Annotated in this window: 96 protein-coding genes and 1 pseudogene (1 of these 97 running past the window's edge); 34 read left to right on the plus strand and 63 right to left on the minus strand. The window is 66.8% G+C overall.

Features of this window, described 5'->3' with window-relative positions:
- The 3 genes from DQG17_RS09365 to recR all read left to right on the plus strand — a co-directional run.
- Positions 1-1,685: the 3' portion of a DNA polymerase III subunit gamma/tau gene (locus DQG17_RS09365; protein WP_116132422.1), read on the plus strand. The gene continues 106 nt to the left of window position 1, outside the view; only the last 1,685 of its 1,791 coding nucleotides appear in the window; the start codon falls outside the window, past its left edge; it ends in the stop codon at positions 1,683-1,685.
- Between the two features lie 108 nt (positions 1,686-1,793).
- Positions 1,794-2,141, plus strand: coding sequence for a YbaB/EbfC family nucleoid-associated protein (locus DQG17_RS09370; RefSeq protein ID WP_116132423.1), 348 nt, complete (start codon positions 1,794-1,796; stop codon positions 2,139-2,141).
- A gap of 16 nt (positions 2,142-2,157) precedes the next feature.
- Positions 2,158-2,757 (plus strand): recombination mediator RecR, encoded by a 600-nt coding sequence (gene recR, locus DQG17_RS09375; RefSeq protein ID WP_116132424.1) that lies wholly within the window; start codon positions 2,158-2,160, stop codon positions 2,755-2,757.
- 12 nt (positions 2,758-2,769) lie between these two features.
- Here the strand turns inward: recR and DQG17_RS09380 are convergent, their stop codons facing one another.
- Together DQG17_RS09380 and DQG17_RS09385 are read right to left on the minus strand one after the other, a co-directional pair.
- Positions 2,770-3,288 (minus strand): DUF4453 domain-containing protein, encoded by a 519-nt coding sequence (locus DQG17_RS09380; RefSeq protein ID WP_198666058.1) that lies wholly within the window; start codon positions 3,286-3,288, stop codon positions 2,770-2,772.
- Positions 3,289-3,399: 111 nt separating this feature from the next.
- Positions 3,400-4,161 (minus strand): DUF1013 domain-containing protein, encoded by a 762-nt coding sequence (locus DQG17_RS09385; RefSeq protein ID WP_116132426.1) that lies wholly within the window; start codon positions 4,159-4,161, stop codon positions 3,400-3,402.
- Positions 4,162-4,282: 121 nt separating this feature from the next.
- Here DQG17_RS09385 and DQG17_RS09390 point away from each other — a divergent pair, with 121 nt between their 5' ends.
- The 3 genes from DQG17_RS09390 (at position 4,283) to DQG17_RS09400 (ending at position 6,153) form a co-directional block, all read left to right on the plus strand.
- Positions 4,283-4,912, plus strand: a complete 630-nt coding sequence (locus DQG17_RS09390; RefSeq protein ID WP_116132427.1) for a ribonuclease T2 — start codon at positions 4,283-4,285, stop codon at positions 4,910-4,912.
- Between the two features lie 164 nt (positions 4,913-5,076).
- Positions 5,077-5,454 carry a VOC family protein gene (locus DQG17_RS09395; protein ID WP_116132428.1) on the plus strand — a complete coding sequence of 126 codons (378 nt, stop codon included), beginning with the start codon at positions 5,077-5,079 and terminating at the stop codon, positions 5,452-5,454.
- A 9-nt stretch (positions 5,455-5,463) separates the two neighbouring features.
- Positions 5,464-6,153, plus strand: a complete 690-nt coding sequence (locus DQG17_RS09400) for a YafY family protein (RefSeq protein ID WP_116132429.1) — start codon at positions 5,464-5,466, stop codon at positions 6,151-6,153.
- Positions 6,154-6,203: 50 nt separating this feature from the next.
- Here DQG17_RS09400 and aqpZ read toward each other — a convergent pair whose 3' ends face one another.
- Positions 6,204-6,929 carry an aquaporin Z gene (gene aqpZ, locus DQG17_RS09405; protein WP_116132430.1) on the minus strand — a complete coding sequence of 242 codons (726 nt, stop codon included), beginning with the start codon at positions 6,927-6,929 and terminating at the stop codon, positions 6,204-6,206.
- 190 nt (positions 6,930-7,119) lie between these two features.
- Positions 7,120-7,860, minus strand: a complete 741-nt coding sequence (locus DQG17_RS09410) for a COQ9 family protein (protein WP_116132667.1) — start codon at positions 7,858-7,860, stop codon at positions 7,120-7,122.
- A gap of 119 nt (positions 7,861-7,979) precedes the next feature.
- On the opposite strand from DQG17_RS09410, the gene rpsU reads away from it, so the two are divergent.
- Complete coding sequence (gene rpsU / locus DQG17_RS09415) at positions 7,980-8,186, plus strand: 30S ribosomal protein S21 (RefSeq protein ID WP_116132431.1); 207 nt, start codon at positions 7,980-7,982, stop codon at positions 8,184-8,186.
- Between the two features lie 92 nt (positions 8,187-8,278).
- On the opposite strand, the gene mscL is transcribed toward rpsU, so the two are convergent.
- Entirely contained in the window at positions 8,279-8,701 is a 423-nt protein-coding gene (gene mscL / locus DQG17_RS09420; RefSeq protein WP_116132432.1) for a large-conductance mechanosensitive channel protein MscL, read from the minus strand.
- A gap of 201 nt (positions 8,702-8,902) precedes the next feature.
- Here mscL and DQG17_RS09425 point away from each other — a divergent pair, with 201 nt between their 5' ends.
- Complete coding sequence (locus DQG17_RS09425; RefSeq protein ID WP_116132433.1) at positions 8,903-9,622, plus strand: glutathione S-transferase family protein; 720 nt, start codon at positions 8,903-8,905, stop codon at positions 9,620-9,622.
- A 46-nt stretch (positions 9,623-9,668) separates the two neighbouring features.
- Here the strand turns inward: DQG17_RS09425 and DQG17_RS09430 are convergent, their stop codons facing one another.
- From DQG17_RS09430 to pheS, 5 genes are all read right to left on the minus strand, one after another.
- Positions 9,669-10,100 carry a hypothetical protein gene (locus DQG17_RS09430; RefSeq protein ID WP_116132434.1) on the minus strand — a complete coding sequence of 144 codons (432 nt, stop codon included), beginning with the start codon at positions 10,098-10,100 and terminating at the stop codon, positions 9,669-9,671.
- A gap of 31 nt (positions 10,101-10,131) precedes the next feature.
- Positions 10,132-12,540: a phenylalanine--tRNA ligase subunit beta gene (gene pheT, locus DQG17_RS09435; protein WP_116132435.1), complete on the minus strand. Its 2,409-nt coding sequence runs from the start codon at positions 12,538-12,540 to the stop codon at positions 10,132-10,134.
- 76 nt (positions 12,541-12,616) lie between these two features.
- The gene (locus DQG17_RS09440) at positions 12,617-13,036 is read right to left on the minus strand and encodes an ASCH domain-containing protein (protein ID WP_116132436.1); all 420 of its coding nucleotides are present in this window, start codon (positions 13,034-13,036) and stop codon (positions 12,617-12,619) included.
- 198 nt (positions 13,037-13,234) lie between these two features.
- The gene (locus DQG17_RS21645; protein WP_157973563.1) at positions 13,235-13,669 is read right to left on the minus strand and encodes a hypothetical protein; all 435 of its coding nucleotides are present in this window, start codon (positions 13,667-13,669) and stop codon (positions 13,235-13,237) included.
- Positions 13,666-14,736, minus strand: a complete 1,071-nt coding sequence (gene pheS, locus DQG17_RS09445; RefSeq protein WP_116132437.1) for a phenylalanine--tRNA ligase subunit alpha — start codon at positions 14,734-14,736, stop codon at positions 13,666-13,668. Before pheS ends, DQG17_RS21645 begins: the two co-directional genes overlap by 4 nt.
- A 224-nt stretch (positions 14,737-14,960) precedes the next feature.
- On the opposite strand from pheS, the gene DQG17_RS09450 reads away from it, so the two are divergent.
- Positions 14,961-16,934: a hypothetical protein gene (locus tag DQG17_RS09450; protein WP_116132438.1), complete on the plus strand. Its 1,974-nt coding sequence runs from the start codon at positions 14,961-14,963 to the stop codon at positions 16,932-16,934.
- 108 nt (positions 16,935-17,042) lie between these two features.
- Here DQG17_RS09450 and rplT read toward each other — a convergent pair whose 3' ends face one another.
- The 3 genes from rplT to pyk form a co-directional block, all read right to left on the minus strand.
- On the minus strand, positions 17,043-17,408 hold the full coding sequence (gene rplT / locus DQG17_RS09455; RefSeq protein ID WP_116132439.1) for a 50S ribosomal protein L20: 366 nt from the start codon (positions 17,406-17,408) through the stop codon (positions 17,043-17,045).
- Between the two features lie 12 nt (positions 17,409-17,420).
- Entirely contained in the window at positions 17,421-17,621 is a 201-nt protein-coding gene (gene rpmI, locus DQG17_RS09460; protein WP_116132440.1) for a 50S ribosomal protein L35, read from the minus strand.
- 178 nt (positions 17,622-17,799) lie between these two features.
- Positions 17,800-19,248 (minus strand): pyruvate kinase, encoded by a 1,449-nt coding sequence (pyk, locus tag DQG17_RS09465; RefSeq protein WP_116132441.1) that lies wholly within the window; start codon positions 19,246-19,248, stop codon positions 17,800-17,802.
- Positions 19,249-19,381: 133 nt separating this feature from the next.
- Between pyk and DQG17_RS09470 the strand changes: the two genes are divergently transcribed.
- From DQG17_RS09470 to DQG17_RS21840, 3 genes are all read left to right on the plus strand, one after another.
- Positions 19,382-20,125 (plus strand): N-formylglutamate amidohydrolase, encoded by a 744-nt coding sequence (locus DQG17_RS09470; protein WP_116132442.1) that lies wholly within the window; start codon positions 19,382-19,384, stop codon positions 20,123-20,125.
- A 41-nt stretch (positions 20,126-20,166) separates the two neighbouring features.
- Positions 20,167-20,487, plus strand: coding sequence for a DUF1244 domain-containing protein (locus DQG17_RS09475; RefSeq protein WP_116132668.1), 321 nt, complete (start codon positions 20,167-20,169; stop codon positions 20,485-20,487).
- Between the two features lie 79 nt (positions 20,488-20,566).
- Positions 20,567-21,607 (plus strand): DUF5671 domain-containing protein, encoded by a 1,041-nt coding sequence (locus tag DQG17_RS21840; protein WP_198666059.1) that lies wholly within the window; start codon positions 20,567-20,569, stop codon positions 21,605-21,607.
- A gap of 33 nt (positions 21,608-21,640) precedes the next feature.
- Here DQG17_RS21840 and DQG17_RS09485 read toward each other — a convergent pair whose 3' ends face one another.
- The 7 genes from DQG17_RS09485 to DQG17_RS09515 form a co-directional block, all read right to left on the minus strand.
- On the minus strand, positions 21,641-22,501 hold the full coding sequence (locus DQG17_RS09485) for a D-amino-acid transaminase (protein WP_116132443.1): 861 nt from the start codon (positions 22,499-22,501) through the stop codon (positions 21,641-21,643).
- A 50-nt stretch (positions 22,502-22,551) separates the two neighbouring features.
- Complete coding sequence (locus tag DQG17_RS09490; protein ID WP_116132444.1) at positions 22,552-23,148, minus strand: GDP-mannose pyrophosphatase; 597 nt, start codon at positions 23,146-23,148, stop codon at positions 22,552-22,554.
- Positions 23,149-23,220: 72 nt separating this feature from the next.
- Entirely contained in the window at positions 23,221-24,186 is a 966-nt protein-coding gene (dgcA, locus tag DQG17_RS09495) for an N-acetyl-D-Glu racemase DgcA (protein ID WP_116132445.1), read from the minus strand.
- 64 nt (positions 24,187-24,250) lie between these two features.
- Positions 24,251-25,255, minus strand: coding sequence for an N-acetyltransferase DgcN (gene dgcN, locus DQG17_RS09500; RefSeq protein WP_116132446.1), 1,005 nt, complete (start codon positions 25,253-25,255; stop codon positions 24,251-24,253).
- A gap of 197 nt (positions 25,256-25,452) precedes the next feature.
- Positions 25,453-26,412, minus strand: a complete 960-nt coding sequence (locus DQG17_RS09505; protein ID WP_116132447.1) for an acetyl-CoA carboxylase carboxyltransferase subunit alpha — start codon at positions 26,410-26,412, stop codon at positions 25,453-25,455.
- Positions 26,413-26,537: 125 nt separating this feature from the next.
- Positions 26,538-27,497, minus strand: a complete 960-nt coding sequence (locus tag DQG17_RS09510) for an L-malyl-CoA/beta-methylmalyl-CoA lyase (protein WP_116132448.1) — start codon at positions 27,495-27,497, stop codon at positions 26,538-26,540.
- Between the two features lie 121 nt (positions 27,498-27,618).
- Entirely contained in the window at positions 27,619-28,257 is a 639-nt protein-coding gene (locus DQG17_RS09515) for a zinc-ribbon domain-containing protein (protein ID WP_157973564.1), read from the minus strand.
- A gap of 200 nt (positions 28,258-28,457) precedes the next feature.
- On the opposite strand from DQG17_RS09515, the gene DQG17_RS09520 reads away from it, so the two are divergent.
- Positions 28,458-29,183 carry a 1-acyl-sn-glycerol-3-phosphate acyltransferase gene (locus DQG17_RS09520; protein ID WP_116132450.1) on the plus strand — a complete coding sequence of 242 codons (726 nt, stop codon included), beginning with the start codon at positions 28,458-28,460 and terminating at the stop codon, positions 29,181-29,183.
- A gap of 123 nt (positions 29,184-29,306) precedes the next feature.
- Here the strand turns inward: DQG17_RS09520 and DQG17_RS09525 are convergent, their stop codons facing one another.
- Both DQG17_RS09525 and lysA read right to left on the minus strand, forming a co-directional pair.
- Positions 29,307-31,862: a TIGR02302 family protein gene (locus DQG17_RS09525; protein ID WP_116132451.1), complete on the minus strand. Its 2,556-nt coding sequence runs from the start codon at positions 31,860-31,862 to the stop codon at positions 29,307-29,309.
- A gap of 84 nt (positions 31,863-31,946) precedes the next feature.
- Positions 31,947-33,215, minus strand: coding sequence for a diaminopimelate decarboxylase (gene lysA, locus DQG17_RS09530; RefSeq protein ID WP_116132452.1), 1,269 nt, complete (start codon positions 33,213-33,215; stop codon positions 31,947-31,949).
- Positions 33,216-33,443: 228 nt separating this feature from the next.
- On the opposite strand from lysA, the gene DQG17_RS09535 reads away from it, so the two are divergent.
- Positions 33,444-34,142 (plus strand): lysophospholipid acyltransferase family protein, encoded by a 699-nt coding sequence (locus DQG17_RS09535; protein WP_157973565.1) that lies wholly within the window; start codon positions 33,444-33,446, stop codon positions 34,140-34,142.
- Positions 34,143-34,208: 66 nt separating this feature from the next.
- Here the strand turns inward: DQG17_RS09535 and DQG17_RS09540 are convergent, their stop codons facing one another.
- Positions 34,209-34,412 (minus strand): hypothetical protein, encoded by a 204-nt coding sequence (locus tag DQG17_RS09540; protein ID WP_116132454.1) that lies wholly within the window; start codon positions 34,410-34,412, stop codon positions 34,209-34,211.
- Positions 34,413-34,533: 121 nt separating this feature from the next.
- A complete protein-coding gene (gene argH, locus DQG17_RS09545) occupies positions 34,534-35,934 on the minus strand; it encodes an argininosuccinate lyase (RefSeq protein ID WP_116132455.1) in 1,401 nt (466 codons plus the stop codon).
- Between the two features lie 22 nt (positions 35,935-35,956).
- Here argH and DQG17_RS09550 point away from each other — a divergent pair, with 22 nt between their 5' ends.
- Both DQG17_RS09550 and DQG17_RS09555 read left to right on the plus strand, forming a co-directional pair.
- On the plus strand, positions 35,957-36,514 hold the full coding sequence (locus DQG17_RS09550; RefSeq protein WP_116132669.1) for a TlpA disulfide reductase family protein: 558 nt from the start codon (positions 35,957-35,959) through the stop codon (positions 36,512-36,514).
- A gap of 75 nt (positions 36,515-36,589) precedes the next feature.
- A complete protein-coding gene (locus DQG17_RS09555) occupies positions 36,590-37,294 on the plus strand; it encodes a phytochelatin synthase family protein (RefSeq protein ID WP_198666060.1) in 705 nt (234 codons plus the stop codon).
- Between the two features lie 12 nt (positions 37,295-37,306).
- Here DQG17_RS09555 and DQG17_RS09560 read toward each other — a convergent pair whose 3' ends face one another.
- Positions 37,307-37,876 (minus strand): DNA-3-methyladenine glycosylase I, encoded by a 570-nt coding sequence (locus DQG17_RS09560; RefSeq protein WP_116132457.1) that lies wholly within the window; start codon positions 37,874-37,876, stop codon positions 37,307-37,309.
- Positions 37,877-37,981: 105 nt separating this feature from the next.
- Here DQG17_RS09560 and DQG17_RS09565 point away from each other — a divergent pair, with 105 nt between their 5' ends.
- From DQG17_RS09565 to DQG17_RS09580, 4 genes are all read left to right on the plus strand, one after another.
- Complete coding sequence (locus DQG17_RS09565; protein WP_116132458.1) at positions 37,982-38,821, plus strand: EAL domain-containing protein; 840 nt, start codon at positions 37,982-37,984, stop codon at positions 38,819-38,821.
- Positions 38,822-39,049: 228 nt separating this feature from the next.
- A complete protein-coding gene (locus DQG17_RS09570; protein ID WP_116132459.1) occupies positions 39,050-40,225 on the plus strand; it encodes an acetyl-CoA C-acetyltransferase in 1,176 nt (391 codons plus the stop codon).
- A 175-nt stretch (positions 40,226-40,400) separates the two neighbouring features.
- On the plus strand, positions 40,401-41,126 hold the full coding sequence (gene phbB / locus DQG17_RS09575) for an acetoacetyl-CoA reductase (RefSeq protein ID WP_116132460.1): 726 nt from the start codon (positions 40,401-40,403) through the stop codon (positions 41,124-41,126).
- Between the two features lie 145 nt (positions 41,127-41,271).
- Positions 41,272-42,150 (plus strand): DMT family transporter, encoded by an 879-nt coding sequence (locus DQG17_RS09580; protein ID WP_116132670.1) that lies wholly within the window; start codon positions 41,272-41,274, stop codon positions 42,148-42,150.
- Here the strand turns inward: DQG17_RS09580 and DQG17_RS09585 are convergent.
- From DQG17_RS09585 to DQG17_RS09595, 3 genes are all read right to left on the minus strand, one after another.
- A complete protein-coding gene (locus DQG17_RS09585; protein ID WP_116132461.1) occupies positions 42,137-42,304 on the minus strand; it encodes a YdcH family protein in 168 nt (55 codons plus the stop codon). The genes DQG17_RS09580 and DQG17_RS09585 overlap by 14 nt on opposite strands.
- Positions 42,305-42,447: 143 nt before the next feature.
- Positions 42,448-43,221 (minus strand): tRNA1(Val) (adenine(37)-N6)-methyltransferase, encoded by a 774-nt coding sequence (locus DQG17_RS09590; RefSeq protein ID WP_116132462.1) that lies wholly within the window; start codon positions 43,219-43,221, stop codon positions 42,448-42,450.
- Entirely contained in the window at positions 43,211-43,432 is a 222-nt protein-coding gene (locus tag DQG17_RS09595) for a DUF2007 domain-containing protein (RefSeq protein ID WP_116132463.1), read from the minus strand. Before DQG17_RS09595 ends, DQG17_RS09590 begins: the two co-directional genes overlap by 11 nt.
- 56 nt (positions 43,433-43,488) lie before the next feature.
- On the opposite strand from DQG17_RS09595, the gene DQG17_RS09600 reads away from it, so the two are divergent.
- Positions 43,489-44,490 (plus strand): polyprenyl synthetase family protein, encoded by a 1,002-nt coding sequence (locus DQG17_RS09600; RefSeq protein ID WP_116132464.1) that lies wholly within the window; start codon positions 43,489-43,491, stop codon positions 44,488-44,490.
- 106 nt (positions 44,491-44,596) lie between these two features.
- Here DQG17_RS09600 and DQG17_RS09605 read toward each other — a convergent pair whose 3' ends face one another.
- From DQG17_RS09605 to DQG17_RS09615, 3 genes are all read right to left on the minus strand, one after another.
- Entirely contained in the window at positions 44,597-45,442 is an 846-nt protein-coding gene (locus tag DQG17_RS09605) for a 4-(cytidine 5'-diphospho)-2-C-methyl-D-erythritol kinase (protein WP_116132671.1), read from the minus strand.
- Positions 45,443-45,461: 19 nt separating this feature from the next.
- A complete protein-coding gene (locus tag DQG17_RS09610) occupies positions 45,462-47,111 on the minus strand; it encodes a tetratricopeptide repeat protein (RefSeq protein WP_116132672.1) in 1,650 nt (549 codons plus the stop codon).
- 222 nt (positions 47,112-47,333) lie between these two features.
- Positions 47,334-48,986 (minus strand): electron transfer flavoprotein-ubiquinone oxidoreductase, encoded by a 1,653-nt coding sequence (locus DQG17_RS09615; RefSeq protein WP_116132465.1) that lies wholly within the window; start codon positions 48,984-48,986, stop codon positions 47,334-47,336.
- A gap of 231 nt (positions 48,987-49,217) precedes the next feature.
- On the opposite strand from DQG17_RS09615, the gene greA reads away from it, so the two are divergent.
- Together greA and DQG17_RS09625 are read left to right on the plus strand one after the other, a co-directional pair.
- Positions 49,218-49,688, plus strand: a complete 471-nt coding sequence (gene greA, locus DQG17_RS09620; RefSeq protein ID WP_116132466.1) for a transcription elongation factor GreA — start codon at positions 49,218-49,220, stop codon at positions 49,686-49,688.
- Between the two features lie 16 nt (positions 49,689-49,704).
- On the plus strand, positions 49,705-50,718 hold the full coding sequence (locus DQG17_RS09625) for a hypothetical protein (protein WP_116132467.1): 1,014 nt from the start codon (positions 49,705-49,707) through the stop codon (positions 50,716-50,718).
- Between the two features lie 56 nt (positions 50,719-50,774).
- Here DQG17_RS09625 and DQG17_RS09630 read toward each other — a convergent pair whose 3' ends face one another.
- The 5 genes from DQG17_RS09630 to DQG17_RS09650 form a co-directional block, all read right to left on the minus strand.
- A complete protein-coding gene (locus tag DQG17_RS09630; protein ID WP_116132468.1) occupies positions 50,775-51,389 on the minus strand; it encodes a GNAT family N-acetyltransferase in 615 nt (204 codons plus the stop codon).
- A gap of 171 nt (positions 51,390-51,560) precedes the next feature.
- Complete coding sequence (locus DQG17_RS09635; RefSeq protein ID WP_198666061.1) at positions 51,561-52,208, minus strand: hypothetical protein; 648 nt, start codon at positions 52,206-52,208, stop codon at positions 51,561-51,563.
- A 69-nt stretch (positions 52,209-52,277) separates the two neighbouring features.
- Positions 52,278-52,424, minus strand: coding sequence for an aa3-type cytochrome c oxidase subunit IV (locus tag DQG17_RS09640; RefSeq protein WP_116132469.1), 147 nt, complete (start codon positions 52,422-52,424; stop codon positions 52,278-52,280).
- 66 nt (positions 52,425-52,490) lie between these two features.
- Positions 52,491-53,564, minus strand: coding sequence for an MBL fold metallo-hydrolase (locus DQG17_RS09645; protein WP_116132470.1), 1,074 nt, complete (start codon positions 53,562-53,564; stop codon positions 52,491-52,493).
- Positions 53,561-55,264: an acyl-CoA dehydrogenase gene (locus tag DQG17_RS09650; RefSeq protein WP_116132471.1), complete on the minus strand. Its 1,704-nt coding sequence runs from the start codon at positions 55,262-55,264 to the stop codon at positions 53,561-53,563. Before DQG17_RS09650 ends, DQG17_RS09645 begins: the two co-directional genes overlap by 4 nt.
- Before the next feature lie 146 nt (positions 55,265-55,410).
- On the opposite strand from DQG17_RS09650, the gene DQG17_RS09655 reads away from it, so the two are divergent.
- On the plus strand, positions 55,411-56,361 hold the full coding sequence (locus DQG17_RS09655; RefSeq protein ID WP_116132472.1) for an L-threonylcarbamoyladenylate synthase: 951 nt from the start codon (positions 55,411-55,413) through the stop codon (positions 56,359-56,361).
- A 68-nt stretch (positions 56,362-56,429) separates the two neighbouring features.
- On the opposite strand, the gene DQG17_RS09660 is transcribed toward DQG17_RS09655, so the two are convergent.
- Positions 56,430-57,023 (minus strand): YqgE/AlgH family protein, encoded by a 594-nt coding sequence (locus DQG17_RS09660; protein ID WP_116132473.1) that lies wholly within the window; start codon positions 57,021-57,023, stop codon positions 56,430-56,432.
- Positions 57,024-57,138: 115 nt separating this feature from the next.
- Between DQG17_RS09660 and DQG17_RS09665 the strand changes: the two genes are divergently transcribed.
- Positions 57,139-57,963 (plus strand): protein-disulfide reductase DsbD domain-containing protein, encoded by an 825-nt coding sequence (locus tag DQG17_RS09665; RefSeq protein ID WP_116132474.1) that lies wholly within the window; start codon positions 57,139-57,141, stop codon positions 57,961-57,963.
- Positions 57,964-57,981: 18 nt separating this feature from the next.
- Here the strand turns inward: DQG17_RS09665 and DQG17_RS09670 are convergent, their stop codons facing one another.
- The 5 genes from DQG17_RS09670 to DQG17_RS09690 form a co-directional block, all read right to left on the minus strand.
- The gene (locus DQG17_RS09670; RefSeq protein WP_116132475.1) at positions 57,982-61,392 is read right to left on the minus strand and encodes an efflux RND transporter permease subunit; all 3,411 of its coding nucleotides are present in this window, start codon (positions 61,390-61,392) and stop codon (positions 57,982-57,984) included.
- Positions 61,393-61,396: 4 nt separating this feature from the next.
- Positions 61,397-62,884: an efflux RND transporter periplasmic adaptor subunit gene (locus tag DQG17_RS09675; RefSeq protein ID WP_116132476.1), complete on the minus strand. Its 1,488-nt coding sequence runs from the start codon at positions 62,882-62,884 to the stop codon at positions 61,397-61,399.
- A 133-nt stretch (positions 62,885-63,017) separates the two neighbouring features.
- Positions 63,018-63,554, minus strand: coding sequence for a molybdenum cofactor biosynthesis protein B (gene moaB, locus DQG17_RS09680; protein WP_116132477.1), 537 nt, complete (start codon positions 63,552-63,554; stop codon positions 63,018-63,020).
- A complete protein-coding gene (locus DQG17_RS09685) occupies positions 63,547-64,590 on the minus strand; it encodes a cache domain-containing protein (protein WP_116132478.1) in 1,044 nt (347 codons plus the stop codon). Before DQG17_RS09685 ends, moaB begins: the two co-directional genes overlap by 8 nt.
- Before the next feature lie 13 nt (positions 64,591-64,603).
- The gene (locus DQG17_RS09690; protein ID WP_116132479.1) at positions 64,604-65,431 is read right to left on the minus strand and encodes a uracil-DNA glycosylase family protein; all 828 of its coding nucleotides are present in this window, start codon (positions 65,429-65,431) and stop codon (positions 64,604-64,606) included.
- 236 nt (positions 65,432-65,667) lie between these two features.
- Here DQG17_RS09690 and DQG17_RS09695 point away from each other — a divergent pair, with 236 nt between their 5' ends.
- From DQG17_RS09695 to DQG17_RS09720, 6 genes are all read left to right on the plus strand, one after another.
- The gene (locus DQG17_RS09695) at positions 65,668-66,612 is read left to right on the plus strand and encodes an aspartate carbamoyltransferase catalytic subunit (protein ID WP_116132480.1); all 945 of its coding nucleotides are present in this window, start codon (positions 65,668-65,670) and stop codon (positions 66,610-66,612) included.
- Entirely contained in the window at positions 66,605-67,042 is a 438-nt protein-coding gene (locus DQG17_RS09700; protein WP_157973566.1) for a hypothetical protein, read from the plus strand. Before DQG17_RS09695 ends, DQG17_RS09700 begins: the two co-directional genes overlap by 8 nt.
- Complete coding sequence (locus tag DQG17_RS09705; protein WP_116132482.1) at positions 67,039-67,584, plus strand: aspartate carbamoyltransferase catalytic subunit; 546 nt, start codon at positions 67,039-67,041, stop codon at positions 67,582-67,584. The genes DQG17_RS09700 and DQG17_RS09705 overlap by 4 nt, the downstream gene beginning before the upstream one ends.
- On the plus strand, positions 67,581-68,858 hold the full coding sequence (gene pyrC / locus DQG17_RS09710; protein WP_116132483.1) for a dihydroorotase: 1,278 nt from the start codon (positions 67,581-67,583) through the stop codon (positions 68,856-68,858). The genes DQG17_RS09705 and pyrC overlap by 4 nt, the downstream gene beginning before the upstream one ends.
- Positions 68,859-68,979: 121 nt before the next feature.
- Positions 68,980-69,603: a glycerol-3-phosphate 1-O-acyltransferase PlsY gene (plsY, locus tag DQG17_RS09715; RefSeq protein WP_116132484.1), complete on the plus strand. Its 624-nt coding sequence runs from the start codon at positions 68,980-68,982 to the stop codon at positions 69,601-69,603.
- 42 nt (positions 69,604-69,645) lie between these two features.
- Positions 69,646-70,023: a DUF805 domain-containing protein gene (locus DQG17_RS09720; RefSeq protein WP_116132485.1), complete on the plus strand. Its 378-nt coding sequence runs from the start codon at positions 69,646-69,648 to the stop codon at positions 70,021-70,023.
- Between the two features lie 45 nt (positions 70,024-70,068).
- Here DQG17_RS09720 and DQG17_RS09725 read toward each other — a convergent pair whose 3' ends face one another.
- The 4 genes from DQG17_RS09725 to DQG17_RS09740 all read right to left on the minus strand — a co-directional run bounded on the left by DQG17_RS09725 (position 70,069) and on the right by DQG17_RS09740 (position 73,677).
- A complete protein-coding gene (locus tag DQG17_RS09725) occupies positions 70,069-71,442 on the minus strand; it encodes a glutamate--cysteine ligase (protein WP_116132486.1) in 1,374 nt (457 codons plus the stop codon).
- Positions 71,443-71,575: 133 nt separating this feature from the next.
- Positions 71,576-72,103, minus strand: coding sequence for a hypothetical protein (locus tag DQG17_RS09730; RefSeq protein WP_116132487.1), 528 nt, complete (start codon positions 72,101-72,103; stop codon positions 71,576-71,578).
- Complete coding sequence (locus DQG17_RS09735; protein ID WP_116132488.1) at positions 72,100-72,960, minus strand: GNAT family N-acetyltransferase; 861 nt, start codon at positions 72,958-72,960, stop codon at positions 72,100-72,102. Before DQG17_RS09735 ends, DQG17_RS09730 begins: the two co-directional genes overlap by 4 nt.
- Positions 72,961-73,677: a 16S rRNA (uracil(1498)-N(3))-methyltransferase gene (locus tag DQG17_RS09740; RefSeq protein ID WP_116132673.1), complete on the minus strand. Its 717-nt coding sequence runs from the start codon at positions 73,675-73,677 to the stop codon at positions 72,961-72,963.
- A 31-nt stretch (positions 73,678-73,708) separates the two neighbouring features.
- Between DQG17_RS09740 and ubiA the strand changes: the two genes are divergently transcribed.
- The 3 genes from ubiA to DQG17_RS09755 all read left to right on the plus strand — a co-directional run bounded on the left by ubiA (position 73,709) and on the right by DQG17_RS09755 (position 77,165).
- Entirely contained in the window at positions 73,709-74,719 is a 1,011-nt protein-coding gene (gene ubiA / locus DQG17_RS09745) for a 4-hydroxybenzoate octaprenyltransferase (RefSeq protein ID WP_116132489.1), read from the plus strand.
- Positions 74,720-74,832: 113 nt separating this feature from the next.
- Entirely contained in the window at positions 74,833-76,842 is a 2,010-nt protein-coding gene (locus tag DQG17_RS09750) for an OmpA family protein (protein WP_116132490.1), read from the plus strand.
- Positions 76,839-77,165, plus strand: a complete 327-nt coding sequence (locus DQG17_RS09755; protein WP_116132491.1) for a hypothetical protein — start codon at positions 76,839-76,841, stop codon at positions 77,163-77,165. The genes DQG17_RS09750 and DQG17_RS09755 overlap by 4 nt, the downstream gene beginning before the upstream one ends.
- 67 nt (positions 77,166-77,232) lie before the next feature.
- Here the strand turns inward: DQG17_RS09755 and DQG17_RS09760 are convergent, their stop codons facing one another.
- The 17 genes and pseudogenes from DQG17_RS09760 to tuf form a co-directional block, all read right to left on the minus strand.
- Entirely contained in the window at positions 77,233-77,685 is a 453-nt protein-coding gene (locus tag DQG17_RS09760) for a molybdenum cofactor biosynthesis protein MoaE (RefSeq protein ID WP_116132492.1), read from the minus strand.
- Positions 77,686-77,690: 5 nt separating this feature from the next.
- A complete protein-coding gene (gene moaD / locus DQG17_RS09765) occupies positions 77,691-77,939 on the minus strand; it encodes a molybdopterin converting factor subunit 1 (RefSeq protein ID WP_116132493.1) in 249 nt (82 codons plus the stop codon).
- Positions 77,936-78,499, minus strand: a complete 564-nt coding sequence (gene pgsA, locus DQG17_RS09770) for a CDP-diacylglycerol--glycerol-3-phosphate 3-phosphatidyltransferase (protein ID WP_116132494.1) — start codon at positions 78,497-78,499, stop codon at positions 77,936-77,938. The genes moaD and pgsA overlap by 4 nt, the downstream gene beginning before the upstream one ends.
- Before the next feature lie 126 nt (positions 78,500-78,625).
- Positions 78,626-79,939: an esterase-like activity of phytase family protein gene (locus DQG17_RS09775; protein ID WP_232829372.1), complete on the minus strand. Its 1,314-nt coding sequence runs from the start codon at positions 79,937-79,939 to the stop codon at positions 78,626-78,628.
- A gap of 97 nt (positions 79,940-80,036) precedes the next feature.
- Positions 80,037-81,920 (minus strand): excinuclease ABC subunit UvrC, encoded by a 1,884-nt coding sequence (gene uvrC / locus DQG17_RS09780; protein ID WP_116132496.1) that lies wholly within the window; start codon positions 81,918-81,920, stop codon positions 80,037-80,039.
- Positions 81,917-82,228, minus strand: a complete 312-nt coding sequence (locus DQG17_RS21650) for a hypothetical protein (protein WP_157973567.1) — start codon at positions 82,226-82,228, stop codon at positions 81,917-81,919. Before DQG17_RS21650 ends, uvrC begins: the two co-directional genes overlap by 4 nt.
- 6 nt (positions 82,229-82,234) lie before the next feature.
- The gene (locus DQG17_RS09785; protein WP_116132497.1) at positions 82,235-83,020 is read right to left on the minus strand and encodes an SDR family oxidoreductase; all 786 of its coding nucleotides are present in this window, start codon (positions 83,018-83,020) and stop codon (positions 82,235-82,237) included.
- Between the two features lie 13 nt (positions 83,021-83,033).
- On the minus strand, positions 83,034-84,011 hold the full coding sequence (locus tag DQG17_RS09790) for a calcium/sodium antiporter (RefSeq protein ID WP_116132498.1): 978 nt from the start codon (positions 84,009-84,011) through the stop codon (positions 83,034-83,036).
- A 208-nt stretch (positions 84,012-84,219) separates the two neighbouring features.
- Positions 84,220-85,014, minus strand: a complete 795-nt coding sequence (locus DQG17_RS09800) for a S49 family peptidase (RefSeq protein ID WP_116132500.1) — start codon at positions 85,012-85,014, stop codon at positions 84,220-84,222.
- A gap of 105 nt (positions 85,015-85,119) precedes the next feature.
- Positions 85,120-86,373 carry a glycerate kinase gene (locus tag DQG17_RS09805; RefSeq protein ID WP_369908007.1) on the minus strand — a complete coding sequence of 418 codons (1,254 nt, stop codon included), beginning with the start codon at positions 86,371-86,373 and terminating at the stop codon, positions 85,120-85,122.
- Complete coding sequence (locus DQG17_RS21655) at positions 86,364-86,537, minus strand: hypothetical protein (protein WP_157973568.1); 174 nt, start codon at positions 86,535-86,537, stop codon at positions 86,364-86,366. Before DQG17_RS21655 ends, DQG17_RS09805 begins: the two co-directional genes overlap by 10 nt.
- A gap of 231 nt (positions 86,538-86,768) precedes the next feature.
- On the minus strand, positions 86,769-87,206 hold the full coding sequence (locus DQG17_RS09810; RefSeq protein ID WP_232829373.1) for a potassium channel family protein: 438 nt from the start codon (positions 87,204-87,206) through the stop codon (positions 86,769-86,771).
- Positions 87,203-88,273 (minus strand): AI-2E family transporter, encoded by a 1,071-nt coding sequence (locus tag DQG17_RS09815; RefSeq protein WP_116132501.1) that lies wholly within the window; start codon positions 88,271-88,273, stop codon positions 87,203-87,205. The genes DQG17_RS09810 and DQG17_RS09815 overlap by 4 nt, the downstream gene beginning before the upstream one ends.
- A gap of 286 nt (positions 88,274-88,559) precedes the next feature.
- Positions 88,560-88,937 carry an SHOCT domain-containing protein gene (locus DQG17_RS09820; RefSeq protein WP_157973569.1) on the minus strand — a complete coding sequence of 126 codons (378 nt, stop codon included), beginning with the start codon at positions 88,935-88,937 and terminating at the stop codon, positions 88,560-88,562.
- A 324-nt stretch (positions 88,938-89,261) separates the two neighbouring features.
- Positions 89,262-89,822, minus strand: coding sequence for a hypothetical protein (locus tag DQG17_RS09825; protein ID WP_116132502.1), 561 nt, complete (start codon positions 89,820-89,822; stop codon positions 89,262-89,264).
- Between the two features lie 137 nt (positions 89,823-89,959).
- Positions 89,960-90,355 (minus strand): VOC family protein, encoded by a 396-nt coding sequence (locus DQG17_RS09830; RefSeq protein ID WP_116132503.1) that lies wholly within the window; start codon positions 90,353-90,355, stop codon positions 89,960-89,962.
- 222 nt (positions 90,356-90,577) lie between these two features.
- Positions 90,578-90,795: pseudogene (gene tuf / locus DQG17_RS09835) on the minus strand (elongation factor Tu); the annotation flags it as partial.

Raw genomic sequence — 90,795 nt, forward strand, 5'->3', positions numbered from 1 at the left:
ACGCGTTCGCGGCAGACCGCATCGCCCAGGCCTTCATCCTTACGGGCATCCGCGGCACCGGCAAGACGACGACCGCCCGGATCATCGCAAAAGGCATGAACTGCACCGGCGCCGACGGCACCGGCGGACCGACGACCGACCCCTGCGGCGTCTGCGAGAATTGCCGCGCGATTGCCGAGGGCCGGCATGTGGACGTGCTGGAAATGGACGCTGCCTCGAATACCGGGATCGACGACATCCGTTCGCAGGTGCTCGATTCGGTAGCCTATGCGCCCGGCAATGCACGCTACAAGGTCTACATCATCGACGAGGTTCACATGCTGTCGAAAAGCGCGTTCAACGCGCTTTTGAAGACGCTCGAGGAACCGCCCGCCCATGTGAAGTTCATCTTTGCCACCACCGAGATCCGCAAGGTGCCGGTGACGGTGCTGTCGCGCTGTCAGCGGTTCGACCTGCGCCGGATCGAGCCCGAGGACATGGCCGGCCTGCTGCGCAAGCTTGCGAACGCCGAGGCGGGCCAGATCACCGACGAGGCGCTGGCGCTGCTGGTGCGCGCCTCCGAAGGTTCGGCGCGGGATGCGACCTCGCTGCTCGACCAGGCGCTCAGCCAGGGTGCGGGCGAGACCGACGCCGACACCGTGCGCGGCATGCTGGGGCTTGCCGACCGCGGACGGGTGCTCGACCTGTTCGAAATGATCCTGCGGGGCGACGCAGCGGGGGCGCTGGCCGAAGTGTCGGCGCAATATGCCGACGGCGCCGACCCGATGGCGGTGCTGCGCGATCTGGCCGAGGTCTGCCACTGGGTCTCGGTCATCAAGATCACGCCCGAGGCGGCGCAGGACCCGACCGTGCCACCCGAGGAACGCGACCGCGGCCTTGGGCTGTCGAAAACACTCGACATGCCGGTTCTGGCGCGCATGTGGCAGATGCTGCTGAAGGCGCTGGAAGAGGTCGCCATTGCCCCGAACACCATGATGGCCGCCGAAATGGCGGTCATCCGCCTGACCCATGTCGCCGACCTGCCGACCCCGGGCGATCTGGTGCGCCGGCTGCAAGCCGCGCCGCGCCTCGATCCGGCAGGCCCCGGCGGCGGCGGCGGCGGTCAGTTCACGGCACCGCGCGCTCCGGGTGCCGGCTTTGCCTCCGCCCCTGCTTCTGCGGGCGGATCGTCTGCGCCCTCCGGCGGCCGTCAGGGCAGCGCCGGCGGCGGCCCGGTCGCCGCCCTTCAGGCCGCGCCCGAACAGGCGCTGGCCCGCTTCACGAGTTTCGACCAGGTGATTGCGTTGATCCGCAGCCACCGCGAAGTCCCGTTCCTGATCGAGATCGAACAGACCCTGAAGCTTGCCCGCTATTCCCCGGGACGGATCGAGTTTGAACCGACCCCGGATGCCGCCCCCGACCTTGCACAACGGCTCGGTGCCAGACTGCAGGCCTGGACCGGGAATCGCTGGGCGGTTTCGGTCGTTGGCACCGGTGGCGCCCCGACGCTGGCCGAGGCCAAGGTCGCAGAGGCAAGTGCGCTGGAAGCCGAGGCGCTGACCCACCCGATGGTCCGGGCCGTGCTGGAAACGTTTCCCAAGGCCAGGATTACCGCGATCCGCACCCGCACGGAACTCGCCGCCGACGCCGCGCAGGATGCGCTGCCCGAGGTCGAGGACGAATGGGACCCGTTCGAAGAAGACTGACCCTGAACGGGGCCGCCGACCTTTCGCGCCCAGATCGCGCCGCTTTCGCATCTTGTTCCGGCCCCCCCGGATCACTAGGTTGCGCAAAACGCTCTTGAGGGGATCCAGATGCTCAAAGGACTAGGCAACCTTGGCGACATGGCCAAGATGATGAAGAAGGCGCAGGAGATGCAGGCCAAGATGGCCGAACTCCAGTCCGATCTGGAAAACACCGTCGTGATCGGTGAAAGCGGCGCCGGCCTTGTGCGCGCCCGCTGCACGGCAAAGGGCGAGTTGACCGGGCTCGAGATCGACCCGTCGATCTTCAATCCCGACGAAAAGGAAGTGGTCGAGGACCTGATCCTTGCCGCGATCAAGGACGCCCAGTCCAAGGCGCAGGAAAAATCCCGGCAAGAGATGGAAAAGATGACCGCCGAACTGGGCCTGCCTGCCGGCATGAACATCCCCGGGCTCTGACGCCCGGTCTGTCCAGATGACCCAGGGATCGCCCGAGATCGAGCGGCTGATCGAGCTGATGGCCCGGCTGCCGGGTCTTGGCCCGCGCTCGGCCCGTCGCGCGGTGCTGCAGCTGATCCGCAAACGCGGCGCGCTGCTGGTGCCTCTGGCCGAGGCGATGCAGGCGGTGGCCGCGACGGCGCAGGAATGCGTGAATTGCGGCAACATCGGCACCGACTCGCTGTGCGGGATCTGCGGCAACGCGGCCCGCGCGACGGGTGAGCTTTGCATTGTCGAGGATGTGGCAGACCTTTGGGCGATGGAACGCGCCCACGTCTTCAAGGGCCGCTATCATGTGCTCGGCGGCACCTTGTCGGCGCTCGATTCGGTCGGGCCGGAGGAGCTGCGCATTCCCCGGCTTGTGGAGCGGATCCGCGAGGAATCGATTTCCGAGGTGATCCTGGCGCTGAACGCCACCATCGACGGCCTGACCACCGCCCATTACATCGCCGAACAGATCGAACCGCTGGGTATCCGCGTGACCTCGCTCGCCCAGGGGGTGCCGATCGGCGGCGAGCTCGACTATCTCGACGAAGGCACGATCACCGCTGCTTTGCGGGCGCGCCGGGCGCTCTGACAGGGCGCGGGCTCAGTCGAGACGGCTTTCGCAAAGGGTGTCGGGCACCTCGAGTTTCGACCAGCCGACAAACCTCTGACCGGTCGACGGCCGCTCGACGGTCAGGAAGGACCAGCCCTGCTCTGGAAGATAGCGGCTGGTTATTGTGTCGCCGGCCTGAACCTGTCCGCTGATCAGCGTGTTGGGAGACTGGCCAATGTGCAGCGTTCCGGCTCCGCCGGTCCAGCCGACGCAGCCCCAGCCCGGGACCTGCGGGTCCAGAACCGGCGGCGGGTCGATCCGCTTGCGTAGCGGCAGATCGGGCAGGTCGAGAAGCGTGGTTGCAGTGTTCACTGCGCAGGCGCCGCGATCCTCGATCGCCTCGATCCTGGCCAGACGCAGGGAATCCTCGGGCGAGAACTCGGGCGTCCTGGTCGTGCAATCGGAATTGTCGAAGATCGCCTTGCCGAGAGTGCTGTCAAAGCAGAACCCGGCCCGGTCGAAGATCAGGTTACGCGCGTACCAAAGGTCCTGACACGGATCTTCGGCCAATACCGGGCCGGCTGCGCAAACAGCCAATGTGAAAAACACCAACCGCATGGGATCCTCGAAAAGCCCGGCCCTTGTGGCCGGGGGCGATCCTGCGCGCGGTTAAGATTCGGATCAAGGCTGGGGATCGTCGTCGTCGTCGGAATCGCCCGGCAGGTTGAAGAAGGTCTCGGCGTCGTAAATGCGCTCGTGATCCTTCTCGTCCTCTTCGTCGCGCGGGTCGCCGCCGAGCGTGAAGGTCTCGAGCCCGGCGATCGCGGTCGGCATCCGGGGTTCGGGATCGGAGGCCAGCGATTGTTCGGTCGACACCAGCTTGCGCCGCTCGTCATCGCTCATCACCACGCTGCCCGCATCGCGCTTGGCGGCGGCCTTCTGGACCGCGGCATCAAGTTCGGATTGCTTGCAAAGCCCCAGAGCCACCGGGTCGATCGGCTGGATGTTCGAGATGTTCCAGTGGGTGCGCTCGCGGATCGCCTGGATCGTCGGCTTGGTGGTGCCGACAAGCTTGCCGATCTGGCCATCGCTCAATTCGGGATGGAACTTGACCAGCCACAGGATCGAGGCCGGGCGGTCCTGACGCTTGCTGAGCGGGGTATAGCGCGGGCCACGGCGTTTTTCCTCGCCGACGGCGGCCGGGTTGAACTTCAGCTTCAGCTTGTGCGTCGGGTCCTTCTCGGCCCGGTCGATCTCGATCTGGTCGAGCTGACTGTTCGCGACCGGGTCGAATCCCTTGACGCCCGCAGCGACATCGCCGTCTGCGATACCCTGCACTTCCAGCTCGTGCAGGCCACAGAATTCGGCGATCTGTCTGAAGCTGATCGTCGTATTGTCGACCAGCCAGACGGCGGTCGCCTTTGCCATCAGCGGCTTGTTCATGTCTGCCTCCTTAGCACAACTTTCCCGTGGCCGGAAACGGCCGCGACCCTTGGGGCCGCAATTCCTCGATTTCGGGGATTGCTTCGCATATAAGCGCGCCGGAGCGGAAAGGAAAGGCGAAATGCGCTGGATTGCAGCTTGGCTGGCGATGACTGCGGCCGTCTGGGCAGATGGAGAGCCCGCCGGCAGGTTCGACTACTATGTCCTGACGCTGAGCTGGAGCCCGAGCTTTTGCGCGCTCGAAGGCGATGCCGAGGCGGCCGCGCAATGCGCTCCGGGCCGAAAGGTCGGCTGGGTCCTGCACGGGCTCTGGCCGCAATACGAGGATGGCTGGCCGGCCTATTGCCCGACCACAGTGCGCGACCCGTCGCGGCGCGAGACCCGGGCGATGGCCGACATCATGGGCTCGCCGGGGCTTGCCTGGTACGAATGGAAGAAGCACGGGCGCTGTTCGGGGCTTGCGCCCGAGGCCTATTTCACGGCCTCCCGCGCGGCTTTCGAGGCGTTCGACCGGCCCGAAGTGCTGCGCCGGCTCGACGCGCCCGTGGTCCTGCCCGCCAGGGTCATCGAACAGGCGTGGATCGAGGCCAACCCCGGCCTGACCCCCGACATGGTGACCGTGACCTGCCGAGACGGCCGGATCATGGAGACAAGGATCTGCCTGACAAAGGATCTGGAGCCCCGCGTCTGCGCCCCCGACGTGCGTCGCGATTGTCAGGACACCCGCGCGCTGCTGGAGCCTGTCCGCTAGCGAAGGGACCGTCCCGCCAGCGCCCTTCGGCGCAGCGGGGACACTGAATCGCAGGCCAAAGCCGGGCTGCCGTTTTTCGGACGGCGCGTGGAAGGCTCCTGACAGGATGCTGTCAGGAGGGGTATGCAACAAGCAACGGGCAACAGCTCTGGAAAGGACATCACATGAGCTTTATCCCAAAGAATATCACCCTCTGGGCCGAAATCCCGGTGCGCGATCTCGACAAGGGCATCGCCTTTTACGCCGCAGCGACCGGCGCCACGATCGACAAGGTCGACATGGGCGGCGAAGAGGTCGCCGTGTTTCGCGTGGCCGACCGAGCGGAAGGCATCTCGGCCAACCTGTTTGTCGGCGAACCTGGCCAGGCCGAGACGGGTCCGGTGATCTTTCTGGCCATCGATGGCACCATCGAAGACGCGATGCAGCGGACCGAAGCGGCCGGCGGGCGGGTGCTGTCGGACATCGTGACGATCCCGCCCGGCCAGTATTTCTATGCCGCCGATCCCGACGGCAATCGCATTGGCCTGTTCAAGCACGCCTGAGGCAATAAAATGCGCCGCGCCGACCGCCTGTTCAGGATCGTCCAGCACCTTCGGGGTGGGCGGCTGACCACGGCGGCGCGGCTCGCAGAAACGCTCGAGGTGTCCGAGCGCACGATCTATCGCGACATTGTCGATCTGCAGGCCTCGGGCGTGCCCATCGAGGGTGCGGCCGGCGTCGGCTATGTCCTGCAAGGGGGATTCGAGATCCCGCCCCTGATGTTCACGGCAGACGAAATCGTGGCGCTGGTCGCCGGCGCCCGGCTGGTCCGGGCCTGGGGCGGCGCCGCGATGGCCCGCGGCGCCGAAGAGGCGCTGATCAAGATTGCCGCGGTCCTGCCCGAGCCCGAGCGCGCCCGTGCCGCAGCGGTGCAGATCCATTCCATGGCGCCGGAAATGACCGACGCGCTGCGGGCGCGCATCGACGCGCTGGAAGCCGCGGTCGAGCGGCGCGCGGTGATCGAGATTGGCTATAGCGACGCCGAGGGAGCGGCGACGACCCGGCGGCTGCGGCCGCTCGGCCTGTGGTTCTGGGGCAAGGTCTGGACGCTCGTCGCCTGGTGCGAGCTGCGCTCGGATTTCCGCATGTTCCGGCTCGACCGGATCGAAGCGCTGCAGGACACAGGCGAGCGCTTTCGCGACGAACGGGCGAAAAGCCTCGGCGAGTTCTTCCGGCAGATGGAGGATTGGCGCCACGGGTAGGACGGCGCAGCCAAGGGGATAGCGCCCGCCACAAGGACGGGCGCCGTCGTTCAGAAACCCTCCGGCTCCATATTCATGACGTCGGAGACGGTTGCCGGCGAAACCAGCTTCCAGATCACGGCACCCAGCGCGCCGCCGATCAGCGGCGCCACCCAGAACAGCCAGAGCTGCGCCAGCGCGGTGCCGCCGCCAAAGATCGCAACGCCGGTCGACCGTGCCGGATTGACCGAAGTGTTGGTGACCGGGATCGTGATCAGGTGGATCAGCGTCAGGCCAAGCCCGATGGCGATGCCGGCAAAGCCCGCGGGCGCCATTGGCGAGGTCGCACCGAGGATGATTACAAGAAAGATCGCCGTCATCACGATCTCGCTGACCAGCCCCGCGAACAGGCCATAGCCCTGCGGCGAGGCGGATCCATAGCCATTCAGCGCAAAATTGCCGATCGACGAAAATCCGGCCTGTCCGCTGGCGATGATGAACAGCACGGCGCCCGCCGCAATCGCACCCGCGACCTGTGCGACCCAATAGGGCAGCAGGTCCTTGCCGTCGAACCGGCCGGCCATCATCAGCCCCAGCGAGACCGCCGGGTTGAAGTGCCCGCCCGAAATGTTGCCGAGCGCATAGACACCGGTCAGCACGGTCAGGCCAAAGGCCACCGAAACGCCGAGATAGCCAATTCCGACGTCGGGGACGCCGGCCGCAAGCACGGCGGCACCGCACCCGCCAAGCACCAGCCAGAATGTGCCGATGAATTCGGCGATGAGTTTTTTGGACATGTCGATATTTCCTGAAGAAAATTTTTGCCATTCCCGGATGGGGCAGAAATCGCCCCGCTCCCGGCCAAGTGAGTGTCTTATGACGTACCAAAATGCCGCAGCGAAGTGGTTTTCGAACGCCAAAAGCGGCACGGCAAATTTGCCGCACCGCTCAAGCATGCAAAGGTGTTCAGGCCGCCCGGAGGACCGTTCAGGCGTCCAGGCGCCGGCCCTTGCCCCAACGGCCGGGATAGGCGCCCTTGGTGGCTGTCGGCGCCCGGACCTTGCCGATCAGCCAGTTTGGCCCGGCAAAGGCGACTTTCATAGCAGGATTTCCCGTTATCCGTGAACGCAGCTTTTCGAACGCAAGAACGTTCTCGACACGCCGATGCAGGAACGCCCAGGTATCGGCATGATCCACGCTTTCGTCGCCAAGCCAGTAGAGCACCGTCGAACCGAGCACGCCCGACAACGACATGCGCTTTGAGTACCAGTTTATGTCATCCGACGTATCGCCGAGCGTCGTCCAGATCCGGTCGGCGGTGGTCCAGAGCGCGCGCGCCCCGTCGCCGGCATAGGGCGGCAGCGACAGCAGCGCCGTCGCCCGGCGCACCGCCTCCTTGTCGTCGATCGCCTCGATCCGATAGCGCAGCGCGGTGACGATCCGGTCGCGAAACCGCATTCCGGTCTGATCGGTCCCGGCAAGCCGGGACAGCATCACCTGATCGCAGCGGTCGTGATAGGCAAGCGCCAGATCCACCGCGCCTCGGGGGCAGATCACCCGCGCGACGGCGGGATCGATTCCCGCGTCCCGGCAGGCGGCGCGAAAGGTGCCGTCGCTCCAGCCGTCGAATGCGACATGGATCAGCGCGGCATCGAGCAGACGCGATTTCATCTCGGCCTGGGGATCTGTGGCGCCGATGTTGGCGGTGCCTGGGCGGGAATCCGTCATTTCGGACCTCTTCGTTGGGTTTTTCGGGGCCGGCGCGATGGACATGGCCGGACTCCCTTGCTATAGGGCCATCTCCTGCAGACAGTTGCAACTCTAACAGGAAAGGTGGTGACACCCAGATGCAGGTCAGTGTTCGCGACAACAACGTCGATCAGGCGCTCCGCGCGCTCAAGAAGAAGCTTCAACGCGAAGGCGTATTTCGTGAGATGAAGCTCAAACAGCACTTCGAGAAGCCTTCTGAAAAGAAGGCGCGCGAGAAGGCCGAGGCGGTTCGCCGGGCTCGTAAGCTCGCACGCAAGAAGGCACAGCGCGAAGGGCTCGTCTGATCCCACGCGAACCGGCGGCCCGCGCCGCTCGTCGCCCCCGTGCCGTTGGCTCGGGGGTTTTCGCGTTTTGAACCCTTTTCTGGCCCCCGCCGTCAGGCCGCGTCGCTGTCTCTACGGGCCTTGAGCAGATCGCGGATCTCGGCCAGCAGCTCGGTATCGGTCGGCGGTTTCGGCGCGTCGGCCGCGGGCTTGTCGGCGCCCAGCGTCGCATCGGCCATGTCCCTGACCCGGTTCACCCCCTTGACCATCAGGAAGACGACCCAGGCAATGATCAGGAAATTGATCACCGAGGTTATGAAGTTGCCATAGGCGAAGGTCGCGGCATGTTCGCCCCCGCCGAGGCTGAAGCCGAGGCCCGAGAAGTCGAGGCCGCCGGTGAACAGGCTGATGAAGGGCGTAATGAGGTCATCGACCAGCGAACTGACGATGGCGGTGAAGGCAGCACCGATGATGATGCCGACGGCCATGTCCATCACGTTGCCGCGGGCGATGAAGGCCTGGAACTCCTTGATCATTCCGGTGTCTCCTTGGGGTCGGTCGGGTTGAGGGATCTGGCGGGACCGGATCGGGCGGCCCGCACTTCATCTCTGCAGCCTAGCGGCGTGATGCATCAGGTCAATGCCTGCGGATTCCTGCACATCCCCTTGCCGGTTTGTGCAGGTGCAATCGCCGCCCGGAATGGCTAGGTCTTGTCAATAGAATTGCTGGAGCACCCCATGGACGACCTATCCCCCCGTCAGAGCCTGCTGGATTTTCCGATCACCCGGCGCTGGCCGCCGGCCGACCCGACGAAGATCCAGCTCTATTCCTTCCCGACGCCGAACGGGGTGAAGGTTTCGATCGCGCTCGAGGAACTTGGCCTGCCCTATGAAGCCCACAAGGTGACGCTGGCCGAGGAAGATGTGAAAAGCCCCGAGTTCCTGTCGCTGAACCCAAACAACAAGATCCCGGCGATCATCGACCCCGATGGCCCCGACGGCGCCCCGATCGGGCTGTTCGAAAGCGGCGCGATCCTGCTCTATCTGGCCAACAAGACCGGGCGGCTGATCGGGCAGACGCCGAGGGACCGCGCCGTCGTCACCCAGTGGCTGATGTTCCAGATGGGCGGGATTGGGCCGATGTTCGGCCAGCTTGGGTACTTCTATGCTTATGGCGGCAAGGATATTGCCGACGAACGCCCGCGTCGGCGCTATGTCGACGAGACCCGTCGTCTGCTGGACGTGCTGGAAGGTCAGCTCGACAGTCGCGACTGGATCGCCGGCGCATATTCCATCGCCGACATCGCCATCGCCCCCTGGCTGCGGACGCTCGAGACCGGCTATGACGCGCTGGAAACGCTTGGCTGGACCGACTTTCCCAATGTTGCAGCCTATCGCGATCGCTTTCTGGCCCGCCCGGCGGTGCAGCGCGGATTGATCATCCCGCCGAGGGACTGAACCGAAATCGGGCCGCCGGGGCGAGCAACGCCCCGGCGGGCACCGATCAGCGAAATCGCTGCCCGTCCCAGCGCAGCGACCAGGCACCGCCGACATGGTCGTGCCCCGCGATCACCGGCACTTCGCCCGGGCCAATCGTCAGCCCGACGCTCAAGGTCTCGCCTTTCAGAACCAGAAGATCGCCCTCGCGGACATAGATCAGCAGGCTGCAGGCCTGCGTCCCGCAATTGCCGCTGCGACCGCCGCCCTTGCAGGATATGCCCTCGTGAAACAGGATCAGGTCGGCGCGTCCATCGCCGGTAAGGTCGCGTTCGATCAGCGCCGCGGGCGCGATGGTCCCGCCCGCGTTGCCGCAGGCCTCGGCGATCTGCTCGCGCGCCAGCCACGCCGCCGCCTTGCTGGTCTGCGCCGCGGCCGGCACACCGGCCAGCGCGATCCCCAAGGCAGCAACACAGCCCATGACAGCCGATATCTGCATGACGGATCCCCCCTCTTGTGGGCGCGCGGTTCTATCCCCGCAGCACGCCCCCCGTTGCCCTGGCGACCTTTTCGATGACCTTGCGACCCACCGCCTCGATCTCTTCGTCGGTCAGGGTCTTGTCGCGGGGCTGCAGCCGCACGGTGATCGCCAGCGACTTGCGGCCCGCCCCCATCTGCGCCTCGGCCCGTTCGCCGTGGAACTCGTCAAAGACGCGCACCTCCTCGATCAGCGCCTTGTCGGCCCCTGCCGCAGCATTGACCACGTCGATCGCCTCGACCTGCCGGTCGAGCACGAAGGCAAAGTCGCGTTCGACCGCCTGCAGGTCCGCGATGTCGAGCGCACCGCGGCTGGCCCCCTGCGCCTTCGGGAACGGCACCGCCTCGGGGAAGATCGTGAAACCGACCGCCGGACCCTTGACGTCGAGCGCGTCGAGCACCTTCGGGTGCAGCTCGCCGAATTCGGCCAGCACCAGCTTGGGTCCAAGGCAGAGAACGCCCGAGCGGCCGGGATGGAACCAGGCCGGCGCGTCGCGGCGGATCTGAACCTTTGCCGGCGCACCGATGGCCGCCAGCGCCGCCTCGAGGTCCGCGCGAACGTCATAGACATCGACCGGCCGCCGCGAACCGTGCACATCGCGCGGCGCGGTCGCGCCGATGAGGATACCGCTCGCCTGCAGCCCCTGCCCCTCGGGCTCGCCGCTGGCAAAGGTCGCGCCGATCTCGAACAGCGCGAGGTCGTTGAACCCGCGCGCCTGATTTCGCGCCGCTGCCTGCAGCAGTCCCGGCAACAACCCGGGACGCATGTCGCTCAGCTCTGAACTGATCGGGTTTTCCAGCCGCCGGGCTTCATCGCCACCGCCGAACAGTGCCGCCGAGGCCCGATCGATGAAGGAATAGGTGACGCATTCGTTGTAGCCGAGCGCCGCGAGCGTCCGGCGCAGGGTGGAACTGCGGCGTTGCAGCGGCGTCAGCACCGGGGCCGGCACGCCGGCGCGGGCACGCCGCATCGGCTGGCCTTCCAGTTTGGTCAGCGAAGCGACGCGCGCCACCTCCTCGACAAGGTCGGCCTCGCCCAGAATATCGGGCCGCCAGGCCGGTACATAGGCCTCGCCGTGCATCACGACGAAACCGAGCGCCTCGAGCGTCTTGAGCTGCTGGCGTTCGGGGATCGCCATGCCGACGATCTTTTCGACCCGATGCGGATCGAAGGGATAGGCGCGCTCGACATGCGGGATCGCGCCCGCGTGCACCACGTTCGAGGCCTCGCCACCGCAGAGATCGAGGATCATCTTGGTGGCCAGTTCCAGCCCCTCGGGGGTCCAGGTCGGATCGATCCCACGCTCGAAACGATAGCGCGCGTCGGAATTGATCTTGAGCGCGCGCCCGGTAAAGGCAGTGCGGATCGGATCGAAATAGGCGGCCTCAAGGAAGACCTCGGTCGTTTCCATCGTGCAGCCGGTGGGCAGCCCGCCCATCACGCCGCCAATCGATTCAACCCCGGCATCGTCCGAGATCAGCGTCATGCCGGCCTCGAAAGTGTATTCCTTGTCGTCGAGCGCGATCATCGTCTCGCCGCCCAGGGCGCGATGAACCCGCAGGTTGCCCGCCACCTTGGCGGCATCGAAGACGTGCAGCGGACGGTTGCGGTCATAGGTGAAGAAGTTCGTCACATCGACCAGCGCCGAGATCGGCCTGAGCCCGATGGCGCGCAACTGGTCCTGCAGCCACTTCGGCGAGGGGCCGTTCTTTACTCCGCGGATGACACGGCCAAAGAACACCGGGCATTGCTCCAGCGTGTCCTCGTCGATGCTGACCGTGATCGGGCTGGGGAAATGCCCCGGGATCGGGTCGATGTCGCGGTTGCGCATGGTGCCAAGCCCGCGCGCGGCCAGATCGCGAGCGATCCCGCGCACGCCAAGCGCATCGGGGCGGTTCGGAGTGATCGCGATCTCGATCACCGGATCGACCTTGACCGGATCGTTCGCGGCCAGCCAGTCGGTGAAACGCTGCCCGACCTCGCCCGAGGGCAGCTCGATAATGCCGTTGTGTTCGTCCGACAGTTCCAGCTCGCGTTCCGAGCACATCATGCCGTGGCTTTCGACGCCGCGGATCTTGCCGACGCCGATCGTGGTGTCGATGCCGGGAACATAGGTGCCAGGTGTGGCAAGCACGACGGTGATGCCCGCCCGCGCGTTCGGCGCCCCGCAGACGACCTGCGTCTCGCCAGTACCGGTCTCGACGACGCAGACCCGCAGCTTGTCGGCATCGGGGTGCTGCTCGGCCGATTTCACCTTGGCGATGGTGAAGGCGTGCAGCCGTTCGGCCGGGTTCTCGACCCCCTCGACCTCAAGCCCGAGGTCGGTCAACGCCTCGGTGATCTCGTCCACGCTGGCGGTGGTGTCGAGGTGATCCTTCAACCAGGAAAGCGTGAATTTCATCGGGCGGGCCCTTCGCGTCGTCAGAGGTCGGCTGTGCTTAGCCGGAAACCTGCCGAGGGTGAAGGGGTGGCGGGCCTCAGACCCCGGCCGCGGCCAGATCCTCGACCATCCGGAACCGCTCGCAGACCAGATCCATCGCGGGGTCGAATCCGCCGTTGCGGGTGAAGTAAGCTTGGTGCCCCGCCTGCCATCCCGCAAGGCTGTCGTCCTCGCCCTCGGCCAGGGCAAAATCGGCGCCGACATCGCAGAACCGCACGATCTCGACGCTGACGGTCTCGATCACCAGCGCCGGCCGCCCGTCCCAGTCGAGCGCGATGTCGCGCCGCCCCGGCTCGGGCAGCGCCTCGCCGCCTTCGGTATAGTCGCGCAAGGCCCCGCAGGTCGCGGTCTTCTGTCCCGTCCGCACCAGCGCCAGCAGCCGGTCGCAGAGCGCCCGGCTGTCGCCGAAGGTGAAGCTCTCGGCCCCCGGATAGCGCATCGTCGGATCGTCGGTCATTGTCCTCTCCCCCTACCCCTCTACCCGCAGGGGCGCCCGGCCCCAAAGGTCTTCGATGCCTCGCGCATTGTGGACCGAGGGGGAATTCCGCAAAATGTCGGGGTCTGCGAGTCGTGGGGATACAGACTCGATTTGTCGCCGCCGTGTTCTCCCGAAATAGTCACATGGACTGCACCCGACCTACCCCTACTGCGGGCGCTATCCTTTATTCAAACCGAGATAGATAAACATCAATGCGACAAGAATTGCTGCGACCCGCACTAACACAGAATTGAACAAGGTTCTGAATGCCGCCGCAAGTGTCCGAGTCGCTCTATTCAAGATTGTTCTGGACTCATGCCAATCAAGCCGGCCTTGCCCCTCGCCAGTAATCTTCGCGTTGAAGTATTCGCGAGACGTTGGCTGTTCTATTTTGGACAACCATCCTTGCTCAACTGCATGTTCGAGGTGCTGCCGCAGGTAGTCCCATTGCTGATGCTTGTCGGTAGAAATCGGCCGCAAGAACTTAGAGAAATCGGATAGACTTTCGGGGGGTTCAAAAATCCCGCCATCGTAGCGCGCTGATTCAGGATCAAAGCGCCAATCCAAACAAGTTTGCAGGATTGCGCGCTCCAACTTCAGCGAATAGCTCACTTACTCAACCCACCATGCACCGTCGGCACATCGAGCGCCGCGAAGCCGTAGTGCCTGAGCCACCTCAGGTCGCTGTCGAAGAACGCCCGCAAATCGGGGATGCCGTATTTCAGCATCGCGATCCGGTCGATGCCCATGCCGAAGGCAAAGCCCTGCCATTCGTTCGGGTCGATATTGCCGGCGGCCAGCACCTTGGGGTGCACCATGCCCGAGCCCAGAACCTCCAGCCAGTCGTCGCCCTCGCCCACCTTGACGGTGCCGCCCTGCCAGGAACACTGGATGTCGACCTCGGCCGAGGGTTCGGTGAAGGGGAAGTGGCTGGCGCGGAACCGGGTCTTCACCTTGGTGCCGAAATAGGCCGAGAAGAACTCCTCCAGCACCCATTTCAGGTTCGCCATGGTGATGTCGCGGTCAAGCGCCAGTCCCTCGACCTGATGGAACATCGGCGTGTGGGTCTGGTCGTAATCCGAGCGATAGACGCGGCCCGGGCAGATGATGCGCAAGGGCGCGCCTTCGCTCAGCATCGAGCGGATCTGCACCGGCGAGGTATGGGTGCGCAGCACATGCGGCGGGCGGTTCGCGCCCTGCGGCCGGGCCAGGTAGAACGTGTCCATCTCGGCCCGCGCCGGGTGGTGGCCGGGGATGTTGAGCGCGTCGAAATTGTGCCAGTCGGTCTCGATCTGCGGGCCTTCGGCGACGGCAAAGCCCATGTCGGCGAAGATCGCAGTGACCTCGTCGGTGACCTGGCTGACCGGGTGCACGGTGCCGCGGCGGACCGGCCGGCCGGGCAGCGTGACGTCGAGCCATTCGGCGCGCAGCCGTTCTTCCAGCGCGACATCGGCAAGCGAGGCCTTTCGCGCCGCAAGCGCCGAGTTGATCTCGTCCTTCAGCGCATTCAGCGCCGGACCGGCGGTCTGACGCTCCTCCGGGCTCATCTTGCCCAGCTCGCGCATGCGCAGACTGATCTCGCCCTTCTTGCCCACGGCCTGGACGCGCAGCGACTCGATCGCCACCTCGTCCGCGGCCGCGGCGATGGCGGCGATGTACTTGTGCCTCAGCTCTTCCATAGCTGGCTCCCGTCCTGCGGCGGCACCGGGCCGCGGTTGCGTTCGAATGGCAGAGGGCCTATCACATGGCGCCCTGAAGGCAAGACGCCGTCAGGGGAAGCCCGGGCGGAACCCGCCCCGCCGCCCTCGGCGCATCAGCAGAATCAGCGGCAGCGCCCGCATTGACCTCCGGTCATCGCGGCACCTATGCTGGCCCGACCGGCAAACCGACAGGACCCCAGCCCATGCACCGATCACGCGCGACGGGATCCATCCACAAGGCCGATCAGACCGCGCTCTGGCTTGCCACAGCCCTGCTGCTCTGGCTCGCCATGGGCGTCTCGGCTTCGGCCTTCGGCGACCTGACCGTCACTGGCAGGATCGAGCCCGATGGCAGCGCCGTTCACCTGTCGTGGGCCGGGGCAAAACCGCCCCGTGTCGGCGCAATCACTGTAAGCCGCCGCGAACTGGGCGAGACCCGGCACGCCAGCTGGCGCCCCGTATCGCCAATGCTGCGGTCTGTGATGAGCTATGACGACAGGTCGGTGCGCCCCGGCGTCGCCTATGAGTATCAGGTGCAGCGCTTCGATGCGAGGAAGGGCACGCTGGTCGATTCCGGCTATTGGACCGCCGGCGTCAATATCCCCGCCCCCGAGGTCCGTGGCACCGCCCTGCTGGTGGTCGACGACGAGATCACGGACCCGCTGGCGCCGCAGCTCGACCGGCTTGCGCTCGACCTGACCGGCGATGGCTGGCAGGTGCTGCGGCACCGGACCCCGCGAGGGATCCCGGGGGATCCGGTTGCAACGCTCGCGCGCGCCCGCGAGCTCAAGGCCTGGATCTCCGAGCAATACGACGCCGCCCCCGAGACAAACTTTGCCCTGATCCTTGTCGGCCAGGTGCCACTGGTGCGCAGCGGAAACGTCGCCCCCGACGGCCACGACCCCGAACCCCACGCGACCGACCTGTTCTATGCCGAGATGGAGCTTGACTGGCCCGACGACGGAAACGGCAGGCTGACCCCCAGCACCATCCCGAGCGGCGATATCGAGATGATGGTCGGGCGGATCGACTTTTCGTCCCTCAGCCCGAACGACCCGCAGGCAGACATCGTCCGGATAGCCGCCTATCTCGACAAGGACCACCACTGGCGCAACGCGCTACTGGGCGACCTGCGTCAGGCCTATGGCAAGACCAAGCACCTGGCGGTCGAGATCGCGGGTCTGCGCAATGTCGTCGGCGACAGGAACCTGGTAGAGGGCGGGCACCACGACGTGGGCGAGCAACATCCCTGGCTGATGGGGGTGGATTTCGGCGACTGGAACGGCGCCAATTATGCGACCGACTATGCCAACAAGGCGGTGTTCACGATCAACTTCGGCAGCGGCAAGCAAAAGATCGACCGCCCGAACAACGCCATGGTCGCGATGCTGGCACAGCCCTGGTATCCGCTGACCGTCGCCTGGGGGGCGCGGCCTGCCTGGCGGCTGCATCCACTGGCGTTTGGCGCCCCGGTCGGGGTCAGCCAACTGCGTACTGCCAACAACGGCGATCCGATGCTGCGCCCGGAATTGACGATGGAGTACCTGCCGACCGGCCAGTATCTGTTCCGCAATCCGATCTGGGCGAACCTGCTTGGCGATCCGACGCTGCATGCCTTTCCGCTGTCACCGGTCCGGCGCCTGTCGGCCGAGGCCGTGCCCGAGGGTGTCGCGCTGTCCTGGACGCCGCCCGTCGCAAGCGACGTGCTCGGGGCGCGCATCTATCGCGCGGGCAACGCCGCGGGGCCCTTCGTGGCGATCGATGGCGGCACGCCGGTTGCGGGCACCCGTTTCGTCGATCCTGCCCCGGTCGCGGGCGCGGTCTATATGGTGCGCAGCTATGGGCGCAAGGTCGTGAATGCAGGCTCGTTCTTTACCCTCTCGCAAGGCCGTTTCGCGGAAGTGGCGCGGGCGCCTGCAAAAGCGCTGGACCTGACCCTGCAGACCAGCCCCGGCCAGCCGGTGCGGATTTCGGGTGAGATACTCGAAAATACCGCAGGATCGGGGTGTTTCGCGATTGTTGCGGCGCCCCCGGAGGGTCGCCTGCAGCGCGACGGCGCGAGCTGGATCTATACCCCGCGGGCGGATTTCTCGGGCAACGTGCGGATCGGCTATACCCTGTTTGACGGGCTCTCGGGCGACACCGGCACGATCACCATCACCGTCGGTGCCGGCTGAGATCGGGCCCACTGCCCGCAAATGCTCTCCAACACGGACCCGAAAACGCCAAGGGCCGCGGGAAAACTCCCACGGCCCTGGTTTCTTTGGGTTGTCGGCTTGGCGCGATCAGGCGGCCAGCGCAGCCTTGGCCTTGTCGACGATGCTGTTGAAGGCATCGGGTTCATGCACTGCAAGATCGGCCAGAACCTTGCGGTCGACCTCGATGCCGGCCTTCAGAAGGCCGTTGATGAACCGCGAATAGGTCAGCGCCTCGTCATGGGCGCGGACAGCGGCGTTGATCCGCTGGATCCACAATGCGCGGAACTGACCCTTGCGCGCCTTGCGGTCGCGGGTCGCGTACTGGTTGGCCTTGTCGACGGCCTGGGTTGCGGTCCGGAAGTTCCGCGAGCGGGCGCCATAATAGCCCTTCGCAGCCTTAAGAACCTTCTTGTGTCGGGCGTGGGTAACGGTACCGCCTTTGACTCGGGACATTTTTCGGTCTCCTCAGCGTGCGTAGGGCATGTATTTTTTGACGATCTTGGTATCCGGTTCTGAAAGAATCGTGGTACCGCGCGCATTGCGAATGAACTTCGTGCTGCGCTTGATCATGCCGTGCCGCTTGCCGGCCTGGGCGGTCTTGATCTTGCCGGTCGCCGTGAGGCTGAATCGCTTCTTGGCGCCGGACTTCGTCTTCATCTTGGGCATTTGCCACTCCTTCGATCGGATAGGTCGTTTCGCCCCGGCAGGCATGCCACTTTCGGCCCGCCGCGACGGTAGAAGCCGGGTCCATAGGGCCAATGCGCCACAGGATCAAGCGGAAAACAAAGGCCGCCGGCAATGCGGCGGCCTCTGGTGCGACGGATCGCACCTTGTTTCGACGACCCTATTCCGGGTCGGTGTTGAAGATCAGCCGCTCGTCGCAGGGTGCGACGCGCAGTATGTTCGTGGACCCGGGGATGTTGAAGGGCACCCCCGCCACCACGATCACGTTGTCTTCGGATTCGGCGAACTGACCGATCCGCGCCGCCCGTGCCGCACTGACCACTGCCATCTTGAACCGGCTGACATCGCCCGCCGAGATGAAGCAGTTGACGCCCCAGTAGAGGCACAGCCTGCGGGCGGTATTGGTGAACGGCGTCAGCGCGATGATCGGCACCCGCGGCCGTTCCCGCGCGGTCTTGGCGGCGGTGGTGCCGGAATGGGTGAAGCAGCAGATCGCCTTGACACCGATGTTCTCGGCAATCTCGCGCGCAGCCGACACGATACTGTCAGCGGTCGAAACCCGGACGACGCTGCGCGAGCTTTCGATGACCTCGCGATAGACCGGGTCACGCTCGACCTCTTCGGCGACGGCGTTCATGGTGCGCACCGCTTCCAGCGGATACTGACCGGCCGCAGATTCGGCGCTGAGCATCACCGCATCGGCGCCCTCGTAAATCGCTGTCGCGACGTCGGAAACCTCGGCGCGGGTCGGCACCGGGCTTTCGATCATCGATTCGAGCATCTGCGTCGCCACGATCACCGGCTTTGCTGCGGCACGTGCGCCGCGGATCAGGCGTTTCTGGATCGGTGGCACCGCCTGCACCGGCAGTTCGACGCCCAGATCGCCACGCGCAACCATGATCCCGTCGGCAACCGCGAGGATCGCGTCATAGGCTTCGACCGCCGCGGGTTTCTCGATCTTGGCCAGCACCGCAGCGCGGCCAGAGGCCAGTTCCTTGGCCTCCAGCACGTCCTCGGGGCGCTGCACGAAGGACAGCGCCAGCCAGTCGACCCCCAGTTCGCAGACGAACTCCAGATCGGCGCGGTCCTTTTCGCTCAGAGCCGCGACCGGCAGCACGACGTCGGGCACGTTCACGCCCTTGCGGTTCGAGATCGTGCCGCCGACGACAACCGAGCAATCGGCGAAATCCTCGCCGCATTTCTCGACCTTCAGGCGGATCTTGCCATCGTTGACCAGGAGCGTCGCGCCCGGTTCAAGGGCGGTAAAGATCTCCTTGTGGGGCAGGCAGACCCGGCTCGAACTGCCCTCGGTCGGGTCGAGGTCGAAACGGAAGGCCGCGCCCTCGACAAGTTCCTCCGAGTCGCCGGCAAACACCCCGACCCGCAGCTTCGGTCCCTGCAAGTCGGCAAGGATCGCGATCGGCCGGCCAAGCTCCTGCTCGATCTGGCGGATGATCTGATGGCGCTCGCGGATCTCGTCGTGGCTGCCATGGCTCATGTTCAGACGGAACACGTCCACCCCGATCTCGAACATCTTCCTGATCGTTTCGTACTTGTCCGAAGCCGGACCCAAGGTCGCGACGATCTTGACATTGCGCATCCGTCTCATGGGACACCCCTTCGCTCTGGTGCTGCGTCCGGACGATCTGTTAGCGGTAAACCTGTCAAAACACCACCCCGGATCGCTATGGCGCTTCGCTTCGCAAACCATTACATCTGGAACGGAAAAACAACCCGTCACAATGACATACCACGCATTCCATATAACCGGAGAGGCGCGCGACTCTCGTTGGCTGATTGCCTGTGACCACGCGACCAACACCGTTCCACCCCAGGTGGGCGGTGGCAGCCTTGGCCTGCCGCAGCAGGAAATGGCGCGCCACATCGCCTATGATCCGGGGGCCGTCGGGGTCGCACATGCGCTGGCTGATGCGCTGCAGGCGCCTCTGATCAGCTCGAACTTCTCGCGCCTCGTCATCGATCCGAACCGTGGCGAGGACGATCCGACGCTGTTCATGCAACTCTACGACGGCACGATCATTCCCGGCAACCGCCGCGGCGGCGCCGACGAGGTCGAACGCCGGCTTGCGCTGTGCTATCGCCCCTATCACGCCGAACTTGGCCGCCTCGCCGCGTCTCGGCGCGATACGGTGCTGGTCGCGGTGCACAGTTTCACGCCGCAGCTGCGCGGCCGGCCGCCCCGGCCCTGGCAGGTGGGCGTGCTGCATTCACCGCCGCACAACGCGCTGGCGCTGGCACTGATCGCGCGGCTGCGGGCCGAGGCCGACCTCTGCGTCGGCGACAACGAACCCTATGCCGGTCACCTGCCCGGCGACACCATCGACCGCCATGCGCTGCAACCGCGCCGGCCCCATGTGCTGATCGAACTGCGCCAGGATCTGATCGCCGATGTCGCCGCCCAGCAGGACTGGGGCCGACGGCTGGCACCGATGCTTGCGGCGGCCCTTGCGGACACCCACCTGTGACCCACGCCCCCGCAGACAAGGAGGCCGACAAGGAGACCGCGATGGACGACCAGACCCGCACCGAGCTTGAAGCCGCCGCCTTCCGCCGGTTGCGCCAGCACCTGATGGAGGATCGCAAGGACGTCCAGAACATCGACCTGATGAATCTGGCCGGATTTTGCCGCAATTGCCTGTCGCGCTGGTACGCCGAGGCCGCAACCGAGCGCGGCATCGAGATGACAGAGCCAGAGGCGCGCGAGGCGTTCTATGGCATGCCCTATATGGCCTGGAAGGCGCAGAACCAGACCGAGGCCAGCCCCGAGCAAAAGGCCGCGTTCGACACGTCCTTTGCCGAGAACGTGGGTCCGCGCGACAAGGGCTGAGCCCGCCCCGCTCCGCTGCCCTTTGCCCGTTGCCTCAAACCCGCTATCGTTGCGACAGCCCCAAAAGACGAGGTCCGCGATGCGCCCATCCGACCGGCTTGCAGCCTTCGTCGCCGAGGCACTGGCCGCCGGGCGCGAGCGCGACGAGATTGCGCAGGCGCTGACCCGGGCCGGATGGACCGGCGACGAGATTGCCGAAGCGCTCGATGCCTGGCTGCCCGCGGCATGGCCCGCCGGCGATGGCATCCCGCAGCCGGTTCCGCGACCGCGGCCGCTTCTGTCGGCCGGCGAGGCGCTGTTGCAGGCGCTGATACTCGTCGCGCTGGCGATGACGGCCGCCAATGTGCTGAGCCTTGGCTTTGCCCTGATCGACCGGGCGCTGCCGGCAACGGCAGAGCTTCCATTGCGCGCCGGAACCCGGACCATCCGCTGGTCGGTCTCGGCGCTGATCGTTTTCTTCCCGCTCTACCTCTGGCTTGGACACCGCGCCAACCGCGCACTCGCCACAGCCCCCGGCCGCCGCCGCGCGCCGATCCGCAAATGGATTGGCAATGCGACGCTGTTTGTCGCCGCAATCGTGCTGCTCAGCGATCTGCTCTATGTGATCTATGCTTTGCTGAACGGCGATCTGACGGCGCGTTTCGCCGCCAAGGCCGCGCTTGTCGCCGTGACCGCGGGGCTCGTTCTGCTGCCTCTGCGGGCCGAGATGCGCGACACGCCCGCACCCGGCACCTCGCTGCGCGCCCCGGCGGCGCTGGCGTTGCTGGTGGTACCGCTGGCGATCCTGGGGCTTGTTGCGACGGGCGGCCCCGGCAAGGGCCGTATCGAACGGCGCGACGAGGCGCGAATCCGCGACCTGGCGACGTTCTCGGTCTATGCCAACTGCGTCGCCCAGACCCATGGCGGGACCCTGCCCGAGACCCTCGGGATCGACCCGGACTGCCAGTGGGACGTGCGGTTCGCCGATCCCTTCAGCAATGCGCCCTATCGTTACAAACGATTGTCCGCCTCGGCCTATCAGGTCTGCGGCGATTTCGAGGATGCGGCCTGGGTCGCAGACCTTGCCCCGCCAGACTTCGATACCGAGACCGGCTGCATCCACGCAAGCTATCGGCCATAGGCGGCCCATTCTGGGGGCCGCCCGGCCGGAATGTCAGATCGCCGTCTTGCGGCTTTCCTCCAGATAGATCTCGCGCAAACGCACCGCGACAGGCCCCGGCTTGCCGGTGCCGACGGTCTCGCCGTCGACCTTGACCACCGGCATCACGAAGGCCGAGGCCGAGGTGAAAAAGGCCTCGTCGGCGGCCTTTGCCTCGTCGATCGTGAAGGCGCGTTCCTCGACCACCATCTGCGCCTCTTCGGCAAAGCGCAGCACCGCGGCGCGGGTGATCCCGTGCAGGATGTCCTTGCTCAGTTCGCGGGTGATGATCTTGCCGTCCTTGACGATATAGGTGTTGTTCGACGAGCCTTCCGTCACCTTGCCGTCCTCGACCAGCCAGGCGTCGTCCGCACCCGCCTTCTCGGCCATCATCTTCGCCATCGAGGGGTACAGCAGCTGCACCGTCTTGATGTCGCGCCGGCCCCAGCGGATGTCCTCGACCGAGATGACCGAGATTCCGACCTTCGCGGTCGGGCTGTCGGCAAGGCCCGGCTTCGACTGGGTGAACAGCACCACGGTCGGGCGGGTGTCGGCGGGGGGGAAATGGAAATCCCGGTCGCCGGCCGAGCCGCGCGAGACCTGCAGATAGATCAAGCCATCGACGATGTCGTTTCTCGCCACCAGTTCGCGATGGATCGTCAGCAGATCCTCCATCTCGGGCGGCGGGGTCATGCCAAGCTCGCTCAGCGACCGTGCCAGCCGCCGGGCGTGGCCATCGAAGTCCAGCAGCTTGCCACCAAGCACGCTCGTCACCTCATAGACGGCATCGGCAAACAGGAACCCCCGGTCGAAGATCGAGACAGTCGCCTGCTCTTCGGGCAGGTACTCTCCGTTGACATAGACGATGCGGGACACTGGCGTTTCTCCTCGTAGGGATCAAATCGGGTTTCGGTCGGGTGGCGCGGTCAGGGCGCCTTGGCGGCGGTAAACAGATGCAGCGCCGCATATTGCAACAGGATGACGGTCTTCGCGTCGCAAATCCGGCCGTCGGCCAGCTGCGCCATCGCCTCGTCGAAGTCGAGTTCCAGGACCTCGATGTCCTCGCCCTCGGCGACAAGCCCGCCCCCCGCCGACACGCGGTCGGCCGCATCATAGCGGGCAACGAAGAAATACAGCCGTTCGGTCACCGATCCCGGCGACATGAAGATGTCAAAGACCTGCCTCGCCTCGCCGAGCCGCAGGCCAAGTTCTTCCTCGGCCTCCTCGCGGATCCGCTCGGCGGGACTGGCCGCATCCAGCAACCCGGCCGCCGCTTCGGTCAGCAGGTCGTCATGGCCGTCCAGGAACACCGGCAGACGGAACTGGCGCGTCAGCAGGACGGTGCGCCGGACCGGATCATAGGGCAGGATCGCCGCGCCATTGCCGCGGTCATAGGCCTGGCGGATCAGCTCCTGCTCCCGCCCGTCGCGGCGCCGCCAGAGCAATCTGTACTTGGTCAGCGTCGCCCAGTCGTCGGACAGGACGGTGCGTTCCAGAACCTTCAGCCTTTCGGCAATGCCCATGATCCAGCCTCTTCGCCCTGCCTGCCCGCGTCCGGGACTTCCCCGCGCGGCGCCGTTTCCCTCAGCCCCGGATCAGCCCCAAAGTGCCGACTGCGGCGGATGCACGCCTTCGGCATCATAGACCAGCGGCGTGGCGCGGTCTTCGGCCAGCAGCAGCGGCCCGTCAAGGTCCACGACGGCCGCACCCTGCGCCAACAGCACCGCAGGCGCCATGGCAAGCGAGCTTCCCACCATGCAGCCCACCATGATCCCGAACCCCGCCGCTTCTGCCGCGGCCTTCAGCGCCAGCGCTTCGGTCAGCCCGCCGGTCTTGTCGAGCTTGACGTTGATCAGGTCGTACTTGCCGGCAAGCGCTGGCAGCGTTGCGCGGTCATGCACGCTTTCGTCGGCGCACAAGGGCACCGGCCGGTCGAGCCCCGCCAGCACCCCGTCCTCGCCCGCGGGAACCGGCTGTTCGACCATGGTGACGCCAAGGCGCAGCAGATGCGGCGCCAGATCGGCATAAACCTCGGCCGACCAGCCCTCGTTGGCATCGACGATGATTTTCGCGCCCGGCGCGCCGGCGCGCACCGCTTCCAGCCGCGGCATGTCGTCGGGCGTACCGAGCTTGATCTTCAAAAGCGGGCGATGGGCATTCTGCGCCGCCGAGGCGCGCATCGCCTCGGGACTGTCGAGCGACAGCGTATAGGCCGTGATCACCGGGCCCGGTGCCGCCAGCCCGGCAAGCTGCCAGACAGGCTTGCCCGCGCGCTTGGCTTCCAGATCCCACATCGCGCAGTCGACCGCATTTCGCGCAGCCCCGGCCGGCAGCAGCCCCTGCAATTCCTCGCGGGTAAACGCCGCGGGCAGACCCTCGATCTCCGCCGCCACGCTTTCCAGCGTCTCGCCATAGCGGGCATAGGGCACGCATTCGCCCCAGCCCATCAGACCGTCCTCGGTGATCGAGACGGTCAGCACCCGCGCCTCGGTGCGCGAACCGCGCGAGATGGTGAAAGCCTGGGCCAGCCTGAAGACATCGGCCGAAACGATCAGATCCATGGCGCGTCCCGCCCCTTCTTCTTGGTTCAAATACCTGAGTCCGAGCCGACAACCCGCGCCCCGGTCAGCCGATCGCCTGCAACGCATCCACCAGACGCGCCGCCCCATGGCGGAACGGATCGACCGCCGGCAGACCCATGCGGGCCTCGACCTCGGCCAGATAGGCCGTGGCCTCGTCCTCGCTCAGATGCTGGGTGTTGACCGAGATCCCGGTGACGACAACATCCGGGTTGACCCGGCGGGCCAGCGTCAACGACAGGTCGCGCAGCTCCTCAAGGCTCGGCAGCGTGTAATCCGGCAGACCGCGCATATGCGCCCGGGTCGGTTCGTGACACAGGATCAGCGCATCGGGCTGCCCGCCATGGACGAGCGCCATGGTGACACCGGAATACGAGGCGTGAAACAGGCTGCCCTGCCCCTCGATCAGGTCCCAGTGGTCGGGATCGTTGTCAGGCGTCAGCCATTCGATCGCGCCGGCCATGAAGTCGGCGATCACGGCATCGAGCGGCACACCGTCGCCGGTGATCAGGATCCCGGTCTGGCCGGTGGCACGGAAGCTCGATTTCATGCCGCGGGCCTGCATCTCGGCGTCCATGGCAAGGGCTGTATACATCTTGCCGACCGAGCAATCGGTGCCGACCGCAAGACAGCGCTTGCCGGTCCGCTTCACACCGTTGGCGATCGGGTATTTGACCGACGGGATCCGCACGTCATGCAGGACGCGCCCCTCGGCCTTGGCAACCTCCACGAGTTCGGGCTCGTCGCGCAACAGGTTGTGCAGCCCCGAGGCCAGATCGAACCCGGCCAGCAGGGCCTCGGTCAGAACATGTTTCCAGGCGGGCGAGATGATGCCGCCACGGTTGGCGACGCCGATCACCAGCGTCTTCGCGCCGGCGGCCTTCGCCTCTTCCAGCGTCATGTCGGGCAGGCCCATATCGGCCTTGCAGCCCTCCATCCGGAACTGGCCGACAGCGGCATCGGGACGCCAGTCCTTGATGCCCTGAGCCACCTTGGCGGCAAGCTGGTCGGGCGCATCGCCGAGGAACAAAAGATACGGGGTGTCGATCATGGCACAAACTCCTGCTTCGGTCGGAAATTAGCACAGGCTTTCGCGGAAGAACTGTCAAAATCCCTGACCTATCGCCGCAGAGGCGGTGAAATTTACGACACCATGCCAGATAACTAGAACTCTATTCCGATTTGCCCAAGGTGCACGCCCCATACGACCGAAGAAAATGCCGAATCTCGGGACAGAGTCGGCGCCGGTCAGGCAGCCAGTCCCTTGCTGCCGATTGCGAGATATTTGCGCCGCCTGTCCGAAATCAGGGCGGCCCGGTCAAGCCCCGCCAGCTCGACCAGCATCTGCGCAATCGCTTCGCCCACAGCCGGGATCACCGTGTCGCGATGGCGGTGCGCCCCGCCCACCGGTTCGGCAATCACCTGATCGGCAACCCCGAGTTCTCTCAGGTCCTGGGCGGTCAGCCGCAGCGCCTCGGCCGCCTCGCGCATCTTCTCGGCGTCCTTCCACAGGATCGACGCGCAGCCCTCGGGCGAGATCACCGAATAGATCGAATGTTCCAGCATCGCCAGCCGGTTGGCGGTGGCAAAGGCAACCGCGCCACCCGATCCGCCCTCGCCGATGATGACCGACACCAGCGGAACGCCGATGGTCAGGCATTTCTGCGTCGAGCGCGCAATGGCTTCGGACTGGCCACGTTCCTCGGCGCCCTTGCCGGGGAAGGCGCCGGGCGTGTCGACCAGCGTCACCACGGGCAGGTTGAACCGATCGGCCAGATCCATCAGCCGGATCGCCTTGCGATAGCCCTCGGGGCGCGCCATGCCGAAATTGCGTTCGATGCGGGAATTGGTGTCGTGGCCCTTCTCGTGGCCGATCACCATCACGGGGCGGTCGTGGAACCGCGCCATCCCCCCCATGACCGCATGATCGTCGGCAAAATTGCGGTCGCCCGCCAGCGGCGTGTAGTCGGTGAACAGCTGTTCGATGTAATCCTTGCAGTGCGGCCGGTCGGGATGGCGCGCAACCTGGCACTTCTGCCAGGGCGTCAGCTTTGCATAGATGTCGGTCAGCAGCGTCGCCGCCTTGCGGTCCAGTGCCAGAGCCTCGGGACCCACGTCCATCGCCTCGTTCGACCGGCCCATGGCCCTGAGTTCCTCGGCCTTGCCTTCGATCTCGGCCAGGGGCTTTTCGAATTCGAGGTAGTTCATCGGGGGCTCCCTATCTGCTCGCCCCCATATGCGCGCGGGGCGGACGATTTGCAACTCGGGCGGTGCTGCCGGCAACGGGCGCGCGGCGGGCAAACCGCGGTGCCGCCCCGCGCGTCCGGCGCCGTTCAGCCCCCGGCGATCAGGGCTGCCTGCTTGACCACGACCTCGGCCTGCTTGATCGAGGCGATGTCGACCAGCCGGCCCTTGTAGACCGTCGCACCGGCACCTTCCGCCTTGGCCTTCTCCATTGCAGCAAGGATTTCCTTCGCTTCGGCCACGGCCTCGGCCGAGGGCGTGAAGACCTCGTTGGCAAGCGTCACCTGCTTGGGATGGATCGCCCATTTGCCAACCATGCCGAGCGTCGCCGAGCGTCTTGCCTGGGCGACGAAACCGTCGTCGTCCGAGAAATCGCCGAACGGCCCGTCGACCGGCAAAATCCCATGGGTGCGGCAGGCCGCGACGATGGCGGCCTGCGCCCAGTGCCAGGGATCGGGCCAGTATTTCTGGCCCTCGCGCACCATATAGTAATTCTCCTGGGTGCCACCGATGCCGGTGGTCTGCATGCCCATGGATGCGGCAAAATCGGCGGCACCGAGGCTCATGGCCTGCAGACGGGGCGAGCTGGCCGCGATCTCCTCGACATGGGCGATGCCGGCGGCGGTCTCGATGATGACCTCGAGGCTGATCGGTTTTGTCCGCCCCTTGGCGCGCTCGACCGCCGTCACCAGCGCATCGACCGCATAGATGTCGGCCGCACAGCCCGCCTTGGGGATCATGATCTGGTCCAGCCGGTCGCCGGCCTGCTCCAGCAGATCCACCACATCGCGATACCAGAACGGCGTATCGAGCCCGTTGATTCGCACGCTGAGGGTCTTGGTGCCCCAGTCGATGTCGCCGATCGCCTGGATGATGTTCTTGCGGGCGTCTGCCTTGTCGTCCGGCGCGACGCTGTCCTCGAGATCGAGGTTGATGACGTCGGCGGCGCTGCCGGCCATCTTCTCGAAGATCGCGGGGCGCGAGCCCGGGCCGAACAGCTGGCAACGGTTGGGGCGCGCAGGCGCGGCGGGCTGTATGCGAAAGCTCATATCACACTCCGGCAATGATATTTCAATTCAGATCGCAACTTGGGTAGATAATTACCCGAACTCTGGCAAGCAGAGATTCCGCAGTTGCAGCATCGCGCCGCAGCGAAGGATTGGCGCAGGGTTACTCCCCCGCGTCCGATGCCTCGCCACGGACGGCCGACACCACCCGGTCGAGCCAGAGCCGCAGGTCGTCGACCTGCGTGACATAGGCGCTGACACCGGGCGCCGCGGCCGGAAATGCCGCCGCGATCTGGCGGTTCTGCAGATAGATCCCGGCAAGCGCCGCAAAGAACGCGAGCGCCAGAACAAAGCCGAGCCGGAAGCGGCGCCGGGGGGGTGCGACCGATGCGGCGGCCTGGACGCCTTCAGCGCCGGAAGACCACGTCTGCACCGGTGGCCGCCTGTCAGAGGTCCATGCCGCCGCATCGCCGCGTGCAGCGCTCTCGGCCAGCCGGGCGGCCTCCTCGCGGGCGGCTTCCTCGCGCAGCACGGCGAGCACGCTTTCGTCCGTGCGCCGCCGCGGCGGCACCGGCGGGACAAACGCGTCGTCCTCGTCATAGTCGTCATCGTCGTCGGCACCGACGCGGATCGACGCTGCCGCGGCCGGAACCGGCTGCGGGGCCGGCGCGACGAGCGTTTCGGGATGGGCGTGGAACCAGCGATAGCCGCAGCTTGAACACAGCACGTTGCGGCCATGGGCCGGGATGGCGCCGTCGCCCACCTGATACTGGGCACCGCAATTGGGACAGATCAGCCGCATGTTCTCTCCCGCCTTCTTCCGGCCCGGATATCCGCCCGGGTCCGTCTGCACCTGTCGTTGCCTGCTTGTAGCAACGCGCCCCGGAAAACTCAAAGCCCGCAACGCCGCGATCACATGGCCCGCACCGTTGCATCGCGGCCGGGCCTCGGGCAGAAGGAAGCGGCCAACAGGGCATCGGCAGTCAGTCAGGGCGGGACGGAATGCTGCAATATCTGCGGTCGCTGGTCTTTGTGGGCCAGATGTATCTGATGATGGCGCTTATGGCGCTGGTGTTCACCCCGGCGGTGCTGATCCGGCGGCAGGTTGCCTTTGTCGCGGTCCATGCCTTTTGCCGCTGGGTGCGCTGGACCGCGTCGTGGATGGTCGGCCTGCGATCCGAGGTGCGGGGCGAGCCGCCGCAGGGCGAATGCCTGATCGCCGCCAAACACCAGTCCTTCTTCGATATCATCCTGATCATCTCGGAAGTGCCGCGCCCCAAGTTCATCATGAAGGCCGAGCTGAAGTGGGTGCCGATCGTCGGCTGGTACGCCTATTGGATCGGCTGCGTGCCGGTGAATCGCGGCAAGCGGACCCTGGCCATCGCCCAGATGAAGGCCGGGGTGGCGGCGGGGCGGGCCACGCCGGGGCAGTTGATCATCTATCCCCAGGGCACACGGGTCGCGCCGGGGGCACGGCTGCCCTACAAGGTCGGGACCGGGATCCTCTATTCCGAACTCGGGCAGGGCTGCGTGCCGGCGGCAACCAATGTCGGCGTGTTCTGGCCGCGGATCGGCGTGCGCCGCAAGCCGGGGCTGGCGGTGGTGGAGTTCCTGCCGCCGATCCCGCCCGGCCTGTCGAGCGATGTCTTCATGAGGCGGCTGGAGCAGGAGGTCGAGGCCGCCTCGAACCGGCTGATGGCGGAGGCGGGGTTCGACGGCCCGCGCTAGCGGCCCCTGCGAGACCCCGGGGCGGTCAAACGCAGGGCGGCGTCCTGCAGCGTGGCAGGCCGCACGATCAGGTATTTTTTCCAAGAAGAAGGACCGGGCGTTCCGTGGCTGCGGTGGCGCGGATCAGAATCGGTCGAGCAGGCGGCGCAGGTAATCGAGTTCGGGTTCGGGGCGCTCGCGCTCGCCCGAGCGGCGGCGGATCTCGTCCAGCAGATCGCGGGCCCGGCGATAGACATCGTCGCCCTGCAGCAGCTGTTCCTCGGTGCCAAGGCTGCCGCGGGCGCCCGATTGCCGGCCGAGCGGGTCGCGGCCCATCGGGCTGTTGGCGTCCCCGGTCTGGCGGCCTTCGCCGGCCTGGCCCGGGCGCTGCTGGTCTGCCAGCGCCTGTCCGAGATTGCGGATCCCGTCGCGCATCGCCTCCATGGCGCGGGACTGCTCGTCGATTGCGCCGGCGAGATCCTCGCCCCGCAGCGCCTCTTCGGCGCGGTCCATGGCGCGGCCCGCCTCGTCGAGCGCGCGGCGCGCCGCCTCGCCGGGTTCGGAGCCCGCGCCCGGCAGGTTGCGCTGCAGATCTTCGAGCCGTTGGCCGAGCGCGCCCTGCCGGTCGGCGAGTCGCCCCGGGCCGGTCCCGCCGCCGCCGCTGTCCACGCCCTGCTGGCCCTGACCCTGTTGCTGGCCCTGACCCTGCTGGCCATCGCCTTGCTGACCCTCTTGCCCCGGCTGGCCGCGGCCGGGATCGAACTGGTCCTGCAGATCGTCGAAGGCCTCGTCCGACAGCTGTTGCTGGTCGCGCAGGGTCTCGGCGAGATCGTCCATCGCCTGCTCGCCGGGGCCCTGGCCGCCCTGCCCGCCCTGACCCTGGACGACCTGCATGTTCTCCATCATCTGCATCAGCTGTTGCAGCAGCGCCATGGCCTCGGCGGTGCGGCCTTCCTCCATCAGCTGCTGCAACCGGTCGAGCAGTTGCTGCAACTGGTCGCCGGTCATCACCTGGGCGTTCTCGGACATCTGCGGCTGGGCGTTCGGGTCCTGCTGTTCGGCAAGCTGGCGCATGTAGTCCTGCATGGCCTGACGCAGCTCGTCCATCAACTGGGCGATTTCCTCGTCGGTGGCGCCGTTCTCGATCGCCTCGGCCAGCCGGTCCTGGGCGCGGCGCAGGCGCGACAGGGCATCGCTGAGATCGCCCTCCTCGATCTGCAGTGCTACCTGCCACAGCGCCTCGGCAACCTCGTCCTGCACCTCGGGGGCGAGCCCGCCCGGCGCCGCCGCGCCGGCCTCGAGCCGCCGCATCGCGACCCGGAGCGGCAGATAGGCCGAACCGTCGCGCAGGATATCGTCCGGCCGGTGGGTCAGCGCGCGCAGGATCTGCGCCACCTGGGTGCCGTTCGCCCGCGCCCAAAGCAGGTCGCGGCGTTGTTCGATCAGGGCTGCGGCGAGCGGATCGAAAAACCGCCGGCCGGGCAGCAGCATGTTCAGCGGCGCCGATTGCCCGGACTGGCCAAGCGCATCCTCGGCCGTCAGCGTCAGCGTCACCGGCAGCCCGACCCAGGGGTTCTTCGAGAAATCCTCGACCAGCGCCTCGGTGAAATCCTTGCGGTCGCCGCTGATCGTCATCGGCAGGTCGATCACGAGCGGCTCGCGCGGATCGGGGTCGGCCTGCAGCCCGTAGCGGCGCGCCACCGCATCGAGATCGAGCGCGATCCGCGCGCGCGCCGCAACGACGCCGAAATCGTCGGTTGCATGAAAGGCCTGGGTCATCCGCCCGTTCGGCTCGCGCCGGACCTCGCCCTGGGGCGCGATCGCGGGCGGCAGGTCGTCGCGCAGCTCGACCTGCCATTCGCGCCCGCCGGGGCCATGGATTGCCAGCCGGCCATCGCGGGTGACGTCGAATTCCTGGCTCGCCGAGGTGGCGGGTCCGACCGCGTCGCCGCTGCGCCCCGACACCGTCTCGTCGACGCTGAGCGCGCCGACCTCGCCATAGAGCCGCAGCGCAACACGGCTGCCTTCGGGGATTTCCAGCCGGCCGGCGGCGATGTCGTTGAGATAAAGCGTCGGCTTGCCGGTATAGGCCGGGGGTTCGATCCAGCCTTCCCAGGCCGGACCGCCAGCGGCCAGCTGGTTCTGGCCCGGGATCATCGCCCCCGGCGCCTCGGCAATCTTCAGGAAGGACCCGAAGAGCCCCGCCATCACCAGCGCGACAAGCGCCACATAGCGCAGCGCATAGGGGTCGCGGCGCGACAGCCGCAGATCGGGCGGGACCCGGCCCGCGCCTTCGGTCCGGGCGGCCATGCGCTGCAGGTGCGCGGCCCAGACCGCGGCCGATTGTTCGTCGCCCGCGCCGATGGCTTGCCGATCCTGCAAGGCCTGCAGCGGCCGGCCGGGCAGTGTCGCGTCAAGCCGCGCCACCGCCTCGGCCCGGCTGGGCCAGCGGAACCGGCGGATGCCGTCGATCAGAAACGCGATCAGCGCCGCCGCAATGGCAAGACCGCCGACCCAGACCACCTCGATCGGGGCCTTCTCGTGCAGGCCGAACATCAGCACGGCGGCGACGGTGAACAGCAGCGACCAGACCTGCCAGAAGCAGATCGTCAACCGCTCGGCCACCATGCCTGCGCGGGTCAGGCGCAGGGGACGACGCAAGTGGCTCAGACTGCGGGTGCGGACGTCGTCCGACTCCATGCTGCTCCTTTCGGCGGTCCGTCGTTCGGATTGCCCCCGGTTGTGCCGGCGGCGGGCGGACGAGAGAAGCAAATCACGGAATGCTCACTCCAGCCACCCGGGAATGTTATCGCGCTGCAGCATTTCCTCCAAGCTCGGCCTTTCCCGGATGACAGCGAATTGATCCCCGCTGACCAGAACCTCGGGAATCAGCGGGCGGGAGTTGTATTCGGACGACATGACAGCGCCATAGGCGCCGGCCGACCGGAAGGCCACCAGATCGGCGGGGGCAAGCGGCGGCATGGCGCGGCCGCGGGCAAAGGTATCGCCGGTCTCGCAAACCGGGCCCACGATGTCGAAGGGCGCCTGTTCGATCCCGGGCGCGGGTTCGGTCACGGCGACGATGTCGTGATGGGCGTCATACATCGAGGGCCGGATCAGATCGTTCATCGCGGCATCGACGATCAGGAAATCCCGGCCCTCTCCCGACTTTAGATAGATCACCGAAGTCACCAGAATTCCTGCATTTCCGGCGATCAGACGGCCCGGTTCGATTTCCACCTCGACGTCGAGACCGCCGAGCACCCGCGCGACCATCGCGCCATAATCGGCGGGCAGCGGCGGCGCCGTGTTGGCCCGGGTATAGGGAATGCCGAGACCGCCGCCGAGGTCGAGCCGGCGGATGCTGTGGCCATCGGCGCGCAGCACCGCGGTCAGTTCCGCCAGCTTGGTATAGGCCTGTTCGAAGGGCTGCAGCTCGGTCAGTTGCGAGCCGATGTGGACATCGATCCCCACCACCTCGATTCCGGGCAGGGCGGCGGCATGGGCGTAAACCTGCCGAGCGCGCGCAATCGGGATGCCGAACTTGTTCTCGGATTTGCCGGTGGCGATCTTGGCGTGGGTATGCGCATCGACATCGGGGTTGACGCGAATCGCCACCGGCGCGGTCACCCCCATCGACGCGGCAAGCGCGCTCAGTACTTCAAGCTCGGGCTCGCTTTCGACGTTGAACTGCCGGATGCCGGCCGCGAGCGCTGCGCGCATCTCGGGCGCCGTCTTGCCGACGCCGGAAAAGACGATGCGCGCACCGGGAACGCCGGCCGCAAGGGCGCGCGCCAGTTCGCCGCCCGACACCACATCCATGCCGGCGCCAAGCTGGCCCAGCGTGCGCAGCACTGCCAGATTGGAATTGGCCTTCACCGCGAAGCAGACCAGATGGTCAAGCCCCGCCAGCGCCTCGTCGAACAGCCGGAAATGCCGGGTCAGCGTCGCCGTCGAATAGCAATAGAACGGCGTGCCGACGGCAGCCGCGATTGCGGGGACCGGCACGTCCTCGGCGTGCAACACGCCGTCGCGATACAGGAAATGGTCCATGCGGGCTCTCCCCTTGGCTTCGTCCAGAACGCCGTCATAGCAGACGCCCGACCGCGTGCAATCGGCGCCATCCCTGCATCGGATCACAGGAAAAACCGGGTGCGGCACGCCACGGACTTGCGAGAGCGGCGCCGAGATGCTTCACAACACGGGACCGGGGCGATCCCCCGGCCACGAAATGACCCCGGAACAGGCTGCCCCAAGACGATGTCGGCATTCAGAAAATCCATGCAAAGGCGGCTCGAGGCGCTGGCCGACAGCCCGGCCGTCACCGGCGCCGCCGCCAATCTGATCACCTGGTACCTGCGACGGCTGCATGCCCGCACCGAATGGACCATCCATGGCGACGACGAGCTGATCGCCGAGGTGCGGGGCGGCCAGCCGGTCATCATGGCGCTTTGGCATGGCCGGCTGGCGCTGGCGCCCAAGGGCTGGGATCCGGCCTGGGGGCCGATCTGCATCGTGACGTCCTCGGCCCGGCCGGGGCGGATGGTGGGGCGGGTGATGCAGTGCTTTGGCATGGACACCCTGCCGATGCGCGACCGCAAGTCGAACACCGCGACATCGCTGCAGGTCGCGCGCATGGCGAAGGAGGGCAAGTCGATGGGCTTTGCCATCGACGGCCCGGAAGGCCCGGCCCGGATTGCCAAATCGGTCCCGGTCGATTGGGCGCGGCTGACCGGCTGCCCGATCTGGCTGTTCACCTTTTCGGTCGAACGCTATCGCCTGCTCGGGTCCTGGGACAAGCTCGCGCTGCCCCGTCCCGGCGGTCGCGGCGTCATCCTGTATCGGCGGTGGCAGGAGGTGGTCCCGAAGCGGCTCGACGAGGACACGCGCGAGATGCTGCGCGGCCGGTTGCAGGCCGACCTCGATGCGCTGACCCGCGAGGCAGACCGCATGTGCGGCCACGCCGAACAGATCAACTGAGGCCTCCGAACCGGGGTATCGACGGCAACCGCACGCCGAACGCGCATCCCGGTCATGCGGACCGCGTCAGTTGACCTGGACCGATCCGCTGCTCGACCCGCCGACGACGCCAGCGCCGACGCTTCCCGAGATCGACATCTGTAGCCCGCTGCTGCCCAGCTGGACCGGCTCCTTCTTCGGCGGTGGCGCCTTTGGCGGGCCGTCAGCGCCGCAGCCGGCGAGCAGCGCCAGAAGCGACAGACCGCAAAGCAGGGAAATCGTTCGTGTCATCGCAACAGCCTCGCACCGTTCCTGTTGATCCCGGAATACCCGCGAAGCCGCGCACTGACCATGCACGCGCCTGCCGCGATATCCCCGTTCCTTCTTGCCCCGAGGCCGCCCGCAGGCCGCATCATGCCAGACGGTCGGCCCAGTCGGCAATCCGCGCCCGGACCTGATCGGGCGCCGTGCCGCCGAAGGATGTGCGGCTCGATACCGAATTGTAGACGCCGAGCACGCCAAAGACCTCGGCCGTGATGCCGGCATGGACCGACTGCATCTGTTCAAGGCTCAGGTCGGGCAGATCGCAGCCGTGGGCCTCGGCCATGGCGACAAGACTGCCGGTGACATGATGCGCCTCGCGGAACGGCAGGCCAAGCGCGCGGACCAGCCAGTCGGCAAGGTCGGTTGCGGTCGAAAACCCGCTGGCCGCCGCGGCCTCCAGCGCCGGGCGATTGGCGTTCATGTCGCTGACCATGCCGGTCATCGCCGCCAGCGCCAGCATCAGCGTGTCGGCGGCGTCGAAGACCTGCTCCTTGTCCTCCTGCATGTCCTTGGAATAGGCCAGCGGCAGCCCCTTCATCACCGTCAGCAGCGCGACATTGGCACCCACCACGCGGCCGATCTTGGCGCGGATCAGTTCGGCGGCATCGGGGTTCTTCTTTTGCGGCATGATCGAGGAGCCGGTCGAGAATCGGTCGGACAGCACCACGAACCGAAACTGGGCCGAGGACCAGATGACCAGTTCCTCGGCCAGGCGCGACAGGTGCATCGCACAGATCGAGGCGGCGGCGAGGAATTCGAGCGCGAAGTCGCGGTCGCTGACCGCATCGAGCGAATTGGCCATTGGCCGGTCAAAGCCGAGGGCGGCGGCCGTCATGTGGCGGTCGATGGGAAACGAGGTGCCGGCCAGTGCCGCGGCACCCAGCGGGCATTCGTTCATCCGCGCGCGCGCATCGGCAAACCGCCCCGCGTCGCGGCCCAGCATCTCGACATAGGCCATCATGTGATGCCCCCAGGTCACCGGTTGCGCGGTCTGCAGATGGGTGAATCCCGGCATCACCCAATCCGCCCCCGCCGCGGCCTGCGCCAGCAGTGCCCGTTGCAGCGCCTGCAGCCCGGAGACCGCGGCATCGCATTGCTCGCGCACCCACAGCCGGAAGTCGGTCGCCACCTGGTCGTTGCGCGAGCGCGCCGTGTGCAGCCGCCCGGCGGGTTCTCCGATCAACGCCTTCAGGCGGGCCTCGACATTCATGTGAATGTCTTCGAGTGCGGTCGAAAACTCGAAGCTTCCGGCCTCGATCTCTGACAAGACCGTGAGCAGGCCTTCCCGGATCGCCGCCACATCGCTATCGCTGAGGATGCCCGTGGCCGCCAGCATGGCGGCATGGGCGCGGGAACCCTCGATATCCTGCCGGGCCAGCCTGCGGTCGAACCCGATGGAGGCGTTGATCGCCTCCATGATCGCATCAGGCCCGGAGGCGAAGCGCCCGCCCCACATCTGGTTGGCTGTCTGTTCGGAGGCATCGGTCATGGCTTTGGCCCTGAAGGTCGGAATGAAGCATCTGCTGGCCGGGGTGGTCTATACGGCGCTCGGGCTGTTGGCAAACCCCGCCCTCGCGGGGACAGACGACATCGCGGCGCTGCGCGACGGCGCGATGAAGAAGCTCGAATTCCACAGCGAAATGCAGCCGATCCCCGACGGCGAGTTGCTTGACGAGGCAGACCGGACACACCGCCTGTCGGATTTCCGCGGCGAATGGCTGGTGGTCAACTTCTGGGCCACATGGTGCGCGCCCTGCCGACAGGAGATGCCGACGCTTTCCGCCCTTCAGACCGCGTTTGACGGAGAGCCCGTTCGCGTCGTGACCATCGCCACAGGCAGGAATTCGGTCACCGGGATTGCGAAGTTCTTCGAGGAAATCGGCGTCGACAACCTGCCCCAGTTGCGCGACCCGAACCAGGCGCTGGCCCGGCAGATGGCCATCTTCGGCCTGCCGATCACGGTGATTGTCGACCCCGAGGGCAACGAGGTCGCGCGCCTGCGCGGCGATGCCGACTGGAACAGCGACAGCGCCATCGCGATCCTGCAGGCACTGGCCGCGGGCGACTGAGCGGGAACGAATCTTGCCCTGACGCCACCCCTATGAGACCCTGACCGGGACATCGTGCCTGAAGGGGAGATCGTCTTGCGCCACCTTGTGATCGGCCTCATTGCTGCCGTTGCCGCCCTGCCCGCCCTTGCCGATACCCTGCCGCTGCCGCAAAGCCTGATTGCGCTCGACACGGCGCCGGGCGAGGCGCTGTTGATCGACGCCGAGGCGCGCGGCGATTTCTTCCCGCTGTCGATCCACTTCACCACCCAGGTCAATCCCGCCTTCTGTGGCCCCGCCTCGATCGCCATGGTCCTGAACGCCCTCGACGTGCCGCGTCCGGCCTCGCCGATGACGCTCGGCCTTGGCATGTTCGACCAGGACAACGTGTTCACGCCGGAGACCGAGACAGTCAAGCCGCGCGCAGCGGTTGAGCGTGGCGGGATGACGCTGGACGAGCTGGGCGGCATGTTCGCCGCCCATGGCGTGGCGGCCGAGGTGCATCATGCCGGGGACGCGACCCTCGAGGACTTTCGCCAGACCGCGAAGGCCAGCATCGCCGACGACACGAGCTTTGTTCTGGTGAACTACCTCCGCTCCGGTATCGGGCAGGAGAAGGGCGGCCATATCTCGCCGCTCGCCGCCTACGACGGCGAAACGGACAGGTTCCTGATCCTCGATGTCTCGCGCTATAAGTATCCGCCGGTCTGGGTCGAGGCCGCAGCGTTGTTCGACGCCATGAACACCCCCGATTCCGACAATGAAAACCGAACCCGCGGCTATCTTGTGGTCACGCGCTGAGCCGGCGTCGGTTCAGCCCATCGCGGCGATCTCGGCATGGCGCGGGCAGGTCACGATATGGTCGTTGACCATGCCGACCGCCTGCATGAAGGCATAGGTGATCGTCGGCCCGCAGAACTTGAAGCCCCGCTTTTTCAGGTCCTTCGAGATCTGCCGCGCGAGGTCCGTCTCCGCCGGGGCCTCTGCAAGGCTCGGCCAGTGATTCTGGATCGGCACGCCATCGATCCTGTCCCACAGGAAGGCCGCGAATCCTTCTTGCGCCTCGATCTCCAGATAGGCCCGGGCATTGCCGATCGTCGCCTCGATCTTGCCGCGGTGGCGCACGATGCCGGTATCTGTCAGCAGGCGGGCAACCTCGGCCTCGCCCCAGCCGGCGATGATCTCGGGCTCGAACCCGGCAAAGGCCGAACGGAAATTCTCGCGCTTTTTCAGGATCGTGATCCACGACAGCCCGGCCTGGAACCCGTCCAGCACAAGCTTTTCCCACAGCGCCCGGGGATCGCGCTCGGGCACGCCCCATTCGTGATCGTGATAGTCGATATAGATCGGCTCAACCCCGACCCAGCCACAGCGTTCATTCATCTCGCACCCAGTTTTGGATCAAACATCGAACAAAGTGAGAATATTTACCAGAGATTCAGCACTTGTTCTCCAAAAAGGGGCCGCGAGTAAACAGTGGAGTCGATCATGGCAGCGGTTAGTCCCTCCCCGTACGAACCCCGGACCTTCGCCGGCGCGCCGACCCAGGCGCTCACAACGCGCGACATCGGGGACAGCCCCGTGCCGGATCGGGTGCGCCGGGCGCTGGAACGCGGGCGCGTCACGCTTGCCTTTCAACCGGTGGTCGATGCCCGGCAGCCCGAACGGGTCGCGTTTTTCGAGGGTCTGATTCGGCTGATCGACGACGATGGCCGCACCATTCCCGCCGCCGACTTCATCGAGGCGTGCGAGGGCACCGAGGCCGGCACCACCCTCGACTGCCTGGCGCTGTCGATCGGGCTGCGCACGCTCGCACGCTCGCCCGACCTGCATCTGGCGGTCAACCTTTCGGTCCGTTCCATCGGTGCCCCACGCTGGATGGCGGTGCTTGACCGCGGGCTGCGGCGCGACCCCTCCGCCGCCCGGCGGCTGATCATCGAAATCACCGAATCCTCGGCGATCCTGATGCCCGACCGCGTCGCCCGCTTCATGTCCACGCTCAAGGTCCGCGGCATCCGGTTTTCGCTCGACGATTTCGGCACCGGCTACACCGCTTTCCGGTACTTGCGGACGCTCGAGTTCGACATGCTCAAGATCGCGGGCGAGTTCATTCGCGGCATCCATGCCAATTCCGACAACCGCTGCCTGGCCGCGGCGCTTGTCTCGATCGGCCGGCAGTTCGGCATCCTGACGGTCGCCGAATCGGTCGAGACCGCGTCCGAGGCCGCAGTGCTGGGCGAGCTTGGGATCGATTGCCTGCAGGGCTATCACTTTGGCCGGCCGGCACCGCAGCCGCGGCTTGCCACAGCGCAGCGTCTCGCCGGCTGACCGCCCGTTTCGCGACCGACGAAACCCCGACCCCTTGCAGGCAACCGGAGCGCGAAGCCGTGATATGTCGCGCCGCAACGCCGCGTTGGCAAGCCTGAATTCCGGGGTGGGACACCCTGTCAGTTGCGACTTTACGGGCGCCACCCTAACTCAAGTCATGACCACCGGGGCGTATCGGGAGTCTGCCACGCGGCATGAACGCCCCCTGATGACCTGAGAGGAGCCATCATGACGAATGTTGTTATCGCCTCTGCCGGCCGGACCGCCGTCGGAAGCTTTCTGGGATCTTTTGCCAACACGCCCGCCCACGACCTCGGCGCCGCAATGCTCGAAGGCATCGTCGCCCGCGCCGGCATCGACAAATCCGAAGTATCCGAGACCATTCTCGGTCAGGTGCTGACCGCCGCCCAGGGCCAGAACCCGGCCCGCCAGGCGCATATCAACGCCGGCCTGCCGATTGAAAGTGCGGCCTGGAGCATCAATCAGGTCTGCGGCTCCGGCCTTCGCACCGTCGCACTCGGCGCCCAGCACATCATGCTCGGCGATGCCGCGATCGTCTGCGCCGGCGGCCAGGAAAGCATGTCGCTCAGCCCGCACGCCGCCATGCTGCGCCAAGGCTACAAGATGGGCGACGTCAAATACATCGACACCATGATCAAGGACGGTCTGTGGGATGCCTTCAACGGCTATCACATGGGGCAGACCGCCGAGAATGTGGCCGAGCAATGGCAGATCAGCCGCGAGATGCAGGACGAATTCGCCGTCGCCTCGCAGAACAAGGCCGAAGCCGCCCAGAAGGCCGGCAAATTCGCCGACGAGATCATCCCGTTCACGATCAAGACCCGCAAGGGCGAGTCGATCGTCGACGCCGATGAATACATTCGTCACGGCGCCACCCTCGAGGCCATGCAGAAACTGCGCCCGGCCTTCACGAAGGACGGCACGGTGACCGCCGGCAATGCGAGCGGCATCAACGACGGCGCCGCCGGCGTTCTGCTGATGAGCGCCGAGGAAGCCGAGAAGCGCGGCATCGAGCCGCTGGCGCGCATCGCCTCCTATGCGACCGCGGGTCTCGACCCCTCGATCATGGGTGCCGGCCCGATCTTTGCCTCGCGCAAGGCGCTGGCGAAGGCCGGCTGGAAGGTCCAGGATCTGGATCTGGTCGAAGCCAACGAGGCCTTCGCGGCCCAGGCCTGCGCCGTGAACAAGGACATGGGCTGGGATCCCGCGATCGTCAACGTGAACGGCGGCGCCATCGCTATCGGCCACCCGATCGGGGCCTCGGGCGCCCGCGTGCTCAACACCCTGATTTTCGAGATGAATCGCCGCGGTGCCAAGAAGGGCCTCGCCACGCTTTGCATCGGTGGCGGCATGGGCGTCGCGGTCTGCATCGAACGCCCCTGAGCCGTCCGACCCGAGGAGGCAAAGAAACGGGGAGCGCCTGCGCCTGGCGCTCCTCATTTAACCGTCGTGTCGGTCGCGACGGTGTAGACGATTTAGCAAAAGCAATATTGTTGCCCCGAGAGCGTCGTTTGGGTAATCGTGTTGCGGACGACTTGGCCAGAGTGGAGGGAGCAATATGGCAAGAGTAGCAGTGGTTACCGGCGGATCGCGCGGCATTGGCGCAGCGATATCGACGGCCTTGAAGGAAGCGGGCTACAGCGTGGCAGCCAACTTCGGCGGCAACGAGGAGGCAGCCGCCAAGTTCACTGAAGAAACCGGGATCAAGACCTACAAATGGTCGGTTGCGGATTATGAAGGCTGCGAGGCCGGGATCAAGCAGGTCGAGGCCGACCTCGGCCCGGTCGAGATCCTCGTCAACAACGCCGGCATCACCCGCGATGCAATGTTCCACCGCATGACAGTGCAGCAATGGAACGACGTGATCGACACCAATCTTCACGGCGTCTTCAACATGACCCATCCGGTCTATCCGGGGATGCGCGAACGCAAGTGGGGCCGGATCATCAACATCAGCTCGATCAACGGCCAGAAGGGACAGGCCGGGCAGACCAACTATTCCGCTGCCAAGGCGGGCGATCTCGGCTTTACCAAGGCGCTGGCCCAGGAAGGCGCGCGCTTTGGCGTGACGGTCAACGCGGTCTGCCCGGGCTATATCGGCACCGAGATGGTGCGTGCCATCGACGAGAAGGTCCTGAACGAGCGGATCATCCCGCAGATCCCGGTCGGCCGCCTTGGCGAACCCGAGGAAATCGCCCGCTGCGTGGTCTTCCTCGCCTCCGAGGAATCAAGCTTCATCACCGGCTCGACGATCAGCATCAACGGCGGCCAGTTCTTCGTCTGAAGACCCCCGGGTCCTGGTCCAGATCACCGTGCATCGCGCGGTCCAGCCTTCGCCTTCGGGCGGAGGCTTTTTTCCGGCTCGCCATCGTCCCGAGCCGCCTGAACGCCTATTGACCCTGCCCCCCGATTGCAGCACCTCGATCGCCATGACCCGTAGATATGCCACCGCCACCGGCTTCATTGCCGTCCTCCTCTGGTCGCTTCTGGCGCTGTTCACCGTCGGCACGGCGCCGGTGCCGCCGCTACAACTGACCGCAATGAGCTTTGCCCTCGGCGGCGGAGTCGGGCTGGTCTGGATCGCGGTGACAGGCGGCTGGAGCCGTCTGCGCGGGGTCAGTTGGAAGGTCTATGCGTTCGGCACCGCCGGGCTTTTCGGCTATCACCTCGGCTATTTCGCGGCCCTGCGTCTTGCCCCGCCCGCCCAGGCCGGGCTGATCGCCTATCTCTGGCCGCTGCTGATCGTGCTGTTGTCGGGCCTGCTGCCCGGCGAACGGCTGCGGCCCGGCCATCTGGTCGGCGGTCTGTTCGGATTCATCGGCGCGGCACTGATCATTCTTGGCGATGGCGGCGCGGCCGGCGGCACCGCCCTGACCGGCTACGCCCTGGCGCTGCTCTGCGCCTTCATCTGGTCGGGATATTCGATCCTGTCACGACGGCTCGGCAATGCGCCGACCGAAACCGTGGTGATCTATTGCCTTGCGACAGCGCTGCTATCGGCGCTGGCCCATCTGGCGCTGGAACAGACCCTGTGGCCTGCCACTGCCGGCGGCTGGGCCAGTATCCTGGCGCTCGGCCTCGGCCCGGTGGGCCTTGCCTTCTATGTCTGGGACATCGGGGTGAAACGCGGGGATATTCAACTTCTGGGCGTTTCGTCCTACGCGGCACCGCTGTTGTCGACCCTTGCCCTGATCCTTGCGGGTCTGGCGGTGCCGACGCCGCGGGTGGTGGCGGCGGCGGCTTTGATCACTGGGGGCGCGATTCTGGCCGCGAGGGCCAGCGCCCGGGGCGCGGTCACATCGCGCTGAGGCGAGTAATCTCCTCCTTGAGGCGGAGCTTCTGCTTTTTGAGGGCTACGACTTCCAGATCGTCGGTGCTGGGACGCAGTTGAATGGATTCCACTTTCGCCGAAAGCGCAGCATGGCGTCTGCGGAGTTCTTCAACACGAGGGGATTCTGGCATCACCAATTCTCCTTTGAAGCTTCAGTGCAGGGGAAGTGCACCATGAAATCCGCGCCATGTCACGCACAACCGGAGGTTCTCGGCACACATTCATGTAAACCTCGTGACGCTTTTCGGAAATTTTCGGCAACTTTCCGCGCTAATCAGGCAGGACTGAATCCGGGGAACGCCGCCGCCTCGCGCAGGACACTGCGAATCGCCGCGGTATAGTCCTCGCCATCCCGCAGATGCGCGTGCCCCTCGTGCAGCACCACGGCCGCGTGCAGGCGCAACTGCGCCCGCCCGCCCTTGCGCGCCCGCACCAGCACCAGATTGGCATCGCGCCCGCGCCGCGGGATCAGGGGCTGGATCTGAACCGAACCAAGATCGCCGAGCCCGGCAAGAATATCGGCCAGACGCGCGGGCCGGTGGATCAGCGTCAGCCAGCCTTTCGGGCGCAGCCGCCGCGCCGCAACCTGCAACCACGACGCCAGCGGCGTGTCCTCGCCCATCGCCGCCTCGCGCGCGGCGTGACCGGATCGGAGCGAGGCGCCGCGGTCGAAATAGGGCGGGTTGGCGATGACGTGGTCAAACGCCTGCCGGCGCAGCCCGGCTGGCAGGTCGGCAAGGTCCCCGACATGCAGATCGAGCGCCAGACCGGCGTCTTCGGCATTGCGCCGGGCAAGATCGGCCATCTCTTCCTGCCGCTCGACCGCCGCCAGCCGCAGCCCGCGAACCCGTGCACCAAGGCACAGGATCGCCGTCCCTGCCCCGCAGCCGAGTTCCAGAACGCTTTCCCCGGGGCGCGCAGGACAGGCCGCCGCCAGAAACACCGCGTCGACCCCCGCCCGGTATCCGGCGGCCGGCTGCCACAGCGCCAGTCGTCCGCCGAGATAATGGTCGCGGGTCAGCGCGGCGGCGGTCGCCTCACCCGGCACCTGTAATCTCGATCCCGTTGTCACGCAGCGCCTTGCAGGCCGGCAAGAAGGCCTCGTCGCGCACCGCAAGCCGCCTCGGCAGAATGCCGATGGAACCTTCGAGGACGCTCATATGGACGTCCATTTCGAACCAGTCTATACCCTCGCCAGTGAGAAGGGATTTTGCAAAGGCGATGACCGTAGGGTCATTGGTGCGCAGAAGTTCTTTCATGGTTTTGAGTTAATAAGACTGCTGCGGGTTTGTCGAGCGGCAGTGACGGAACGGTGATGAGCCTGGACGACGCATCGGAAAAACCGCACGACCGGCTTGGTCGCTATCTGGCTTCGGACCTCGAGCTTGTAAACGCGCTGATCCGCGAACGCATGGCCTCGGAACATGCCCCGCGCATCCCCGAGGTGACAGCGCATCTGGTCGAAGCGGGGGGCAAGCGGCTGCGCCCGATGCTGACGCTCGCCGTGGCCCGGATGCTGGGCTACGAGGGTGACAATCACCTGCGGCTTGCCGCAACCGTCGAATTCATCCACACGGCCACGCTGCTGCACGACGACGTTGTCGACGAAAGCGCCCAACGCCGCGGCCGCCCGACCGCCAACCTGCTGTGGGACAACAAGTCCTCGGTTCTGGTCGGCGACTATCTGCTGGCCCGTTCGTTCCTGCTGATGGTCGAAACCGGCAGCCTCAGGGTACTGCAGATCCTGTCGCAGGCCTCGGCCACGATCGCGGAAGGCGAAGTTCTGCAACTGACCGCCGCGCGGGACCTTGCGACCGACGAGGGCATCTATCTGCAGGTGATCCGCGGCAAGACGGCGGCGTTGTTTGCCGCGGCCTGCGAGGTCGGCGCCGTGATCGCCGCCGCGCCCGAGGATCAGATCGAGGCCCTGCGCACCTATGGCGACGCGCTGGGGGTCAGCTTCCAGATCGTCGACGATCTGCTGGATTATGGCGGCAGTTCTGCGGCAATCGGCAAGAACGTCGGTGACGATTTCCGCGAACGCAAACTGACCTTGCCGGTGATCAAGGCGGTGGCCGCAGCCGACGCCGAAGAGCGCGAGTTCTGGCGCCGGGTGATCGAGAAGGGCCGGCAGCAAGACGGCGATCTCCAACGGGCTCTGGAGCTGCTCGAACGCCATGATGCGCTCGAAGCGACAAGGATCGAGGCGCTCCGCTGGGCCGAGATTGCAAAATCGTCCCTCGAAACCATGCCTGACGGCGAGGTGCGCGCCATGCTCACGGATCTGGCCGACTACGTGGTCGCGCGGGTGCGCTAAGCCGCATTCGGTTGCGACACAGCGGCAACTCGCGCTGCGCTGCCGCCGGTCCATGGCCTTCGCTCTACGATCCCCGAAGGCCGCCCGCAGGGATTTCCGAAATGCGCTAGCCGAGCCGGGTCGGCGCCACCCACCAGCCGGGCCGGGCCGTGGTCAGGGCGGCGGCGGCGGCCTCGGCGGCCGCGTCCGTCGGGAACAGCCCGAAGCAGGTGCCGCCCGACCCCGACATCCGCGCCAGAAGACAATCCGCCTGACCGCGCAGCGCGCGCAGCACCTGCGCCACCTCGGGCGCAACCATCGCGGCCGCGGGTTCGAGATCGTTTCGCTGGGTGCCAAGCCAGACGGCCGCCTCGGCCGCCCCGGCAAGCCCCGCGGGAATCTCGGCCATCGGCGGGTTTTCGCGGCTGGCGAGCACCTTGAAGACCGCCGGGGTCGATACCCCGACGCCCGGATTGACCAGAACCGCCGGCAGCCCTGGCAGGGACGGCACGGGTTGCAGAATCTCGCCGATCCCCGCCATCCGGCAGGGCCGCGCAAAAACGCAGACCGGCACGTCGGCGCCAAGCGCCAGCACGGCCTGCGCGTCCGGCAGATCCCGCCCCGACATCCGCGCCAGCGCCCGCAGCGTTGCAGCCGCATCCGACGAACCGCCGCCGATCCCGCCCGCCGCCGGCAGATGCTTGTCGAGCGCCAGCGCCGCCGTCGCCTCGGGAAACAGCGCCGCGGCCCGCAGCACCAGATTGTCAGGTCCCGTCGGCACACCGGCCGCGCGCGGCCCGGTGACCGACAGCGTCGTCACCGCAGCCCGACGCGCAGTCACCCGGTCGCCGACGCCCGCGAAGACCACGAGGCTGTCGAGCAGGTGATAGCCATCGGCCCGCCTTCCCGTGACATGCAGCGTCAGATTGATCTTGGCCGGCGCGAATTCCTCGACCGCCGCAGTCGGGGCCATGCCCGCAACCGCCACGCCCTCAGCCGTCGTCATTGACCATGGACAGCGGTTCGGCTCCCTCTTCCTCGAGCACCACGTCAAGCCCGACCTGCAGCTTGCGCCGGATCCGGTCGGCCTCTTCGGGCTCGGGGTCGAAGGACATCGCGCGGCGCCACTGGAACTGCGCCTCGACCTTGCGGCCGACGGCCCAATAGGCATCGCCGAGATGGTCGTTGACCACCGGATCGGTCGCCATAAGCTCGGCGGCGCGTTCCAGCTGATCGACCGCCTCGGGGTAGCGGCCCATCCGATAGAAGGCCCAGCCAAGCGAGTCGGTGATATAGCCGCTGTCGGGCTCGGCCTCGACCGCCTGTTCGATCATGTCGAGCGCCTGGTCGAGGTTCTCGTCCTTCTCGACATAGGAATAGCCGAGGTAGTTCAACACCTGCGGCTGGCCTGGGTTGAGTTCCAGCGCCTTGCGCAGATCGGCCTCGGCGAGGTCCCATTGTTTCTCGCGCTCATGGCTGATGCCGCGGGCATAATAGACCACCCATTGCGAGGGCGACTCCTCGGTGAACAGCGCGATAGCCTTGTCATAGGCGCTCGCGGCTTCGGCAAAGCGCTCATCCCGGCGCAGGTTGTCGCCGAGCGTGATCTGGACGACGGACATATCCGGGTGGGTCGTGGCCAGTTCCTGCAACACCTCGATCGCCTTGTCGGACTGACCCGCATCGCGCAGCGCGGCGGCGCGGCCGATCTGGGCCACATAGAACCCGGGGTCGTCGGCCGGCACTTGGTCATAGGCATCGATCGCCAGATCGAATTGGCCCTGGGTTTCCAGCAACCGCGCGCTCAGCAGGATCGCATCGACATGGCCGGGGTTCAGATACTCCGCCATCCGCGCATATAGCAGGGTATAGCTGTCGGCCGCCTCGCCCTGCAGCGCGCCGGCAACCGTGTAGAAGACCTCGGCCTCTCCGTCCTGGACGTTGCGCACCTGGGTAAAGGGCACCCGCTCGCCAGCCTTGAGACGGTCGACCAGCAGGGCCAGGCCCGGGTCCATGTCCTGCCCCCAGCCGGCTTCGATCAGCTGCACCGCATCGTCGTTGCGGCCAAGCTGGCTCAGCACCTCGGCATGCGCAAAGGCGCCGCGCCGGGTCAGCCGCAGCGGCGCCCCGCCCTCGCCCGAAAAGATCGTCTCGGCCGCCTCGAAATCGCCGGCGAGCGCCAGCGCCAGCGCCTTGTGATAGAGCCCGAAGGCGGCAAGGCCCGTGGTCTCGATGGCCTGATCGAAGGCTTCCATCGCCTGATCGGCCTGGCCCTCGCCCATCAGCGCCCAGCCCTTGGCCAGCCCGTCGACCAGCGGCCCGACCGGCAGGTCGCCGTTGTCGATGCCCTCGACCGCCCCGGCATAGTCGCCGTCCTTCAGTTTCTGGCCCATCACCACAAGATTGGCCATCTGGCTTTTCAGCCCGTCGGCGCGCATCTGCCGGGCAATCGGCGCCGCGCTGTCGATCTTGCCGAGGCCGACAAAGGCCAGCACAGCCGATTCCTGCAGCATCGGATTGCCGCGGTCGCGCGACAGCGCGCGGGTATAGTAATCCGCCGCGGCCTTGTAATCGCTGGCAAAGCTCGCCTGGCGCGCCGCAAGATAGGCCCCGGCGAACCCTGCCCCGGGTGCCTGGGCCATCGCGGCGGGCGCCGACAGCAGAATAGACAGCGCAACGGGCAGAAGGGATCGGGAAAGGTTCACGGATCGGGCCTCGATTTTTCCGGTTTTCCCGACCCTATCCTGCCGATCCCTGCGAAACAATAAGCGGCCCCTTGCAGTGCCCCCTGCTATGACGGGAACGTGACAGGGCGGCGGATCTGCGCCGTGCCGGCCGGCGATCCGCCTGCGCCCTGATCCCGATCACATGTTGGGATAATTCGGCCCGTCGCCGCCCTGCGGCACCGTCCAGGTGATGTTCTTGCCCGGATCCTTGATATCGCAGGTCTTGCAATGCACGCAGTTCTGGAAGTTGATCACGAACCGCGGCGCCTGACCCGCCTCCTCGACGAATTCATAGACCCCGGCCGGGCAATAGCGGGCCGATGGCCCGGCGTATTTCGGCAGGTTCACGCGCACCGGCAGGTCAGGGTCGGCCAGATGCAGGTGGCAGGGCTGGCTTTCCTCGTGGTTCGTGAACGAGAAGCTGACATTGGTCAGCCGGTCGAACGACAGGACCCCGTCGGGCTTGGGATAGGCGATCGGTGTGAACTTTGATGCCTCGCCGGTCGCGTCTGCATCGGTCTTGCCATGCGGCAGCGTGCCGAACGGGTTCCAGCCCGTCATCGAGCCGAGCCACATGTCGATGCCGCCAAGCGCGAGGCCGCCGACCATCCCGAATTTCGACCAGAGCGGCTTGACGTTGCGCACGGGCTTCAGGTCCTTGCCGACCGGCCCGGTCCTGAGTTCGGCGTCATATCCCGCAAGCTCGTCGCCTGCCCGGCCATCCTGCAGCGCGGAATGGGCCGCCTCGGCCGCCGCCTTGCCGGACCACATCGCGTTATGGATGCCCTTGATCCGCGGCACATTGATCAGCCCCGCCGAACAGCCCAGCAGCGCGCCGCCGGGGAACACCGTCTTCGGGATCGACTGGAACCCACCCTCGGTGATCGCGCGAGCGCCATAGGCGACGCGCTTGCCGCCCTTCAGCAGCTCGGCCACCATCGGGTGATGCTTGAACCGCTGGAATTCCATGTAGGGGAACAGATACGGGTTGGCATAGTTCAGGTGAACCACGAATCCGACGACAACCTGATTGTTTTCAAGGTGATAGATAAAGGACCCGCCGCCCGCGTTGCTGCCGAGCGGCCAGCCCATGGTGTGGGTCACCGTGCCCTCGCGGTGCTTGTCGGGGGCGACCTCCCACAGTTCCTTCATGCCCAGGCCGAACTTCGGCACGTCGCAGTCGGCATCGAGGCTGTATTTCGCGATCAGTTCCTTGGCCAGCGACCCGCGGACGCCTTCCGAGATGAACACGTACTTGCCGCGCAGAATCATGCCGGGCTCATAGGCGGGGCCGGGTGTGCCATCGGCCTGCTTGCCGAATTCGCCCGCGACCACGCCCGAAACCGCGCCCGCCGCGTCATAGACCAGTTCCGACACAGACATGCCGGGAAAGATCTCGACCCCGAGCTCTTCGGCCTGCCCGGCCATCCAGCGGCAGACATTGCCAAGGCTGACGATATAGCAGCCGTGGTTGTCCATCAGCGGCGGCATCATCAGGTTGGGCAGACGGATCGACCCGCCCTCGCCCAGCACGAAGAACTCGTCACGCAGCACCGGCGTGTTCAGCGGCGCGCCCTTGGCCCGCCAGTCGGGGATCAGCGCATTCAGCGCCGAGGGGTCGAGGATCGCGCCCGACACGATATGGGCGCCCACTTCCGAGCCTTTTTCCAGCACCACCACGCTCAGCTCGGGATCGAGCTGTTTCAGACGGATTGCAGCCGACAGCCCGGACGGACCCGCCCCGACGATCACGACGTCGAATTCCATCTCTTCGCGGTCTGAATGGCTCATCCTGGGGTCCCGGCTGTTTGGTAACATTAAGAAAGTTCTGGTCAGGGATGCGATACGGACATAAAACAACTCCGTCAATCCAAAGGCGCCGTGCCGTGACGTATCGCCCGGTCCCGGCAGGACGGCGCCGCCGCCCTGCCGCAGAAGGGTCGCGCCACTTGACAATTGGCGGCGCGATTGGGTTAAGGGCCTTCAACCCGAACATACCCTAATCAACGGTTCAGGACTGAAATGGAAAAGATCCCGATGACCCGCTCGGGTCACGTCGCCCTTGACGAGGAACTGCGGACGCTCAAATCGGTCGAGCGGCCGGCGATCATTCGTGCCATTGCCGAGGCCCGCGAACATGGCGATCTGTCGGAAAACGCCGAGTACCATTCGGCCCGCGAAAAGCAGAGCTTTGTCGAGGGCCGGATCAAGGAACTGGAAGGCCTGCTCTCGCGGGCCGAAGTGATCGATCCGGCAAAGCTGTCGGGTCCGATCAAGTTCGGCGCGACGGTGACCATCCTCGACGAGGATACCGACGAGAAAAAGACCTATCAGATCGTCGGCGAGGCCGAGGCCGATCTGGAAAAGGGTCTGCTGAACATCCGCTCGCCGATCGCGCGGGCACTGATCGGCAAGGAGGTCGGCGACACCGTCGAGGTGCGCACACCCGGTGGCGAAAAGGGCTACGAGGTTCTCGGCATCAAGTACGTCTGAGTCGGATCGGCACATAATGACCCGCGAACAGCACCAGACGCCCCGTGGCGCCAAACCCGCTTCGGGATGGTCCGGCCGGCATGGCCCGGCCGCCACCATTGCGCTGGTGCTCAGCGCGCTGTGGCTGGTTGCGGCGCTGGTGTTCTTCGTGCTGATGCCCGGCGCCGGGGCGGGATCGGGGCTGATGACGCTGGTCGCGATCCTGATGCCGCTTGCGCTGATCTGGACCGCAGCCCTTGTGGCGCGCAGCACCCGGACCCTGCACGAGGAAAACCGGCGCCTGAAGGCCGATGTCGCGGCAATGCGCGCCGATCACCTTGCCCGCGACCCGGACGCCGCCGCAACCGGTGGCACGCCGCTGGCCCAGAAGCTTGACGAGATCGCGCGGGTGCAAAAAAAGACCGAGGCCGCGCTGGCGCATCTGACCTCGAACCTGCGCAGCGCAGCGACCAGCCAGGGCCGCGACCGCCCGGCGCTGCAATCCGCTCGCAGTGCAGAGCCCGCGGATTTCGACCAGCAGACGCTGGCGCTGAAGACCCCGCCCGAGATACAGCAACCGCCGATCTCGACCGAGGATTTCATCGCAGCCCTGAACTTTCCGGCCGACGAAAAAGACCGCGAGGGATTTCGCGCACTGGCCCGGGCGCTGCGCGACCCGATGGCGGCTGGCCTCGTGCGCTCGGCGCAGGACATGCTGACGCTGTTGTCCGAAGACGGGCTCTATATGGACGACTTCGCGCCCGACCGCGCACGCCCCGAGCTGTGGCGGCAATTCGCCCGCGGCGAACGCGGACCCGAGATCAGCGGGCTCGGCGGAATACGGGATCGTGAAAGCCTGGCGCGGGCTGCCGGCCGGATGCGGCAGGACCCGGTGTTCCGCGATGTCGCGCATCACTTCCTGCGCCGCTTCGACACCGCCCTGTCGCGGTTCGAAAAGGACGCCAGCGACGCCGAGGTTTCGGCCTTCGCCGATACCCGCACCGCACGCGCCTTCATGCTGGTTGGCCGGGTCTCGGGCACATTTCACTGAACCTGCCTGCGCCTTTGCAATAGCGGCGGGCATGCCGCCCGCCCGAGGTCCGGCCCCTAGCGTATCCCGTGATCGCCAAGACAGCCGCCGGGACCAAGCGGCAGGCACATGGTCGTGGCATGGCGGAACGAGAACAGGTGCGAGAATACGCCCATCCGCATCTCGCCAACCGCGGTGAAGCCGCGTCGTTCGTAAAGCGCCCGCGCCCGGAAATTGCTGTCGATCACCTCAAGGCGCACCTCGTGCATGCCGCGCGCCGCGGCCTCGGCCACGATCGCCTCGATCAGGGCAGTGCCGACACCCAGCCCGCGGGCGCGTTCATGAACGAACAATCCGTCGAGCAGCAACTGCCCGGGCTTCAGCGGCCTGTCGGTCAGATCCAGCAGCGGTCCGCGCCACAGCGCGCCAAACCAGCCATAGCTGCGCGCGAGCTGGGGATAGGTTCCCACGACCAGCCCGCCACGGTCGGTCTTGAACCCGGCGATCCCCAGAAGCTCGCCCGATTCGCCCTGCGCCGAAATCGCGTGTTCCGATCGGAGGGCATCGTGGAGAAAGTGCAGCGCCTTGGCCTCGGGCGCCATCACGCGGCCAAGCTTGCCCGAAAACACGCGCCAGAACAGCTGAACGACTTCGTCCCGCTGATGCTCGGGAAACCCGCGCTGGATGAACATCGCAAACCTCGCCCCCGCACCTGCACCCCGCCGGGGTCGGGCCCGGCGCGAGTCCGTCCCCACCTGGGCACGGTCCCAGCATACTAGGCCGAGACGAGACAATGAGCCAGAATTGCGTGAGACGCACGCAGATCGCGGCAAGCGGCCGTTTCCGGCCAACCCCCGCAGCGATCAGGGTTTTCCGCCCACCCCTTCGACAACGACGATGTCTGCCCGCGCCGCGGGGCTGTCGGTAATCGTGCCAAGATCCGACCGGTCGTCGGGGCTGTCGTCGTAATAGGTGCGGGTTCTGACGCCCGGGATCTCCTGGAAGGCGCGCATCGTTGCCTTCGGAAAGGGCGAACGCGGCATGTCCTGAAACCCCGGCACATCGCGCAATATCCGGCCGATCGAGGTGGTGCAAAGTGCACGGGGCACCGCGCCGTGGTCCTCGATCTGCTGCAACGCGATCTCGGCCTGCTCGGGCGTCACGACAACGTCCTGCCGGATCACGCGATATGTCTCGCGGGCGTGATAGTCGACGAAGAAGTCGACCGCCGCATCGTCGATGCCATAATGCACGTCGGCCCGCTGCGGCAGCCGCGGGTGGTGGAAGGTACCGGCGGGGTTGAAGATCACCCGCTCGGACCCGTTCACCATCAGCGCCGAATGCGCGCCCTCGTTCGAGCGGTTGTTCACCATGGTGAACAGGGTGATCATCGGTGGCCCTTCGGCGCGATAGCGCGCCGCCTCGACCTGGGCGTCGGGAGCCCATGGGCCCTGAGCGGCGCAAGCCGCCAGAGTAAGCGGGAACAGAGCCGCCAGAAGTATAGATCTCACGAAATGGTCCTTGCCTGTCTGCTGCATGTCCTGCCGAGTCCCGGTTGTACCCCGGGATCATCGTTGCGATCAGCCGTTCACCAGTGCCAGAAAGATCAGCACGATGATGCACAGGATCGCACCATTCGTGACCATGCGGATAAACCCGTTGAAGGTCTTTTCATGCTCCGCGATGTTCATGGTTCCGGGCTTGTGGGGTTCGCTGTCGTCGGCCATGGCGCCGTCTCCTCTGCAGTGGTCTGTCCTGTCCTGTTCCCTGACTAGCGCAAGAAACCGTGGCTGTTAAGGCCGTTGCGAACACCCGGCATCCGCGACCTGCCACAGCCAGGCGCCCGCTGGGCCGGGCGAGCGGGTGATCCGGCCGTTCCGGTACAGGTGATTGAGGTGCCCTACGGATTCGGCCAGCGCGAGCCCGTATTCGCCGCCGCCGATCCGGCGCCGGAACAGCGGGGAAAAGCAGTCGTCGGCGGTGCGCGGCTGCGCGAGAAAGGCCATCAGCCGGTCGAGCGCCGCCCGTTGCCCGTCGGCCAGCTGCTGCAACCGCACCGGCAGACCGTAATAGGGCAGCTTGTGGCCCGGCAGCACAAGCTGATCGTCGCGCGCGAAGGGCGCCAGTGCCGCGCAACTTTCCAGCCATTCGCCCACCGGGTCGGCGTCGGGCTCGGTCGGATAGACCCCGAGATTGGGCGAGATCGAGCCGAGAAGCTGATCGCCGCCCAGCACCAGCGGTTCCTCGCGGCACCACAGCGTTGCATGTTCGGGCGCATGGCCATGGCCGATCCGCACGTCCCAGCTGCGCCCACCGGCCGTCACCACGCTGCCCTCGACAATTCGCGTGAAGCCCAGCGGCAATGGCCAGACCATGTCGGCAAAGTTCACCGGCCGCTCTACCCGCCGTTTTTCCAGCAGGTCGGCCGGCATCCCGGCGCCGCGATAGAACGTCATCGCCGCAGGCGCGGTCGCCTCCTGTTCGTCCAGCACCAGCATCCGGGCATAAAGCCACGAGGTCCGGGTGGTCACCAGCTCGACCCCGTGGCGTTCCACGAACCAGCCGGCCAGCCCGATGTGATCCGGGTGGTAATGGGTCACGATCACCCGGCGCACCGGTTTGCCGCGCAGAGGCCCGGCGCCGAGGATCCGCTCCCACAGATCGCGGCTGCGGGTCGAGGAAAAGCCGGTATCGACCAGCGTCCAGCCGTCACCATCATCGAGTACGAAGATGTTGACATGATCGAGCTTCATCGGCAGCGGCAGGCGCAGCCACAGGATGCCGGGGGCGACCTCGATTGCCGCGGCCTCTGCGGGCGGGACGGGAAAGGGATGGCGGATCGGATCGGCCTGCGGGATCGCGCTCATGCTGATGCCAGTTCCTCCACGCTCAGGGCAAACAGCCCCTGCCCGCCCTCGCGAACCTGCACCAGCAGGCTCTCGTGCTCGGGCAGCAGGCGCCGAATGTAGAACCCGGCGAGGCCCGCGCGCGCGCCATCGCCGGCAAGCGCCGCCACCAGATGGAAATGCGCCCCCAGCACCAGACCGAAGGCGCGCAGATAGGGCACACAGACGGCAAAGCGGTCTTCCATCGGCTGCTCGACCAGCCATTCGGTCGCTTCGCGCAGGTTCTCGGCTGCCCGCCAGACCGGCTCTGCCAGTTCGAGGCGTGCGGCGCGGACCTGATCGGAATGGGATTCGACCTCGTCGATCAAGCGATAGGCGGCCTCGCCGCCATCCGCCATCTTGCGCCCGACCAGATCCATCGCCTGAATGCCGTTGGTGCCCTCATAGATCTGGGTCACCCGCACGTCGCGGGCCAGTTGCGCCACGCCGGTCTCCTCGATGAACCCCATGCCGCCATGCACCTGAATGCCGGTCTGCGCCACCTCGTGGCCGGTGTCGGTGCCGAAGGCCTTGCTGATCGGTGTCAGCAGCGCGGCGCGCGCCTCCCACTCGGCACTGCCGGTCGCATGGGCCATGTCGATCGCCACCGCATTGGCAAACGCGATGGCGCGGGCGCCGAAGGTGCGCGCCTTCATCTCCATCACCATGCGCCGCACATCGGGGTGTTCGACAATCGTACCGGTGCCCGGGGCGCGGCCCTGACGGCGTTCCATGGCATAGGCGACGGCGGCCTGTGTCGCGGCCTCGGCGATGCCGATCCCCTCGACCCCGACGCCGAGGCGGGCGTTGTTCATCATGGTGAACATCGCAGCAAGTCCGCCGTTCGGTTCGCCCACAAGCCAGCCGGTCGCCCGGTCGTAGTCCATCACGCAGGTTGGCGAGCCATGGATGCCAAGCTTGTGCTCGAGGCTCACGACCTTCAGGCTGTTGGCACGACCGGCGTTGCCTTCGGCATCGGGCAGGTTGCGCGGCACCAGAAACAGGCTGATCCCGCGGGTTCCCGCGGCGGCATCGGGCAACCGCGCCAGCACCAGATGGCAGACATTCTCGACGAACTCGCAGTCGCCCCAGGTGATGAAGATCTTCTGCCCGGTGACCGCATAGGTGCCGTCGCCGTTCGGCTCTGCCCGGGCCGACAGCGCACCGACATCGCTGCCGGCCGACGATTCGGTCAGGTTCATCGTCCCGGTCCATTGGCCCGAAATCAGCTTTGGCAGATACAACGCCTTCAGCGTCTCGTCGGCATGGGCATGCAGCGCCTCGATCTGGCCCTGGGTCAGCATCGGGTTCAGCTGCATCGCAAGGCAGGCCCCCGACATCATGTCGTTGATCGCGGTCTGCAACGTCAGCGGCAGGCCCATCCCGCCATACTCGGTCGGCGCCGAAACGCTGATCCAGCCACCCTCGGCCATGGCGCGGAACGCTTCGGCATAGCCGGGCGAGCTGCGCAGCACACCGTTTTCCAGCCGGGCCGGGGTCAGATCGCCCGCGCGGTTGATCGGCGCGATCACCTCGTCACAGAGCTTTCCGGCCTCGGTCAGGATCGCCTCGGTCATGTCGGGCGTCGCTTCGGCAAACAACTCGGTCGCCTGCACGCGGGCAAACCCCACCACATGGTCGAGCAGGAACTTCAGATCGAAAGTCGGGGCATGATAGGTCATGAACGGCTCCTCCTCTTGCGGCCTTGGCTCTTGCGGCCTTGGCATAGCGCTGTCCGGCGCGTAATTGTCTCACGGCTTTCCGGGCGCGGCCAATCTACTCTTCGCGGCCGCCGGGCGGATAGTCTGACTGAACGTCACGAGGTTTCATGACCACAAGGACCGAACTGCTGCCGGCCGATGCCGCCGGGCTTGATCGTGCCGCCGGGCTGCTGGCAAAGGGTGCGCTCGTCGCCTTTCCGACCGAGACCGTCTATGGCCTTGGCGCCGATGCGCGACAGGGCGAGGCGGTGGCGCGGATTTTCGAGGCCAAGGGCCGGCCGCGGTTCAATCCGCTGATCGTGCATGTTCCCGATCTGGCAGCGGCCGAACGCTATGGCCGGTTCGACGATGATGCGCTGGCGCTGGCTGTTGCATTCTGGCCCGGGCCGCTGACGCTGGTCGTGCCAGCGCGCGAAGGCGCCGGGCTTTCGGATCTGATCAGTGCGGGTCTGCCCAACGTGGCGCTCCGGGTGCCGCGGGGCGCGGTGGCGCAGGCGCTGCTGCACCGCTTTGCCGGGCCGATTGCGGCGCCCTCGGCCAATCCCTCGGGCCGGGTCAGCCCGACCCGCGCAGCCCATGTCCTCGACGGTCTGTCGGGACGGATCGCTGCGGTGATCGACGGCGGCGCGGCCGAGGTCGGGGTCGAATCGACCATCATCGGCTGCTTCGATCATCCCCGGCTGTTGCGCCCGGGCGGGCTGCCGGTCGAGGCGGCCGAGGCCGCCATCGGCCGCCCGCTCGCGCATGCGCCGGAAACCGGCAGCCCCAGCGCGCCGGGCCAGCTTGCCTCGCATTATGCCCCCGCGGCGGCGCTGCGCCTGAACGCAAACGCCCCGCGGCCCGGCGAAAGCTATCTCGGCTTTGGCCCGCATGGATCTGCAGAGGGGCTGAACCTCTCGCCCTCGGGCGATCTGGTCGAGGCGGCGGCGAACCTGTTCGATTATCTGCGCCAGCTCGATGCCCTGCCCTCCCGCGCCATCGCGGTCGCGCCGGTGCCGGCCACGGGGCTTGGCCGTGCGATCAACGACCGGCTGGAGCGTGCAGCCGCGCCGCGCTGAGTTGCGGGCAGACGCCGGGCCTTGAATGGTCCCGGATTGGGATAGATCGAAGGCATTCCCGGCTCGGACTATGCCCGCCCGGCATCGGCGCTCAGCAGCAGCGGGTCGATCCCCAGCGTCGCCAGCGCCCGTTCCCACTTGTTCGCATCGGGCGCCGAAAACACAATCTCGGGGCTGGCGTCGCAGGTCAGCCAGCCGTTGGCGGCGATCTCGGATTCAAGCTGCCCGGGCCCCCAGCCGGCATAACCCAGCGCCATCAGCGTCCGGTCCGGCCCGCGGTTGCGCGCCATGTCTTCAAGGATCTCCTGCGTTGCCGTCATCCCGAAGGTGTCGTCCACCACGAGCGTCGCGCGGTCTATCATATATTCGCCGCTGTGCAGCACGAACCCGCGCCCGGGTTCGACCGGGCCGCCAACGTGGATCCGCCGCAGTGGCGGCGCCCCGTCCCATGCCCCGGCCGAAACCTCGATCCCAAGCTGTTCCAGCAACTCCTCGAAGCTCAGGTTCAGCGCCGGCTTGTTCACGATCAGCCCCATCGCCCCGTCCGGAGAATGGGCACACATATAGATAACCGACCGATCAAAGCGCGGATCCCCCATGCCCGGCATAGCGATCAGCATCTTTCCGGAAAGATCAAGGTATGGCTCGGGTTCGTTCGTCATCCTCTTCAGTCTGGGGATGGCCCGGCCGCGAGACAAGGGCATCAACCGGATTTCGTCGCAATCCATCGCCACTATGTGATTTCCCAATCGCACCCGCCTGCCTAGAGTGCGCCCTATGAAAACGAATGCGCTCCGCCAGCTTGCCGTCTCTGCCGCTCTTGGCCTCGCCGCCCTTCCCGCCGATGCCGGTGGCGGGGCCGTTTCGCCCGACCAGGTCATCGCCGCCGAGATCCTGAGCGGCTGGCAGACCGACAGCGGCAGCCGCATGGCCGCGCTGCACCTGACGCTGGCACCGGGATGGAAGACCTATTGGCGCGCGCCGGGCGATGCCGGTATCCCGCCGACATTCTCGTGGGACGGGTCGAAAAACCTCAAATCCGTCCGCTATCACTGGCCGCGGCCCGAGGTCTTTGAGTCCTTCGGGACGCGCACGGTCGGCTATCACGACGAACTGGTGCTGCCGATCGAACTGATCCCCAACGACCCAACCGCCCCCATCGCGCTGCAAGGCGAGATGGATCTGGGCGTTTGCGAAACGATCTGCATGCCGGCGAAACTGCGGTTCTCGGCCGATCTGCAGGGGACTGGCCGCCCCGATGCGGCGATCAAGTCCGCGCTGGCGGCAGGCCCCGTCCCGGGCGCCCGCGCCGGCGTGCGCGAGGTGCGCTGCGAGGTCGGGCCGACCGCCGACGGCGTGCAACTGACCGCGACGATCCGGATGCCGGCGCTGAAGGGCGGCGAAGTCGCGCTGGTCGAGGCGGGCGATCCGCGGATCTGGGTTTCGGACCCGACGGCGCGGCGCAAGGGCGAGAATCTGACGGTGCAGGCCGATCTGGTGCCTGCGCGCGGCACGCCGCTGGCGCTCGACCGCAGCGCGCTGCGCTTTACCGTCATCGGGTCGAAGGGTGCGGTCGACATCCTCGGCTGTACCCCGGGCTGAGCACGCCCGCCGCAGGCGTCACTCCGCAGGCGCCTTCGCAGACCCCCGCACCGCCGCCAGCCACAGCGCCGCGCCAAGATAGCTGAACAATACGATTGCCAGCGTCCCGCCGAGGAACAGGGCGAGTGCGGCGCCCGTGCCGGCGCCGGGCCAGATCGCGGCCAGTGCGGCCCAGGGCGCGCCGGTCACCAGCGCATGGCCAAGCGTCGCGGCAAACAGCGCCAGGATCGCCGCGCCCGCCAGCAGCACGACCGTCGAAACGGCCCGCGCCCGCCGCGGCCGGCGCAGCGCAAAGCGCAGCGCCTCGAACTGGCGATGGATGTCTTGCTGCATGGCCAGCAGCGCGGGCACGATCAGCAGCACCAGCACGACGCCGAAGCCAAGGCCATAGACCAGCGTGATCACCGTGGGCTTCAGGAACTGCGCCTGCCGCGAGGGTTCGTGCAGCAGCGGCATCAGCCCCATCACCGTGGTCAGCGTGGTCAGCAGAACCGGCCGCAGCCGGTCGGCCGCCGCGTCGATGATCGCAGGGATCATCGCCCGGTCGCGGGAATAGTCGTCGACCGTCGTCACCAGCACGATCGAATCGTTGATGATGATCCCCGACATGCCGATCAGCCCGATCACCGTGTACATCGACATCGGCACGTTCCAGATCAGATGCCCCCAGATCGTGCCGATCAGCCCGAAGGGGATCACCGACATGATCAGCAATGGCCGGGTCCAGCTGGAAAAGATCCAGGCAAGGCACAGATAGATCCCGATCAGGCACAGCGCATAGCCGAGCAGCGCGTCGTTCAGGAAATCCGCTTCCTGTTCGGCGAGCCCCGACAACCGCCAGGAAACGCCATATTCGGCCTCGATTGCCGGCAGGATCTGGGTGCCGAGAAGCGTGGTGATTTCCTGTGCGCGGGCCGGATCGTCCTCGGAGATATCCCCGGTCACGCTGACCACCCGCAGCCCGTTCTCGCGCTCGATGGTCGAAAATCCGCTGCGCCGGCTGACCCTGACGATGTCGCCCAGCGGCACGTATTGACCCGACGGCGTGCGTAGCTGGGTGCTGGCAAGGAAATCCGCGGTCAGTTCGCTCTCGGGCAGTTCGACCCGGATCTCGGCGCTGCGGGTCCCCAGCGGATAGGTCGCGGCCTCGATCCCGTTCAGGCGGTTGCGCAGCACCCGGCCCAGCCCGTCGACATTGAACCCCAACGCAGCCCCCTGCGGCGTCAGTTCGAGGATCAGTTCTTCCTTGTCATAGGCAAGGCTGTCCTCGACCGCCGAAACCTCGCCGAACTGGGTCAGCCGGGCCTTCAGCGCCTCGGCCGCGGTCTTCAGCCGCTCGGAGCTTGCGCCATAGAACTGCACGTCGAGCGCGTCGCCCCCTGGGCCCGCCCGCCAGCCGCGAAAGCTGATCGTTTCCGCCTGGGGATGGCGCACCACCCGCTCCTGCAGGTCCTGAACGAACTGAAAGCTGGAATAGGGCCGCAGGTCCGGATCGATCAGCTCGACCGCGATCGACCCCAGAAGGTCGGTGTCCTTGCCCTCGGTTCCGGCCAGCCCGCGCCCGGTGTTGCCGCCGACCTCGGCCAGCGCATAGGTGACCGGGTTCTTGCCGTAGCGTTCTTCGTAATCCTTCCCAAGCGCTTCGACCGCATCCTGGAAGGCGCGCATCTGGGCCAGGGTATCGTCGCGCGTTGCCCCCGGCGCCATCGCGAAATTGCCGGAAACCGACCCTTCTTCGGGGGCGCTGAAGAACCGCCACTGCACGTCGCCTCGCACCCACAGCATCGCGGAACTGCCAAGAAGCACGACAAGCCCGGCCAGCACCGGATACCGCGCCCAGATCACAAAGCGCATGAACGGGCGGAAGGCATTGTGACGGAACCAGGTGAAACCGCGGTTCACGGTGCGCGAGGGCCAGTCGTACCAGGACTGGCGCTGGTACGAGGTGGTCAATGAATGCGCCAGGTGGTTCGGCAGGATCAGGAAACATTCGATCAGCGAGGCCAGAAGCACCACGATCACCGTGAACGGAATATCCGCAATCATGGCGCCAAAGCGGCCGCCGATCATGGCAAGGCCGGCAAAGGCGATGATCGTGGTCAGGGTTGCGGCAAAGACGGGGCTGGTCATCCGCCGGGCTGCCTGCTCGGCAGCGACCGCCGGATGTTCGCCCAGCCGGCGGACCCGGAAATCGGCATGTTCACCGACCACGATGGCATCGTCGACAACGATCCCCAGCGTGATCAGCAGCGCGAACATGGAGATCATGTTAAGCGTGAGGCCCGCGGCATACATCATTGCAATCGCTGACAACATGGCGACCGGGACGCCCGCCGCGACCCAAAGCGCGGTGCGCGCATTGAGAAACAGGAACAGCAGGCCGACGACCAGCACAAGGCCCGTCGCCGCGTTCTTGAACAGAACATGCAGCCGGCTCGAGATCTCGTCGGACCTTGTGCGGATCAGGTCGATCGTCATGCCGGCAGGCAGGCCCTGCAGCATCTCGGCCGCGACCTTCTCGACCGTCGCCTGGATATCGAGTGCATCGCCCCCGGCCGCGCGGTTGACCCGGACCGACACCGCGGGATTGTCACCCACGTAATAGCTGCGGTCGCGGTTCGCAGCCTCGACCGTGATCCGCGCCACGTCGCCCACGGTCAGATAGGTGCCGTCGCGGTTCGACCGCAGGATGATCCCCGAGATTTCCTCGGCCGAGCGTTTTTCGACCCCCGTGCGCACCCGTGCGTTGGCGCCGCTGACGTCGCCCGCGGGCGAGGCGTCGACCTCGGCTGCGATGGCATCGGCGATCTCGGCCATGGTGACCCTGTTGCGCACCAGAGACAGCGTCGAAACCTCGACCACCACCCGCGGCGCCGCGATGCCGCGGATCCAGGTCCGGGTCACGCCTTCGGCAAACAGCCGCGAGATGAAGTCGTCGGTATAGCGTGCCAGCAGGTCGACACCGACCGGCCCCGCGATCACCACATCCGAAACCCGTTCATTCCAGCCGCCGCGGCGCACGACCGGATCGTCGGCGTCCTCGGGCAGCGTATCGACCTCGTCGATCACCTGCTGGACCGCATCCATCGCCGTGCCAAGGTCGGTTCCGGGGTCGAATTCAAGGTCGATGCGCGCGCGCCCCTCGCGCGAGAGAGATTCGCTCGCGCTGACCCCATCGACCGTCAGCAATGTCGGTTCCAGCGAACCGACGATGGCGTTGTCGACGTCCTCGGCCCCGGCCCCGTCCCAGTCGACCCAGACGACCACAGATTCCTGCACCACATCGGGAAAATACTGCGCCCGCATCCGCGGAAACGCGAAGAGGCCGCTCAGCACCAGCACCAGCAACAGCAGGTTCGCCGCCGTCCCATGCCGGGTGAAATACGAGATGATGCCGCCCGTGCGCGGCGGCGGGGGCGCTTCGGTCATCGCATCAGCCCCCCATCCGCGCCTCGATCCGCGCGACCGTGCGGGCCGGCACCAGGTCTTCCTGCAACTGTGCCAGAACGCGGGCCTTTGCCTCGGCCGGCATCCGGAGGTTGGCCTCGACTGCGGCGATCAGCGCGGCCCGCCGTTCCGGGGTCAGGGCGATGGTTTCGGCCGTCTCGCTGCCGCCGCCGATGCCGTTTGCGACAAGGTCAGGTTTCGCCGCCGCCGGATCGAATTCGCGCACCCTTATTCCCGGACCCAGCAGCGGGCTGAGTTCGGAAACGATGCGCGCGCCGACCAGCGGGCCGGGATCGACGATCACGTCGTTGCCCTGTCGCCGCAACAGGGTCACCTGCCCCGCCTCCAGCCGGTTCTCGGCATTCACGACCAGCACGCCCTGCGACGCATCAAGAGCCGTTGCGGGCAGCACCGCGACATCGCGCATCTGCGGTTCGCGGATGTGGACGGTGACAAAATCGCCGGGGCGAAAACCCGCGAAGCCGTCGAGCCGCGCGAACAACTGCCGCCCGGTCTGACCTTCGCCGACCGAGGCACTGGCGCGATTGATCACCCCCGTCGCCTCGAGGTCGAGCCCCTGCACGTCGAGCGTCACCTTCACCGGCGCCTCGATCAGCGTGCCGTCCTTGTCCAGCAGCCGGGCATATTGCGCCGTCGACAGCCGGAACGCGACCTCAAGGTCGGTGGGATCGATGATGGTGGCGATCTGTTCGTTCTGGCTCAGCAGCCCGCCCTCGACCACCGCGACATCGGCAAGCGTGCCGGAGAACGGCGCCTTGACGACGGTATCGACCAGATCGCGTTCGGCCTTGGCCAGCGCGATGCGCGCCCGCGCCAGCCCGTTGCCCGCCACATCGAGCCGGTTCTCGGCACTGGCGACCGCCATGCGCTGGCTGACCACGGCCTGATTGGCCGCGGCCGCGGCAAGTGCCGCCGTCTCGATCGCCGCATCGCTGCCGAAGCCACGGTCGCTGAGGTTGTTCTGCCGGTCGAGCGCCTGCTGGCGCAGGTCGGCCTGAACCTGGATCGCGACCAGTTCATCCCTCACCAGCGCCAGCGTGCGGTCGGCGTCGCGCAGTTCGACCTCGGCCTCGGCCAGATCGGCGCGCGCGACCTCGACGGCCGCCTCGGCATCCTCGGGATCGATCCGCAACAGCACGTCGCCCGCCTGCACCGCGGCCCCCGATTCGAAGCCTTCGGCCAGCTCGACGATCCGCCCCGCGGCGCTGGCGCGCACTTCGAGCGTCCGCCGGCTGCCGATCTCGCCGAACGCGGTCATCACGGGGGTGGCGTCCTGCAGCTCGATGGCAACGGTATTGACCGCCAGCACCCGTTCTTCGGCCGGGGTCTGACGCGCCTCACGGCTCAGCCGCTCCTGCACCGCAGCATAGAACGCGCCACCGGCATAGGCCAGCAACCCAAGTGTCAGCGACAGAAGGAACAGGCCGACTAAAGACCTGCGGAGAAACTGCATCGCGCGTCCATTCGAGATCCGGGCAAAGCCCCGTTTTCACACTAGTCCCTTCCGCCGGGACCGCAAAGCCACGGAAATGTTACGCCCCGGCCGACGGTTTCCGTCGCCGGCGCACCTCCCCGTCCCGCGTCTGTCATTTCCGGCGGCGATGTTCCTCGAGCCGGGGAAAAATCTCGACAAAGTTGCAGGGTCTGTGGCGATAATCGAGCTGCGGGGCAAGGATCTCGTCCCAGCCATCCTTGCAGGCGCCCGGGCTTCCCGGCAGCGCGAACAGATAGGTGCCGCGCGCCACGCCGCCGCAGGCCCGCGATTGCACCGCCGAGGTGCCGATCTTCTGCATCGAGACAATGGTAAAGACAGTGCCGAAGGCGTCGATCTCCTTCTCATAGACGTCGCGATGCGCCTCGACCGTCACGTCGCGCCCGGTCAGACCGGTGCCGCCTGTGGATATCACCACATCGATGCCCGGATCGTCGCACCAGCCGTTCAACTGATCCGCGATCAGGTCGCGTTCGTCGGGCAGGATCCGGCGGTCGGCCAGCACATGCCCCGCCGCCTCGATCCGCGCCGCCAGCGTGTCGCCCGACCTATCCTCGGCCAGGCTGCGGCTGTCCGACACCGTCAGCACCGCAATGCGGACAGGGACGAAGTCCTTGACGGCTTCACTCATTGCCACCCTCCACCAGAACCACATACCAGCCGGTGCTGGGAACCTGCGCGGCCAGCACCCTTTGCCCCGCGCTTTCGATACTGACCGCGTCCGCCGGCGATGCGCCGGCCAGCACCCGATCGACCGCCGCATTTGCCCAGTCTTCGGCCGAGGCCGTGGCGCCCGCGATGCCCTGCAGGTTCGCGGATGTCCGGTAGTAGAGCACTGCCGCCCCGGCAGCCGTATTGACCCGGTCGATCTCGGCCGCCATCCCGGGGTCCGAGGCGCCGATCGCCAGCCCCGTGCCATCGATCAGCAGCGCCGTCGCCCCCCCGCTTTCCGCCAGCCGGCCGAGGACGCCCTGCGCCAGCTCGTCCAGTGTGACATCGCGCGAGGCGACGCCCAGCAAGGTGTCGCCGTCGAAGGCAGGATAGGATGCCGTGATCATCATCCCGGCACCGACCAGATCCAGATAGGGCGCAGTCCAGCCGACCGCCCGGCCCGCGACATCGGCCGCGGTATAGAAAGGCGTCCGGGTCGGCGTGCCGTTGTTCACCGCCTCCGCCAGCGGCACATAGGGATAGATCGCCATCAGCTCGTCGGCCGTCGTCAGGTAGACCCAGGAATAGCCAAGGCTGCGATAGGCTGCCCGCAACACCGGCACCAGCCGGTCGAGCGCCGCGATCCCGGCGACCCGTTCAACCGTGACCGGCGCGCCGTCATAGCTGTAGATCCCGGCAAAGGGCGCCCCGGAGGCCGGTTCGGCCGCGCCCGCGGGCCAGGTCCGGAACCCGGTCGTATCGCCAAGCGCCTGGCTGCGATCCGTCCAGGCGGCAAACGCGTCGTCGCCGACCGCCGGAGCCGCCGTCAGTGCGGCCGCAAACTCCAGCCCGACCGCTTCGGCGCTGGCCGCAACATCGCGCAGCGTCGCGTCGATCCAGCCCGCCGCCAGACGCACGGTCTCGACCGTCGCGACGTGTTCCTGCGCCCCGGCGGGCTGCGCCACCGCAAAGCATGCGGCCGCCGCCGCAAATGCCAGCGCCCGTTTCCCTGTCATTGGTCCACCTCCATCATCGGCCCTCTGCATCCTTGCGGAGCCGCGCCTTCAGCTCCAGCAGATCGGCCCAGGCCTCGCGCTTGGCGGCCGGGTTGCGCAGCAGATAGGCAGGGTGAAACATCGGCAGCACCGGCAGGCCCAGCGCCTCGGTCCACTGCCCGCGCAGCCGGGTAATCCCCCGCCGGCCCAGCATCGCCTGACAGCTGATATTGCCCATCAGCACCAGTAGCCGCGGCGCGACCAGCGCCACATGACGTTCGACAAAGGGCTTCAGCATCGCGATCTCCTCGGGCTCCGGATCGCGGTTCTGCGGCGGCCGCCAGGGCAGGATATTGGTGATATAGAGCGCGCTTTCGGGCAGATCGGAGAGCCGGTCTAATCCGATGGCTGCAAACATCCGGTCCAGCAACTGGCCGGCACGACCGACAAAAGGCCTGCCCTCTATGTCCTCGTCCCGTCCCGGCGCCTCGCCGATGATCATGACCCGCGCGCCCGGATTGCCGTCGGCAAACACCAGCGACCGCGCGCCGCGCTTCAACTCGCAATGCTCGAAGCCCGCCAGGGCATCGTTCAGCGCCGCAAGACTTGTCGCGGCGCCAGCCAGGGCGCGCGCCTCGCCAACCGGGTCCGCCGAATCGACTACCGGGGGCAGCGGCACCGGCGCCACGGCCGTCACCGGTCCGGCCCGGTGACGCGGCCGGGGCTCCGGCGCCGGCTGCTCGCTTGCCGCCGCCCGCGCCAGCCGATCAACCGGCGCAAGGCCGATGGCCTCGTCCGCGCCAAGCGCAATCTGGTATTCCAGCGCGGCCAGAAGGGCCTTTGTCGGCACATCGTGTTCCATGCCCCAAGCTACCCCAGCCGCCCGGCCCGCGAAAGGGCCGTCCCTTGGGCTTCTTCTTGGTCCAAATACCTCCGCCGGAGGCCCGCCCCGCAGGGGCGTTCAACCCGCAAGATACACTTTTAGGATACTCAACAATACCTTACCAGGCGTCCCGGCGCCGACACCCGCCCGGACAGGGCAGACGTTGCCCGCCCCGCCCGCTCTGCTATAAGCGGCCCAGCCGACCGGAGGGCACCATGACATTCCGCGCGCACCATCTGCTGGGCATCGAGCCGTTGCACCCGCTCGAGATCGCGACGCTTCTCGATCTGGCCGACGACTACGTCGGGCTGAACCGCCAGCAGGAGAAACATTCCGACGTCCTCGCGGGCCTCACCCAGATCAACATGTTTTTCGAGAATTCGACGCGCACCCAGGCAAGTTTCGAGCTTGCCGGCAAAAGGCTCGGTGCCGACGTGATGAACATGTCGATGCAGGCCAGTTCGATCAAGAAGGGCGAGACCCTGATCGATACCGCGCTGACGCTGAACGCCATGCACCCCGACCTGCTGGTGGTGCGCCATCCGCATTCGGGCGCGGTCGATCTGCTGTCGCAGAAGGTCAACTGCGCGGTGCTGAACGCCGGCGACGGACGCCACGAACATCCGACCCAGGCGCTGCTCGATGCGCTGACGATCCGCCGCGCCAAGGGCCGGCTGCACCGGCTGACCATCGCGATCTGCGGCGACATCGCCCACAGCCGGGTGGCACGGTCGAACATCCTGCTGCTCGGCAAGATGGAAAGCCGGATCCGGCTGATCGGTCCGCCGACGCTGATCCCCGCGGGCGCCGCCGACTGGGGGGTCGAGATCTATGACGACATGAAGGAAGGGCTGCGCGACTGCGACGTGGTGATGATGCTGCGGCTGCAGAAAGAGCGGATGGACGGCGGCTTCATCCCATCCGAACGCGAATACTACCATCGCTTCGGGCTCGACGCCGAAAAGCTGGGATATGCGCGGGAGGATGCGATCGTGATGCACCCCGGGCCGATGAACCGCGGGGTCGAGATCGACGGCACCATCGCCGACGACATCAACCGGTCGGTGATCCAGGAACAGGTCGAGATGGGGGTGGCGGTGCGCATGGCGGCGATGGACCTGCTGGCGCGCAACCTGGCCGAGGCGCGCGCCAATGTCTGAATCTGCAGGAACCGCCCCCTTCGCCGGTACCGCACCGGTGCTGGCCAGCTTTCCGGCGCATCGCGGCACCTATATCCGCGCCCAGATCACGCTGGCGGTCCTCGGCTCGATCTTCGCCACCTCCGCCCTCGCCTTTCTCGGCTCCGGTCCGCTCTGGGTCGGCCCGCTCGGGGCGGGGATGGCAATGGCGGTGCGCGGAGTCTACCTCGCCTCCGAGGAGCTCGGTCGGACCTGGGATCTGACCGCGACCGGCCTGCGCTGCACCGACGGACGTACGATCGCACTCCGCGACATCGCCAAGGTCAACCGCCTCGGCTCGGCCGTGCAACTGGTCACCCGCGGCGGCGACAAGCATCTGATGAAATACCTCGAAGATTCAGATCGCGCGCGGCGGCGCATCGAGGCCGCGCTGCCCGGAGCCCTGGCATGAGCACCACGCCGAACGGGTGGCAGGACATTCTGGAGCCGGGCGAGACCGTCCTGTGGCAGGGCCGTCCCGACGGGCGGATCGCCTGGAGCCGCTTCGAGCCCAGGCGCGTGCTTTTCGGCACGCTGTTCACGGGGTTCGCAATCTTCTGGGTGACAACAGCGGCGATGGCAGGCGCGGGCGACGGGGCGATGGCCGTGATCCTGCCGCTGTTCGGTCTGCCCTTCGTCGTGATCGGCTTTCGCCTTGCCGGCGGCGACGAGCTTTGGCGCGCGGTCCTCAGGCGGCACAGCTGGTACACGCTGACCGACCGCCGTGCCTTCATCGCGACCAAGATGTTCGGCCGACGCGGGTTGCAAAGCTGGCCGGTAACGCCCGCGACCATCCTCGATCTCGAGGATGGCCCGCGGGCGACGATCTGGTTTGCCGAGCGCCGACCAAGGCCGGGACATGGCAAAGGCGACCGCCGCGTCGGGTTTGTGGGAATTGAGGACGGGGCCGCCGTGCTGCACCTGATGCGGCAGGTCCAGAGGGGGACAGCATGAGCGTGCTGACACTGACGAATGCCCGGCTGATCGATCCCGAGGCCGGAACCGAGACGTTGGGGACACTGACGATCCGCGACGGCATCATCGCCAGCGTGGCGGCGGGCATTGTCGCGGGCGAGGGCGTCGTGGACTGCCGCGGCCGCTGCCTTGCCCCCGGCATCGTCGACATCGGCGTCAAGGTCGGCGAACCGGGCGAACGCCACAAGGAAAGCTTCCGCTCCGCCGGCCGCGCGGCCGCAGCGGGCGGGGTCACGACGATTGTGACCCGCGCCGACACCAATCCCTCGATCGACACGCCCGAAGTGCTCGAATTCGTCACCCGCCGCGCCCAGCAGGACAGCCCGGTCAGGATCGCGCCGATGGCCGCGCTGACCAAGGGACGGCAGGGGCGCGAGATGGTCGAGATCGGGTTCCTGCTCGACGCCGGTGCCGTGGCCTTCTCGGACGGCGACACGGTGACGACCGACACCAAGGTGCTGTCGCGCGCCTTCACCTATGCCCGCGGACTTGACGCGCTCGTCATGGCCCACCCGCAGGAGCCGGGGCTGTCGGCCGGGGCCGCCGTGACCTCGGGCATGTTCGCCAGCTTGCGCGGCCTGCCCGCCGTTTCGCCGATGGCCGAACGCATGGGGCTCGACCGCGATCTGGCTCTGGTCGAGATGACCGGGGTCAAGTATCACGCCGACCAGATCACCACGCGGCGTGCTCTGCCGGCACTGGCACGCGCCAAGGAGTCGGGCTTCGACGTGACCGCGGGCACCTCGATCCACCATCTGACGCTGAACCAACTCGACGTCGGCAATTATCGCACCTTCTTCAAGGTGAAACCGCCGCTGCGCTCCGAGACCGATCGGCTGGCCGTGGTCGAGGCGGTCGCCTCGGGGCTGATCGACATCATCTGTTCGATGCACACGCCCCAAGACGAAGAGAGCAAGCGGCTGCCCTTCGAGGAAGCGGCCTCGGGGGCCGTCGGGCTCGAGACCCTGCTGCCGGCGGCAATGCGGCTGTATCATGCTGAGCTTCTGAGCCTGCCGCAGCTGTTCCGGGCGATGTCGCGCAACCCCGCGCGCCGGCTCGGCCTGCCGGGCGGACGCCTGGCGGCGGGGGCACCGGCCGATCTGGTGTTGTTCGACCCCGACGCTCCCTTCGTGCTGGACCGCGCGACCTTGCAATCGAAGTCGCGCAACACGCCCTTCGACGGGGCGCGGATGGAAGGCAAGGTGCTGGCGACCTGGGTCGGGGGCCGGCTGGTCCACGGCAGCGTCGGCTGAACCGGCGGCCGGGCTGTTGCGCCGCGGCCCGGCAGAGAATCGCACCCGAGATAGTGCGCGGGAGCGTGGACTTTTTGCCTCCGGCGGAGGTATTTTTACCAAGAAGAATGGGGGGATCGGGATGCCGGCATTCATTTCGCCGTTGTGGGCGCTGGGGCTGGTGGCGGTGCTGGCCTATCTTTTGGGGTCAGTGCCCTTTGGCATGGTCATGGCGCGGATCTTCGGGCTCGGGGACCTGCGCAGCATCGGGTCGGGCAATATCGGTGCGACCAACGTCCTGCGCACCGGCAACAAGCCGGCGGCCTTCCTGACGCTGGTTCTGGACGCGGCCAAGGGCGGGATCGCGGTGCTGATCGCGCGCACGCTTGTCGGCCCCGACGCGGCGCAGGTTGCCGGGCTGGCGGCCTTTCTTGGCCATCTGTTCCCGGTCTGGCTGGGGTTCAGGGGCGGCAAGGGGGTGGCGACTTTCCTTGGCGTCGTGCTGGCGCTGGCCTGGCCCGCGGGGCTTGCCTGCTGTGCGACCTGGCTCGTCACGGCACTTCTCAGCCGCTATTCCTCGCTGTCGGCGCTGATCGCGGCGGTGGCAGCCCCGATCTGGCTGGCAGTGTTCGGGCACGGCCAGATGGTGGTACTGTCGATGCTGCTGGCGGCGCTGGTCATCGCCCGGCACCAGACCAACATCGGACGCCTGATGCGCGGTGAGGAGCCGAAAATCGGCGGCAGCAAACCGGCGAATCTGCGCTAGTATCGCGCAACGATGCGCTCACGTCGCGAAAGGAAGCCCGCCATGACCTTCACCGATTCCATCCAGACCTGCCTGCAGAAATATGTCACCTTCTCGGGGCGCGCATCCCGGCCGGAATACTGGTGGTTCGTGCTGTTCAATGTCCTCGGGACCTTCGTCGCGGGCATTCTAGATTCGCTGTTTTTCGGGTCGTCCAATGTTGGCGTGCTTGGCGGGCTGTGGAGCCTCGCGCTGCTGCTTCCCGGCATTTCGGTCGGGGTGCGGCGGCTGCATGACCTCGACAAGTCGGGCTGGTGGCTGCTGCTGGGTGTGATCCCGTTGATCGGCTGGATCATCCTGATCGTCTGGTTCGTCGGCCGGGGAACCAACGGACCGAACCGTTTTGGCGCCGCTCCGGTTCTCGAAGCCGCGGCACGCTGATGGCCTGCCGGCCGGCGTCGCCGCAAGGGGCGCGCCGGCCGTCCTTCAGTAGCTGTATTCGTCGAAGATCATCGGCGCGAGCTTTTCGCCCCAGGCGCCGTAATAGCGTTCGAGCAGCTCGTCGGCCGGCGCGCGCCCGGTTTCGACGCTTTCCTGCAGCGCGTTCAGGAAATGGGTCTCGTCGGGAACCAGCCCGCCGGCACCGGGGATCGCGCGGGCGGCAAGGCCCGAATGCGCAATCGCCACCGCCTCGCGCGCCAGATCGTGCAGCTTGACGCCGCCCGCTTCGCCCTGAAGCCCGTCGACCGAAGCCGCGACACGCAGCCCCTCGCGGGTTTCGGCATCGAGCCCCTTGACCAGATCCCAGGCGGCATCGAGCGCGGACTGGTCATAGGTCAGCCCGACCCAGAACGCCGGCAGCGCGCAGAGCCGCCGCCAGGGGCCGCCGTCGGCGCCCCGCATCTCCATGTATTTCTTGATCCGCGCCTCGGGGAAGACCGTGGTCAGATGGTCGGCCCAGTCGGACAGCGTCGCGACCTCGCCCGGAAGCGCCGGCAGCCGACCCTTCAGGAAATCGCGGAAGGATTGCCCGAGCGCATCGATATAGCGGCCGTCGCGATAGACGAAATACATCGGCACATCGAGCGCATAGTCGACATAGCGTTCGAACCCCATGCCATCCTCGAAGGCGAAGGGCAGCATGCCGGTGCGGGCGTCGTCAAGGTGGCGCCAGATCCGCGAGCGCCAGGACTTGTGGCCGTTGGGCTTGCCCTCGAGGAATGGCGAATTGGCAAACAGCGCCGTCGCAACCGGCTGCAGCGCCAGCGCCACCCGCAGCTTCTGCACCATGTCGGGTTCGGAGGCGAAATCGAGGTTGACCTGCACTGTGCAGGTGCGCCGCATCATCTGGGTGCCCGATGTGCCCACCGTCCCCATGTAGGCATCCATCAGCTTGTAGCGGCCCTTGGGCATCAACGGCATCTCGTCATGGGTCCAGGTCGGTGCCATGCCAAGGCCGATGAATCCCGCGCCGATCTCGTCGGCGACGGTCTTCACCTCGCGCAGATGCTCGTTCACCTCGTCGCAGGTCTCGTGGATCGAGGTCAGCGGCGCGCCCGACAATTCAAGCTGCCCGCCGGGCTCAAGGCTGACGTTGGCGCCGTTCAGTTCCAGCCCGATGATGTGGCCTTGTTCGAGCACCGGCTGCCAGCCGAAGCGGTCGCGCAGCCCTTCCAGCATCGCCCGGATCGAGCGTGGCCCGTCATAGGGCAGCGGGCGCAGCGTGTCGCGGCAATAGCCGAACTTCTCGTGTTCGGTGCCGATGCGCCAGTCTTCCTTGGGTTTACAACCGCTTGCGAGATACTCGACCAGTTGTTCGTAACGCTCGATCGGGCCGCCGCCGGACTGAGGAATGGACATGGGAAGCTCTCCGGTCGTTCGCGTTTCGTGGTTAGGTGCGCCAAGGCGGCGCCCCAAGTCAAGGGGCGCCAAGCGCAAGCCAAGTGCCCCCGGACCGACGCGCGACGGCGCGGCGAAGCCCCTGCCCCGCCGATCACAGCTCGGGAAGCTGCCGTGCGGCGAGGGGCCGGCGCCAGATCGTGCGCGCCCGGGCATCATTGCCCTGCAGCGCCGACAGCAGCATTCGCGCATCTGCCCCGGGCAGCGCCGCGAACAGATCATAGAGCCGGTCGGCCCCGGCCGCGGCCAGCGGCACCAGCAGCGCCTGCCCGTCGCTCTGGCTGATCCGCCAGCACCGCCGCCGCCCGGCAACCAGCAGCACCTCGATCTCGGTCAGTTCCGACAGGTTGACGCTGCCGCCCATGATCGGACCGAGATAGGATATCCGGCCCTCGTCGATCTCGACCACGCCGGGCGCGTCGATCTCGAGCCGGAACCGCATCCGCCGCCAGGCAATCAGCGTCAGCCCGAGCGCGGCCAGGCCTACCGCCGCGCCAAGCATCAGAAACACCGCGCCGCCGCGGGTCGCCAGCCAGAGCCCGAACAGCGCCACCGCCATGCCGGTGATCACCTCGCGTCCACGCGACAGCGCCGCGGCGATTTCGGGACGCACAAGGCTCATGCCGGTTCGACCAGCGATTGCGGCTGTGCGAAGAACACCAGCGAAAACCGCCCGTTCAGGACAAACCCTATCGCCTCGTAGGCCTTCGAGGCGGCCTCTCCAGAGGCAAACAGGATCGCACGGGTCACGCCCCGGCTGCGGGCGAGGTCCAGATGCAGCGCGACGGCGCGACGGGCATGGCCAAGGCCGCGCAGCGAGGGCGGCGTATAGACGTTCCCGATCTGCACCATGTCGGGCACAATCGCGTTGAACGACGTCATGGCCAGCGGCTCCCCCGCAGCGGTCTCGAGCAACATCAGCGAGCCGCGCTCGATCATGCCGGTGACGTCCTGCAGCGCCTGTGCCGCGGCCTCCTCCCGGGTGAAATGCAGTGTCTCGGCAAGGTAGTCGACGCGCCAGTCCGCCAGATGGGCGCGGTCGGCATCCTCGGCCTGCCGCAGCCGCGATGTCCCGTCCGGGATCAGCAGGCGGTCGAGCGACAGCGCATAAAGCGGCTCGTCATCCTCGAACCGCACTTCAGCCTCGACAAGCCGCAGCGCCTGACGGGCGGCGATCACCTGATCGGTCGCGCCGAAAATCCCCCGGAGCTCGGCCGATCCCAAAAGCTGGCGCAACTCGTCCGCATCGGCGCCGCCGGGAAGTTGAACCAGAACAAATCCCGCGGTGCTGAGGCCCAGCACACCGGCAAGTCCCTCGGCGCCCTCCTGCAGCCACATCCTTGTCGCCTCGGGCGCATCACCGCCGCAGGGCCCGTGCCTCAATAGGTTCGAGCGCAGGAACATCGAGGTCTCGGCCCGCGCGACCAGGAAGCGTTCGATCGCCGGGGCATCGCCCGGCACCGCAGCACGAAAAGCCATTCACCAATCCCCCAGCAGGCTTTGCCACAGCGTCAGCGCGGCAACAGCGGCAGTATCGGCGCGCAGGACACGGGGGCCGAGGCTGACGGCAGAGGCCTGCGGCATGGCCCGCAGCCGGGCGCGTTCGGTGTCGGAGAACCCGCCCTCCGGTCCGATCAGGATCGCCCAGGGGCCGGGGCCCGCCTCGGTCAGCGCCGCACCCGCGCCCACCAGCGCCTCGTCGCAAAACATCAGCCGCCGATCCCCGGGCCAGTTGTCGAGCAACCGGTCGAGCCGGACCAGATCGGCGACCTCGGGCACGAAGGTGCCGCCGCATTGCTCGGCCGCCTCGACGGCATGGGCCTGCAGCCGGTCGCGCCGGATCCGTTCGGCATTGGTGAACTCGGTCTGCACCGGGCAGATCCGCGCCGCGCCCATCTCGGCCGCCTTTTCGACGATGAAATCGGTGCGGGCCTTCTTGATCGGGGCAAACAGCAGCCACAGGTCGGGCGGCATCTGCAAGGCACGGGTCCGCTCGACGATTTCGAGCGTTCCGCCGCGCCGGTCGGCCCCACGCACCACAGCGCGAAATTCGCCGCTCCGCCCGTCGAACACACGCAGTTCGTCGCCAACGGCCAGCCGCATCACCCCGAACAGGTAATGTGCCTGATCGCGGCCGGGCGAAACGCTTTGCCCCTCTGCAAGGCTTTGGTCTAGATACAGGCGAACCGATGCCATCACGTGCTTCCCATTTTTCGAGGCGGACCATATGACCGAGACCGATCCGACGCCAGAGACCACGGGCCTGTCCGCCCCGCAAACCGGTCCTGCCACGCAGGCAGACGGAGGGACCGTCGCCGATGCCGTCACCGGCAACTGGGTCGACCGCCATGCCCCGCCAATGCTGCGGCCCTATCTGCGGCTGTCGCGCGCCGACCGCCCGGTGGGCTCCTGGGGGCTTGCCATTCCGTGCTGGTGGGGCGTGCTTGCCGCCGCGGCGGCAACCGGCTGGATGCCGTTCGACTGGTGGATCCTGATCGGCTGCGGGCTGGGCGCGGTGCTGATGCGCGGCGCCGGCTGCACCTGGAACGACATCACTGACCGGGATATCGACGCAAGGGTCGAGCGCACGCGCTCGCGCCCCTTGCCCTCGGGCCAGGTCAGCCTGCGCCAGGCGCTGATCTGGATGGCGGCGCAGGCACTTGTCGCCTTCCTGATCCTGCTGACTTTCAACACCTTCACGATCTGGCTCGGCATCGCCTCGCTGATACCGGTCGCGATCTATCCCTTTGGCAAGCGCTTCACCTGGTGGCCGCAGCTGATCCTCGGGATCAATTTCAACTGGGGCGTGCTTGTCGGCTGGGCCGCCCATACCGGCAGCCTCGATGCGGCGCCCTTGCTGCTCTATTTCGGCGGCATTGCCTGGACGATCTTTTACGACACGATCTATGCCCATCAGGACATCGAGGATGACGCGCTGATCGGGGTGAAATCGACCGCGCGGCTGTTCGGCGAGGACACGCCCGCGTGGCTTGAGCTGTTCACCCTGACCGCGGTGACGATGTGGGCTGTCGGAACGCTGGCCGCGACCGCCCCCACCGGCAGCCTGCTCAAGATGGCAATCGGCTTGCTCGGAGTATTCGGCATGGGCTGGCACATGCGGTTTCTGGCGCGCAACGTCGATTTTGGCGACCCGCAGTCCTGCCTGACGGCATTCCGCGCCCTGCGCACGACGGGGATGATCCTTGTCGTCGCGCTGGCGGTCGTCATCCTGCTCTGACGGGTCCTCCGGGGCCTTGGCAGATTTCCGCCGCCCCGCGGAAACCCGCAACGATTGATCCCCCGGGCCTCAGCCCTTAAGACGGCGGCACCTGTCAGAGAGGACCGGCCGCCATGCGCCTTGCCACCAAATTCCTGACCGTCGCCGTCCTGGTGCTGGCTGCCGCCGGTTGCTGGTTCGCGGCCACGGTCGCGGCGCATGTGATCGAGGATCGCTCTGGCCGGGCGGTCAGCGTGGCGCTGCTCGGCGCGGGCCACGAATGGACCTCGGTCGCGACCGACGGGCTGCTGGTGCATCTGAGCGGAACCGCCCCGACCGAGGCCGAGCGCTTCGAGGCGCTGCATATCGCGGGCACCGTGGTCGACGCCGCGCGCGTCATCGACGACACCGCGGTCGACCCGGGCGAGCCGCTGATCGCGCCGCGCTATTCGATGGAAATCCTGCGCAACGACGACGGCATCACCCTGATCGGACTGGTGCCGGCAAGCCTCGACCGCAAGGCCATGGCCAGCGAGATCCGGGCCATGGCCGATGGCGCCGAGGTTTCGGACCTGCTGCAGACGGCAACCTATGACGAGCCCGAAGGTTGGGACGAGGCGGTCGCCTTCGGGTTGAGCGTTCTGGCGCGACTGCCGCGATCCAAGGTCTCGATCGCGCCGGGCCAGGTTTCGGTCATGGCAATCAGCGACTCGTCGCGCGAGAAGCAGGCGCTGGAAGCGGCCCTGACCCGGAAGGTGCCCGCCGGCGTCACCCTTACCCACCAGATCAGCGCGCCGCGCCCGGTGATCACCCCCTTCACGCTGCGCTTCGTGATCGACGACGACGGCGCAAGGTTCGATGCCTGTTCGGCCGACACGCCGCGCGCCCGCGACCGGATCCTTGCCGCCGCCGTCGATGCCGGGCTGCAGGGGCAGCCCGACTGCACGCTGGGGCTTGGCGTGCCGACCCCGGAATGGGCCGATGCCGTGACGCAGGGGATCGGCGCGCTGGCCGAACTGGGCGGCGGCAGCCTGACCATCACGGATGCCGATGTCAGCCTCGTCGCGCTGGAGGCGACGCCCCAGCGCGATTTCGACCGGGTCGTGGGCGAGCTCGAATCGAACCTGCCAGAGGTGTTTTCGCTGACCTCGGTGCTGCCCGAACCGCCGACGCCGGTTGCGACCGAAGAGGGCCCGCCCGAGTTCATCGCGACCCGCAGCCCGGAAGGCGACGTGCAACTGCGCGGGCGGCTCAACAACGCGCTGGTGCGCGACACCGTGGCCGCCTACGCCCGTTCGCAATTCGGCGTCGACGCGGTGCACATGGCCGCCCGCATCGACGAGACCCTGCCCGACGCCTGGCCAATGCGTGTACTCTCCGGTCTGCAAGGTCTGTCAGGGCTCGCCCAGGGCATTGTCACCGTTCAGGCCGACAGCATCGAGATCAGCGGCCTCTCGGGCCACCAGGATGCGGAAGCCGAGATTTCGCGGCTGCTGTCGGAAAAGCTGACGGGCGCGCAGAAGTTCCGCATCGACGTTTCCTACGACGCGGCCTTCGACCCGTTTGCAGCCCTGCCGACCCCGCAGGAATGCATCGACAAGATCAATGCCGTACTGGCCGCACACAAGATCACATTCGATCCCGGCTCGATCGTGGTCCAGGGCGATTCGGCGGCCGTCGTGGACGACATCGCCGAAATCCTGAAGCAGTGCCGCAAGGTCGACATGACCATCGAGATTGCCGGCCATACCGACAGCCAGGGCCGCGAAGAGATGAACCTCGATCTGTCCCAGCAACGTGCCGATGCGGTGCTGAAGGCATTGATCGACCGGCGCGTTCTGTCGTCGCGGATCAGCGCCCGCGGCTATGGCGAGGCCGAGCCCATCGCCGACAACAAGACCGAGGAAGGCCGCGAGGCCAATCGGCGGATCGAATTCATGCTGGTCGGCGAACCGGCGGTGCCCGATATCGGAGACGGCGCGCTGACCGGCCCGGCGGGCGGTCCGACCCACCAATGGGCCCGTGCCGACGCGGGCGCCACCGCCAGTGGCTCTGACGCCGGGGACCAGACGGGAATGGCATCGGACGATGAGGCCCCGATGGAACCGGGCGACGCAGCAGCGACGGAAAAGGACACCGAATGAACCGAACCGAATTCATCATGGCCACTGCGGCGGTGCTGTTCGTGGCCTTCCTCGTCGGCTGGTTCGCCTCGTGGATCGTGCACCGGGTCACCCGCGTGACCCAGGCCGACATGAGCGAGCTCGACAAGATGGCCCAGGCCCTGCACGAGGCCGAAGAGACCCGCGACCAGGCGATCACCTATCTGCAGCAGCGTGAAGCCGAACTGACCAACGAGCTGACCCAGACCGAGGCAGAGCTTCAGGCCGCGATGGAGGGACTGGGCAGTCTGCGCAGCGAAAACGAACGCATGAGTCTGGAGCTGGAACGGCGTCAGGGCGCCTGAGCGACAGGAACAGCCAAGCGGAAGTCCGCCTTGGCCTCAGAAGACGGCCACCCCGGGCGCAGCCCCCTCAGGGCTCGCTCGACCAGCGGCCAAGCGCGTCCTCGTCGGCATCCTTTGCCGCGACCCAGGCCGCGCCATCGGCGCCGATTTCCTTCTTCCAGAATGGCGCGCGGGATTTCAGATAATCCATCAGGAACTCTGCCGACTCGAAGGCCGCAGCACGGTGACTGGATGCGGTCGCCACCATCATGATCGGCTCGCCCGGCGCCAGACGGCCGTGGCGGTGCACGATCAGCAAATCCGCAAGCGTCCAGCGCGCCATCGCCTCGCGCCCGATCTGCTCCAGCGCGCGTTCGGTCATGCCGGGGTAATGTTCGATTTCCATCGCCCCGAGGGTCCCGGCCTCGTCCCGGACAATGCCGGTAAAGCTGACCACCGCCCCTGCACCGCCCAGCCGCGCCGTGAAGGCATCAAGCAACGCACCGGGCAGGAACGGCGCCTGCTGCAGGCGGATCTCCATCGCGCTCAGCCGCCGGTCATCGGCGGGAAAAACGCGACCTCGCGCACCCCCCTCAGCGATGCGTCGAAATCGGCCAGATCCTGATCGAGTGCCACGCGCAGCGCCGAGACATCCTCGAACGCCGCCGCATAGCGGGCCTCGCGCGCCTTCAGTTCCTCGACCAGCTCGGCGACGGTGGCGGCATCGGTCTCGACCCGTTCTTTCGGCAGGCCGATCCGTTCGCGCACCCAGGCGAAATAGAGCACGTCGATCATCGCGGTTCCTCCCGCAGGAACGGCAGCGCCTTGGTGAAATAATCCCAGCCGGTCATCAGCGTCAGCGCCGCGGCAAGCCACATCAACGCGCCGCCGATCCACACCAGCACCGGCGCCGCCAGCGCCCCCGATGCCAGCAGCGTAGCAATCGCGACCATCTGCACCATGGTTTTCCACTTGGCGAGCTTCGTCACCTTGAGCGTTCCGGCGGTGTCACCCAGAAACTCGCGCAGTCCCGAGACGAAGACCTCGCGGAACAGGATCGCGGCGGTCGGCAGGCCCAGCCACAGCACCGGCCCCGTGATCGCCAAGAGCATCCCGAGCGCGATCATCACCATCGCCTTGTCGGCAATCGGGTCGAGCATGGTGCCGAACTTGCTTTGCTGGTTCCAGGCGCGGGCCAGATAGCCGTCGATCCAGTCGGTCGCCGCCGCGCCGGCAAACAGCACCAAGGCGGCCCAGTCGGCCAGCGGCCGCGGCAGGATCAGGAAGACGATCAGCACCAGAGGCGCGGCGATCAGCCGGGCGACGGTCAGCACATTTGGAAGTGTCCATGTCATGGACATGATCTAGCGCCCCCGGGCGGCGTCGGAAAGGGGTTGCGCGAACCGAACCGCCGCAGTGGTCCGATGCAAAAGGCCGCGAGCTTTCGCCCGCGGCCTCCCGTCATTCGCTGACGCTTCGGGTCACTCGGCGTTCAGGAAGTCGGCGACGTCGAGCTGGATGAACTCGTTGTCGTCCGCCCGGCCCTGTTCGCGGCCGACCGAGAACGGGAAGTTGTTGTCGTTGGCGACAACGATGGTGGTCTCGTTCACCCGGTCCACATTCTCGATGGTGACGAACGGGAAGGTGAAGACGCCGTTTTCGGTGCCGCGCGGCGCGATGCCGTCGGGATCGGCGATCTTCATCAGGTCGATATAGGCGATCTTTTCCAGCACGCCGTTGTCGTCGGCGCGGTCCAGATCGACCAGATAGATCCGCTTGAAGAGCGCAGGCTCCTTGGACCAGTCGCCGCCCTGCCCGCTGTCACGTTCGATGATCAGTGCCCGTGTGCCGCCGATCAGGTTGAAATCGCCGATGGCGTGGTCGGCAGCGTCGAGCGGATAGAACCGTACCTTGTCGCCCCAGCCATTCGCCGCGGTGTCGAATTCGAAGATCCGCAGAACCGGCGTGCCGCCGACGGTCTCGGGCGCATTCGCCTCGGCATCCCAGATCGGCTTTTCCAGCAGCGGATAGAGCGTCTTGCCGTCTTCGGACAGCGCCATGCCCTCGTAACCGCCCGAGCGCATCGAGACCATCTCGGGCTTTGCCGCCTGACCGGCATTCGGCGTGGCGACAAAGGCGTTGTCGGGCGAGCGGTACAGCTTGCCGCCCGGGGCGGTCGCGATCACCTGCAGCACCTTGCCGTTGGCATCCGTCTCGATCAGCCAGGGGCCGAATTCGTCGCCGAACCAGTAATGATCGCCCACCGGCTGGATCGATTCGATGTCGAGATCGGCGCCGGTCAGATAGCGGCTGCCGGTCGATTCGTTGACAATCGGAAACGGCACGATGGCGTCCGGGTCGGACAGGAAGACGGTCTTCTCGGGGCTGACGCGGCCGGTTTCCCAGTCGATGTCCATGAAGTTGAACATCAGCATCGCGTCGGCCGAGTTCGCCTTGGTGCCATAGCCGTTGTCGGTCAGCACCAGGAAACGCCCCTCGCCCAGCGACCGGATGCCGGAAAAGCCCTGCAGCGGCTGGCCCGGGAACGGGCGCGCGAGGCCGGTGGCGTCGTCATGGATCGCATAGAGCTGTTCGACGCGGCCGTTCTTGCCGGTGAAGCGGCCCGACTTGTTGAAATATTGCGGGGCGTCGGCGGGCGCCACCAGGAACGACTGGGCCGGCAGTTCGGCGTGGTCGATCAGGGTTGCGGTGAATTCCTGCGGATCGGCCTGGGCCAGGGTGGCGGCAGAGACGGAGGCGAGCAGAAGCGCTGCGGCCTTGAGGGCGTGGGTCACGGGGGGACTCCCAGTTGGAGAAGTGTGCCCACTCCCTCGCGCCGCCACATGACATGGGCATGGCGTGCCGGTTAAACTCCGATGACAGCGCGCTGCGTCAGCCATCCACGTTGAAGAAAGCATAGATCCGCTCGGCAAGTCCGGCGCTGACCCCCTCGACCGCTTTCAGATCGGCCAGATTGGCCCGGGCTACTGCCTTGGCCGAGCCGAAATGCGCCAGCAGCGCACGTTTGCGGCGCGCGCCGACGCCGGGGATCTCGTCCAGCGGTGTCGCGCCGATCGCCTTTGCGCGCTTTGCCCGGTGGGCGCCGATGGCAAAGCGGTGCGCCTCGTCCCTCAGCCGCTGGATGTAATAGAGCACCGGGTCATTGCGCTGCAGCGCAAAGGCAGAGCGGCCGGGGCGGTGAAACTCTTCCTTGCCGGCATCCCGGTCGACGCCCTTGGCGACACCTATGAAGGGCATGTCCTCCACCCCGAGTTCCGCCAGCGTTGCTGCCACGGCACTTATCTGGCCAGCGCCACCGTCGATCAGCAGCAGGTCGGGCCAGGCCTCGCTCTCGCGGTCCGGGTCCTCCTTCAGCAGCCGGGTGAAGCGGCGCGCCAGCACCTCCTTCATCATCGCGAAATCGTCGCCGGGGGTCAGCTCGTCGCCCTTGATGTTGAACTTGCGATACTGGCTTTTGACATAGCCCTCGGGTCCCGCGACGATCATGCCGCCGACCGCGTTGGTGCCCATGATGTGCGAGTTGTCATAGACCTCGATCCGCCGCGGCGGATTGGGCAGGCCGAATGCCTCGGCGACCCCGGCCAGCAGCTTGACCTGGGCCGCCGATTCCGACATCCGCCGGCCGAGCGATTCCCGCGCATTGCGAACCGCCCCCGCCACCAGTTCCGCCTTCTCGCCACGCTGGGGCACCAGGATCTCGACCTTGCGGCCGGCCTTGGCCGCCAGCACTTCGGCCATGAGCTCGCGGTCCTCGATGTCGTGCGACAGGATCAGCTGCCGCGGCGGCTCCTTGCCGTCATAGAACTGGCCGAGGAACGCCTGCAGCACTTCCTCGGGCGCCTCGGTGCCGCCGGTCCGCGGATAGTAATCGTGGTTGCCCCAGTTCTGGTGCGCCCGGATGAAGAACACCTGCACACAGGCCTGCCCACCCTCCAGATGCAGCCCGATCACATCGGCCTCGGCGACGCCGCGCGGGTTGATGCCCTGCGCCGTCTGCACCTGGGTCAGCGCCCGGATCCGGTCGCGCAGCGCCGCCGCGCGTTCGAATTCCATCGCCTCCGACGCCGCCTGCATCTCGCTTGCCAATGCCTCCTGCACGCCGGTTGTCCTGCCCTGCAGGAACCGTTCGGCATCGCCCACAAGGCCGGCATAGCCCGCCGCGTCGATCAACCCGACGCAGGGCGCGCTGCAGCGCTTGATCTGATAGAGCAGGCAGGGCCGGGTGCGGCTTTCGAAGGTGGCATCGGTGCAATTGCGCAGCAGGAACACCTTCTGCAGCTGGTTCAACGTCCGGTTGACCGCGCCAGCGCTGGCAAAGGGTCCGTAGTAGCTGCCCTTCTCGGTCTTTGCGCCGCGGTGCTTCTTGATCTGGGGAAAGGCATGATCCTTGGCCACCAGGATGTTCGGGAACGACTTGTCGTCCCTCAGCAGCACGTTGTAGCGCGGCTTGAGCTGCTTGATCAGGTTCTGTTCCAGCAGCAGCGCCTCGGCCTCGGTGCGCGTGGTCAGGAACATCATCGAGGCGGTCTCGCGGATCATCCGCGCGATCCGGGGGCTGTGGCCGGTGGGGCGGGCATAGCTCGACACCCGCGCCTTCAGGTTCCGCGCCTTGCCGACATAGAGCACCCGGCTTTCCATATCGAGCATCCGGTAGACCCCGGGCGAGCTTTCCAGCGTTTTCAGATAGCCGTGGATGCAGTCCCGGCCGGTCGCCGGCGCCGTCTCTGTCGTCTTGCCGCCCTCAACCCCGGTCATGCCTTCGCCCCTTTCGCCTTCGCGTCTCGGTTGATTCCTTTCGCTGGCTGCAACGTATTGGCGTCGGCCTCAATGGAAAACCTGTCCACCATTTCTGTGGAAAACTCGGAGGACAAGCCACCGCCAAACCCAAATTTTCGTTGTCCCACGGTGGATTGTACGAAGTGATGAAAAAAGTGGCATGTCAATAATTGCCTGAAATACATGCATATTTTTTCCAGATCGCGCAAATTGTTGATTTTCTTGAAGGTTTCGTAACGGTTCCGTGAAGCCATAGGCGCAGGTGCATAACTTGCCGCAGCGACCACCAGATCTCACTCCTGCAACAGCACATCGGGCGTCTTCCAGGCGAGGTGCTGACCGCCGTCGACGCAGAGAAGCTGCCCTGTGACCGCGGGGGCATCGAGGAAGTATCCGAGCGCCGCACAGATGTCCTCGGCGGTCGATCCCCGCCCCAGCAGGCAGGCGGCGCGCTGGCGGGCAAAGTGCGCCTCGTCCTGGCGCGCGGCGATCAGCGTCGGCCCCGGCCCGATGGCGTTGACGCGCACATCCGGCGCCAGCCCCTGCGCCGCGGTGCGGGTAAAAGCCCAGAGCGCCATCTTGGCGAGCGTATAGCTCATGAACAGCGGCGTCGGCTTTCGCACCCGCTGGTCGATCAGATTGACCACCAGCGATTGCGACAGCGCCTCGCCCTGCCGATCGCGGATGGCGCGCGGCGCCTGGGCGGCAAAGGCCTGGGTCAGAACGACCGGCGCGCGCAGGTTCGATTCCATATGCCGGTCCCAGCTGTCGCGGGTGCCGGTCTCGATGGTGTCGGGCTCGAAGATCGAGGCGTTGTTGACCAGCAGCGTCAGCGGACCGCCAAGCGCCGCGACCGCCGCAGGCACCAGCGACTGGCTGTCGGCCTCGCGGGTCAGATCGGCCTGGATCGCCTCGGCCCGCCGGCCCATGGCACGGATCTCGGCCACGACCTCCTCGGCCTCGGCCGCGGCGCCGTGATAGTGCACCACAACATCGTGGCCGCGGCCAGCGAGATACAGCGCCATGGCCCGGCCAAGCCGCCGCGCCGCGCCGGTTACCAGCGCCCGTTTCTCCGTCATCGCATCCTCGCGGTCAGAAAAGAACCAGGAGAACATAAACCACATAGGCACCGGTGAAGGCTACGCCCCAGGGCCGGGTCAGGTTCCAGCGCAGGAAGACGAACGGAAACAGCACCAGCGCCGACAACAGCATCACCCAGATATCGAAATCGAGAGTCGAGGGTTCGACCGGGATCGGCCCGACAAAGCTCGCAATGCCGATGATCGCCAGCATGTTGAACAGGTTCGAGCCAATGACATTGCCAAGCGCCACCTCGGTCTCGCGCCGCAACGCGGCCATCACGGTGGTTGCAAGCTCGGGCAGCGAGGTTCCGACGGCGACCAGCGTCAGGCCGATGACCGTGTCGGGCACTTCGAGCACCTCGGCGATCCGCACCGAGGAATCGACCAGAATGTCGGCACCGAGCGGCAGGCCAACGAGGCCGAGCACCAGATAGAGCAGAATCTTCCATCGCGGCATCGAGGCATCCGCGCCCTCGACATCCTCGAGCGCGGTCCCGTTGCGTTCGGCTTCCTCGGCGGCGACCCGGACCCCGCGCCGGTGGTTGCGCGCCATCCGCCAGGCATCGAACAGCATCACCGCCAGCAGGAACAGCAGCACCGTTCCGTCGATCCAGTTGAACAGGTCGGTATAGGCGAGCCCGATGAAGGCAAAGCTTGCCAGCACCATCATGACCCAGATCTTGCGGGTATTGCTTTCGGCCGTGTTCAATCCCGAGATGATCGCCGGGATCCCCAGCACAAGCAGCACGTTGGCGATGTTCGATCCGACCACGTTGCCAAGCGCAAGCCCCGGCGCCCCGGTCAGGATCGCCTGGACCGACACCAGCAGCTCGGGCGCCGAGGTCCCGAAGGCGACGATGGTCAGCGACACCAGCAGGGCCGGGATCCCGATCCTGAGCGCGAGGTTCACCGCGCCCTTCACGAGGGCATCCCCCGAAAGCAGAAGGATCACCAGCCCAAGCGCAGCCAGGGCCACATCCATCGCCATCACGTCATTCCTTTCCGCAAGCGCAGCGGCCGGGGCCAACCCGCCAGGCGCCGCAAGCGGGACATTTCCGCGGCTTTGGCAGCGCGTGCCCCTTGGCCTTGCCCTTGTCCTTGCGGCCGGTCCCGGCCCCGCCAGGCCAGCGCAGCCGACCGGCGAACGCCATCAGCGCCATGCCGACAAGAAAAAGGGTGACGATCTTGATCAGCACTCAAAGACCATGGCGGGCCCAGAGCGCCCGCTCTTCCAGTTCTGCCGACAAGCCTGCGACGGCTTCGATCCCGAACCGCCGCAGCAGCCCGCGGCGCGGGCCGTAGACGGCGAATCTGACCTTGTCGCCATGGCGCTGCTTCATCACCGGCACCAAATGTCCAACCGCGTCGGCAAGGCCCGCCTCGATCGCCCGATCCCCGACCCAGACCTCGCCGGTGAACAGCGCGCGCGCCTGATCCAGCCGGTCTCCGCGGCGGGTTTTCACATGGGCGATGAAGTTCTGGTGGATCTGTTCCTGCAACGCCGTCAGCCGGGCCACATCCTCGGGCCTCTCAGGCCGGAACGGGTCGAGGAAACTTTTTGACTCGCCGGCCGCGTGAACCCGCCGCTCGACCCCGACCTTCGCGATCAGGTCCTGCAGACCGAAGGACGCCGAAATCACGCCGATCGAGCCAACCAGAGAATTCTCGTCCACCACGATATCGTCGGCCGCACAGGCCAGCCAATAGCCGCCCGAGGCGGCCAGATCCTCGACAAAGGCCGTGACGGGGATGCGCTTTTCATCGGCCAGACGGCGGATTCGGGCCGCAATTAGCGAGGATTGGGCGGGCGAGCCCCCGGGGCTGTTGATCACCAGCGCCACCGCGACCGGCTTGCTGCGCCGGAACGCCCGCTCGATCATATCGGCGGTGCCGGAATCGTTCAGCCCCCGCGCGCCTTGCGCGATCATCCCGCTCAGTCGAACGACCGAGACGACTGGGGGTTTGGGCAGGAATGGAAGGAAATGCTTCATGATGACCCATGTAGGCTGCCGCGCTACTGCCGACAAGGCGCGGCGACACAGCGCCCGGCCGCTGCGGCCCGCCAGCCGCGCGATACCGCCGCCACAGCCTCGGGTTCAGTCCGCGGGCAGCACGAGAATGGCGCGAAAATCGTTCACATTCGTCAGCGTCGGGCCGGTGACGACCTGATTGCCAAGCCCGGCAAAGAAGCTGTGGGCATCGTTGCGGTCCAGCGCCGCGGCAGGGTCGAGCCCGGCCGCGCGCGCGCGGGCCAGCGTGTCTGGCCCGATCACGGCGCCTGCGACCTCGGCCGCGCCGTCGACCCCGTCGGTGTCGCAGGCAAGCGCATGGATCCCCGGCGCGCCGTCAAGTTCCAGCGCCAGCGCCAGCACGAATTCGGCATTGGGTCCGCCGACCCCGTCACCCCGCCGCGTCACCGTCAACTCGCCGCCCGAAAGCAGCAGAACCGGCGCCGCGCCGCGCGCAGCCAGAGCCGCTCTCGCCTGCACCGCTGCCACCTCGCGCGCCTCGCCCTCCAGCGCATCGCCGAGGTTCTGCACCGCGCAGCCCGCCGCCTCGGCCAATGCCGCTGCGGCCGCCAGCGATTGCGACGGCGCCGCGACGACCCGGTTTTCGACCCGTGAGAGCCGCGGATCGCCGGGCGGGATCACGCCGGTCTTTCCGGCCAGAACCTCGATCACGGATTGTGGCGCCGCGATGCCCCAGCGCTCGATGATCGCGCGCGCCTCGGCCGCCGTGCTGGCGTCGCCCACCGTCGGCCCCGACCCGATAAAGGCCGGATCGTCCCCCGGTACGTCCGAGATCATCAGCGCCAGCATCCGCGCCGGATAGGCTGCCGCGGCAAGCTGGCCGCCCTTTACCCGGCTCAGGTGCTTGCGCAAGGTGTTCATCCGGTCAATGGGCGCGCCCGAGGCCAGAAGTGCCGCGTTGACCGCCTGTTTTTCGGTGAGCGTGATCGCCCCCGCCGGCTGCACCAGCAGCGCCGAGGCGCCGCCCGAGATCAGCGCCAGCACGAAATCGTCCTCGCCAAGTTCGGCCAGCAGACCCAGCATCCGCGCCGTCGCCTCAAGCCCTGCCGCGTCGGGCACCGGGTGGGCCGCTTCGACGATCTCGATGCCCTCGCAAGGCCGGCCATAGCCGTAGCGCGTGATCACCAGCCCCTCGCAAGGACCCCAGTGGCTTTCGACCGCCTCGGCCATCCGGGCCGAAGCCTTGCCGGCGCCGATCACCAGAACGCGGCCATCGGGCCTATCGGGCAACTGCGCTGGGATCATCGCCATCGGGTCGGCCACCTCGACAGCGCGATCAAACAGCCGACGCAGAAGACCCTCAGACTCGCTCAGTGCCACCGGGCGCCGGCCCGCGCCAGGCTCGCGGCCGTCGCGATCAGCGTTGAAATCTCGCCCGGCGCAAACTCCGGCTTGCCGATGTCGCGGCGCGCGGAGGCGTTCAGGCCCTCGGCTTTGTCCGGCGCTTCGGTGTCGTGGTTGCGTTGCGGCGTAACGTGGTCCATGTCGCCATCCTTCGACCGATCGTTTGGCGCGGCGCTGCGGGTCGGTCGGGCCACCCGGGATCGGGGGAGGCCGCCTGGTGCGCCGTCAGCACCAGTGTCGATCCAGCAGCCGCAGTACACAATGGAGCCACCGTGCGGATCGCCGATTTCCTGCGGTCGCGCCATTGTCGCGCTGAAAAAACCGGCAAGGCGCCAAGAAAATGGTCGTTCCGGCGTGGATCGGACGCCAGTTCAGCGCCGCGCAGCCGGATCCTCGCCTTCCGCCGCGGGGTCAGCCCCCTCGTTGGGGTCCTGCTTTCCATCGGGTTCCAGCCCAAGGTCCATCCGCGCCCGATGAATCAGGTGGCCGGCGACAGCACTGGCAAGCGCAACGAACAGCCCGATCCCCACAACCAGATAAAGGACGGTGAAAAGCTTGGCCGCCGCCGTTGTCGGCACCAGATCGCCATAGCCGACAGTCGCGATGGTCACGGCCGAGAAATAGAGCGAATCGACCGCGCTCCACCCCTCCAATCGCGAATAGACAACGGCCGCGATCATCACCACCGTCGCGGTCAGCCCCATCAGGATCCGCACCCCGGGGTCGAGAATCGCCTCGAAAAACCCCGCCATCACGTCGCGGCCGTTGTGAATCGCGCCGCGCCGACGCTTCTTCGCCGGGCCGCTCATGCCTCGCGCTCCGTGACAGGCGGCTCGTCGCCGATCCGGTCCGACAGCAGAACGGCGATGAAACGCGTCCCCGGGAAGGCCGCGCAGATTATGGCGATCATCGAGGTCATGGGAACCGCCAGGATTGCCCCGGGAATGCCCCAGAGTGCGGCCCAGAGCGACAGCGCCAGCAGCACCACGAAGGGCGAAAGGTTGAGTTGCCGTCCAATCATCTTCGGCTCCAACACATTGCCGACATAGATCTGCGCCGCCGCCAGAAGACCGCCCAGCAGCAGCGTCGTGGTGATCGACCCGAACTGCGCCAGCGACAGCACCACCGGAAAGGCCACGCCGATCAGCGAGCCGACATAGGGAATATAGTTCATGAGCGCAATTATGACCGCCCAGAACAGGGCAAAGTCCACCCCCATCCACCAGAGAATGCAAAAGGATATCACGCCGAGGATCGCGTTGATCAGCGTCTTCACCGCCAGGTATTCGCCAATCCGGACGTTGATGTCGGTCAGGATCGCCTGGGTCTGGTGCGCCTGCTCGGCCTCGAGAGCGGCCTCGAGCTTGCGGCTGAAGCTGTGGCGTTCGCCGAACAGGAACCCGGCATAGACGACGATCAGAAAGACCGAGCCGCCAAAGCTGGTGAGCGAGCCGAGGAAGATCCGCAGCACAAGCTGGACATCCATCCGTTCGACCGTCAGCGACCGGATTTCCTGCCACGAGGGGATGTCGGGCAGACCGAACATCACCGCAATTCCGGTTACCGCCGCGTCGAGGTTCTGCTGATAGACCTCGGCCACGGCCAGAAGCTGATCGACCGTCACCGCAACCACCAGCACGATCCCCAGCAGCACCAGCGTGAAACCGGCCAGCATCGTCAGCGGCGGCACCCAGGCCGGCAGCCGGCGGAACAGCGGCAACCGCGAGATTGCCGCGCTGCCCGAATGCAGGATGTAGACCGAGATCACCGCGGTAAAGACCGGCAGGAAGATCCCCTTGCCGATGACCAGCAGCCAGCCGACCATGATCACCAGGGCAAGCCCCAGCACGGTGTTGAAAAGCCGGGCATTGGGCATCGACCGACGGGCCTCCGGAAGCTCTTGCAGGTAAACGCGCGCAATCTAGGCGAAGGGTCCGCGGTTGAACAGCGCGCAGGGTTGTCCGGGCATCGACGCGCGGCATTCCGCCCCGCGGCCTGACCGCCATTTCCCAAGCGACGGGCCGGTGCCGAAGCACGCGCCCTCGGGGCCGCCGCAGCGCTTGTCGGCCGCGCGCCCCGGCCGTTTGAAACAATGGAGCCGCGGCCACGCGGGCCACGGCTCCGGTCCCGGTCGGGATTTCGGATCCCCCGCGGGGTCCGGCTCAGCCCAGCAGCTTCGACTTCTGGGCGGCGAATTCTGCCTCGGTGATGACGCCCTTTTCGCGCAGCTCGGCAAGCTTGGTCAGTTCGTCTGCGGTCGAATGCGAGCCTGCGACATGGCGGATATAGGCCTTGCGTTCATTTTCTACCGCCTCATGCGTCGCACGCTGGCGTGCGCGCATCTCGTCGCCGCGCAGCAGGATGTACATCAGCACGCCAAGCCAGGGCAGGATCATCACGCCCAGAAGCCACAGCGCCTTGCCCCAGCCGCTGATGTCGTCGCTCGCGAAGATGTCGGCAATGACCGAGATCAGGACCCAGATCCATGCCACCAGCAGGAAAACCAGGAAGATGGACCAGAGAATGTGAAATAGCGGCATCGCTGCCTCCTTGTTGCGTTTGGAACTGTGTGACTGGCCATGCGGGCAGCCAGGAACCATGACGGCGTTCCGGACGGATCCGGTGACAGCCTACTACCCGCAAAAGGCGATCCCGGCGCGCAGGTCAAGAAACATCTCATCGCTTAACAAGGGACATCTCATGAATCGCCCCTCGATCCCGATCCCGCATTTCATCCTTGCCAATACGCTCGGCCTTCGGCTTGCAGCCTCACGGCAAAAGGGCGGAACCGGAATGGGCCGCCCTTTTGCCTGTTCGGACAGTTTGTCAGGGATTGCAGCGGCAGGGCGCCGCCGCAAATGCCGTCACCGCCCCGGCCGCACCGCGACCGCCATTTCCTGTTCGATCACCACCGCGACGCGGTCGCCGGGGTTGCGCGCCTCGGCAAAGACACGCATCTCGCGCGGCACTGTGACAGTGCGTTCGGTGCCGTCGTCGAGCCGGACCTTCGCCAGGTGGGTCCGCCGGTCGTAAGACAGGAACTCGACCACGCCGGTCAGCGTCCCGGCCATGCCGGCGCCGGGCCGCTGCCCCGGGGCCGCGCGCGCCGTCACAACCTCGCCCGTGGCATCGCCCGGGTCGTTGGGGTTTGCCATGCCGACCGCGACCGATTCGAAATAGTCGAGCGAGATCCGGTCGCCCGGCTCCAGTTCGCCAAAGTTCTTGACCTGCGGGCCGGCCCGGAATGTCACGGTCGCGGTATCCCCGCGAACGGTGAACAGCCGGTTCTTGGCGTCGATCGATTCGATCGTCCCGTTCAGCGACACGGACTCGGTCGTCTTCGCGTGGTCGCGATTGATGACCAGCGCGTCGCAGGCACTGACGAACAGCAGCGTCGCAAGCGCCAATGCGATCTTGATGAACATTCCTATCCTCCGGATGTCTCGGGGGGCGGCGCAGGGCGCCGCCTGATTGCTGCCAAGCTATGCGACGGGCCGGGACGAGGGAAGAGCGGAAGGCCGGGTCTCATCGACGCCGAAGCCCGGGGGCCGCGCGCCCGGCCCTAGCCCTCTGTCGGCGCGTGGCAGACCGCCTCGATATTGTTGCCATCGGGATCGAGGGCGAAGGCGCCGTAATAGTTCGGATGATACTGCGGCCTCAGACCGGGGGCGCCGTTGTCGCGCCCGCCGGCAGCCATAGCGGCGGCGTAGAAGGCATCCACCTCGGCCCGGGTCGCTGCGGCAAAGGCCACATGCACCGGTCCGCCCGCCGCCCCGCCGCTGCCGATCCAGAAATACGGCTTGCCGACGGTACCGAAGCCGACATGGGCGCCGTGCCCGCCGGTCATCTCCTCGGTGACCTCCATTTCCACCGCAATCCCAAGCGGCTTCAGTGCCGCCTCATAGAAAGCGCGCGCCCCACCGATGTCCGAAACCGTCACGCCCAAATGGTCGATCATGGTCAGCCTCCTTGATTTGCCAGGGTCCACGATATTCCCGGACGTTGGCAGCCGGGCGCGGGAAGTCAAACGGAAAGGGCCGCCCCGAAGGGCGGCCCCGAATTCCCCGATCTCCGGGCCGCGCCCGAAGACCGGCGGCTTCGAGAGATCACTCGATGATCTTGCTGACCACGCCGGCGCCGGCCGCGTCTGCGGTTTCCGCGGACGCGCTCGTTTCCAAGATCACTCGATGATCTTGGAAACGACCCCTGCGCCGACGGTACGGCCGCCTTCACGGATGGCGAAGCGCAGTTTTTCTTCCATCGCGATCGGCGCGATCAGCTCGACGGTGAAGCTGACGTTGTCGCCCGGCATCACCATTTCGGTGCCTTCGGCCAGCGTCACGGTGCCGGTCACGTCGGTGGTGCGGAAGTAGAACTGCGGACGGTAGTTGGCGAAGA

Source organism: Tropicimonas sp. IMCC34043 (genome assembly GCF_003390845.1).
In the GTDB taxonomy this organism is placed as follows: Bacteria; Pseudomonadota; Alphaproteobacteria; order Rhodobacterales; family Rhodobacteraceae; genus Tropicimonas.

Coding starts and splice junctions, on each gene's coding strand:
- DQG17_RS09370 (WP_116132423.1), top strand. CDS start 1,794: ATGCTCAAAGGACTAGGCAACCTTGGCGACATGGCCAAGATGATGAAG.
- recR (WP_116132424.1), top strand. CDS start 2,158: ATGACCCAGGGATCGCCCGAGATCGAGCGGCTGATCGAGCTGATGGCC.
- DQG17_RS09385 (WP_116132426.1), bottom strand. CDS start 4,161: ATGAACAAGCCGCTGATGGCAAAGGCGACCGCCGTCTGGCTGGTCGAC.
- DQG17_RS09390 (WP_116132427.1), top strand. CDS start 4,283: ATGCGCTGGATTGCAGCTTGGCTGGCGATGACTGCGGCCGTCTGGGCA.
- DQG17_RS09395 (WP_116132428.1), top strand. CDS start 5,077: ATGAGCTTTATCCCAAAGAATATCACCCTCTGGGCCGAAATCCCGGTG.
- DQG17_RS09400 (WP_116132429.1), top strand. CDS start 5,464: ATGCGCCGCGCCGACCGCCTGTTCAGGATCGTCCAGCACCTTCGGGGT.
- aqpZ (WP_116132430.1), bottom strand. CDS start 6,929: ATGTCCAAAAAACTCATCGCCGAATTCATCGGCACATTCTGGCTGGTG.
- DQG17_RS09410 (WP_116132667.1), bottom strand. CDS start 7,860: ATGACGGATTCCCGCCCAGGCACCGCCAACATCGGCGCCACAGATCCC.
- rpsU (WP_116132431.1), top strand. CDS start 7,980: ATGCAGGTCAGTGTTCGCGACAACAACGTCGATCAGGCGCTCCGCGCG.
- mscL (WP_116132432.1), bottom strand. CDS start 8,701: ATGATCAAGGAGTTCCAGGCCTTCATCGCCCGCGGCAACGTGATGGAC.
- DQG17_RS09425 (WP_116132433.1), top strand. CDS start 8,903: ATGGACGACCTATCCCCCCGTCAGAGCCTGCTGGATTTTCCGATCACC.
- DQG17_RS09430 (WP_116132434.1), bottom strand. CDS start 10,100: ATGCAGATATCGGCTGTCATGGGCTGTGTTGCTGCCTTGGGGATCGCG.
- pheT (WP_116132435.1), bottom strand. CDS start 12,540: ATGAAATTCACGCTTTCCTGGTTGAAGGATCACCTCGACACCACCGCC.
- DQG17_RS09440 (WP_116132436.1), bottom strand. CDS start 13,036: ATGACCGACGATCCGACGATGCGCTATCCGGGGGCCGAGAGCTTCACC.
- pheS (WP_116132437.1), bottom strand. CDS start 14,736: ATGGAAGAGCTGAGGCACAAGTACATCGCCGCCATCGCCGCGGCCGCG.
- DQG17_RS09450 (WP_116132438.1), top strand. CDS start 14,961: ATGCACCGATCACGCGCGACGGGATCCATCCACAAGGCCGATCAGACC.
- rplT (WP_116132439.1), bottom strand. CDS start 17,408: ATGTCCCGAGTCAAAGGCGGTACCGTTACCCACGCCCGACACAAGAAG.
- rpmI (WP_116132440.1), bottom strand. CDS start 17,621: ATGCCCAAGATGAAGACGAAGTCCGGCGCCAAGAAGCGATTCAGCCTC.
- pyk (WP_116132441.1), bottom strand. CDS start 19,248: ATGAGACGGATGCGCAATGTCAAGATCGTCGCGACCTTGGGTCCGGCT.
- DQG17_RS09470 (WP_116132442.1), top strand. CDS start 19,382: ATGACATACCACGCATTCCATATAACCGGAGAGGCGCGCGACTCTCGT.
- DQG17_RS09475 (WP_116132668.1), top strand. CDS start 20,167: ATGGACGACCAGACCCGCACCGAGCTTGAAGCCGCCGCCTTCCGCCGG.
- DQG17_RS21840 (WP_198666059.1), top strand. CDS start 20,567: ATGCGCCCATCCGACCGGCTTGCAGCCTTCGTCGCCGAGGCACTGGCC.
- DQG17_RS09490 (WP_116132444.1), bottom strand. CDS start 23,148: ATGGGCATTGCCGAAAGGCTGAAGGTTCTGGAACGCACCGTCCTGTCC.
- dgcA (WP_116132445.1), bottom strand. CDS start 24,186: ATGGATCTGATCGTTTCGGCCGATGTCTTCAGGCTGGCCCAGGCTTTC.
- dgcN (WP_116132446.1), bottom strand. CDS start 25,255: ATGATCGACACCCCGTATCTTTTGTTCCTCGGCGATGCGCCCGACCAG.
- DQG17_RS09505 (WP_116132447.1), bottom strand. CDS start 26,412: ATGAACTACCTCGAATTCGAAAAGCCCCTGGCCGAGATCGAAGGCAAG.
- DQG17_RS09510 (WP_116132448.1), bottom strand. CDS start 27,497: ATGAGCTTTCGCATACAGCCCGCCGCGCCTGCGCGCCCCAACCGTTGC.
- DQG17_RS09515 (WP_157973564.1), bottom strand. CDS start 28,257: ATGCGGCTGATCTGTCCCAATTGCGGTGCCCAGTATCAGGTGGGCGAC.
- DQG17_RS09520 (WP_116132450.1), top strand. CDS start 28,458: ATGCTGCAATATCTGCGGTCGCTGGTCTTTGTGGGCCAGATGTATCTG.
- DQG17_RS09525 (WP_116132451.1), bottom strand. CDS start 31,862: ATGGAGTCGGACGACGTCCGCACCCGCAGTCTGAGCCACTTGCGTCGT.
- lysA (WP_116132452.1), bottom strand. CDS start 33,215: ATGGACCATTTCCTGTATCGCGACGGCGTGTTGCACGCCGAGGACGTG.
- DQG17_RS09535 (WP_157973565.1), top strand. CDS start 33,444: ATGCAAAGGCGGCTCGAGGCGCTGGCCGACAGCCCGGCCGTCACCGGC.
- DQG17_RS09540 (WP_116132454.1), bottom strand. CDS start 34,412: ATGACACGAACGATTTCCCTGCTTTGCGGTCTGTCGCTTCTGGCGCTG.
- argH (WP_116132455.1), bottom strand. CDS start 35,934: ATGACCGATGCCTCCGAACAGACAGCCAACCAGATGTGGGGCGGGCGC.
- DQG17_RS09550 (WP_116132669.1), top strand. CDS start 35,957: ATGAAGCATCTGCTGGCCGGGGTGGTCTATACGGCGCTCGGGCTGTTG.
- DQG17_RS09560 (WP_116132457.1), bottom strand. CDS start 37,876: ATGAATGAACGCTGTGGCTGGGTCGGGGTTGAGCCGATCTATATCGAC.
- DQG17_RS09565 (WP_116132458.1), top strand. CDS start 37,982: ATGGCAGCGGTTAGTCCCTCCCCGTACGAACCCCGGACCTTCGCCGGC.
- DQG17_RS09570 (WP_116132459.1), top strand. CDS start 39,050: ATGACGAATGTTGTTATCGCCTCTGCCGGCCGGACCGCCGTCGGAAGC.
- phbB (WP_116132460.1), top strand. CDS start 40,401: ATGGCAAGAGTAGCAGTGGTTACCGGCGGATCGCGCGGCATTGGCGCA.
- DQG17_RS09580 (WP_116132670.1), top strand. CDS start 41,272: ATGACCCGTAGATATGCCACCGCCACCGGCTTCATTGCCGTCCTCCTC.
- DQG17_RS09585 (WP_116132461.1), bottom strand. CDS start 42,304: ATGCCAGAATCCCCTCGTGTTGAAGAACTCCGCAGACGCCATGCTGCG.
- DQG17_RS09595 (WP_116132463.1), bottom strand. CDS start 43,432: ATGAAAGAACTTCTGCGCACCAATGACCCTACGGTCATCGCCTTTGCA.
- DQG17_RS09600 (WP_116132464.1), top strand. CDS start 43,489: ATGAGCCTGGACGACGCATCGGAAAAACCGCACGACCGGCTTGGTCGC.
- DQG17_RS09605 (WP_116132671.1), bottom strand. CDS start 45,442: ATGGCCCCGACTGCGGCGGTCGAGGAATTCGCGCCGGCCAAGATCAAT.
- DQG17_RS09610 (WP_116132672.1), bottom strand. CDS start 47,111: ATGGCCCAGGCACCCGGGGCAGGGTTCGCCGGGGCCTATCTTGCGGCG.
- DQG17_RS09615 (WP_116132465.1), bottom strand. CDS start 48,986: ATGAGCCATTCAGACCGCGAAGAGATGGAATTCGACGTCGTGATCGTC.
- greA (WP_116132466.1), top strand. CDS start 49,218: ATGGAAAAGATCCCGATGACCCGCTCGGGTCACGTCGCCCTTGACGAG.
- DQG17_RS09625 (WP_116132467.1), top strand. CDS start 49,705: ATGACCCGCGAACAGCACCAGACGCCCCGTGGCGCCAAACCCGCTTCG.
- DQG17_RS09630 (WP_116132468.1), bottom strand. CDS start 51,389: ATGTTCATCCAGCGCGGGTTTCCCGAGCATCAGCGGGACGAAGTCGTT.
- DQG17_RS09640 (WP_116132469.1), bottom strand. CDS start 52,424: ATGGCCGACGACAGCGAACCCCACAAGCCCGGAACCATGAACATCGCG.
- DQG17_RS09645 (WP_116132470.1), bottom strand. CDS start 53,564: ATGAGCGCGATCCCGCAGGCCGATCCGATCCGCCATCCCTTTCCCGTC.
- DQG17_RS09650 (WP_116132471.1), bottom strand. CDS start 55,264: ATGACCTATCATGCCCCGACTTTCGATCTGAAGTTCCTGCTCGACCAT.
- DQG17_RS09655 (WP_116132472.1), top strand. CDS start 55,411: ATGACCACAAGGACCGAACTGCTGCCGGCCGATGCCGCCGGGCTTGAT.
- DQG17_RS09660 (WP_116132473.1), bottom strand. CDS start 57,023: ATGACGAACGAACCCGAGCCATACCTTGATCTTTCCGGAAAGATGCTG.
- DQG17_RS09665 (WP_116132474.1), top strand. CDS start 57,139: ATGAAAACGAATGCGCTCCGCCAGCTTGCCGTCTCTGCCGCTCTTGGC.
- DQG17_RS09670 (WP_116132475.1), bottom strand. CDS start 61,392: ATGACCGAAGCGCCCCCGCCGCCGCGCACGGGCGGCATCATCTCGTAT.
- DQG17_RS09675 (WP_116132476.1), bottom strand. CDS start 62,884: ATGCAGTTTCTCCGCAGGTCTTTAGTCGGCCTGTTCCTTCTGTCGCTG.
- moaB (WP_116132477.1), bottom strand. CDS start 63,554: ATGAGTGAAGCCGTCAAGGACTTCGTCCCTGTCCGCATTGCGGTGCTG.
- DQG17_RS09685 (WP_116132478.1), bottom strand. CDS start 64,590: ATGACAGGGAAACGGGCGCTGGCATTTGCGGCGGCGGCCGCATGCTTT.
- DQG17_RS09690 (WP_116132479.1), bottom strand. CDS start 65,431: ATGGAACACGATGTGCCGACAAAGGCCCTTCTGGCCGCGCTGGAATAC.
- DQG17_RS09695 (WP_116132480.1), top strand. CDS start 65,668: ATGACATTCCGCGCGCACCATCTGCTGGGCATCGAGCCGTTGCACCCG.
- DQG17_RS09700 (WP_157973566.1), top strand. CDS start 66,605: ATGTCTGAATCTGCAGGAACCGCCCCCTTCGCCGGTACCGCACCGGTG.
- DQG17_RS09705 (WP_116132482.1), top strand. CDS start 67,039: ATGAGCACCACGCCGAACGGGTGGCAGGACATTCTGGAGCCGGGCGAG.
- pyrC (WP_116132483.1), top strand. CDS start 67,581: ATGAGCGTGCTGACACTGACGAATGCCCGGCTGATCGATCCCGAGGCC.
- plsY (WP_116132484.1), top strand. CDS start 68,980: ATGCCGGCATTCATTTCGCCGTTGTGGGCGCTGGGGCTGGTGGCGGTG.
- DQG17_RS09720 (WP_116132485.1), top strand. CDS start 69,646: ATGACCTTCACCGATTCCATCCAGACCTGCCTGCAGAAATATGTCACC.
- DQG17_RS09725 (WP_116132486.1), bottom strand. CDS start 71,442: ATGTCCATTCCTCAGTCCGGCGGCGGCCCGATCGAGCGTTACGAACAA.
- DQG17_RS09730 (WP_116132487.1), bottom strand. CDS start 72,103: ATGAGCCTTGTGCGTCCCGAAATCGCCGCGGCGCTGTCGCGTGGACGC.
- DQG17_RS09735 (WP_116132488.1), bottom strand. CDS start 72,960: ATGGCTTTTCGTGCTGCGGTGCCGGGCGATGCCCCGGCGATCGAACGC.
- DQG17_RS09740 (WP_116132673.1), bottom strand. CDS start 73,677: ATGGCATCGGTTCGCCTGTATCTAGACCAAAGCCTTGCAGAGGGGCAA.
- ubiA (WP_116132489.1), top strand. CDS start 73,709: ATGACCGAGACCGATCCGACGCCAGAGACCACGGGCCTGTCCGCCCCG.
- DQG17_RS09750 (WP_116132490.1), top strand. CDS start 74,833: ATGCGCCTTGCCACCAAATTCCTGACCGTCGCCGTCCTGGTGCTGGCT.
- DQG17_RS09755 (WP_116132491.1), top strand. CDS start 76,839: ATGAACCGAACCGAATTCATCATGGCCACTGCGGCGGTGCTGTTCGTG.
- DQG17_RS09760 (WP_116132492.1), bottom strand. CDS start 77,685: ATGGAGATCCGCCTGCAGCAGGCGCCGTTCCTGCCCGGTGCGTTGCTT.
- moaD (WP_116132493.1), bottom strand. CDS start 77,939: ATGATCGACGTGCTCTATTTCGCCTGGGTGCGCGAACGGATCGGCCTG.
- pgsA (WP_116132494.1), bottom strand. CDS start 78,499: ATGACATGGACACTTCCAAATGTGCTGACCGTCGCCCGGCTGATCGCC.
- uvrC (WP_116132496.1), bottom strand. CDS start 81,920: ATGACCGGGGTTGAGGGCGGCAAGACGACAGAGACGGCGCCGGCGACC.
- DQG17_RS09785 (WP_116132497.1), bottom strand. CDS start 83,020: ATGACGGAGAAACGGGCGCTGGTAACCGGCGCGGCGCGGCGGCTTGGC.
- DQG17_RS09790 (WP_116132498.1), bottom strand. CDS start 84,011: ATGGCGATGGATGTGGCCCTGGCTGCGCTTGGGCTGGTGATCCTTCTG.
- DQG17_RS09800 (WP_116132500.1), bottom strand. CDS start 85,014: ATGAAGCATTTCCTTCCATTCCTGCCCAAACCCCCAGTCGTCTCGGTC.
- DQG17_RS21655 (WP_157973568.1), bottom strand. CDS start 86,537: ATGGACCACGTTACGCCGCAACGCAACCACGACACCGAAGCGCCGGAC.
- DQG17_RS09810 (WP_232829373.1), bottom strand. CDS start 87,206: ATGAGCGGCCCGGCGAAGAAGCGTCGGCGCGGCGCGATTCACAACGGC.
- DQG17_RS09815 (WP_116132501.1), bottom strand. CDS start 88,273: ATGCCCAATGCCCGGCTTTTCAACACCGTGCTGGGGCTTGCCCTGGTG.
- DQG17_RS09820 (WP_157973569.1), bottom strand. CDS start 88,937: ATGCCGCTATTTCACATTCTCTGGTCCATCTTCCTGGTTTTCCTGCTG.
- DQG17_RS09825 (WP_116132502.1), bottom strand. CDS start 89,822: ATGTTCATCAAGATCGCATTGGCGCTTGCGACGCTGCTGTTCGTCAGT.
- DQG17_RS09830 (WP_116132503.1), bottom strand. CDS start 90,355: ATGATCGACCATTTGGGCGTGACGGTTTCGGACATCGGTGGGGCGCGC.